Source organism: Pseudomonas sp. PDM28 (assembly GCF_019219115.1).
Lineage (GTDB): Bacteria > Pseudomonadota > Gammaproteobacteria > Pseudomonadales > Pseudomonadaceae > Aquipseudomonas > Aquipseudomonas laurylsulfatiphila.
Genome location: NZ_JAHUWG010000013.1, coordinates 56,895 through 161,967 on the forward strand (window position 1 = coordinate 56,895; position 105,073 = coordinate 161,967).

The 105,073-nt window shown below is 61.5% G+C and carries 97 protein-coding genes and 3 pseudogenes (1 of these 100 running past the window's edge); 52 read left to right on the forward strand and 48 right to left on the reverse strand.

All coding sequences use genetic code 11. The features are described from left to right. Positions 1-74, forward strand: partial view of a glutathione S-transferase gene (locus KW841_RS26890; RefSeq protein WP_218480377.1) — the end only. 532 nt of this gene lie to the left of the window's left edge; only the last 74 of its 606 coding nucleotides appear in the window; its start codon lies off the left edge, out of view; the stop codon is at positions 72-74. Between the two features lie 245 nt (positions 75-319). On the opposite strand, the gene KW841_RS26895 is transcribed toward KW841_RS26890, so the two are convergent. Continuing rightward, positions 320-1,249 carry a hypothetical protein gene (locus tag KW841_RS26895; RefSeq protein ID WP_218480378.1) on the reverse strand — a complete coding sequence of 310 codons (930 nt, stop codon included), beginning with the start codon at positions 1,247-1,249 and terminating at the stop codon, positions 320-322. Between the two features lie 601 nt (positions 1,250-1,850). Between KW841_RS26895 and KW841_RS26900 the strand changes: the two genes are divergently transcribed. After that, the gene (locus KW841_RS26900; protein ID WP_020796732.1) at positions 1,851-2,534 is read left to right on the forward strand and encodes a response regulator transcription factor; all 684 of its coding nucleotides are present in this window, start codon (positions 1,851-1,853) and stop codon (positions 2,532-2,534) included. Then, positions 2,512-3,915: a HAMP domain-containing sensor histidine kinase gene (locus KW841_RS26905; protein ID WP_218480379.1), complete on the forward strand. Its 1,404-nt coding sequence runs from the start codon at positions 2,512-2,514 to the stop codon at positions 3,913-3,915. Before KW841_RS26900 ends, KW841_RS26905 begins: the two co-directional genes overlap by 23 nt. A 161-nt stretch (positions 3,916-4,076) precedes the next feature. Here KW841_RS26905 and KW841_RS26910 read toward each other — a convergent pair whose 3' ends face one another. From KW841_RS26910 to KW841_RS26920, 3 genes are read right to left on the reverse strand one after another with little or no spacing between them, the layout of a single operon-like run. Continuing rightward, on the reverse strand, positions 4,077-4,487 hold the full coding sequence (locus KW841_RS26910; RefSeq protein ID WP_218480380.1) for an SRPBCC family protein: 411 nt from the start codon (positions 4,485-4,487) through the stop codon (positions 4,077-4,079). A 26-nt stretch (positions 4,488-4,513) separates the two neighbouring features. Next, the gene (locus KW841_RS26915; protein ID WP_218480381.1) at positions 4,514-5,311 is read right to left on the reverse strand and encodes an SDR family NAD(P)-dependent oxidoreductase; all 798 of its coding nucleotides are present in this window, start codon (positions 5,309-5,311) and stop codon (positions 4,514-4,516) included. Between the two features lie 2 nt (positions 5,312-5,313). Continuing rightward, positions 5,314-6,330, reverse strand: coding sequence for an aldo/keto reductase (locus tag KW841_RS26920; protein ID WP_218480382.1), 1,017 nt, complete (start codon positions 6,328-6,330; stop codon positions 5,314-5,316). Between the two features lie 223 nt (positions 6,331-6,553). Between KW841_RS26920 and KW841_RS26925 the strand changes: the two genes are divergently transcribed. The 3 genes from KW841_RS26925 to KW841_RS26935 all read left to right on the forward strand — a co-directional run bounded on the left by KW841_RS26925 (position 6,554) and on the right by KW841_RS26935 (position 9,397). Further along, positions 6,554-7,510, forward strand: a complete 957-nt coding sequence (locus KW841_RS26925; RefSeq protein ID WP_218480383.1) for a LysR substrate-binding domain-containing protein — start codon at positions 6,554-6,556, stop codon at positions 7,508-7,510. A gap of 429 nt (positions 7,511-7,939) precedes the next feature. After that, positions 7,940-8,302, forward strand: coding sequence for a DUF6124 family protein (locus KW841_RS26930; protein ID WP_218480384.1), 363 nt, complete (start codon positions 7,940-7,942; stop codon positions 8,300-8,302). A gap of 174 nt (positions 8,303-8,476) precedes the next feature. Beyond that, positions 8,477-9,397 (forward strand): LysR family transcriptional regulator, encoded by a 921-nt coding sequence (locus KW841_RS26935; protein ID WP_007973738.1) that lies wholly within the window; start codon positions 8,477-8,479, stop codon positions 9,395-9,397. Here the strand turns inward: KW841_RS26935 and KW841_RS26940 are convergent. Continuing rightward, on the reverse strand, positions 9,318-9,914 hold the full coding sequence (locus KW841_RS26940) for a DinB family protein (protein ID WP_218480385.1): 597 nt from the start codon (positions 9,912-9,914) through the stop codon (positions 9,318-9,320). The genes KW841_RS26935 and KW841_RS26940 overlap by 80 nt on opposite strands. Positions 9,915-9,986: 72 nt before the next feature. Next, positions 9,987-11,096, reverse strand: a complete 1,110-nt coding sequence (locus KW841_RS26945) for an NAD(P)/FAD-dependent oxidoreductase (protein ID WP_218480386.1) — start codon at positions 11,094-11,096, stop codon at positions 9,987-9,989. A gap of 155 nt (positions 11,097-11,251) precedes the next feature. Here KW841_RS26945 and KW841_RS26950 point away from each other — a divergent pair, with 155 nt between their 5' ends. Next, positions 11,252-11,572, forward strand: coding sequence for a DUF2388 domain-containing protein (locus KW841_RS26950; RefSeq protein ID WP_007973734.1), 321 nt, complete (start codon positions 11,252-11,254; stop codon positions 11,570-11,572). On the opposite strand, the gene KW841_RS26955 is transcribed toward KW841_RS26950, so the two are convergent. Together KW841_RS26955 and KW841_RS26960 are read right to left on the reverse strand one after the other, a co-directional pair. After that, positions 11,566-12,558 (reverse strand): pyridoxal-phosphate dependent enzyme, encoded by a 993-nt coding sequence (locus KW841_RS26955; protein ID WP_218480387.1) that lies wholly within the window; start codon positions 12,556-12,558, stop codon positions 11,566-11,568. The genes KW841_RS26950 and KW841_RS26955 overlap by 7 nt on opposite strands. 101 nt (positions 12,559-12,659) lie before the next feature. After that, positions 12,660-13,451: an SDR family oxidoreductase gene (locus tag KW841_RS26960; RefSeq protein ID WP_218480388.1), complete on the reverse strand. Its 792-nt coding sequence runs from the start codon at positions 13,449-13,451 to the stop codon at positions 12,660-12,662. A gap of 123 nt (positions 13,452-13,574) precedes the next feature. On the opposite strand from KW841_RS26960, the gene KW841_RS26965 reads away from it, so the two are divergent. Next, positions 13,575-14,519: a GlxA family transcriptional regulator gene (locus tag KW841_RS26965; RefSeq protein ID WP_218480389.1), complete on the forward strand. Its 945-nt coding sequence runs from the start codon at positions 13,575-13,577 to the stop codon at positions 14,517-14,519. Positions 14,520-14,591: 72 nt separating this feature from the next. Further along, complete coding sequence (locus KW841_RS26970) at positions 14,592-15,251, forward strand: isoprenylcysteine carboxylmethyltransferase family protein (RefSeq protein WP_218480390.1); 660 nt, start codon at positions 14,592-14,594, stop codon at positions 15,249-15,251. Between the two features lie 121 nt (positions 15,252-15,372). Here the strand turns inward: KW841_RS26970 and KW841_RS26975 are convergent, their stop codons facing one another. The 5 genes from KW841_RS26975 to KW841_RS26995 all read right to left on the reverse strand — a co-directional run bounded on the left by KW841_RS26975 (position 15,373) and on the right by KW841_RS26995 (position 18,546). Continuing rightward, positions 15,373-16,038 carry an HAD-IA family hydrolase gene (locus KW841_RS26975; protein ID WP_218480391.1) on the reverse strand — a complete coding sequence of 222 codons (666 nt, stop codon included), beginning with the start codon at positions 16,036-16,038 and terminating at the stop codon, positions 15,373-15,375. A gap of 59 nt (positions 16,039-16,097) precedes the next feature. Then, complete coding sequence (locus KW841_RS26980) at positions 16,098-16,505, reverse strand: response regulator (RefSeq protein WP_218480392.1); 408 nt, start codon at positions 16,503-16,505, stop codon at positions 16,098-16,100. A gap of 321 nt (positions 16,506-16,826) precedes the next feature. After that, a complete protein-coding gene (locus KW841_RS26985; RefSeq protein ID WP_218480393.1) occupies positions 16,827-17,096 on the reverse strand; it encodes a pentapeptide MXKDX repeat protein in 270 nt (89 codons plus the stop codon). Positions 17,097-17,146: 50 nt separating this feature from the next. Continuing rightward, on the reverse strand, positions 17,147-17,932 hold the full coding sequence (locus KW841_RS26990) for a molybdopterin-dependent oxidoreductase (RefSeq protein ID WP_218480394.1): 786 nt from the start codon (positions 17,930-17,932) through the stop codon (positions 17,147-17,149). Next, positions 17,929-18,546: a cytochrome b/b6 domain-containing protein gene (locus KW841_RS26995; RefSeq protein ID WP_218480395.1), complete on the reverse strand. Its 618-nt coding sequence runs from the start codon at positions 18,544-18,546 to the stop codon at positions 17,929-17,931. Before KW841_RS26995 ends, KW841_RS26990 begins: the two co-directional genes overlap by 4 nt. A gap of 297 nt (positions 18,547-18,843) precedes the next feature. On the opposite strand from KW841_RS26995, the gene KW841_RS27000 reads away from it, so the two are divergent. Further along, positions 18,844-19,785 (forward strand): class I SAM-dependent methyltransferase, encoded by a 942-nt coding sequence (locus KW841_RS27000; RefSeq protein ID WP_218480396.1) that lies wholly within the window; start codon positions 18,844-18,846, stop codon positions 19,783-19,785. A gap of 84 nt (positions 19,786-19,869) precedes the next feature. On the opposite strand, the gene KW841_RS27005 is transcribed toward KW841_RS27000, so the two are convergent. From KW841_RS27005 to KW841_RS27015, 3 genes are all read right to left on the reverse strand, one after another. Continuing rightward, the gene (locus tag KW841_RS27005) at positions 19,870-21,213 is read right to left on the reverse strand and encodes an MFS transporter (RefSeq protein ID WP_218480397.1); all 1,344 of its coding nucleotides are present in this window, start codon (positions 21,211-21,213) and stop codon (positions 19,870-19,872) included. Between the two features lie 37 nt (positions 21,214-21,250). Beyond that, positions 21,251-22,327 carry a C45 family peptidase gene (locus tag KW841_RS27010; RefSeq protein WP_218480398.1) on the reverse strand — a complete coding sequence of 359 codons (1,077 nt, stop codon included), beginning with the start codon at positions 22,325-22,327 and terminating at the stop codon, positions 21,251-21,253. 152 nt (positions 22,328-22,479) lie between these two features. Next, the gene (locus KW841_RS27015; protein WP_218480399.1) at positions 22,480-24,207 is read right to left on the reverse strand and encodes an amidohydrolase; all 1,728 of its coding nucleotides are present in this window, start codon (positions 24,205-24,207) and stop codon (positions 22,480-22,482) included. Between the two features lie 106 nt (positions 24,208-24,313). On the opposite strand from KW841_RS27015, the gene KW841_RS27020 reads away from it, so the two are divergent. Continuing rightward, entirely contained in the window at positions 24,314-25,225 is a 912-nt protein-coding gene (locus tag KW841_RS27020) for a LysR family transcriptional regulator (RefSeq protein WP_126046310.1), read from the forward strand. A gap of 112 nt (positions 25,226-25,337) precedes the next feature. Here KW841_RS27020 and KW841_RS27025 read toward each other — a convergent pair whose 3' ends face one another. Continuing rightward, positions 25,338-26,111: a helix-turn-helix transcriptional regulator gene (locus KW841_RS27025; protein ID WP_218480400.1), complete on the reverse strand. Its 774-nt coding sequence runs from the start codon at positions 26,109-26,111 to the stop codon at positions 25,338-25,340. Between the two features lie 110 nt (positions 26,112-26,221). On the opposite strand from KW841_RS27025, the gene KW841_RS27030 reads away from it, so the two are divergent. Next, positions 26,222-27,325, forward strand: coding sequence for an extracellular solute-binding protein (locus KW841_RS27030; protein WP_218480401.1), 1,104 nt, complete (start codon positions 26,222-26,224; stop codon positions 27,323-27,325). Between the two features lie 167 nt (positions 27,326-27,492). Beyond that, positions 27,493-28,623 carry a P1 family peptidase gene (locus KW841_RS27035; protein ID WP_218480402.1) on the forward strand — a complete coding sequence of 377 codons (1,131 nt, stop codon included), beginning with the start codon at positions 27,493-27,495 and terminating at the stop codon, positions 28,621-28,623. Positions 28,624-28,877: 254 nt separating this feature from the next. On the opposite strand, the gene KW841_RS27040 is transcribed toward KW841_RS27035, so the two are convergent. Next, positions 28,878-29,498 carry a TetR/AcrR family transcriptional regulator gene (locus KW841_RS27040; protein WP_218480403.1) on the reverse strand — a complete coding sequence of 207 codons (621 nt, stop codon included), beginning with the start codon at positions 29,496-29,498 and terminating at the stop codon, positions 28,878-28,880. A gap of 165 nt (positions 29,499-29,663) precedes the next feature. Here KW841_RS27040 and KW841_RS27045 point away from each other — a divergent pair, with 165 nt between their 5' ends. Further along, positions 29,664-30,104: a hotdog fold domain-containing protein gene (locus tag KW841_RS27045; protein WP_102702839.1), complete on the forward strand. Its 441-nt coding sequence runs from the start codon at positions 29,664-29,666 to the stop codon at positions 30,102-30,104. A 92-nt stretch (positions 30,105-30,196) separates the two neighbouring features. Here the strand turns inward: KW841_RS27045 and KW841_RS27050 are convergent, their stop codons facing one another. Beyond that, entirely contained in the window at positions 30,197-30,919 is a 723-nt protein-coding gene (locus KW841_RS27050) for a GNAT family N-acetyltransferase (RefSeq protein ID WP_218480404.1), read from the reverse strand. A gap of 280 nt (positions 30,920-31,199) precedes the next feature. Here KW841_RS27050 and KW841_RS27055 point away from each other — a divergent pair, with 280 nt between their 5' ends. Continuing rightward, complete coding sequence (locus tag KW841_RS27055) at positions 31,200-34,577, forward strand: Ig-like domain-containing protein (protein WP_218480405.1); 3,378 nt, start codon at positions 31,200-31,202, stop codon at positions 34,575-34,577. Between the two features lie 231 nt (positions 34,578-34,808). On the opposite strand, the gene KW841_RS27060 is transcribed toward KW841_RS27055, so the two are convergent. The 3 genes from KW841_RS27060 to KW841_RS27070 form a co-directional block, all read right to left on the reverse strand. Next, positions 34,809-35,378 (reverse strand): YceI family protein, encoded by a 570-nt coding sequence (locus KW841_RS27060; RefSeq protein ID WP_218480406.1) that lies wholly within the window; start codon positions 35,376-35,378, stop codon positions 34,809-34,811. Between the two features lie 137 nt (positions 35,379-35,515). After that, positions 35,516-36,187: a phosphoribosyltransferase gene (locus KW841_RS27065; protein WP_218480407.1), complete on the reverse strand. Its 672-nt coding sequence runs from the start codon at positions 36,185-36,187 to the stop codon at positions 35,516-35,518. Positions 36,188-36,340: 153 nt separating this feature from the next. Beyond that, positions 36,341-37,699 carry an MATE family efflux transporter gene (locus KW841_RS27070; protein WP_102699132.1) on the reverse strand — a complete coding sequence of 453 codons (1,359 nt, stop codon included), beginning with the start codon at positions 37,697-37,699 and terminating at the stop codon, positions 36,341-36,343. A 442-nt stretch (positions 37,700-38,141) separates the two neighbouring features. On the opposite strand from KW841_RS27070, the gene KW841_RS27075 reads away from it, so the two are divergent. Next, positions 38,142-38,414, forward strand: coding sequence for a hypothetical protein (locus KW841_RS27075; protein ID WP_007976567.1), 273 nt, complete (start codon positions 38,142-38,144; stop codon positions 38,412-38,414). A 254-nt stretch (positions 38,415-38,668) separates the two neighbouring features. Here the strand turns inward: KW841_RS27075 and KW841_RS27080 are convergent, their stop codons facing one another. Together KW841_RS27080 and KW841_RS27085 are read right to left on the reverse strand one after the other, a co-directional pair. Then, entirely contained in the window at positions 38,669-38,941 is a 273-nt protein-coding gene (locus tag KW841_RS27080) for a hypothetical protein (RefSeq protein WP_218480408.1), read from the reverse strand. Continuing rightward, positions 38,941-39,231, reverse strand: a complete 291-nt coding sequence (locus KW841_RS27085) for a hypothetical protein (RefSeq protein ID WP_218480458.1) — start codon at positions 39,229-39,231, stop codon at positions 38,941-38,943. The genes KW841_RS27080 and KW841_RS27085 overlap by 1 nt, the downstream gene beginning before the upstream one ends. A 234-nt stretch (positions 39,232-39,465) precedes the next feature. Here KW841_RS27085 and KW841_RS29840 point away from each other — a divergent pair. Then, positions 39,466-39,672: pseudogene (locus tag KW841_RS29840) on the forward strand (hypothetical protein); the annotation flags it as partial. On the opposite strand, the gene KW841_RS27090 reads toward KW841_RS29840, so the two are convergent. Next, a complete protein-coding gene (locus KW841_RS27090; RefSeq protein ID WP_218480409.1) occupies positions 39,669-42,575 on the reverse strand; it encodes a multicopper oxidase domain-containing protein in 2,907 nt (968 codons plus the stop codon). The pseudogene KW841_RS29840 and the gene KW841_RS27090 sit on opposite strands and share 4 nt — an antisense overlap. A 496-nt stretch (positions 42,576-43,071) precedes the next feature. Here KW841_RS27090 and KW841_RS27095 point away from each other — a divergent pair, with 496 nt between their 5' ends. From KW841_RS27095 to KW841_RS27120, 6 genes are all read left to right on the forward strand, one after another. Continuing rightward, complete coding sequence (locus KW841_RS27095; protein WP_218480410.1) at positions 43,072-44,568, forward strand: methyl-accepting chemotaxis protein; 1,497 nt, start codon at positions 43,072-43,074, stop codon at positions 44,566-44,568. Positions 44,569-44,774: 206 nt separating this feature from the next. Then, entirely contained in the window at positions 44,775-45,968 is a 1,194-nt protein-coding gene (locus tag KW841_RS27100) for a Fic family protein (RefSeq protein WP_218480411.1), read from the forward strand. A gap of 121 nt (positions 45,969-46,089) precedes the next feature. Continuing rightward, complete coding sequence (locus KW841_RS27105) at positions 46,090-46,494, forward strand: antitoxin Xre-like helix-turn-helix domain-containing protein (RefSeq protein ID WP_218480412.1); 405 nt, start codon at positions 46,090-46,092, stop codon at positions 46,492-46,494. Then, positions 46,488-47,180, forward strand: a complete 693-nt coding sequence (locus tag KW841_RS27110) for an RES family NAD+ phosphorylase (RefSeq protein WP_217835656.1) — start codon at positions 46,488-46,490, stop codon at positions 47,178-47,180. Before KW841_RS27105 ends, KW841_RS27110 begins: the two co-directional genes overlap by 7 nt. Positions 47,181-47,469: 289 nt before the next feature. Beyond that, complete coding sequence (locus KW841_RS27115; RefSeq protein ID WP_218480413.1) at positions 47,470-47,793, forward strand: hypothetical protein; 324 nt, start codon at positions 47,470-47,472, stop codon at positions 47,791-47,793. A gap of 312 nt (positions 47,794-48,105) precedes the next feature. After that, on the forward strand, positions 48,106-48,849 hold the full coding sequence (locus KW841_RS27120; RefSeq protein ID WP_218480414.1) for a hypothetical protein: 744 nt from the start codon (positions 48,106-48,108) through the stop codon (positions 48,847-48,849). A 403-nt stretch (positions 48,850-49,252) separates the two neighbouring features. On the opposite strand, the gene KW841_RS27125 is transcribed toward KW841_RS27120, so the two are convergent. Both KW841_RS27125 and KW841_RS27130 read right to left on the reverse strand, forming a co-directional pair. After that, on the reverse strand, positions 49,253-49,666 hold the full coding sequence (locus KW841_RS27125; protein WP_007979246.1) for a cupin domain-containing protein: 414 nt from the start codon (positions 49,664-49,666) through the stop codon (positions 49,253-49,255). A 44-nt stretch (positions 49,667-49,710) separates the two neighbouring features. Next, positions 49,711-50,463 carry an SDR family oxidoreductase gene (locus KW841_RS27130; RefSeq protein ID WP_218480415.1) on the reverse strand — a complete coding sequence of 251 codons (753 nt, stop codon included), beginning with the start codon at positions 50,461-50,463 and terminating at the stop codon, positions 49,711-49,713. Positions 50,464-50,679: 216 nt separating this feature from the next. On the opposite strand from KW841_RS27130, the gene KW841_RS27135 reads away from it, so the two are divergent. The 13 genes and pseudogenes from KW841_RS27135 to KW841_RS27195 all read left to right on the forward strand — a co-directional run bounded on the left by KW841_RS27135 (position 50,680) and on the right by KW841_RS27195 (position 68,193). Further along, entirely contained in the window at positions 50,680-52,269 is a 1,590-nt protein-coding gene (locus KW841_RS27135) for a winged helix-turn-helix domain-containing tetratricopeptide repeat protein (protein WP_218480416.1), read from the forward strand. 261 nt (positions 52,270-52,530) lie between these two features. Continuing rightward, on the forward strand, positions 52,531-53,904 hold the full coding sequence (locus tag KW841_RS27140; RefSeq protein ID WP_218480417.1) for a glutamine synthetase family protein: 1,374 nt from the start codon (positions 52,531-52,533) through the stop codon (positions 53,902-53,904). Positions 53,905-53,911: 7 nt separating this feature from the next. Further along, positions 53,912-55,303 (forward strand): aldehyde dehydrogenase family protein, encoded by a 1,392-nt coding sequence (locus tag KW841_RS27145; RefSeq protein ID WP_218480418.1) that lies wholly within the window; start codon positions 53,912-53,914, stop codon positions 55,301-55,303. Positions 55,304-55,306: 3 nt separating this feature from the next. Then, the gene (locus tag KW841_RS27150; protein ID WP_102673960.1) at positions 55,307-56,467 is read left to right on the forward strand and encodes an iron-containing alcohol dehydrogenase; all 1,161 of its coding nucleotides are present in this window, start codon (positions 55,307-55,309) and stop codon (positions 56,465-56,467) included. A 163-nt stretch (positions 56,468-56,630) separates the two neighbouring features. Then, positions 56,631-58,193, forward strand: a complete 1,563-nt coding sequence (locus KW841_RS27155) for an amino acid permease (RefSeq protein WP_218480419.1) — start codon at positions 56,631-56,633, stop codon at positions 58,191-58,193. A 242-nt stretch (positions 58,194-58,435) separates the two neighbouring features. After that, positions 58,436-60,785, forward strand: a pseudogene (locus KW841_RS27160) (type VI secretion system Vgr family protein); the annotation flags it as partial. A 334-nt stretch (positions 60,786-61,119) separates the two neighbouring features. After that, positions 61,120-63,150 (forward strand): DUF3274 domain-containing protein, encoded by a 2,031-nt coding sequence (locus tag KW841_RS27165; protein ID WP_218480420.1) that lies wholly within the window; start codon positions 61,120-61,122, stop codon positions 63,148-63,150. Beyond that, on the forward strand, positions 63,147-64,823 hold the full coding sequence (locus KW841_RS27170) for a DUF2875 family protein (protein ID WP_218480421.1): 1,677 nt from the start codon (positions 63,147-63,149) through the stop codon (positions 64,821-64,823). Before KW841_RS27165 ends, KW841_RS27170 begins: the two co-directional genes overlap by 4 nt. Then, the gene (locus tag KW841_RS27175; protein WP_102699148.1) at positions 64,820-65,089 is read left to right on the forward strand and encodes a PAAR domain-containing protein; all 270 of its coding nucleotides are present in this window, start codon (positions 64,820-64,822) and stop codon (positions 65,087-65,089) included. Before KW841_RS27170 ends, KW841_RS27175 begins: the two co-directional genes overlap by 4 nt. A 1-nt stretch (position 65,090) precedes the next feature. Next, positions 65,091-66,650, forward strand: a complete 1,560-nt coding sequence (locus KW841_RS27180; protein WP_218480422.1) for a DUF2875 family protein — start codon at positions 65,091-65,093, stop codon at positions 66,648-66,650. Then, positions 66,647-66,916, forward strand: coding sequence for a PAAR domain-containing protein (locus KW841_RS27185; RefSeq protein WP_218480423.1), 270 nt, complete (start codon positions 66,647-66,649; stop codon positions 66,914-66,916). Before KW841_RS27180 ends, KW841_RS27185 begins: the two co-directional genes overlap by 4 nt. Positions 66,917-67,248: 332 nt before the next feature. Then, positions 67,249-67,539 carry a hypothetical protein gene (locus KW841_RS27190; RefSeq protein WP_371319545.1) on the forward strand — a complete coding sequence of 97 codons (291 nt, stop codon included), beginning with the start codon at positions 67,249-67,251 and terminating at the stop codon, positions 67,537-67,539. An 81-nt stretch (positions 67,540-67,620) separates the two neighbouring features. After that, on the forward strand, positions 67,621-68,193 hold the full coding sequence (locus tag KW841_RS27195; protein WP_218480425.1) for a chorismate mutase: 573 nt from the start codon (positions 67,621-67,623) through the stop codon (positions 68,191-68,193). Between the two features lie 66 nt (positions 68,194-68,259). Here KW841_RS27195 and KW841_RS27200 read toward each other — a convergent pair whose 3' ends face one another. Next, positions 68,260-69,225 (reverse strand): GlxA family transcriptional regulator, encoded by a 966-nt coding sequence (locus KW841_RS27200; RefSeq protein WP_218480426.1) that lies wholly within the window; start codon positions 69,223-69,225, stop codon positions 68,260-68,262. Between the two features lie 104 nt (positions 69,226-69,329). Between KW841_RS27200 and KW841_RS27205 the strand changes: the two genes are divergently transcribed. The 6 genes and pseudogenes from KW841_RS27205 to KW841_RS29850 form a co-directional block, all read left to right on the forward strand. Then, the gene (locus KW841_RS27205) at positions 69,330-69,899 is read left to right on the forward strand and encodes an acyl-CoA thioesterase (RefSeq protein ID WP_218480427.1); all 570 of its coding nucleotides are present in this window, start codon (positions 69,330-69,332) and stop codon (positions 69,897-69,899) included. A gap of 77 nt (positions 69,900-69,976) precedes the next feature. Continuing rightward, the gene (locus KW841_RS27210) at positions 69,977-70,351 is read left to right on the forward strand and encodes a hypothetical protein (protein WP_218480428.1); all 375 of its coding nucleotides are present in this window, start codon (positions 69,977-69,979) and stop codon (positions 70,349-70,351) included. Then, complete coding sequence (locus KW841_RS27215; protein WP_218480429.1) at positions 70,348-70,548, forward strand: helix-turn-helix transcriptional regulator; 201 nt, start codon at positions 70,348-70,350, stop codon at positions 70,546-70,548. Before KW841_RS27210 ends, KW841_RS27215 begins: the two co-directional genes overlap by 4 nt. Before the next feature lie 27 nt (positions 70,549-70,575). Next, positions 70,576-71,319, forward strand: coding sequence for an SGNH/GDSL hydrolase family protein (locus tag KW841_RS27220; RefSeq protein ID WP_218480430.1), 744 nt, complete (start codon positions 70,576-70,578; stop codon positions 71,317-71,319). Further along, on the forward strand, positions 71,312-71,740 hold the full coding sequence (locus tag KW841_RS27225; RefSeq protein ID WP_102699154.1) for a nuclear transport factor 2 family protein: 429 nt from the start codon (positions 71,312-71,314) through the stop codon (positions 71,738-71,740). Before KW841_RS27220 ends, KW841_RS27225 begins: the two co-directional genes overlap by 8 nt. Positions 71,741-71,765: 25 nt before the next feature. Then, positions 71,766-71,858 (forward strand): annotated as a pseudogene (locus KW841_RS29850) (metal ABC transporter ATP-binding protein); the annotation flags it as partial. Positions 71,859-71,878: 20 nt separating this feature from the next. Here the strand turns inward: KW841_RS29850 and KW841_RS27230 are convergent. Genes KW841_RS27230 through KW841_RS27245 form a run of 4 tightly spaced genes read right to left on the reverse strand, consistent with a single transcriptional unit; the run spans position 71,879 to position 76,120 of the window. Further along, the gene (locus KW841_RS27230) at positions 71,879-73,003 is read right to left on the reverse strand and encodes an agmatine/peptidylarginine deiminase (protein WP_218480431.1); all 1,125 of its coding nucleotides are present in this window, start codon (positions 73,001-73,003) and stop codon (positions 71,879-71,881) included. 49 nt (positions 73,004-73,052) lie between these two features. After that, positions 73,053-74,153 (reverse strand): extracellular solute-binding protein, encoded by a 1,101-nt coding sequence (locus tag KW841_RS27235; RefSeq protein WP_218480432.1) that lies wholly within the window; start codon positions 74,151-74,153, stop codon positions 73,053-73,055. 1 nt (position 74,154) lies between these two features. Further along, positions 74,155-75,063, reverse strand: a complete 909-nt coding sequence (aguB, locus tag KW841_RS27240) for an N-carbamoylputrescine amidase (protein WP_007980688.1) — start codon at positions 75,061-75,063, stop codon at positions 74,155-74,157. Between the two features lie 4 nt (positions 75,064-75,067). Beyond that, entirely contained in the window at positions 75,068-76,120 is a 1,053-nt protein-coding gene (locus tag KW841_RS27245; RefSeq protein WP_218480433.1) for an agmatine/peptidylarginine deiminase, read from the reverse strand. A 134-nt stretch (positions 76,121-76,254) separates the two neighbouring features. Here KW841_RS27245 and KW841_RS27250 point away from each other — a divergent pair, with 134 nt between their 5' ends. Beyond that, positions 76,255-77,112: a LysR substrate-binding domain-containing protein gene (locus tag KW841_RS27250; RefSeq protein ID WP_218480434.1), complete on the forward strand. Its 858-nt coding sequence runs from the start codon at positions 76,255-76,257 to the stop codon at positions 77,110-77,112. On the opposite strand, the gene KW841_RS27255 is transcribed toward KW841_RS27250, so the two are convergent. The 4 genes from KW841_RS27255 to KW841_RS27270 form a co-directional block, all read right to left on the reverse strand. Next, the gene (locus KW841_RS27255) at positions 77,113-77,502 is read right to left on the reverse strand and encodes a cytochrome c family protein (RefSeq protein ID WP_218480435.1); all 390 of its coding nucleotides are present in this window, start codon (positions 77,500-77,502) and stop codon (positions 77,113-77,115) included. Between the two features lie 188 nt (positions 77,503-77,690). Then, entirely contained in the window at positions 77,691-78,071 is a 381-nt protein-coding gene (locus KW841_RS27260) for a DUF1801 domain-containing protein (RefSeq protein ID WP_218480436.1), read from the reverse strand. 261 nt (positions 78,072-78,332) lie between these two features. Next, positions 78,333-78,671 carry a hypothetical protein gene (locus tag KW841_RS27265; RefSeq protein WP_218480437.1) on the reverse strand — a complete coding sequence of 113 codons (339 nt, stop codon included), beginning with the start codon at positions 78,669-78,671 and terminating at the stop codon, positions 78,333-78,335. A gap of 67 nt (positions 78,672-78,738) precedes the next feature. Beyond that, on the reverse strand, positions 78,739-79,401 hold the full coding sequence (locus KW841_RS27270) for an ATPase (RefSeq protein WP_218480438.1): 663 nt from the start codon (positions 79,399-79,401) through the stop codon (positions 78,739-78,741). Positions 79,402-79,630: 229 nt separating this feature from the next. On the opposite strand from KW841_RS27270, the gene KW841_RS27275 reads away from it, so the two are divergent. Then, on the forward strand, positions 79,631-79,936 hold the full coding sequence (locus KW841_RS27275; RefSeq protein ID WP_218480439.1) for an NIPSNAP family protein: 306 nt from the start codon (positions 79,631-79,633) through the stop codon (positions 79,934-79,936). A 13-nt stretch (positions 79,937-79,949) separates the two neighbouring features. Here the strand turns inward: KW841_RS27275 and KW841_RS27280 are convergent, their stop codons facing one another. The 5 genes from KW841_RS27280 to speB all read right to left on the reverse strand — a co-directional run bounded on the left by KW841_RS27280 (position 79,950) and on the right by speB (position 86,658). Then, entirely contained in the window at positions 79,950-80,408 is a 459-nt protein-coding gene (locus tag KW841_RS27280) for a GNAT family N-acetyltransferase (protein ID WP_218480440.1), read from the reverse strand. Positions 80,409-80,556: 148 nt separating this feature from the next. Further along, the gene (gene betA, locus KW841_RS27285; protein ID WP_217835674.1) at positions 80,557-82,245 is read right to left on the reverse strand and encodes a choline dehydrogenase; all 1,689 of its coding nucleotides are present in this window, start codon (positions 82,243-82,245) and stop codon (positions 80,557-80,559) included. 2 nt (positions 82,246-82,247) lie between these two features. Continuing rightward, positions 82,248-83,822, reverse strand: coding sequence for a cytosine permease (locus tag KW841_RS27290; RefSeq protein WP_218480441.1), 1,575 nt, complete (start codon positions 83,820-83,822; stop codon positions 82,248-82,250). A gap of 254 nt (positions 83,823-84,076) precedes the next feature. Next, on the reverse strand, positions 84,077-85,588 hold the full coding sequence (locus KW841_RS27295) for an aldehyde dehydrogenase (RefSeq protein WP_218480442.1): 1,512 nt from the start codon (positions 85,586-85,588) through the stop codon (positions 84,077-84,079). Positions 85,589-85,656: 68 nt separating this feature from the next. Then, entirely contained in the window at positions 85,657-86,658 is a 1,002-nt protein-coding gene (gene speB, locus KW841_RS27300; protein WP_008049320.1) for an agmatinase, read from the reverse strand. A gap of 151 nt (positions 86,659-86,809) precedes the next feature. Here speB and KW841_RS27305 point away from each other — a divergent pair, with 151 nt between their 5' ends. From KW841_RS27305 to KW841_RS27335, 7 genes are all read left to right on the forward strand, one after another. Then, positions 86,810-87,724 (forward strand): LysR family transcriptional regulator, encoded by a 915-nt coding sequence (locus KW841_RS27305; RefSeq protein ID WP_102699166.1) that lies wholly within the window; start codon positions 86,810-86,812, stop codon positions 87,722-87,724. Positions 87,725-87,793: 69 nt separating this feature from the next. Beyond that, positions 87,794-89,302, forward strand: a complete 1,509-nt coding sequence (locus KW841_RS27310) for a sigma-54-dependent transcriptional regulator (protein ID WP_218480443.1) — start codon at positions 87,794-87,796, stop codon at positions 89,300-89,302. A gap of 402 nt (positions 89,303-89,704) precedes the next feature. After that, positions 89,705-90,088 carry a glycine cleavage system protein GcvH gene (gene gcvH, locus KW841_RS27315; protein WP_218480444.1) on the forward strand — a complete coding sequence of 128 codons (384 nt, stop codon included), beginning with the start codon at positions 89,705-89,707 and terminating at the stop codon, positions 90,086-90,088. 32 nt (positions 90,089-90,120) lie between these two features. After that, positions 90,121-91,377 carry a serine hydroxymethyltransferase gene (glyA, locus tag KW841_RS27320; RefSeq protein ID WP_218480445.1) on the forward strand — a complete coding sequence of 419 codons (1,257 nt, stop codon included), beginning with the start codon at positions 90,121-90,123 and terminating at the stop codon, positions 91,375-91,377. Between the two features lie 166 nt (positions 91,378-91,543). Next, the gene (gene lipA, locus KW841_RS27325) at positions 91,544-92,533 is read left to right on the forward strand and encodes a lipoyl synthase (RefSeq protein WP_218480446.1); all 990 of its coding nucleotides are present in this window, start codon (positions 91,544-91,546) and stop codon (positions 92,531-92,533) included. A 32-nt stretch (positions 92,534-92,565) separates the two neighbouring features. Next, on the forward strand, positions 92,566-93,324 hold the full coding sequence (locus KW841_RS27330) for a M15 family metallopeptidase (protein ID WP_218480447.1): 759 nt from the start codon (positions 92,566-92,568) through the stop codon (positions 93,322-93,324). After that, on the forward strand, positions 93,321-94,040 hold the full coding sequence (locus KW841_RS27335) for a L,D-transpeptidase (protein WP_218480448.1): 720 nt from the start codon (positions 93,321-93,323) through the stop codon (positions 94,038-94,040). The genes KW841_RS27330 and KW841_RS27335 overlap by 4 nt, the downstream gene beginning before the upstream one ends. Positions 94,041-94,201: 161 nt before the next feature. On the opposite strand, the gene KW841_RS27340 is transcribed toward KW841_RS27335, so the two are convergent. The 7 genes from KW841_RS27340 to KW841_RS27370 form a co-directional block, all read right to left on the reverse strand. Next, complete coding sequence (locus KW841_RS27340) at positions 94,202-95,590, reverse strand: cytosine permease (RefSeq protein ID WP_218480449.1); 1,389 nt, start codon at positions 95,588-95,590, stop codon at positions 94,202-94,204. A gap of 45 nt (positions 95,591-95,635) precedes the next feature. Beyond that, positions 95,636-96,376, reverse strand: a complete 741-nt coding sequence (locus KW841_RS27345) for a TorF family putative porin (protein WP_218480450.1) — start codon at positions 96,374-96,376, stop codon at positions 95,636-95,638. 107 nt (positions 96,377-96,483) lie between these two features. After that, positions 96,484-98,223, reverse strand: a complete 1,740-nt coding sequence (locus tag KW841_RS27350) for an amidohydrolase (protein WP_218480451.1) — start codon at positions 98,221-98,223, stop codon at positions 96,484-96,486. Between the two features lie 18 nt (positions 98,224-98,241). After that, positions 98,242-100,038, reverse strand: a complete 1,797-nt coding sequence (locus KW841_RS27355; RefSeq protein ID WP_218480456.1) for an amidohydrolase — start codon at positions 100,036-100,038, stop codon at positions 98,242-98,244. 201 nt (positions 100,039-100,239) lie between these two features. Beyond that, the gene (locus tag KW841_RS27360) at positions 100,240-101,262 is read right to left on the reverse strand and encodes a helix-turn-helix transcriptional regulator (protein ID WP_218480457.1); all 1,023 of its coding nucleotides are present in this window, start codon (positions 101,260-101,262) and stop codon (positions 100,240-100,242) included. An 87-nt stretch (positions 101,263-101,349) separates the two neighbouring features. Continuing rightward, entirely contained in the window at positions 101,350-102,192 is an 843-nt protein-coding gene (locus tag KW841_RS27365) for a nitrilase family protein (protein WP_218480452.1), read from the reverse strand. Continuing rightward, positions 102,189-103,688 carry a cytosine permease gene (locus KW841_RS27370; RefSeq protein WP_218480453.1) on the reverse strand — a complete coding sequence of 500 codons (1,500 nt, stop codon included), beginning with the start codon at positions 103,686-103,688 and terminating at the stop codon, positions 102,189-102,191. Before KW841_RS27370 ends, KW841_RS27365 begins: the two co-directional genes overlap by 4 nt. Positions 103,689-103,889: 201 nt before the next feature. Here KW841_RS27370 and KW841_RS27375 point away from each other — a divergent pair, with 201 nt between their 5' ends. Continuing rightward, complete coding sequence (locus KW841_RS27375; RefSeq protein ID WP_218480454.1) at positions 103,890-104,792, forward strand: LysR family transcriptional regulator; 903 nt, start codon at positions 103,890-103,892, stop codon at positions 104,790-104,792. Positions 104,793-105,073 lie beyond the last annotated feature (281 nt).

Consider the following 105,073-nt stretch of genomic DNA (forward strand, 5'->3'; position numbering starts at 1 on the left):
AGTTTCCGCGGATCGCCGCGTTCACGGCGTATGCCGAAGGGCTTGAGGTGTTTGTCAGTACGCCGATTGACTGACGGATTCGTTTCGCCTCATCGACCGCCATCGCGAGCAAGTCGGATCGCCGCACCGTCGCTCCCACAGGAAAGCGTGATTCCCTGTGGGAGCGAGCTTGCTCGCGATGGCTTAAGCAAAAGCGCCGCTTCACCCAAAGGCAGAAGCGGCAGTCGAATCAATGCACAAACAACGCAATCAAAATGATGATCGGGATCGGCACGCCGAGAAAGAACAGCAGTAATGAACGCATGGTAGTTCTCCTGGATTAACGAATCGATGCAGTGGTGACGTAGGTATCGGTTTCCAGATACACCACCGCATCCCGACGACGACCGCCGAAGGTTGCGGCAAGGCTGGCGAAAAACGCACCGGCCAGCAGCGCAACGAACATCCACAGCGTGGTCCACGCCGCCACTTTCGCAGCGGTGTCAGCGGCTTGTTGAGCGGCCAGCTTGGCATCAGCCACGGCTTTCTGGGTGCGGGCATAGACCTCATCGACACGACGTTCGGCGTCGGCCTGAGTGAGGTTGGTCCGTTGTGCGACCAGTTGCGCCAGGTAAGTCCGGTCTTCGGCGGCCAGCTCCCCCCTGTTCAGGGAACGCACAAAGATCCGGGTGACGGTACCCCGGGCCGCATCATCGCTGACGGCAACCGGGCGATCATCACGGAACAGGCTGTCGACGAAGTAACCGTACTCATCGCCTTGGGTATTGCCCGCCGCAGTGCCCACGGCTTGCGTCGCGGCACTGGCGGCACCGCCGACCATGTTCGCCCCGACTTGCACGCCACCGCCGACCAGGCTGCTGACCGACCCGGCGACCAGCGTGGCCGTCACCAGCGTCGCCACGCACCAGGCCAAAAAACCATGGGCCGTGTCGCGAAAGTAAACTTCATCGCCGTGCATGTACGCCCACTTCACCCGCAGTCGCCCGGCGATGTAACCGCCAAGCCCCGAAGCGACAATCTGGGTGAATGCCAGCCAGACAATGGTCGAGATCCCCAGGCTTTTGGCGCTCACGCCTTCATTGGCCCAAGGCGATACCGCCGAAAAACCCAGGCCAAAGCCGAGCAACACCAGGATCAGCGACAACGCCGCCGCGGCAGCGGCACCCGCGAAAATCGCCCCCCAGGACACGCCGGACAGCGTGGTGGACTCATCCATGGCGGGATAGAAACCGTCAGAGGATCTATTCATAGTTATATCGCTCCAGGCAGAAAGATGGTGTTACAACTCTTCGAGGAAGGAATTGCAGTCACCGTGCCAGTCACGCACTTTGAATAAATCGTTGCGCTTCAATCGTTTAGAAAGTTTGAACTTCCCGGCCCCATGCAAACTGCAAGGATCAGGTTGAGCCAACGGGTTTTATGCATGGGTTATTTGCGCTTATAGCTTTTATTGCCACAGGGGTCAGACAACCTTTTTTGAGGCTTTGCGGTCTTTTGTGGGAGCTGGCTTGTCGGGTCGCCGCATCGCAGCGATGGTCGTTAACGATTACGCGTGTGAGCTAGATAAACGCGGCGCATTCGAGTCCATCGCCAGCAGGCTGGCTCCTACAGTTTCAGCGTGGGCATGGCCCCTTGTGGGAGCTGGCTTGCCAGCGATGGTCGTTAACGATTACGCGTGTGAACTGGATAAACGTGGCGCACTTGAGTCCATCGCCAGCAGGCTGGCTCCTACAATTCCCCGGGAATGCGTGAAGCGACCCCGTCCAGATGAAAGTTAATTTATTAAGTCGAGGTTTTTTCTTGGCAAAATGCTCGCAACTTCGTATTGAACTGCAAATCAGGCCAGCCTTATGACCCGCATCTTGACCATCGAAGACGACGCCGTTACCGCCCGGGAAATTGTCGCCGAACTGAGTAGCCACGGCCTCGACGTCGATTGGGTCGACAATGGCCGTGAAGGGCTGGAGCGGGCAGTCAGCGGCAACTATGACCTGATCACCCTCGACCGCATGTTGCCCGAGCTCGATGGCCTGGCGATCGTCACCACGCTGCGGACCATGGGTGTGGCGACACCGATCCTGATGATCAGCGCACTGTCCGACGTCGATGAACGCGTGCGTGGCTTGCGCGCCGGCGGCGACGACTACCTGACCAAACCCTTCGCCACCGATGAAATGGCCGCCCGGGTCGAAGTCCTGCTGCGCCGGCAGAACACCGTGACCGCCCAGGCCACCACGTTGCGGGTGGCGGACCTGGAACTGAACCTGATCAGCCACGAAGCGAGCCGCGACGGTCAACTGCTGACGCTGTTGCCCACCGAGTACAAACTGCTGGAATTCCTGATGCGCAATACCGGGCAAATCCTCTCGCGGATGATGATTTTCGAAGAAGTCTGGGGTTACCACTTCGACCCCGGCACCAACCTGATCGACGTACACATCGGCCGTCTGCGCAAGAAAATCGACCCGCCTGGCAATGTTCCACTGATTCGGACCGTGCGAGGCTCCGGTTATGTCATTGCCGAACCCGTCTAAAGGCTGGCGCTCTTCCAGCAGCCGTTTGCTGGCGCTCTACAGTTCGCTGTTCGTGATCTGGAGCGGGATCCTCATGGGGGTCATGTACTACGAGGTTTCCGCTTACCTGGACAATCTGGCCAAGCACTCACTGATGCAGCGCCAGCACCTGTTTTCGCGGTTCTCGGGCGAGCAACTGGTGGACGCCCTCGCCGTCAGCATGACCTTCGACATCCGCGGCATCGACGCCTACGGCCTGTTCGATGCCCGGCACCGTTACCTCAGTGGCGCCCTGCGCTACATTCCGGACGGCTTGCCGCTCGATGGCAAGATCCACATGCTGCGCGACTGCGATGCCTCCGGCGACAATGATGACCTGACGCTGCCCGCCGACAGTTGCGACGCCGTGGCGACCCGCACCCTCGACGGCCGCTGGCTGGTGCTGGTGCGCGACAACGGTTCGCTGTTCGCCGTGACCCGCATCATTCTGCACGCGCTGTTCTGGGGGGTGACCCTGACCATCCTGCCGGGCATCGTCGGCTGGTATCTGCTGCGGCGCCGACCGTTGCGCCGCATCCGCGGGATCCAGGCCAGTGCCGAAGCCATAGTCGCGGGCGACCTGAGCCGGCGCCTGCCACTGTCCAATCGGCGTGACGAGCTGGACATGCTCGCCGCCATCGTCAACGCCATGCTCGAACGCATCGAGCGCCTGATGCATGAGGTCAAGGGCGTGTGCGACAACATCGCCCATGACCTGCGTACGCCCCTGACTCGTCTGCGCGCGCAGCTTTACCGCATGCAGCAGCAAGCCGGCGAGGGCTCGCCGCAGGCCATGCAACTGGACCTGGTGCTGGCCGAGGCCGACACGCTGATGGCGCGTTTCCGTGGCCTGCTGCGGATTTCCGAACTGGAAGATCGCCGGCGCCGCTCCGGTTTCGTGCAACTGGACCCCGTGGCGTTGCTGCAGGAACTGCATGAGTTCTACCTGCCCCTGGCGGAAGACGACGGCCTGGTTTTCCAACTGCACCTGCCCGCGTCATTGCCACCTCTCAATGGCGACCGGGCGCTGCTGTTCGAAGCCGTGGCGAACCTGCTCAGCAACTCGATCAAGTTCACCCCGCCCGGTGGTGCGGTGATCCTGCGCGGGGTCAATGCTGGCGGGCATACACGGATCGAAGTGCTCGACTCAGGCCCGGGCATTCCCGAGGCGGAGCGTGAAGCGGTATTCCAGCGTTTCTATCGCGCCGAGGTCGGCAATCAAAAGACCGGCTTCGGGCTGGGCCTGTCCATCGTCGCGGCGATTGTCAGCCTGCACGGATTTACGCTGGAGGTGGGCAGCAGCGAACTGGGCGGTGCGCGGCTGGTGCTTGATTGTCGGGAGAGTTTGATTCCACAGGCCTGACAAACGCTTACAAACAATGATCACCCCCTGTGGGAGCGAGCTTGCTCGCGATAGCGGAGTGTCAGGCGATATATTTTTACCTGATACACCGTCATCGTCGGAACGCCGCCCGGACCAAGCTCGCTCCCACAGGGGATTGGTGGTGTTTTCCGCGGGGTGAATCAGGCCGGGTAGTTGGCCCGCAATGCTTGCAGTCCGCCGGAATAAATCCCGGTAAACAACGCCTCCACTTCCTCATTGCTCACACCCACCGGTTCAAACCGCCCGGACCAGGTCACCCGCGCGCCCTCGCCTTGCGCCTCGACCTTGATCGTCGCCAGATAATCAGTCGCCGGAAAGGGTGCTTGCTCAATCGAGTAGCTGTAGGTTCGGCCTGCGTTGTCGAAGGTTTGCAGGCGTTCGACCACCACCGCGCCATCCGCCGTTTGCAGGCTGCGCACGCGCCCGCCGTCACTGAGCTCGCTCCTGGGAATGAACGGCAGCCAGTCCGGCAGCGAGTTGAACCCGCCAATCAATTGCCAGACCTGCTCGGCCGAAGCCGGGATGTCGATGAAGGCTGTTGCAGTTGCCATAAAATGCTTTCTCCAATCAATAAGGTTCAGATGGCCAGGCTGTCGACGACACCGCCGTCGACCCGCAAGGCAGCACCGGTGGTGGCCGAGGATAACGGCGAAGCGATGTAGGCCACCAGATTGGCAACCTCCTCGACGTCCGCCACGCGCTGGATGATCGACGTCGGCCGGGCCTTGCGCACGAACGCATCGGCTTCGTCCCGGGCGCTGCGTCCGGATTCGGCCGTAGCGTCCTTGAGCATGTCTTCCAGGCCATCGGTAAAGGTCGGGCCGGGCAGGATCGCGTTGACCGTCACCCCGGTGCCGGCCAGGCGTTTGGCCAGGCCATGGGACACGGCGAGGTTGGCGCTTTTGGTCACGCCATAGTTGATCATGTCCGCCGGGGTCGCCACGCCGGATTCCGAAGACAGGAAGATCACTCGCCCCCACCCCTGCTTGACCATGCCCGGTGTGTAGTGCCGGGACAGGCGCACACCGGAGATCACGTTGACCTCGTAGAAGCGCGTCCACTCACTGTCCGGGGCGTCGTAGAAATCCACCGTATTGAAGATCCCGAGGTTGTTCACCAGGATGTCTGCCCGAGGTTCGGCTGCGAACAGTTTTTCGGCGCCTTCGGCGGTGCCCAGGTCGGCGGTCACGCCACGCAATTGCGCAGCAGGAACACGCTGACGGATGCTCGCCAGTGCCTGCTCGACCTTGGCCGTATCGCGGCCGATCACCACCACCGTGGCGCCCGCCTCGGCCAGTGCCTGGCTGATGCCCAGGCCGATGCCGGCGGTGCTGCCACTGACGACTGCCAGTTTTCCACTCAAATCAATCTTCATGTTCAAGCTCCAATGAGGGGCAAGGGCGCGCGCTCGGAGACCAGCTTCGCCTCACGCAACGCCTGCCAGAAAGCAGCGGGAATCACCGCCGACAACGCGGCCACGTCTTCGGCAATCCGCTGCGGACGGCTGGAACCAGGAATCACCGCGGCGACTGCCGGGTTGGCCAGCGAAAACTGCAATGCGGCGGCCTTGACGTCGACGCCATGGGCCGCCGCGATGCGCTTGATCTGCTCGACCTTGTCGATGATCGCCGGGCTGGCCTTCTGGTATTCGAAGTGCGCGCCACCGGCCAGGATGCCCGAGCTGTAAGGACCGCCGACCACGATTTCGACCTGCTGCGCCAGGGCGGCGTCCATCAAACGCTGCAAGGCGCGATCATGGTCCAGAAGAGTGTAGCGACCCGCCAGCAGAAAACCGTCCGGCTGCGCTTCGCTCAGATCAAGGGTCAGCTCGCAGGGTTCGACCTTGTTCACCCCCAGGCCCCAGCCCTTGATCACACCTTCCTCGCGCAATCGTGTAAGCACTTTGAACGCGCCGGTGCGGGCCTGGTTGAAGTACTCCAGCCATTGATCGCCGTAGAAGTCCTGGGCGATATCGTGGACCCAGACGATGTCCAGGCGATCGGTTTGCAGGCGCTTGAGGCTGTCTTCGATGGAACGCAGGGTCGCGTCGGCGCTGTAGTCGTTGACGATTTTGTTCGGCAGGCCGTGCTCGAACACCCCGCTCTTCTCGCCCAGGTCACGGGCGGCGGTGTCTTCGACTTCATCGAGGATCACCCGGCCGACCTTGCTGCTCAGTACATAGTCGTCGCGGTTGTAGCGGGCCAATGCGGCGCCGAGGCGAATTTCCGACAGGCCGGAACCGTAGAACGGCGCGGTATCGAAGTAACGCACACCGGCGTCCCAGGCGGCATGGACGGTGGCCATCGCCTCGTCTTCGGGAATGGCGCGGAACATATTGCCCAGTGGTGCGGTACCGAAACCCAGCGCGCCGGGCAGTTTGTCTTTCAAGCTCATGAATGAGTCCTCTTGAGTATCAGGTCAACCTGTAGGAGCCGGCTTGCCGGCGATGGCGCCGGAACAGCCGAAGCAGGTGTCGCCTGACGAACCGCTATCGCCGGCAAGCCGGCTCCTACAGAGGGGTCACCTCGTTGCAGGTGACCGTTGAGCCGATCCTAGATTGCAAGCATCGGACCGTCCAAGACATAATGTGCAGCACTTGAGTCCCTGAAGGTCTGACATGATCGACATACGCCAATTGCGCTACTTCGTCGCCGTCGCCGAGGAAGAGCACGTCGGGCGCGCCGCCGAACGCCTGCATATTTCCCAATCGCCCCTGAGCCGGCAGATCGCCCAGCTCGAAGAACGCCTCGGCCTGACCCTGTTCGAGCGCAGCCAGCAACGCATTCGCCTGACCCGCGACGGCCAGACCTTCCTCGCCGAAACCCGCGCCCTGCTGACCCACGCCAATCGCCTGGAATCCCTCGGCAAACGCCTGGGGCGCGGCGAGGAAGGCGGCCTGTGCATCGGCTACATCGAAAATGCCATGCACGCCGGCGTGCTGCCCAATGCCTTGCGCGTGCTGCGGGTCAACCGGCCGAACGTACACGTGGCGCTGTACAACCTGCGCTCGGCCGAACAACTCGAAGGCTTGCGCCAGCGTAGCCTGGACATCGCCCTGGTCAGCGAACCACCGGCCGAAGACGACCCGGACCTGCTGGGTTTCCAGGTGCTGGACGACCCAATGCTGCTGGCCCTGCCCGCGCACCATCCGCTGGCACAGCAGGCCGTGCTGACCCCGGCAGACCTCGCTGGTCAGGAGTGGATTGGCGTGCAACACCAGAATGTCGCCAGCCGCGAAAACTTCGTCAGCGCCTGCATCCGCGCCGGCTTCACCCCGGATATCCGCATGGAAGCCACCGGCCCGTTCACCGCCATGGCACTGGTGGCCTCGGGACTGGGCATCGCCATGATCCAGAAAGGCTTGAGCCGCAACGCACCGCCGGGTGTGGTGCTGCGGGAAGTGCCGTGGATTTCCCTCACCCGACCGCTGTGGGCGGCGTGGCACCGGATCAATTTGCGGCCGTTGGTGGAGACTTTCAGGAAGGTGCTGACGGAGCCTGAATCCAACACACAACACTGTGGGAGCGGGCTTGCCCGCGATTGCGATCTACCTGCCAACAAAAGCGTCGGCTGACACTCCGCCATCGCGGGCAAGCCCGCTCCCACAGGTTTCGTGCTCAGCCCAAAGCCATGTTTTTGTCGTGACATCCGCACATTAAACATCGACTGACCGCCCTTGTTTAACAGCTGTCAGCGTAATTTGATGAAAGCTACAGCGCCTTGCGTCATTGCCTACGGTTACGCCAGAATCCGCCGGCTTACGCGCCTTGAGTCCGGGCTTTATCGTTAGCCGGTCGCTGAAAAACAGCGATCGGGTTTGGTAGCCCGGAGTACTGCGCGTAGCGCCACTTCAAGCAGTTGCTGCTTTTATGGTCGTCATGCGCAGGGCCTCTTCGGGGGCGCCGGTTCCAGTACTCCGGTCTACCAACCTGTGCATGGCCACCGCCCTTCGTTTGGTAGCGAAAGTGATGGCTCCAATTTTTACAGTACTGGAGTTCTATCGATGATCAAACCAACACCCAACCCGCCAGAAACCGATCCAGCCTCCCCCTACGCAAGCCCCGACTCCAAGCAATTCCAGGAAGCCGCCGAACGCGCCCTCAATCACTACCTCAACCCCGCCGCCAACATCATGGCCGTGCCTCACAAACCTTCCACGATGTTCATCATCAACCCCGACATCGACACCGAATCCCTGTTGGCCCACGCCTGCGAATCACTGGCTTCGGCCAATGTGATGACCAACGATCTGGCGGGTTTTCTGGAGGGCTCGCATCGCAACACGCTGCTGGGCATCGCTCAGGTCATCATGCTGGGTGAGTTGGCAGTGAACCGGGCGCTGGATCGACTCGATCCGCCTGAATAAAGCACCGAACGTGTGGGAGCGAGCTTGCTCGCGATGAGGGAGCATCAGTAAACGATGATGTGCCTGATGCTCCGCAATCGCGAGCAAGCTCGCTCCCACAGGTATTCAGCGAACGCTAGATTCCGCAGGGTTTGCTGCTTTACTGAAAAAAACCACCCCCACCGAGCCATCACCATGAACCGCAACGACCTGCGCCGCGTGGACATGAACCTGCTGGTGATTTTCGAAACCCTGATGTTCGAGAAGAACCTGACCCGGGCCGGGGAAAAACTGTTCCTCGGTCAACCTGCTGTCAGTGCGTCGCTGGCCAAGCTGCGCGATCTGTTCGACGACCCGCTGCTGGTGCGCAACGGTCGGAGCCTGGAGCCGACCCCGCGAGCGTTGCAGATTCTCAAGGAGTTGCAGCCGGCGATGGACACCATTTCCGGGGCAGTCAGCCGGGCCAAGGATTTCGAGCCCTCCACCAGTCGCGAGGTGTTTCGCATCGGCTTGTCCGACGACGCCGAATTCGGGCTCTTTCCGCCGCTGCTCAAGCAGATTCGCGAAGAAGCGCAGAACGTTGTGGTGGTGGTGCGCCGGGTGAATTTCCTGCTGATGTCGTCGATGCTGGCCAGCGGCGAGATTTCCGTCGGTATCAGCTACACCACGGAATTGCCGGCCAACGCCAAACGCAAGAAATTGCGCGACCTGAGTGTGAAGATCCTGCGCGGCGATGACCGGCCCGGCCCGTTGACCCTCGACGAGTTCTGCGAACGCCCTCACGCACTGGTGTCGTTTTCCGGGGATCTGAGCGGTGCCATCGACAATGACCTGGCCCGCATCGGCCGTTCACGTCGGGTGGTGCTGGCGGTGCCACAGTTCGCGGGTTTGCGGGCGTTGCTGGCGGGTACCGACATGCTCGCCACCGTACCGGATTATGCGGCCAGTGCGCTGATCGAAGGCAGCAGCCAGTTACGGGCGGACGATGCGCCCTTTGAGATCAACCTGTCCGAACTGTCGATGGTCTGGAACGGGGTCAGCGATAACGATCCGGCAGAACGCTGGTTGCGTTCGAAAATTGCACAGCACATGGCGGCGCCACCGTCGGGGCATTGATCGACTGCAGGACCACCGGCTCGGATTCGCGCAGGTACACCGGCATGTCGGTCACCGGTGGCATGGCCGGAATCTCGAAGTACATCTGCACCACCCAGCCACGGTGATAACTGGCGTGGTTGACCACATGCATCAGCATCGCACCGGCGCTCATGGTGCCGCTTTCGCCCGAGACAAAGGTGAACTCCACCGGTCTGTCCAGGGAGGCATCGGTTTGCCGGGCGCTCCAGTCGCAGTACCAGCGATCGATCTCTTTTTGCGCCTGGCGCAGTTCCGACAGGTCGGCATGCAGCAGATCGTGCGAGGTCTTGAAGCCATGTCCCCGGCCTTCAAGGTGCGCGCGCCAGATGCAATCCACCACGTAGACATGATTGAGGGTGCCGATCATGTTGTTGAACACCGACACCCGTTGTTTTTTGACTTCGCCCGGAGGAAGCGCCGCAAGGCTGTCAAACAGACGCTGATTGGCCCAGCGTTTGTAATCGGCCAGCAGGCAGGCAGTGCGTACAGTGATCATCAGAGGTCTCCGATGGCAGTAAGCGCACTCCCTAGCATAGACCCGATGCCCGCAAGGCAGGGTCAGCACCGATCATCGGTCGTCGAGGCGTTTTACCACGTACTCGGCAAGCGCCAGGCAACTGGTCAGCCCCGGCGATTCGATGCCGAACAGATTCACCAGCCCCGGCACACCATGTTCGGCGCATCCGCTGACGAGAAAATCGGCGGCCGGCTCGGTCGGTCCGCTGATTTTCGGGCGAATGCCGCTGTAGGCCGGCTGCAGGCTGTTGTCCGGCAACCCCGGCCAATAACGGCGGATCGCCTGATAAAAGCTCTCGGCCCGGCGGGGTTCGACGCGGTAATCAATGTGCTCGACCCATTCAACGTCCGGCCCGAAGCGCGCCTGCCCGCCCAGGTCCAGCGTCATGTGCACGCCCAGTCCCGCACTCTCCGGGGCCGGATACACCAGGTGCCGAAAGGGTGCCCGGCCGCTGAAACTGAAATAGCTGCCCTTGCACAGATGCGCCTGGGAAACACACTGTGCAGGCAGACCGACGATAGCGCGCGCCACCTCGGGAGCGGACAGCCCCGCGCAGTTGATCACTTCGCGGCAGCGCAGGGTCATGGGTTGGCTGCCGCCCATGTGCAGCTCGAAGCCCTGGTCGAGGCACAGGGCCGACAGCAACGGCGTGCGCAAGGCCAGCGTCGCACCGAACCGCTCGGCGTCGCCCTGAAGTGCCAGCATCAGCCCGTGGGAATCGACGATGCCGGTAGAGGGCGACCACAGTGCCGCGACACAGGACAACGCCGGTTCAAGTTCCCGAGCCTGTGCGCTGTCGAGCCATTGCAGGTCATCGACACCATTGAGCTGCCCCTGCTGCAACAGGCGCTGCAAAGCCGCACGCTGCTGCTCGTCGGTGGCTACGATCAGCTTGCCCACGCGCCGGTAATCGACACAGTGCTCATCGCAATAGGTGTAGAGACGCCGCTTGCCGTCCACGCACAGTTGCGCCTTGAGGCTGCCTTCCGGGTAATAGATACCGGCATGAATCACCTCCGAGTTGCGCGAGCTGATACCCGTGCCGATGCCAGTCCCTGCCTCGACCACCAGCACCTCCCTCCCGCTCATGGCCAGACACCTGGCCACCGCCAACCCGACGACGCCGGCCCCGATCACCACGCTTTGAATATCGACGTTCAACAACCCTGCCCTCCCTCACCGGTTCTCGTCGACGACGCCACAGAGTTTTCGTCGCAGAACTCTCGCCACAGACGTCACGGAACTCTCGTCGACTGCCACGTATCCTAAACTATGTGATACATCCCTTATGCTTCATGCAGTCGGAGGACACCGTCATGCGCCGCCTATTTATCATCTCTGCACTGGTACTTTGTTTGCCCGCAGGTTCGGCTCTGGCCAAAGTGGATGCCGGTGACGTCGCCACTTCCGCCGGGGTTTCCGCCTCGCTGTACTCAACGTTCAAAGACCACAAACTCATGATTCCCGCCCGCGATGACGCCTCCAGCTTCGTCGCCAGCGGCGGTGCGATTCGTGGTGCTTATCTGGAAGCGGTATTGAAAAAAATCCGTCAGGACAATCCCGCCCTCAACAACGCAAGCGACGAAGACCTGGCCCGCGCCATCCTCGTCCAGGAAGGCGTTGCCACCGATCACTGAAGACCGTCATCGCCAGCGGTGGGGCTTGTGACACCGGGATAGCGTTTCCAGCCCTGCCTTGCGTGCGTGCCAGTGGACATGCGTGCCCACCCGGCCACGAGCTGCGCGTTGATACTCACCCCGCCGCACACCACGATCACCACGTCATGGGCGTCGGCAATCGCCGGGTGATCCAGGTAGGCGATCGCCAATGAAACGCCGCACGCCGGCTCGACCAGCTGACGCAAATCATTGGCGTAACGCACCACGCCCATGATCGCCTCATCATCACTGAGCACCACGCACTCATAGGGGAAATCGCCGATGTGCCTGACCGGCCAGGCGGCCACTTGCGCGTCCCCCAGGGACGTAGCGACCGTGTCGATTTTCGGCAGTCTGACCGGATGCCCGGCCGCCACCGCCGCGGCGAATGACGCCGCGCCTTCGGTTTCGCAGGCGACGATGCGGCAATCGGTGTGCCGATGACGAATCAGGCCGGTGAGCAACCCGGCCAGCAAGCCCCCGCCGCCCACCGATGCCACCAGCACATCCACTGGCGGGCAGTCGGCAAGGATTTCATCGACCATCGTGCTGTGCCCTTCCCACAACACCGGGTGGTCGAAGGCCGGCACGAATTCACTGCGTGGGTCCTGGGCAAGTTCCCGGGCCCATTGATTGGCTTCGTCCCAGACCTTGCCGTGCTCGATCACCTCGGCGCCGGTCTTGCTGATCCGCGCCCGGGTGCTGTGCGGGGTCGTGTGCGGCACCACGATGCAGGCCTTGAGCCCCAGGCAGGCGGCGGCCATGGCCGTGGCCAGCCCCGCGTTACCGCCGGAGGGACAGACCACCTTGCGCTTGCCCTGCTGCGCCGCCCGGCTGCACAGCAAGCCGATGCCGCGTATTTTGAACGAGCCGCCAGGTTGCAGGTTTTCCAGTTTCAGCCAGATGCGGCGAGTCGGGGTCGACAGGCCAGGGTGCAGAATCAAAGGCGTGCGGATGTGAAGCATGTCGGTTCCTGTTACACGCCACCGGCTCGCCAGACAGGTCGACGAGCCAGCGGTGAACGGTCCTCTCATGCAAGTTTAGTTCACCCGGTCCGGGGACAGTCTCAGCGATAACGCGGCGCCGCCACGCTGTTGCCAAACAACCCGGACAGCGTCTTGCGCTGGGCTTCGTGACGATCCCACTGGCCGCCATCGTGCAGGCCCGGGATGGTCACCGTTTCACCGGCCGCCAGGCCAGCGAGCGCGGCATCGACCATGTCTTCGGCGGACATCACGATCTCCTGCGGCAGGTTTTCCACCGGGTTGCCGGCCTCGCTCCAGAAATCGGTGGCAGTCGCCCCCGGCAACACCGCCTGGACGCGTACACCTTTATCCGCCAGTTCATGCTGCATCGACTGGCTCAGGGCCAGGACGAACGCCTTGGTCCCGCCGTACACGCCGTTGAGGATTTCCGGGGCAATGGCGACGATGGAGGCGATATTGACCACGGTGCCGGCGCCCCGGGCAACGAAGCCGGGTACAGCGGCGTAGGCCAGGCGCATCAACGCCGTCACGTTGAGGCTGACCATCGCTGCCATGTCGTCCACGGGGCTGGCGAGCAGCGGCATGACGCCACCGACCCCGGCGTTGTTGACCAACAAGGTGATGCTGGCGTCGTTGCGCAGGATCTGTTCGACCCGCAGCGAATCCGCCTTGTTCATCAGGTCGGCGGCCACCACCTCCACGCTGCGCCCGGTCTGGTCGCTCAGATGGTTGGCCAAGGCATTGAGTCTGCCCCGGCTGCGGGCCACCAGGATCAGGTCGTAACCCTGGCGGGCCAGGCGGTCGGCATACACCGCGCCAATGCCCGAAGAAGCGCCGGTGATCAGTGCAGTGCCTTTGGATGAGAGAGCCATGGTGCAATTCCTCCAGGGTGAGGCGAGAGATTCGCCGGGTGCCGTCCGTTATAAAGGGACTTACGTCCGTCTCAAATGACGTTTAAAGTACGTTTTTAGGACATACCATTTGAGGACAGGTCGATGATCAGCGTGGCGTTCGTGGTTTTCGAGGGTTTCCAGTCCATGGCGCTGGCCGCCATGCCGGTGTTCGAGTACGCCAACTTCAGTGCCGCACAGACCCTGTATGACGTGCGCGTGCTGTCGGAAAACGGTCACACCCTGCGCGCCTCGGGTGGCTTGAGCGTTTGCACCGAGGCCTTCGACGGGCGCGTGTTCGACACCGTCATCGTGGTCGGCGGCGATTCGATCGTCGAACAGGCGCCCGAGGCCGTGCTGGAGTACCTGAAGGCCAGCATCCACAGCGCGCGCCGTACCGCGTCGATCTGCTCCGGGGCGTTCGTCATGGCCCAGGCCGGCTTGCTCGACGGACGGCGGGCCACCACCCATTGGGCCTACGCCCGGGAACTGCAGGCGCGGTTTCCGGCGATCAAGGTCGAGGCGGATCGCATCTACGTGATCGACGGTTCGATCTGGACGTCCGCTGGCATGACCGCGGGTATCGACCTCGCACTGGCGATGGTGGAAAAGGACCACGGCGCCGAGCTGGCCCGGGCCGTGGCGCAGAAACTGGTGATGTACCACCGCCGCGCCGGCGGCCAGTCGCAGCATTCGGCGCTGTTGGAACTGGAGCCAAAATCCGACCGCATCCAGACCGTGCTCGCCTACGCCCGGGAACACCTCGCCCAGCCCCTTTCGGTGGAGCAACTGGCACAAGTGGCCAACCTCAGCCCCCGGCAATTCAGCCGGGCGTTTCGCGCCGAAACCGGGCAATCGCCGGCCAAGGCCATCGAGAACCTGCGTCTGGAAGCGGCGCGACAGATGCTCGAGCGCGGACGCCTGACCCTCGACCAGATCGCCGTGGAAACCGGGTTCACCGACCGCCGCCGCATGCGCGAAACCTTCCTGCGGGTGTTCGGACAACCACCCCAGGTGATCCGGCGCAATGCGCGGGCGGAGGTGATTTGATCGCTCCCTCGCTCTGCGTGGGAACCCTCGGTATCTACACTGAACATACCGGAGGTCTTTTTTGGAGGCGCCATGAAAATCTCGGCCAAACTGGCGTTTTTTGCCATCGTCAGCACCCTCGCCTACCTCGCCCTGGCGATCTGGGGACTGGGCGGTTTCGCGGCTTACTTCAGCCACGGCTCACTGGTCGTCGTTGCCCTGGCCACCCTGGTCATGACCGTCGCATCGCTGTTCACCGAGGTCAACCTCAGTTCGGGAGAACGCGAAGACCGGGCCAATCGCTGGGTCCTCCCGGTCTTCGGTGTGATCGGCGTGCTCAGCGGCTTCCTGCCGGCCTATACCGACCGCATCGATTTCTGGACGTTTGGAGGTGAAGGCGTGCGCTGGCTCGGGGCACTGTTGTTCATCGCGGGCGGCGCGCTGCGGTTGTGGCCGGTGTTTGTGCTGGGCAAGCGCTTCAGCGGGCTGGTGGCGATCCAGCCGGGGCATCGACTGGTCACCGAGGGCATTTACCGGCGCCTGCGCAACCCCAGTTACCTGGGGATGATGGTCATCGCCGTGGGCTGGGCGCTGGCGTTTCGCTCAAGCGTCGGTCTGCTGCTGGCGGCGTTGACCCTGATCCCGCTGATCGCCCGGATTCACTCGGAAGAAGCCTTGCTCAGGGCGCAGTTCGGCAGCGAATACGAAGCCTATTGCGCCCGCACCTGGCGGCTGGTTCCCGGACTTTACTGACTGGAACACTGATCCCCTGTGGGAGCGGGCTTGCCCGCGAAAGCGATTCTTCAGTCACATCGATGCTGGATGTGCCGACGCCATCGCGGGCAAGCCCGCTCCCACAGGGGAAATGTGTCGTTCACAAAAGCTGCAAACGAATCAGACCGTCGGCATCCACGCTCGCGGCAACCCTGTCATACCCGACCAACGTCCCATGCAACGTCTCGATCGGCTGCTCATGGGTAGCCGTGACAATCATCAAATCCGCCCCCGCCGCTTCAGCCGCCAAAATCCCCACCGTGGCATCTTCAAAAACCAGGCACTGCCCAGGCTCCACGCCCAGACGTCGGGCCGCGAGTCGATAACCTGCGGGGTCAGGCTTGCCGACCGTGACGTCCTCAGCAGTCACCATAACCTCAGGTTCGGGAATCCCCGCCGCCGCCATCCGCCGCAGCGCCAGTTCCCGTGGGGCGGAGGTGACTATGGCCCACTGCCTGGCCGGCAAGGACCGGAGGAATTTCGCCGCGCCCGCCACTTCGAATACCCCGTCGACGTCGTCGATTTCCGCTTCGGTGATCCACGCGGCTTCGGCCTCGGCATCCACCCCGGGCAAGCCCAGGCGCCTGATGGTGTCGATGGCGCGGGCGCCGTGAATGGTCGGCAGGAAGGATTCGACATCGACCCCATGGCGCACGGCCCAGGTGGTCCAGACCCGCTCGGCAGCGGCAATGGACGTCAGGACGGTGCCGTCCATGTCGAACAGAAAGGCACGGTAAGTCGAGTTGAATACAGGGTGATCGGACAAGGAAAGGACCTCGCAGCTGCCGGACGGATTTGCCCGGCAATGTAGCATCTGCGAACGGCTCAGTTGAGTCGTTTGGACTTGAAGGTCTGGCTCACACAATCGAGCAGCCCACCGATCATCCAGGGCTTCTTGATGAACGAGACCGCGTGCCGCACGCCGGAGCTTTCAGGGGTTTCGAAACCGGACATGATCATGATCGGCTTGTCCGGCCAGCGATCACCGAACTGGTTGGCCAGGTCCGCGCCATTGAGCGTGCCGGGCATGGTGATGTCTGTCAGCAGCATGCCTACCTGCGGCGCATGCTGTTCCAGATAGATCGCTGCCGCGTCCGCACTGATTTGCGGCGCGACGACAAAACCTTCCTCCTGAAGAATTTCACAGAGAAACTCCAGGATCAGCGGGTCGTCCTCAACTACCAGGATCAACCCGTCAGGACGATGTCCGCCCGCCGTCGGTACTCGACTCATGACCGTGCCGCTCCCTGATTGCCTCAATGATTTCGCGGAATTGGATCCGCTGCCTAAAGGTATGAGCAGCGCAAACCGCGGAAATTCATTTTTGATACAGGCAGGTGACCGGCATCACGCGTCCGGATCAATCATCGATGTCCTTTTTCGGGGCTCAGGTCGTTCGGGGCGACAAAAAACCTGTGGGAGCGGCGGTGCGACGACTCGACTTGCTCGCGAAGGCGTAGTGTCAGTCGCTATCAATGTTGACCGATACGCCGCTTTCGCGAGCAAGTCGAGTCGTCGCACCGCCGCTCCCACAGGGGTTTCAGTAGTTTGGGATTACTGCGACATGGCGTCCTTCTTCATCGCATCCTTGGACATCGCATCTTTTTTCATCGTGTCCTTGGACATTGCATCCTTGGACATGCTGCCTTTGGACATGGCGTCCTTGGACATCGAATCGGTTTTCTTCATCGCATCTTTCTTCATCGCGTCCTTGGACATCGAGTCCTTGCTCATGCTGTCGTTGCTCATGGTGTCAGCTGCAAACACAGAGGCAGCGCCAACAGCCAGGCACATGGACAATATAACGGTGGTCAGTTTTTTCATGATGAAACTCCTTGGAGCGTGGGTTGTGGAGGTGTGAAAGCCAGGCATCCTCAGCTGCCACCGAACCAGTTGTAGCCCTGGTCTTCCCAGTAGCCGCCGCTGTAGGTGTTGCTGACGAAAATCGCCTGAATGTGTTTGGGGTTCTTGTAGCCAAGCTTGGTGGGCATGCGCAGCTTCATCGGGAAGCCGTATTCGCGTGGCAGCACCGCGCCGTCCAAGGTCAGCGCCAACAAGGTTTGCGCGTGCAGCGCAGTGGCCATGTCGATGCTGGTGTAATAGTCGTCGGCGCATTTGAAGCCGACGTATTTGGCGTCGGTGTCGGCGCCGATGCGCTTGAGGAAATCGCTGAAGCGCACGCCGCCCCACCGTCCGATCGCGCTCCAGCCTTCGACGCAAATGTGCCGGGTAATCTGTTCGGTCTGGGCCATGGCACGCAGCTCTTCGAGGCGCCAGCTGCGCTTGTCGGCGACCAGGCCGCTGACCTCCAGGCGATAGCTCTCCTCCTCCACTGTCGGTGCCTCGTCGATGCCGTAAAACGCATTGAACGGAAACGGCCGGGTGATCATCGATTCGGGGTAGGTCGGCGCCATCGCGTTGGGGTTGAACAGCCAGCCCTGCACCCGGTCGTTGAAGCGCGACATGGACGACAGCGCTGTGTCGACGCTTTGGTTGTCGGTGATATTGCAACCGGACAACATCGCCACGCCGCCGAGGGTCAGGCCACGCAGCAGGAACGAACGCCGCGAGCGGTCTTCGATTTGCGGGGCGAGGATCTTGCGGGCGTCGGTGAGAATCGAAGATTCGTCCAGCCCGGGGATCTGAATACGCTTTTTCATGCTTGCTCCTTGCGGCCGACGATCATGGCCAACAACGTTTTCGGCACCAGCGCGACCATCAGCAGATGGACCGCCACGAAGGCCACCAACAGCGCCATGGCGAAGAAATGCACACGGCGTGCGCCTTCGTAACCGAACATCAATTCACGTAGCAGCGGAAACTGCACCGACTTCCACAACACCAGTCCGGAGAGCACCAGCAGTGTGATGTCGACTATCACGAACAGGTAGGCGACGCGTTGCACCTGGTTGTAATGGCTGAGATCGGCGTGTCCGAGTTTTCCGCGCAAGGCGGCCCACAGGTCATGCAGCACGCCTTTGGGCGAAACCGGGAAGAAGCGCCGCTTCAGGCGCCCGCTGAACAGGTTGAAGGCCAGATAGATCAGGCCGTTGATCGCCAGCAACCACATCGCCGCGAAATGCCACTGCAGCGCGCCACCGAGCCAGCCGCCGAGGGTGATCGACGCGGGAAAGCTGAATTCGTAGATCGGCGAGGCGTTGTAGATGCGCCAGCCGCTGGTGACCATCACCAGCACCGCCAGGGCGTTGAGCCAGTGGGTCAGGCGTAGCCAGCGTGGATGACTGGCCTTGGGTGAAGCAGTTGACTGCGACATGTCCGGCTCCCGTGTGTTGTTGTTCGTTGGGGCCGAGTATGGGAGCCGGAAGATCGCCAAATCCTCACGTAAAGTTAAATTAAATGTGATAACTCATACTCGATAACCTGCCGCAGAACCTGTGGGAGCGGGCTTGCCCGCGAAGAGGCCGTCAGCTTCAACATCTACATTGACTGACACACCGCTTTCGCGGGCAAGTCGGATCGCCGCACCGCCGCTCCCACAGGGTTCTATGGTGGTCCGTCGGTTGTGCAATTATGGTTAAATGCCGCCCCCGCAAATTGCCGACCCAGACCAATGAACGCAGACGCCCTCTCCACCCTTCACGACCAGTTGCTGACCGCCCTCGCAGCCGCCCCTGCCGAAACCCGCCGCCTGTTCCACGGCCGTGGCCGCTGCTGGCCGGGGCTGGAGCAAGTGACCGTGGACTGGTTGCAGGGCGTGGTATTGGTGGCGTTGTTCAAGGAGCCTGAAGCCGGGCAACTGGAAGACCTCAAGCAGCGGCTGATGGCGATCACCCAGTCTGAACAGTGGGCACAATCCGGCGCCCATACGCTGTTGCTGCAACATCGCTACCTGCTGCAAAGCACCACCGAATGGCTGCTGGGCGAAGTCATCGAAGAAATGACCATCACCGAGGGTGGCCTGAAATACCGGGTCGACCTGGGCCGCAAGCAGAACACCGGGCTGTTCCTCGACATGCGCTACGGCCGCGACTGGGTCCGCGCCCATGCACAGGGCAAGCGGGTGCTGAACCTGTTCGCCTACACCTGCGGCTTCTCGGTGGCGGCCATCGAAGGCGGCGCGAGCCACGTGGTCAACCTCGACATGTCGAGCCCGGCCCTGAGCCGTGGCCGCGACAACCACCGGCTCAACGGCCACGACCTGGGCAAGGTCACGTTTCTCGGCCACGACCTGTTCAAGTCCTGGGGCAAGGTGATCGGCAAAGGCCCGTACGACCTGGTGATCATCGACCCGCCGTCGTTCCAGAAAGGCAGCTTTTTGCTGACCAAGGATTACCAGCGGGTACTGCGTCGCCTGCCGGAATTGCTCAGCCCTGAAGGCACGGTGTTGGCCTGCATGAACGACCCGGCGTTTGGGGCGGACTTCCTGATCGATGGCGTGACCCGTGAGGCACCGGGGCTGCGGTTCGAACAGCGGCTGGAGAATCCGCCGGAGTTTCCGGATGCGGATGTCGAGTGTGGGTTGAAGGCGTTGGTGTTCAGGCTCGGCAATTGAAACGCAAAAGATCGCAGCCTGCGGCAGCTCCTACAGGAAATACAAAACCCTGTAGGAGCTGCCGCAGGCTGCGATCTTTTGATTCTAAGGGCGTGTAGCTAAACCAACTACCGAGGGATGCCTTCCCTCTCCCGCCACCTCATCAATCTGCGCCATGCTCAAGTGCGCGGTTTCCCTCAAGAAGAACGAGCACACCGCGACAATCGCCAGCGCCACCGAGCCGTACACGGCTACACCCACCGCATTGTGATGGGTGGCAATCAGGATCGCCGTGGCCACGCTCGACGCCGTACCGCCGCCAAGTGCAGCGCCGATCTGGTAGGCGGCGGACATCCCCGAATAGCGCATCTCCCGGGGGAACTGCTCCGCGAGAAAGGCCGGAATCGGCCCCTGTGTCGCGCCCATGAACGCGCCAACCGCGATGTACGCCAAGGTCGATACCAGCAGGCTTTTCATGCCGACCAACGGGAAGAAAGCAAAGAACCCGACGGCCATGATGACCGCGCCGAGGATCATGACCTTGCGGCGGCCGATCCGGTCGGAGAGCAAGGCAAACAGCGGCGCAGTCACCACGATGGCCACCGACAACGAAAAATCGAAGATCAGTGCATCGGTGCTGCCGTAACCGATCTGCGTGGCGTACGACAAAAAGAACGTGCTGCCGATGTAGGCAATGGTCACGTAGCCAAACGCGATACCCGTGCACAGCAACATTTCTTTCGGCCGCGCCCGCAGTGCGGCGATCAGTGGCATACGCACCGGCGTCTTGTGTTCGACGCGCTGTTCAACGGGTTTTTGCAGGCGCGCATAGAGCCCGATCAACACCAGCACACCGCCCAGCCAGAAGGGAATGCGCCAGGCGAAATCGGCGAGATTGTCGTTGGAGGCGACACTGACAATGCCGAACACTGCCGCGCCGAGGATGCCGCCGATGCCGATCCCCATGCTGGTGAAACTGCCCCACAACCCTCGTCGACCGGGCGGCGCCGACTCGATGCCGAACAGCGCCGCCCCGCCCCACTCACCACCGGCGGCGAAGCCTTGTATCAAGCGCAACAACACCAGCAGTGCCGGTGCGGCCAGGCCGATTGACGAATAGCCCGGCAGGCAGCCGATCAGCAAGGTACTCAAGCCCATCAGCAACAGGGTGATCACCAGCATTTTCTGGCGGCCGATCCTGTCGCCGTAGTGCCCGAACACCATGCCACCCAACGGCCGGGCAAAAAAGCCCGCACCAAAGGCGCCGAAGGCAAACAGCGTGGCGGTCAACGGGTCCATCTGCGGGAAGAACACCTTGGGAAACACCAGCGCCGCCGCCGTGCCGTAGATGACAAAGTCATAGAACTCCAGCGCGGTGCCCATGCCAGAGACGAAGAAGGTTCTGAGGGCGGACTGCGAACCCGCCGGGGAATGACCGTAACTAGCCATATCGAGTGCTCTTTTTGTTGTTATGGAGGACGTCGTTTCAGAAGCGCTGGAAGCCGTCGCGGGCCAGCAGCATCGGGTTGCCGGCGGCGTATTCGAGGACCGCGTTTTCGCTGTCGATACCGATGGTCAGCAGGGTTTCCCAGCGCTCGGTAGCCGGCATGCCCAGGTCCGGATGGAAACAGATCGGCGCCTCGTCCCCGGCGTCACCGCACATGGCCGCAGCCCGGCGATTCAAGTCGCCATGGATCATCTCGACCCGGGCCGCGTTGACATGGGCCAGGCGTGCGTAGGTGGTCGATGCATCCGGCGTTCGCTCGCCAAGGCTCAGCACCGGGTCAAGGAAGTGATTGGTGTGGGTGATCCAGCCGTCTTCGCCGGGCAGGACCACGGCGGTGCCGGCGGCGGACATTTCAATGCTCGCCGCCCGTGGCGCCGTATCATGGTTCGAGAACACGGTCAGGACGGTCGACGCACTGACCCGTGCCGACCGCGCCAGGGCAATGGCCTCTTCAACGCTGGTCGCCTCCTCCAGGATCCGTCGGGCAATGGCGTGCACCGGCACGCCGGCTACCGCGTTGTCGCTGGCGTGGTGGAGGATGTTGAAATGCAGCCCGAGACCGGCGCTGTTCACACCGATCTTGCCCAGCATGCCGAACTCGGTGAACAGCTTCACGGTCATGCCGGAAGGGTTTGTCAGTTGCAGCAGCATGCCGTGGGGCACCAGCGAGTCGTGCCAGTCCCAGGTCTGGAGGGTCCTGGGCGCATCGGCCCCCGCCGGCGCGAAGACTGCCGTCGAGCATTCGCCCTCGAGAGAGGCAGGCATCACCGCGAGGATTTCCGTGCGGGCGTTCAGGCTCGCCAGTTGCCACAGGGGAATCCCGGCGCCTTCGGCCGTGGCTTGCAGTTCCTGGGCCAGGCTCGGGCTCCAGTCGGTGAGTGCTTGCAGGCTGGCTTCGCCCAGGGCGCGCACCTGCTCGGGCGCCACGCCCACCTGATTGAAAAAGTCGAGATAGAGCGCCACCGTCTTGCCGATTTGCGCCGCCCAGGTTTCGCCGATTTGCTGGCCTCGGATCTGTGGGTTGTGGGTGTCGGTGACGAAGCAATGCAGTTTCACGAGCGGTGTTCCTTTTTTGACATGGGTATTCAACCTGTGGGAGCGGGCTTGCTCGCGAAGGCGGTGTGTCAGTCGACATCTGTATTGCCTGATACACCGCTTTCGCGAGCAAGCTCGCTCCCACAGGGTTTGTGTGTTCTGCTGGATCGGGTTCAGGGATTGCGGGCAAAAATCTCGCGGCCGGCGAAGAAGGTCTGCAGTACTTGGGTATCGCGCAGGGCCTCGGGCTTGACGGTGAAGACATCCCGGTCGAGGACGATCATGTCGGCCTGTTTGCCCGGCTTGAGCGAACCGATCTGTTCTTCAAGGCGCAGGGTGCGGGCGGCGTTGAGGGTGTAGGCCTGGAACATGGTCTGGCGGTCGATCTCTTCGGCGGCGTTGAGCACGCCTTTGGGGCCGGTGCGGCTGACCGCCTGGTAGATCGCCTTCCACGGATCCGGCGTGGTGATCGGCCAGTCGCTGGCGCCGGCAATGGTCGCGCCGTGCTTGAGCAGCGAACGGGCCGGGTACGAATACATGAAGGCCATGGCACTGACATAGGGCTTGACCAGGTCCATGCTCGACTCATCGGCCATGGCCCAATACAGCTGCATCGAGGCAATCACGTTGAGGGTTTTGAAGCGGGCGAATTCCTTCGGGTTGACCATTTGCAGGTGCGTGATGGAGTGGGGAATCCCGCTTTGCCGATCCTTGCGCGCCTGTTCGATGCCGTTGAGCGATTCACGCACCGCGCGATCGCCAATCGCGTGGATGTGCACCAGCCAGCCACGGGCGTCGGCAGCGCTGACCAGCTCGCCGAAGTGCGCCGGGTCGATCAGCAATTCGCCGGATTTTTTCGAGTCCTTGTAGGGCTCCAGCATGGCGGCGCTTTGCGCCGGAACTTCCGCCACGCCGTCGGCAAAAATCTTGATGCCCGGCAGGGTCAGGTTGGGCACGCCGATAAACTGCTGGCGAACCTTGTCCAGCTCATCCAGATCGGTCGGTGTGGCTTTCGAATCGGCCATCAGCAATGCGGCCACATGCGCGGTCAGCTCGCCGCGTTCGGCCAGCGCCTTGTAGATCGGCAACACCCCCAGCGATCGATTGTTCACATCACCGCCTGGAATTTCATTGGCGATGGGGTCCATCCAACCGGTGATGCCCAGGCTTTTGTAATAGTCGAGCGCTGCACGCGCGCCCGCCATCAATTCCTCGGTGGTCGGCGGTGGCAGCAGGGCCTGCACCGGATACAGTCCGGCGTCGACCAGGAAGCCATTGGGCCGTCCATCGTCGTGATGCCCGATCGTGGCCTGCTCTTCGTCCTTCAATGCCTTGACCCGCGCGGCATCCACTCCGGCACGCTGGAGCATGGCCCGGTTGGCCCATCCCGTGTGCAGGTCCCAGCCGAGAAAGAGAATCGGCGTGTCTGCCCATTCGCCCTGATTGAAGCGCTGCTCAAGCGCCTCGATCTGGCTCCAGTAGGTCGATGGCAAACCGCCGACGCTGAGGATGTCACCGCGTTTGGCCTTGCCGTCTTCGCGCCACTGACGCAGGCGTTTTTCCAGCTCGTCCAGCGCCAGCAACTCACCGTCCAGATTGGCCTGACGCAATTGCAGGCCGCCCTTCACCGTGTGTGAGTGCGAGTCGATAAACCCTGGCATCAGCACCTTGCCGCCCAGGTCGACGATGCGCGTGCCCGGCTGTTTGAGCCGCAACACCTGGGCATCGGAACCCACCGCCGAAACCTTGCCGTTCTCCACCGCGATGGCCTGCTGCAAGGGCTGGCCGGGTTCAGCGGTGTACACCCTGGCGTTGTGCAGGATGAGATCGACAGCGGCCATACTTTCCATCGAGGAACAGGCCAGAGCAAGTGACGCGGCCAGGGTCAGAATCTGTTTCATGGATCAGCTCTTTATTTTTGTCGGGCTGTAGCCAAGACTATCCAAGCCGAATCGAGAACTGAATGCCTGCTCCCGCACAACTTCTGTGCCTATCAGGAATAGATAAATGGATAAAATGAGTGCCCTGACCATGTTCGTCGCCACCGCCGAACAGGGTAATTTCAGCCGAGCCGCCGACCTGCTGGGCAAGACCCCATCGGCTTTGACCAAGGCCGTGGCTCAACTGGAGGAAGAACTCGGCACGCGCCTGTTCGACCGCACCACCCGGCGCATGGCGCTGACCGAAGCCGGTCGCATCTACCTGGAAGGCGCACGCCAGGCGCTGATGCAACTGCAACTGGCCACCGAGGATGTGGAACAGTTGCAGCATGAGCTGCGCGGCGACCTGCGGATCACCGCCCCGCCCTCGTTCGCGCCGGCTTTTCTGAACCAGGTGTGCTGTCGCTTTTTGACCGCGTACCCGCAGGTCAAACTGGAAGTGGACCTGAGCGATAACTTCGAAGACCCGGTGGACGGCGGCTACGACCTGGCCCTGCGCGACGGCCCCATCGACCTGCCTGGCGTGATCGCGCAGCCGCTGGTGGAAAACCAGGTGTTGCTCTGCGCCAGCCCGGCTTACCTGGCGCGCAAGGGCGAGGATGTTTCACTGGAGAACTATCAGCAGCACGACTGGCTGATCTTCCGCCACCCGCTGCTCAACCGGCATTTCTGGTGGGTCAAGCAAGGCGAGCAACGAATTCGGCTGACACAACCGACGCCACGGGTGGCCAGCGACAACTTTGATTTTCTGCTGGCCTGCCTGCTCGATGGGCAAGGTTTGCAGTTCATCCCGCAATGGAGTGCCGCGCCCTATCTGGCGCGTGGCGAACTGGTCGAGTTGATGCCGCAGTACTGGCGCGAACCCAGCGCGTTCGGGCCGTGGATCTACGTGCTGTACCTGGCCCACCGGCGCAACACGCGCAAGGTGAAAGTGTTCATCGAATACCTCAAGGCGCATTGGCAGCAACAGCAGGCCTGAAGACCGCATAGCGTCCTTCGCGAGCAGGCTCGCTCCCACAATGAAATGCAGTTCAACTGTGGGAGCGAGCCTGCTCGCGAAGGCGATGGCTTGGGCAACCAGACAATCCGGATTAACGCGGCTGCAACACCAGCGCAAACAACTCGCCATGCCCGTTCACGTTGAGCTTGTGATAGAGATTGCGCCGGTGCACTTTCACCGTCTCGGGGGAGATGCCCATTTGCTGGGCGATGGCCTTGCTGGAGAAGCCCTGGAGAATCAGGCGCGCGGTTTCGATTTCCCGCATGGTCAGGCGGGCATCGAAGCGATCGAGCAAGGTCGCCAGATCGCCGGCCGGCGGTTCGGCGACCGACCCTTCCGGAGGCAGCAACTCCAGGTGTCGGCGCATCGCGGACAGCACCCAGTCACGCACGCATAGCAGGCGCCCCTGATCCTCAAGGCCAAAGCGCGTCGAACGCCCGAGGGACAGGCCGAGTACGGCGCCGTCGAGGTTGACCATGAACTGCAACTCGTCGCCACCGACCACGGTGCTGAAGTAACTCAGGTAGTACTCGCTGTGCTGGAACTGGTCGGGGGCCACTGATTCGAGGCTGTGCAAGCCGTCGGCGATGCCGGCGCAAACGGCTTGATAGAACGGATCGAGCAAGTACATGCCGGCGCGGTAATCCGCCATCTCTTCCTGCTCGGCGCTGTTGCCCTTGGCATCGAAATCAATCAGCAGGCGCGGCACGTGGCCCGGGCGCATCAGCGCCACCAGGGCGTTGTCCAGCGGTACCAGCAGCCGCAGGGTATCGACCAGCGCCCGCCAGAAACCGTCCCGCCCCACCGTCGCGAAGACCCGCGCCAGCCCCTGGTGCACCGGCAACTCTTTCAACAACGCGTCCACGCACTACCCCTTTTGAGTAACCCATGATGGGAATGGGTGAAGGCCACCCCGGTCGATACGCTGCAAACTCCTGATTACCACCGGCCGCAACAGGCCAGGAGTGCCGCATCATGAGTCGTCACCGCTTGTATTTCAATCTGGGGTTTGGCGTCTGTCTGGCGGTGTCGCTGTCGGCGCAAGCCGTCGAAGCCCCGACCGTGCACGTGTACAACTGGTACGACTACATCGGCCCCACGACCCTGCACGACTTCAAGCGAGACACCGGGATCGCGCCGGTCTACGACACCTTCGACAGCGCCGAAGTACTCGAAGGCAAATTGCTCACCAGCCGCAGCGGCTACGACGTGGTGGTGGCCAGCAACTTCAGCCTGCCGACCCTGATCAAGGCCGGTGCCCTCGCCCCACTGCCCCGGGCGCAGATGCCGGACTTCAAGAACATGGACACCGATCTGCTGGCGAAACTGGCCAACAACGATCCGGGCAACCAGTACGCCGTGCCGTACCTGTGGGGCACCAACGGCATCGGCTACAACGTCGACAAAGTGCGCGCGGTACTGGGCGACAAGGCGCCGGTGGATTCCTGGGACCTGGTGTTCAAGGAGGAGAACCTGGCCAAGCTCGGCGAGTGCGGCGTGGCCATGCTCGACTCGCCGTCGGAGATGCTGCCGGTCGCCCTGCACTACCTCGGCCTGCCGCCCAACAGCACCAACCCCGAAGACTACAAAAAGGCCGAAGCGCTGCTGCTCAAGCTGCGTCCGCACATTGCCTACTTCAACTCGTCGAAGTTCATCAGCGACCTGTCCAACGGCAACATCTGCGTGGCGGTCGGCTGGTCCGGCGCGATGCTCGAAGCCAAGACCACCGCCGAGCAGGCCGGCAACGGCGTGAAGATCGCCTACAGCCTGCCCAAGGAAGGCGCGCCGGTGTGGTTCGACACCCTGGTGCTGCTCAAGGACGCCCCGCACCCGGAACAAGGGATGGCCTTCATCGACTACCTGATGCGCCCTGAAGTCATCGCCCCGGTCAGCGATCACCTCAACTACCCCAACGGCAACCGCAGCGCGACCACGCTGGTGGCCGAAGCGACCCGCAATAACCCGGCCGTCTACCCGTCAGCCGAAGCCATGGCCACCCTGTTCACCCTCCAGCCCCTGCCGCCAGCGACCGAACGCGTGCGCACGCGAATCTGGAGCAAGGTCAAGAACGGTCAATAGCAAGGACACCGCATACCCCTGTGGGAGCGAGCTTGCTCGCGATAGCGGTGGATCAGTTGCCATAGATGTTGAATGTAACGACCCCATCGCGAGCAAGCTCGCTCCCACAGTGTCCGTGGTGCCCAACAAATATTTTTTTCTGCCACGAATCGAAGATGAGAAAAACCATGAAACCACGCGCCCGCGACTTGAACATCCAATTCGGCCAACTGCAACCCGGCCCGCTCAATGCCATCACCGACGTCCCCGGCGTGCGGGTCGGCCACTGTGATGTACGAGGACGCACGGCCAACGGCCGCGACATCCTTACCGGCGTCACCGTCATCGAACCGCGTGCCGGTTCCACCAGCCAGCAACCGTGCTTTGCCGGCGTGCATGTACTCAACGGCAATGGCGATGCCACGGGCCTGGAATGGATTCGCGAAGCGGGCTTGCTGACCAGCCCCATCGCCTTCACCAACACCCACAGCCTGGGCGTGGTGCGCGATGCGCTGATCGTGGTCGACCGCGAGCAGCAAGCCGATGACGGGCGCCTCTACTGGAACATGCCGGTGGTGCTGGAAACCTTCGATGGCTTGCTCAACGACATCAACGGTTTTCACGTGAAGCCGGAACACGTAGCCCAAGCCGTGCGCTCGGCGGCGGGTGGCCCGGTGGCCGAAGGCAATGTCGGCGGCGGCAGCGGCATGATCTGCCACGAATTCAAGGGCGGCATCGGCACCGCGTCGCGACGCTTGAACAGCGCCCAGGGTGGCTGGACGGTGGGGGCGATTGTCCAGGCCAACCATGGCATCCGCAACGAACTGCGCGTCGACGGCTACCCGGTCGGGCGCTACATGGAACAGGTCGATTCGCCGTTCCTCAAGGCCTCGCTGCCCCATCCGGGCATGGGTTCGATCGTGGTCTGCCTGGCCACCGATGCGCCGCTGCTGCCACACCAGTGCACGCGCCTGGCCCAACGCGCCAGCCTCGGCCTGGCCCGCACCGGCGGCGGCAATGAAGACCACAGCGGCGACATCTTCATCGCTTTCGCCACCGGTAACGATCACGTGCCACCGGCGGCCTACGAGAGCAAGAAAGCGCAGACCACAAACAACCTGAGCATGGTCAACAACGACCATATCAGCGAGCTGTTCCTGGCCGCCACCGAAGCCGTGGAAGAAGCCATCATCAATGCCCTGCTCGCGGCCGACACCGCCGAAGGCAACGGGCATGGGGTGCCGGGGCTGGATGCCGAAACCCTGCTCAAGGCGTTGCGCCGCGCCGGCTGGCCGGGAGATGCGACTAGCGGTACTTGAGTGAAACACTCGGTCTTTTTAGGATGAACTTACGCAGTCGCTTGCTTGTGCAAGCCGCTGCGTAGGTGGTGAGTGATCTGAACCCCTACCAAGCTCACCGCCTGCTTCATGCGCATCTTGAGCCTCGAGGGCTCTACTTCCTCCCCATCAAAGAGCTTTGAGGCTCTTTTTTTGCCCCTGAAAAACCATCTCCCCATCAACACATTACATTCCCCCCTGTGGGAGCGGGCTTGCTCGCTCCCACAGGGGGATTTTCATTGAGGCTCGGGGGCGCACAACGACCGCCACGCCGCCTGCGCCAGCATGTCCCGGTACGCCCTCGGGCTGCCCTTGACCCGGCCCGACAGCCACGCGCGGCAATAACTGTCTGCCTGGCCGATGATCAGCGACAGTATCAGCTCCGCCGGAAAACTCCCCAGCTCATTGCCCTGTGCCCCCAGCCACTCCAGCAACTGCTTGTTGCGCGCCTTGTTGCGGGTGGCGAGTTCGTCCTTGAACGGCCCCTTGGTGACGGCAAATCGCGCGTGGTACTGGAACCGCGCCCACTCCGGCTGGCTATCGACCCAATCCACATAGCTGTGCACCAGCGCGTGCACCCCCGCCTGCGTGGTGTGTGCATCCGCCAGGTAGCTGTCGCGCAAACGCGCCTGATCATCCAGGGCGGTAAAAAACAGCGCCGCCACCAGGCCTTCCTTGTTGCCGAAGTGGTGATAGATGGCGCCGACACTGGTATCGCATTCGACGCGGATCATTTCGATGGTGGTGGCCTCGATCCCCTGTTCGTTGAACAGGCACAGGGCCTTCCTGAAGATGTCGCGCTTGAGTTCGGCGCGTCGTCCGGGGTAGCAGCGTTCGAGCAGATCGGCGGTATCCATGCTGAAAAACAGTCCGGAAAAGTCATGGGTGGAGGCTGGCGGTTGCCAGCGAACAAGTGGTGTCAGGTTGACAGATTTCCTTTCACCAGAATACTGTTCCGTCACAGAACATTATTCTGTTACGGAAGATTGTTCTGCAAACCGTCATCCTCAAGAGGCAAAAAAATGAGTCAGTTCCTCAGCATGTTCAACAGCGCAGGGCCGGAAGCGTTCAGCAAATTGGCCTGCCAGGTGGCGCCCTACTTCTCCACCATCAACCCGCTGGTCCAGGATTTGCGCAAAGGCTCGGCCACCGTGCAGGTGCCGTTTGCCCGGGAAATCACCAATCATTTGGGGACGGTGCATGCGATAGCGATGTGCAACGCCGCCGAGCTGGCCGCCGGGATGATGACCGACGTGTCCATTCCCGCCGGCGCGCGCTGGATTCCCAAGGGCATGACCGTGGAATACCTGGCCAAGGCCAAGAGCGATGTGACGGCGGTGGCCGAAGGGGATGCAGTGGACTGGACCACCGAAGGCGACAAGATCGTGCCGGTGGACATTCACGATGCCGAGGGCAAGAAGGTGTTCACGGCGCGGATTACCATGAATGTGAAGCTGGCTTAAGCGCTGACGGGTACTCTCGCGGACAACTCAATCCCTGTGGGAGCGGGCTTGCTCGCTCCCACAGGGAAATTGTGGTGTTTGGGAGCGTGCGCTCAGACCAGGCGCAACCGGGGGCCGGTCGCCGGCACTGCCTCATCACCCAAGCGCTCGCGCACACATTCATTGGCCTTGCGCGTCAACTGGTCCAGATGCCGGTCGCGTTGTTTTTCCGCGTCGGTCATGGCCCGCTTGCCGTGCTTTTGCAGCAGGTAGGTATGAATCTGCCGCACTTCCAGCGAGCTGTAGATCGACGCCACGTCCAGCAACGCCATCAAGCCATCGGTGCTGTGGTCGCGGGTGTTCATCAACACCTGGGTCGCACGCACGCCCACCACCTGAAAACCCATCGCCTCGAAATACGGCACCTTGGCCACCGCGCAGGTCAGCTCGGCATGGGGATAGCGGCCGACCATTTCCCGCAGCATCCGCCGGGCCACACCCTGGCGCCGATACTCGGCCTGTACCGCCATGTACGCCACGCCACACGCCTCGGGGTCGTCCTGCACCGGCAGGTACAGCACAAAGCCGAGCACCTTTTCCGGATCGTCTTCGTCAGTGGCAACGATCAACTCCACGGCAATGCCTTTTTCACCGTTGAGCGCTTCCAGATACAGGTGCACCTCATAGCCGATCGCGTATTGATAAAGGTTGTACAGCAGGTTGCTGGGCGGGATCGCGACCATGCTGATGTCGGTCAGGTTGTCGACCACCATCTGCAGGATCTGGCTATTGATGTGCTCGGGGCACGGGGTCTTGAAGTGGCTGATCAGGGGCATTGCGGTGACAGGCTCCGGGAGGCAAGGGCCGCCTATCATAACGCGCCTGACACCTGCGGTCCGAAGGGTGATTGAGGTGTGGCAGGTGATTGGGGAAATGGGTGGGTCAAGGCCCCCGAACCTGAGGATTGCCACCCACTTCGGCGCTCCAGAAAAGCCTTCAATGTTTTGATACAAATCAGCCTTCAACACCCTCCGAGACTCCCTCGTGATTGGCGTAGCTCTTGCATCAGCCGCATTGCGTACGTCAGCCACATCGGCGCGCCCCGAGGGAAACACTATGAAAAACCTGCCTGACCTCAAACCGCTCGGTTTCAGCAAACCGGGCATCGCCGCTGTGATGCTGATCAACATCTGCCTCGGTACCGTGAACGCTGCACCGCTTGACGATGTCAGCTATCCGCCTCCAACGGATCCTTCGGCTTATACCAACCCGCCTGCCGACCCTCAGGCCGCGCTGGATGCCATTCTGACCATGCCACCCGCTGACCAAGGCGCCATCGCCCTGCCCAATGGTATGTACGGCACCCGCACCACGCCAACGACCGACAACGTGCTGCAACCAGCCCAGCAAACATCATTCAAGATCCCCACGAATGGCAAGCCCAGCCCATTGTTCGGGGCCCAGCCGTACACTCAGCAACTGCTGCTGTTCGAAGAGTTCGGCACGGAAAAACTCGACCCCACACTGCCCGCGCCGCCCCTGACGTTTCCGCCTCCGACCGTCGGCCCGGCGCCCGTGCAGGACCCGAACAGCATCGCCCGCAGTGGTCCTTCGGCCACGACGCTGGAAGCTTTCATGCGCCAGCCGGGGCTGTACCCGTTTCCGTCACAGTATTCCAACGTGCTGGACCGCAACCCGTGGCAAGCGCAGATCGAAGCCTTCCTCAACCGCCATCCGGTCGGCTCGCCGGCTGAAGGTCGTCCGCCTGGAAAAGGCTGGTCCCATCAGCGCTGGAACGAGTTCTACCCGCAGGTCGCCTTCAAGACCGTGCAAGCGGGCGCCAAGCTCAACGGCGGCATGCGCGACCGCCGGCAATTGCACAACTACGCGGTCGGTGAGTTCGGGCCGGGCGGTCTCTACTACCAGACCTCGGACATCCCGACCACCACGGGCACCACCAAAGGCATCGACACGCGTTTTCACCCCAACATGCCGATTCAGAACCACAAGGCGCTCTGGACCTTCGACGGCACCTTTCCGGTCAAACTGCTGATGGTGCGCTACGGCCAACCGGTGCTGATGCGGCACTACAACGCCCTGCCGATCGATCCATCGGCCAACATGGGCTTTGGCCTGCACACTCTCAGCACCCACGAACACAACGGCCACTCCCCGGCCGAAAGCGACGGCTATGCCAATGCGTTTTTCTTTCCCGGCCAGTACTACGACTATCGCTGGCCGATGCAACTGGCCGGTTACGACACCATCAACACCAAGGCTGAAGATCCACGCGCGGCGTTCCCCTGCGCTCCGGGTGAAACCTTGTATGTCAACGACGCCACTCCGGGCCTGAAGACGTGCAACAACGGCAGCATCAAGATCCGTGGCGACTGGCGTGAAACCATGAGCACCCACTGGTTCCACGACCACATGCTCGATTTCACCGCGCAGAACGTCTACAAGGGCAACGCGGTGATGATGAACTACTACAGCGCCCTGGACCGCGGTAACGAAGCCTTCGAAGACGGCGTGAACCTGCGCCTGCCCAGCGGTTCGGCCTTGCCCTGGGGCAACCGCGACTATGACGTCAATCTGATGGTGGCCGACAAGGCCTGGGACGCCAATGGCCAGCTGTGGTTCAACCCGTTCAACACCGATGGCTTCCTCGGCGACCAGATCCTGGTCAACTGGCAATACCAGCCACGCCTGAAAGTGCGCGCGCGAAGCTATCGCTTCCGCATTCTCAACGGCTCGGTGTCGCGCTACTTCAGGATCGCGCTGGTGCGTGAAGTCGTCGGCACCGGCGGCGAGTTCCCCGGCCCGGCCGGTTCGGGCCTGTCCTATACCCGCGTGCCGTTCCACATGATCGCCAACGACGGCAACCTCATGGAACACGCCGTGCCGTTCGACGGCAGCATGGACCTGGACGGTGACGGTGATGTGCAGGACCACAACGCGATACTGCCCACCCAGGGCATTGCCGAGCGTTTCGACATCATCGTCAACTTCGCGAAAAACGGAATCTCTGTCGGTGACAAGCTGTACTTCGTCAACTTGATGGAGCACCAGACCGGCAAGGGTCCGGAGAGTGTACCGCTGAGTCTGGCCGATGTGCTGTCCGGCAGGTACAAGGCCGTGCTCAAGTCGGGCAGCAAAGGGCTGGAATGGGACGCCGGCGACCCGGTGGTGGGCAAGTTCATGCAAATGGTGGTGCAGCCTTATGCCGGCCAGGACGTGAGCATGAACCCTGCCGACTACGAACCCGCCAAACCGGGTAAAGCGGCTGGCAAGGTCATGATCCCGCTGACGATCAACCGCGACGATCCAACGATGCAGGCCAAGCTCAAGGTCGCACGGCATCGCGAGTTCATCTTCGGCCGCTCCGACGGCACCGACGAAGCCCCCTGGACCATCAAGACCGACGGCGGTTTCGGCTACCACATGGACCCACGGCGGATCAGCGCTGCGCCGCAACTGGCCAACGGCCCGACCGATGCCGGGTTCTCCGGCGACGGCACCCTGGAAGTGTGGAAAATCAAGAACGGCGGCAACGGCTGGAGCCACCCGGTACACGTGCATTTCGAAGAAGGCGTCGTCCTCAGCCGCGATGGCAAGGCGCCGCCGGAATGGGAAAAATGGGCACGCAAGGACGTCTATCGCATCGGCGAAGGCATCGACAGCTCGCAGGAAGTGGAAATGGCGATCCGCTTCCGTGAATTCGCCGGGACCTACATGGAGCACTGCCACAACACCCAGCACGAGGACAACGCCATGTTGCTGCGCTGGGATATCGAGCACCCCGGCCAGTTCCAGTTGATGCCAACGCCCCTGCCCGGCTGGGACGGCGTGAGCTACGTGAACTCCGCCGCGCTGCCAACCTTCCGCGCGGGCGATACTCGCAACACTGATGGCGATAACAAACTGCCGATCGCCAACCCCGACAGCGCCATCAGCAACAGCGGCCCGGTGACCATCAACGTGCTGGCCAACGACAGCGACCCTGACGGCAACGTGCCGCTCAAAGTGGTGGGCCTGGAGCAACCGGACTCCGGCAAGGGCACGGTCAGCACCGATGGTCTGCGCGTGATCTACACGCCACCGGCCACGGTCCCCGCGCCGTTCACCGCGACCTTTACCTATAAGGCCGCCGATGCCAAGGGTACGGAATCGGCACCGGCAACGGTGTCCGTGGCGGTCTCGGCAGCGGTCGTCGAGAACCTGATCGTCACCAGCGCTACCGTCACCGCCCGCAGCAACAACCGCTGGTATTGGGTGCTGTCCGGCACCACCTCGCGTGGCACGGGCAATACCATCACCGCGACGGTCACGACTACAACCGGTACGGCGAACCTTGGCGCCGCCACCCTGACGCCTACGGCTACAGGCGCGCGCTGGAATATAGCCGTGACGACCGTCGGCAGTGCCCCCTCGCCGAGCCCGACAGCGACCATCAAGTCGGCCTTCGGCAAAACCGTGACAGTGCCAGTGCACTAGAGCGGATTGATCGGCGCCCGGTTCATGCAATGTGAGCCGGGCGCTTTTTTTTGCCGATCGTACGGTGGGCCGAGTGAGGTTCTATTCGCAAAGTGCCTCGCATTTGCGCTGACTGTCAGGCCGCCTTCGCGAGCAGGCTCGCTCCCACCATTGGATCGGCTTCGTACACAGAGATTGTGTTCACCAAAGATCACATGTGGGAGCGAGCCTGCTCGCGAAGGCCGCCTCCAGTCACCGCTGCGGCGCCACCATCCGAAAGCGGATATTGATCTCGTTGGACACCATACTGTCCGCCCACTCGCCCTCGCCTATCTTGAAGTCGTTACGCTTGAGCACCAGTTGGCCATCGAAGATGCCGATGGAACTCTCCGACCTCAGCTGCACCGGCACACTCACTTCCCGAGTGAGCCCGCGCAGGGACAGTTTGCCGGTGATGGTGTATCGGTTATTGCCGAGGGCCTTGATGGACGTCGATTCGAACGTCGCCACCGGATAAGTCGCGGTGTCGAACCACGCCGGTTTTTGCAGCTCGGTGTTGGCGTCGTCGCTGCCGGCATCGATGCTGCTCAGGTCGATGGTCAGTGCGGCATGGGCGGCGCCCGGGTTATCGGTGTCGAAGTCGAGATTGGCCTTGAACTTGCCGAAGGTGCCGTAGGTTCTCGACCCCATCTGCTGATAGGTGAAACTCAAGGTGCTGGCCTTGGCGTTGACCTCCTTGTATTCCACGGCTTCAGCGAACAGCACCGGGCCGAACACCAACGTGCCGGCCAGAGCGATGCAACGCGCGGATCGAAGGTTCATGGCACTCTCCGGGAGGACTCCCGTCTTGAGTTGACATGCCGCACACAAAGGCCGGCACCAGATGGACTAAAGCAAACAACCGGCGTTTATTCCACCTCACCCGTTGATTTGCGACCACCTGCCGATGGCCGCCAGCGCTACCCGCACGCCTCGCGTTGCCACGCCCGCCGCAACAGCTCGATCACCTCGGCATCGGATGTCTGGGAAAAGTCCATGTACCAATGGCCAATCGAAGTGAACCACTCGGGCATCAGCGGGCAGACCAGTTCATCCACCTCGCGGCGCAGCGCCTCCACCGTCTCGATCGGTGCCACGGGCACCGCCACCACGATGCGCGCAGGTTCCTGCACCCGCAGCGCCTGGATCGCCGCCCGCATCGAAGCGCCGGTGGCCAGGCCGTCGTCGATCAGGATCGCCACCTGATCCTTGAGCTGTACCGCGTGCCGCGTGCCGCGGTAGACCTGCTCGCGGCGCAGCAACTCGCGGCTTTCCCGTTCGACCACGGCGTCGAATGCAGCCTTGGCAATCGGATGCACCCGCAGCGCCTCTTCATTACGAATCTGGATGCCACCGCTGGCAATCGCCCCCATGGCGTACTCCTGATGGGACGGCACGCCGAGCTTGCGCACCAGCATCAGGTCCAGGCGAACCTTCAGCGCCGTGGCCACCTCATAAGCCACCGGCACGCCGCCACGGGGCAAGGCCAGGACGATGACATCGGGGCGATTGGCGTAAGGCAACAGCGGCTCGATCAAACGCCGCCCGGCTGCCGGCCGGTCTTGCAGGATGGAATGGGACAAGGGGCTCATGTGAAAACCTCCCCAGGCAGGCATGCCTGCCGTGCACAAGTACTACGAACACCGCTACCCCTGTGGGAGCGGGCTTGCCCGCGAAAGCGTCAGCACAGTCAACATCTACACCACTGAACCACCACAACCGCGAACAGGCAATCAAAAAACCAACTAAACCAACCGCTCAATCTTCTGATGCTGCCACACCAGTTTGTAATACAGCGTCTGCAACACCAGCATCCCCAGATACGCCACCGGAAACGCCATCCACACCCCTTGCAGCCCGAACTTCGCATCCAGCAGATAGGCCGCCGGCAATTGAATCCCCACCACGCAGACAATGGAAATCGCCACCGGCACCATCACCGTGCCGCTGGCGCGCATGATGCCGCCGATGATCGCCTGGAAGCCGAACACCAACAGGCTCCAGAGCATGATGTGCAGCAGGTGCTGGGCCATGGTCCGCGTCGCTTCTTCCGTGAGGAACGAGGCCAGCAGCCAATGCGACAGCAGATAACCGAGCACCACCAGACCACCGGTCAGGCACAGATTGATCATCAACCCCGTGCGCAGGATCGGCCCCATGCGTTCGATGCGCCCGGCGCCAATCGCCTGCGCGCCAAGAATCGACGCGGTAATCGCAATCGACAACGCCGGGAACTGCACGTAATTGACGATCTGCGTCACCGCGCCATAGGCCGCCGTCGCCTGGGAACCGTGCTGGTTCACCAGCGCCAGAATCACCAGCTCCGACAGCGACAAGACCACCATCTGCAACCCGGTGGGCAAACCGATGCGCAGCACCTTGCCGAGAATCGCCGTGTCCAGTTTCATCGCCGCAAAGAACTCGCGGTCCGGCGCCAACGGATGGCCCTTGCCAATCAGCCGCCACGCCAGCAATCCCATCGCCACCAGGTTACCCACCAACCCGGCAAACGCCGCACTCTGAATCCCCATCGGAGCAAAACCCAACCACCCGCGAATCAACGCCGGCGTCAGCGCCAACCCGACCATGGTCGACACCACCAACGCCAACAACGGCGACAAGGTATCGCTCACCCCGCGCAGCAGTTGCGTGAACAGCACAAACACCAACAGCGACGGCATGATCCACAACATCACATGGGCATACGCCACCGCATCGTCCAGCACATCCGCCGGCGTCCCCAACCCCACCAACGCCGACCGCGCAAACACACTGCCCACCACCGCCGCCGTCAACCCGATCAACACCCCCAGCAACAAGGTTGCCCCGGCAATCGCCTTCACCAGATGCGTCTCCCGCGCCCCCCACGCCTGCCCGATCAACACTCCCGCGCCGGCACCAAGGCCAATCACCAGGGCGATGAAGAAAAACACGATGGGGAACATCCCCGACACCGCCGCCAACGCCTGGGTACCGAGCATCTGGCCGATGTAGATGCTGTTGACCGTGCCGGACATGGATTGCAGGAAGTTCGACAGCACCATCGGGGCGAGGAAAAACAGGTAGGTTTTCCAGAGGGGGCGTTGGGGGTTGGGGGTTTGCATGGGCGAAGATCCATCTCGACGGCAGGAGCGATGATTAAGGATAGCGTGGGTGGCTGAAACCAAGGGGCGATGACCTTCTCAGGTCTGTGTCGGGATTTCCAGCGACCTGAGGTGAAAGGTCTGAAGTTTCATCATCAAAGGTCCTACACAAAGCTCGGAATGCCTCACCTTCCCGCGCTGATCTCGTGCGGCTTATAGTCGGCGCCGTCGCCCTAATGGCGATACGGGTTTGGCGACCCGACCTCAGAGAATGCGAAGGCTATCCGCTTTATTGCAGGTATCATCGCACCCGCAAAGCCGCTGTTATGGCGGCTGTGCGCGGGAGACCTTCGGGTCTGCCGGTTTTCTCTGTGCCGGTTCGCCAACCTGCGCACAGCTGCCACCCAATCGTTTGGCGACGACTGAGTGACGGCCTTGAGCCAATCAAACAGAGATCTTCACAATGAATCGATACATGCCCCTCACCGGAATCGATCTGGTTCCGGCCTCCCTGCTCATCGACACCCAAGCCCCACTCGACGTCCTGCAAGCCATGGCCGATTACCGTATTCGGACAGTCACGCAGGTGCTGGAAAACATCGCCTACCGTTCCGAGCTCGGTTGCGACACGGTGGTGCTGGAAGACTTTTCCAAGCTGCTGGTCATTCCATTGCGCGATGGTTGTGACTTGATGGATGTGATTGGTCGGCGGTTGCGGGCGCAGGTGGCGGAGTAAAAAAAACGGGTGCTCTCGCGCCCGTTTTATTGCTACTCCAGAAAGGGGTTACCCGTCAGCTTGATTCGAGGCCGCGAAAAACCAATCAGGCGAAGATACTCAATATGCCCATAACAAAGAGAAGAGCCGCCGGGTAGCGGCTCAACCTGGGAAACCTTCGATGATTTAAACGACTGGACAAGGGAACCGGACGGCCACGAAATGATGGCTACGGTCACCGCTTTCTGGCACCTGCGTTCAGGCACTTGGTGCTGTCAATCAAAGGTATATTTGCCTTCGAGCATGAATGCCGGCTCTCTCCAGTTGGGCCCCCTCACAATTCCGCCCCCACTATATTTGATAAACCCGGCATCACACATTTTATGGACAAGGTTCAATAGCCCTATGTTGTTCTCCACATGCGCCCAGTTAGCCCGATTATAAAGACCATCAAGCTGAGGAAAGGAAATACCTAATTGATTTTTGGTTACAAACAGAATTACTTCTTCAGGTTTTTCGTTAAGCACGATGGTTGCAATGACGCTCATTATTTTACCCCTCCAAGTTCCTTGTACTCTCGCTCCCTTTGCTTTTCATCCGCGTCTATAGCATCAGGTGTATAGAGCAGCTCAAAAGCATCCTTGACTTTGTAGTCCTCCAACGTCGTGGCGTGAGTGTTGCTCCAAATAACACCGTCGTCATTCGGGCACGTTGGGACAAACCCATCCCAAAACAAAATACTATCGAAGCCTGAAGGAAAAATTGGGGCTTCCGTAGCTTGAACCTGCCGAGATTCAGACGTTATTAAAGGTGAAAAATGAGTAAGTGATTCTTGCATATAGCGCTCCATGCAGCATTATGAATTCCATATAACGGACAGCGCAAAAGCCATACAAAAACAACTTATAAATTTCAACACTTAAATATTAACCACATACGTCATGCGCGAAAAATCATATTAACCCAAACAATCTCCGCAGCTTCCGACAAAATCCTCCATATATATGCAAGCTACCAAAATAAAGAAACCGATTTATTTTTACGATGTTTTTCAAACAATGGCGAATGTTGTGTTCGGACGGTTACACAGGTGTTGGAGAGCATCGCCTACCGATCCGAGATCGGTTTCGACACGATGCGTTGTAGGTTTTTTTTCAAACTACTGGTCATTCCATTGCGCGATGGTTGTGACTTGATGGATGTGATTGGTCGGCGGTTGCGGGCGCAGAAGGCGCCCGTTTTTGTCCGACGAGAAAAGTGGCTTGATAGACGACGCTAACCTTTGCCTCCGCTAACACTGCCACTTCCACTGCTACTCCCACTGCCACTGCCACTGCCACTGCCACTGCTAGTTCCCTGGTCATTGTTGACCTTGACCTGTGGCCCGACGCCATCTCCCGTACGGAAGGTCGGTAACGCCACCGAGTCCACGAATTTCACGCCGTCCCAGCTGGGCAATGGCGTGGGCATCAACTGGATCTGGCCCGGGTGCTCAGAGTCCCAGCGCAGCAGCATCGAGGTGTCCTCATGCTGTGTGTTGTGGCAGTGCTCCATGTAGGTACCGGCAAACTCACGGATGCGTATGGCCATTTCGACATTGTCGCCGCTGTCCGGATCGGGGCCTATCCGATAGATATCCTTGCGCGCCCCTTTTTCCCATTCCGGTGGAGTCTTGCCACCTCGAGTGAGAATGACCGCTTCCTCGAAGTGCACATGCACCGGGTGATCCCAGCCATTGCCGCCGTTCTGGACCTTCCAGACTTCCAGCGTGCCTTCCCCCTTGAACCCTGCCGGTGTCGGCCCGGTAGCCAGTTGTGGCGCGGCCGAGATCCGCCGCGGGTCCATGTTGAAGCCTGGGCCGCCATCGGTCTTGATCGTCCAGGGCGCAAAGTCGGTGCCGTCGGAGCGGCCGAAGATAAAGGTGCGGTGCCGCGCCTGGGCGAGCCGGGCGATATCGGCAGGGTCGTCGCGGTGCAAGGGCAAAGGGATCATGAACCTGCCCTCGGGCTTGCCAGGCTTGGCGGGCTCGAAGTCGACCGGATTCATGCTGACATCCTGGCCGGTGTAGGGCTTGACGTTCACTTGCATGAACACGCCCACGCCCGGGTCACCGTTGATCCACTGTGGCCCGTGGCTGGTTTGCCTGACGACGGGCAGGTACCTCTCGGAGAGTACATCCGCCAATGGAATGTCACGATTGGGACGCTTGCCGTTTTCATGCTCCTCGATGTTGACGAAGAAAATCCTGTCGCCCGGCTTGATGCCGTTTTTCGCGAAGTCGACGACGAGGTCATAGCGTTCGGCAACGCCCAGCATCGGCAAAATGGCATTGTTGTCCTGCCTGTCGCCGTCACCATCGAGGTCCAGGCTGCCATCGAACGGCACCGCGTGTTCCATGATATTGCCGTCGTTGGCAATCATGTGGAACGGCACCCGGTTATAGGAAACCCCGGAGTTTTTCGGGCCGGGAAACTCGCCACCATTACCATTGACCTGACGCACCAGCGCCAGCTTGAAGTAGCGGGAAACCGAGCCATTGAGAATGCGCAGACGGTAGCGCCGGGCACGCACGTCCAGGAAGGGCTTGTACTCCCAGTTGGTCAGCACCTGGTCACCGAGAAAACCGTCGGTGTTGAAGGGGTTGAACCACAACTGGCCGGCCTGGTCCCAGGCCTTGTCGGCGATCGTCAGGTTGATGTCATAGTCGCGGTTACCCCAGCCCAGCGCCGAACCGCTGGGCAAGCGCAGGTTGACCCCGTCGTCGACCGTCTCGTTGCCACGGTCCACGGCGCTGTAGTAGTTCATCATCGTCGCGTTGCCCTTGTAGACATTCTGCGCGGTGAAATCGAGCATGTGGTCGTGGAACCAGTGGGTGCTCATGGTTTCGCGCCAGTCGCCACGGATCTTGATGGTGCCGTGGTCGCAGGTCTTGAAGCCGGGGGTGGCGTCGTTGACGAAAAGCTTTTCACCGGGATCGCACGGGAAGGCCGCACGCGGATCCTGAGCGCTGGTGTTGATGCTGTCGTAACCGGCCAACTGGATCGGCCAGCGATAGTCGTAGTACTGCCCCGGGAAGAAGAACGCGTTGGTAAAACCGTCGCTTTCCGCAGGTGAGTGGCCGTTATGTTCATGGGTGGTGATGGTGTGCAAGCCAAAGCCCCGGTTGGCCGACGGGTCAATGGGCAAGGCATCGTAATGACGCATCAGCATCGCCTGGCCATAGCGCACTAGAAGCAGTTTGGGCGGGAAGGTGCCGTCGAACGTCCACAACGCATTGTGGTCCTGCACAGGCATGTTGGGGTGAAACTGCACTTGAATGCCCTTGGTCGTGCCCTCGTTGGCCGGGTTGCCGTTGGTGTTGTGATAGAGCCCGCCCGGTGCGAATTCCCCCACGGCGTAGTTATGCCGTTGCATACGGTCACGCAAGCCGCTGTTGACGTGCGCACCGGCTTGCACCGTCTTGAAGGCGTCGCGCGGGAAAAACTCATTGAAACACTGGTGCGACCAGCCTTTTCCCGGCGGCCGGCCTTCTGCGGGCGAATCGACCCGGCGATTGAGGAAATCCTCGATCTGCGCCTTCCAGGGGTTGCGGTCCAGCACATTGGAGAACTCTGTCGGGAAAGGCGTCAATGCCGGCTGCCGGAGAAAGACATCCAGCGCAGCCGGCGACGGGCCGCTACGCGCCACCTTCAAGGGATCTTGCGCCGGTGCGGGGCCCACCGTCGGGACCGGAAACGGAACGGGTGACGGTGGGTCGGCCGCGTTCAGTTTGTTCGAGCCGAACTCCTCGAAAAGCTCGAGCTTCTGCGTGAACGGCTGAGCCCCGAACACAGGGCTGGCATTTCCGTTGGTGGGGATGTTGAAGCTGGTTTGCAGATTGGGTGGCAGCACATTGTCGGCCAAGGGGGTCGTGCGGTTACCGACCACGCCATTGGGCAGGTCGAAGGCGCCTACGTTTGCGCGAGGCAGCTTGAGCAAGTCCCTCAAGGCAGCATTGGGGTCGGCGGGCTGATTGGTGAACGCCGACGGGTCAGTGGGAGGCGGTGCATCGGTGTTGTCGAGGGGGGCTGCCTGGGTCTGGGAAAAGCCCAGCCCCAGCATGATCGCGGCAGCAGAGATACTCAGCGCCAGTCTGGTTTTGGACAATGCACCAGGATTCAACCTTGCGGTATCCAGTTTCATCGCAAACACCTCTGACGGGTTCTACGGAGCGCGTGGCAAGACAGGAGCAACGAGCCAATGCGCCTGGCCCGGCTGGCGAAACGCTTGATTCCGAGCCGGGATGGTAACGACGCAACTTCCCTGCCAAAAATGACAGGTGGTGACCAATGGCTCTAGGCCATACCCCCGTTGTCTTCTGGCGTGTGGCAGGCGTATGAGAAGCCAGGATGAAAGCCCCGATGACGGGGAATTTCCCCCGATACAGGGTGTGATGGTGTGGTGGCCCCTACCCCGCCAATTCAGCATTCCTTGCCTCTGAATCTGACATTGTTCGCCCCTGCCCCGCCAACCCATCCAGGAATGATGGCAAACAGCTACACTCGTCAGGATTTCTCACCTACACCTCGACCATGACGGCAACCGATTTGCCTCAATGGTTAAAGCGATAAAAGGCTTGTCTTCCGGTATCAGTCCAACCCCAGCTTCTTCCCGGTTCGATTACATGGAGTCAGCGCACATGCCCTTCCCCCCTCGCTTCCTCGACCACTACCGCAAAGCCGACCGCATCATGCTGGGCCTGATCTGGCTGATGTTCGCTTTCGCGGTGGGCCTGGCGTTCTGGCACGACACCTTCAAGCAGGCGCTGCTGGTGGGTGGCGGTACCAGCCTGTTGTTGACGCTGTTGTATCGCGCCATCGGCGGCTCGCGGTTGATGCGCTGTTTGCTCGGTGTTGGCTTGATGGTGATGGCGGCGTTGCACATCAATCAGGCCGAGGGGGTCATTGAGTCGCACTTCGGGATCTTTGCGTTGTTGGCGGTGCTCACGTTTTATCGGGACTGGCTGCCGATTCTGGTGGCGGCGGTGACGATTGCGCTGCATCACGTGGTGTTCCATGTGCTGCAGCACCAGGGTTTTCCGGTGTTTGTGATGGCGCATCACGGTGGCTGGACGATGGTGTTCGTTCACGCCTTTTATGTGGTGATGGAGACGGTCGCGCTGCTCTATCTGGCGGTGCACAGCCAGGCGGACGCGGTAGAGAGCCAGGACATGCTGGACAAGATGCTCGCCGCGACTTCGCAGTTCACCGTGGGTGCCGGTCAGGGTGACCACGCGCGGGTGCATGTGTCGCTGGCGCAGCGTTTCGATCAGTTCCTGATGCAGATCACCGCGTTGGTGGACGGGGTGGTGCGTGATTCCAACGGTTTGGGTCAGTTGGGCCAGGAGTTGGCCAAGGCCAGCAACACGCTGGAGAAAGGCGCCAGGCATCAGCTGACGGAAATCGCGCAGATGACCGGGTCGATGCAGCGCATGGGTGATGCGATGGAGCACATCGTGGTGCATGTCGAGCATGCCGTTGCCCATGCCGGCCAGGCCAGTGTGCAGATCACCCGCGGGCAGGAAAGCGTGAACCGCGCGCGGCAGGAAATCACCCATCTGGCCTCGCGCCTGGAAGGCACCAACCAGACCGTGCAGGTGCTGGCCGGGCAGGCGCAGCAGATCGGTACGGTGCTGGAGGTGATCAGCAGCATTGCCGAGCAGACCAATTTGCTGGCCCTCAACGCGGCGATTGAAGCGGCGCGTGCCGGCGAGCAAGGCCGCGGCTTTGCGGTGGTGGCCGATGAAGTGCGCAGCCTGGCGCAGCGCACGGCGGTGTCAACCAAGGAAATCCGGACCATCATCGAGGCCTTACAGCAAGGCAGCCGCAAAGCCGTGGAGGCCATGCAGGACAGCCGCGAAGGTGTGGAGCGCTGTGTCGAGGACAGTCAATTAGCGGCGGCGATGCTGCAGGCGGTTGGCAGCGACATCTCGCAGATCGATGAACTCAACGGGCGAATTTTCACGACGACCCGCGAACAATCCACGGCGAGTGTCGAGATTGTCGGGCGCTTGCAGTCGGTGCAGGGCATCGCGCAGAACACGGCGGATGATGTGCAGACGCTGGCGTCGAGCAGTCGGCGCTTGCCGCCTATTGCGACTCGGCTGGATGCGTTGGGGCGCACGTTTCATCAGTGATGGAGCCGTGGGTGCCCAATTTGTACTCGATAGCGATCGGCACTTCCGAATTCTGGAGTTTTTCAAATAAATTTGTGAAATAAAATGTGAAGACAGATCAATTAATAACCCTCACATTTCCACAAAAAACCCAACAAAATAAGGCTTGTTAAACGATTACCTATGTGAAATAAAATGTGAAGATAACTCTGACGAAACGAACTGCCATGTCCTTAATCACATCAAAATCCTGGCTGGACCCGGTTCTTCCAGAATTACTGCCTCCATCGATCATTGATCTTGCCGATGCATTGCCCAGAAAGACCCAGTTTCTAGCCGGGCGACTACCGCCTGAAACCGCCGCACGACTCGGCCGTCTCCTGCAAATCACCAATACGTACTACTCGAACCTGATCGAGGGGCAATACACCGAGCCTGCGGATATGCAGATAGCACAAACGGCGCCGGTCAAAGATCGCAAGCGGCTCAAAAGCCTGGCGGTTGAACAAATGGCGGTGCAAGCCTTGTTTGAGCGGACGTTGCGCCAGCGAGGCCCCTTTACCTGGGGCGACATGTTCGCACCCGAGTTCGTGAGCGCTGCGCATAACCGGCTTTTTCGCGGCGCCAGTGACGCAGAACGTACATTGTCAGATGGCTCAATCATGCAGCCCGGCATACTTCGGTCGGTCACGGGTCAAAACGTGATCGTCGGCAATCATGATGCGCCGGACGCTACAGTTGTCGAGGCGATGCTGCGACACCTTCAGTCAGGGTTTGGCCGGCAGATGGACCCTCGCCGCCAGCTGATTTCTTCGCTTGCCTACCACCATCGGCTCGCCTGGGTTCACCCCTTTACCGACGGGAATGGTCGGGTTGCGCGCCTGATCACTCATTTGCAGTTGGTACATCTGGGGCTGGAGCCAACCCTCTGGTCACTGTCACGCGGCCTTGCTCGACGGCATCAGGATTACTACAGCGCCCTGACCATGGCCGACCGCGCACGAGAAGGTGATTTGGACGGACGGGGTCAATTGTCCCAGCGACGTTATTTCGAATTCATTGAGTTCATGCTGCAGGTTTGTCACGACCAGGTCGACTACATGATTGCCGCAGTGGACCCAGCCCGACTGCGTGAGCGTGTCATACGCGCGTTTCGCTACAACGAGAGACTTCTACAGCAAGGTATCCGTCCGGAAAGTGCACCCGCGATCATCGCGCTAATCACTCAGGGCAGCTTGCCGCGCAATGAAATCAAGACGTTCACCGGCCTGACGCCGCGCCCGGCGATTGACGAGTTATCCAGGCTTGTAAAAGTCGGCCTGGTGGAAAGCCGAACGCCAAAATCCAGAATCGTGACCCCCGGCCTGCCCGCCTGGTTTGCCCAGGATGTCTTTCCAGACTTGCATCGACGTTTTCAGTAGCGCCTCAGCAAGATAGCGGCCCTGATGCAGAGGCACGCCAAGGCCACCTGTCGCACGAAATTGCTCTACAGACTCATTAAGTCTAAATTTGAATCTATAGATGCATCATAAGGACAAAAACATGGCCGTCCCCGCCCAAGCCCAATCCTTCAGCAAGAACCAATGCGTCACCGGCCTGCGCGCTGCGGTGAGCATTCTGGAAAAGTGGCAGGCCACCAGTGACCAGGCCTGTCGCATCCTGCGCATTTCCCGCAGCACCTACACCCGCGCCCGTCAGCGTGACCCGGACTGGGCGGTGGCACTGGATGCGGACCAGATGCAGCGCATCAGCTTTGTGCTGAACATTCACGCCACCCTGCGCCTGGTGTTCGACAACCCGGACAACGTGTACGGCTTTGCCTCGATGGCCAACGACAACGAATTTTTCAATGGCCGCAGCCCGCTGGAGATCATGGCCCAGGGCGACATGATTGCGCTGTATGAAACCTTCCGCCGCATCGACATGTTGCGGGGTGCGCAATGGTGATGGCGAGTGAGCTGGCGGTGTTTGCCGGTCAGTCGTTGCAGGCCTATCGCCTGGTCAATTCGAAGTTTCCGCCGATTGCGTTGTTTGATGACGTGGCGGACGCGGATGAGTTTGAGGTGCTGTTCGAGATTCAGGCGCTGACCAATCCGCGGTTGAAGAATGAAGTGGGTCAGTTGGAGTTGATCGCACGCAGCGAGATCCCGTTCGGGATTGCCGGCTGCTCTTACGCCATCGCGCCGTTTACCCATGTCAATCCGGCGGGGTCGCGCTTCAGTGACGGCAGTTTCGGGGTGTTGTACCTGGCGGATTCGATGGAAGCGGCGTTGGCCGAAGTGCGGCATCACCAGGCTCTGTATTGGTCGAAGGTGCCGAGCCTGAACTATGAGCGGTTTGTGTTTCGCGGGCTGGCCTGTGCCTTTGGCGATGGCGGGATGAAGGACGCCACCGCCCTGCCGCTGACCGATCCGGTGTATGCGTCGGACGATTACAGCCATTCCCGCGTGCTGGGGCGGGCGGTGCGGGACGCCGGTTGTCCCGGTTTGCGTTATCACTCGGTGCGCATGCCGGGCAGTCATTGCTGGGCGTTGATGACGCCGAGGCCGGTCTCGTCGATTGTGCAGACGGCGCATTACGAGATGGTGTGGAATGGGCAGATCACCAGCGTGAGCCAGATCAGCGAAGCCTGATTGCCTTGCGATGACCCTGTGGCGAGGGGGCTTGCCCCCGTTGGACCGCGCAGCGGGCCTGAGATCAACGACGGTGTTTTTCCTGACAGAACGCATTTTCCTCTCTTGCGACCGCTTCGCGGCCGAACGGGGGCAAGCCCCCTCGCCACAAAAAGCGGTACCTGCATGTGCGGTGCTCGATCCATTGACTGCATCGATAGTCACCATCAGTTCAATGAAGTTCTCTTAAAAAATCCCCGGCGTAACATCTGCTCCATACCCACCCATAAGCACCCCGGAGCACACCATCATGAAACGCCAGACCCTCCTCAGCATCGCTTTCTCGGTTTTCGCAGTTAACGCTTTTGCCGCAACTTATGCTCAACCTGTGGTCGCTGAAGGCGGCTCGGATCGTCTGATTGAAAGCCGTGTGGCCGAGGGTGGTTCCGATCGCCTGATCGAGAATCGTGTGGCCGAAGGCGGTTCGGATCGCCTGCTGGAAAAACGTGTTGCCGAAGGCGGCTCCGACAAGCTGCTGCAAAACCGCGTCGCCGAAGGCGGCTCGGATCGTCTGATCGAAAACCGCGTCGCCGAAGGTGGCTCCGACCGCCTGATCGAAAACCGCGCTGTCTGAATGCAGGGCTATACCGCAGGACTCAACGAAAAGCCCGGCCTCAAGCGCCGGGCTTTTTCGTGTACATAAAATAAATCAGTCCCAACTATTTCAGCGCCCCCCCGTGTAGCGCCTGCTCTTCTTTCATTCAGGATTGAAGGGTGTATCCCCGCGACAAACGGCCCCCTTTTCAAGAATAACCTGTCATTTATTACAGTTGTTACGCCACCACTTCTGCCCCTTAATGAACCTGTCGACTACAGGGGGGGTTGGATTTGCTCCACTCCTTGCGATGAATTGAACCAATCGAATCTTCTCTTTGGAGTTTCCACCGTGAACGAATTTCAAAACAATGCGATTCGCAAGACCAAACTCGAAAACGACAGGTCCCGCACGGGCAGCGTCGAACTCCTGCCTGCGCCCATGGTGATGGAGCGGGATGAACGTACCACCATTCTTTATGAAGGCGAGATCGAAGAGTCGGGGGCGATTACTCGACTGGCGGTCTATCCGGGCATGGCGCGCGGCGATCGCATAAAGCTGACTTGGGAGAACACTTCAACCGAAATAGTGAAAAAATACTCAACCGAGGTGAAAGTCAGCGATCCTGAATCCTTTATCGACATCAGAGTGCCGAAGAGCTTTGTGTGCTACTTCATCGAAAATATTGGAACGTTTCAGGTCACGTACAAGGTCTTCCCTGCCGCTGGTGGCCCCTCGCAGCCTTCCGAATCAACCACCGTCACTTCCGTCAAGTTAGCGGGCTCCGTGATCCCTGCCCCAAAGGCCCCCGAAGCCAAAGATGGAAATCTGAACTCGCAGCATGATTACCCTGATGGATTGACCATTCGACTCAGTCCCAATTGGACAATTAACTGCACCTGGACGAGCTACGGTCGGGATGGCCGAATCCTTTATATTGAGAGATGGAAGCCGGAAAGTGACGAGAAAACGGTCGTAGTACCTGAGGTACTAAAATTCAAAGAGGCAGGCGGAGAAGTTCGTTTCAGCTCTTTTAGTGACAACCCGGAAGACTATATTTTCGACTCCTTGCCTCTGGTTCTGAAGGTGTTGTAACGCTCGACTGCAACTTCTGCTCAACCTGTATTCGCCGAAGGTGGCTCCGACCGTCTGATCGAAAGCCGCGCTGTCTGAATGCAGTGCTTTACCGCAGGACTCAACGAAAAGCCCGGCCTCAACCGCCGGGCTTTTTCGTGTGGGTGATCAATTCGTCCGTTGTTCATGCACTTTCGCATAGCGCGCCAGGTCAATCTTGATGCCGACCAGGATGGGCGCGGCCGGCGGTCACCGGGTCCATGCCCTTCCCCGCCAGCATCGCGGTTGTAGTCGTCAGCCGCTCGATGAGCGCGTGGCCACCCGGAATGACGTAGTTGCCCAGGACCACGCCGTTGGTGACGGCGTGATGCTCGATCTGGGTCTGCCGCCCGGCTGTCGAGCCTTCATGAGGGGGGTGATCGGCTCACTGCTTGATCGGGGTGACGAGCACCTTTTCCTCGGTGTCGAGGACGAACACCGCCAACAGGCGTGCCGGTTGGGTGTCACTGGCGTTGGCGCTGACCAGGTGCACGGAGCCCGGCTCCTCTACGAAGTTTTCGCCGACCTTGTAGATCTTTTCCGGCTGGCCTTTGACCTGGATGCGAAACGAGCCTTCCAGCACCGTTGCATAGATGAAGGCCGTTTTTGGATGGGTGTGGGCCGGTGACGCGGCACCCGGCCCATACTCGACGACCACGCCTCTCATACTCTTGCCGGGGATGTTGGGAATGGGACGGTCGAACACCACCGTCACCTTGCCGGGGGGCGGCTCGGCGGCCGAGGCGGCGCTGATCGAGAGCGCGGCGAAGACAGCGGCCATTAGCAATCGGGTAACCATGGGATTTCTCCTGGATGGGTAGGTATATGTGAGGGTGCGATGCGTTACTGCGCTGTCGACCGGGCCAGCCAGTCGTCGAAGCGGATCGCCCCCAGGCGTGCGTTCTTGCCGGTGACCAGCGATTGATCGTTGAGCACGGCGCCGAAGTAACGGGCATGTACGTCCGGCACGACCTTGCGGTTGTCCTGGGTGGCTCGCAGATAGCGCCTGGCCAGTTCGTCGATCGGCATGGTTTCCGGACCGCCGACTTCAACGGTGCCATTGAGTGGTGCTGCCAGCACGACATCGGCCAGCGCCGCTACCACGTCGTCGGACGCTATCGGCTGGATCAGCGCCGGGGACGCATGAATCTCATCGCCAACGGCGAACGACTGGACAATGCCGCCGGCAAATTCGGAGAACTGCGTGGCACGCACAATGGTGTAGGGAATGCTGGACGCCTTGATAAGGGCCTCCTGCGCGACCTTGGCCCGGAAATAACCGGTATCGGGAAGCCGTTCGCTGCCGACAATCGACAGGGCCACGTGATGACGAACCCCGGCAGCCGCTTCGGCGGCCAGCAGGTTACGGCTGGAGGTCTGGAAGAAATCGAGAACGGCCTGGTCTTCCCACGACGGCGCGTTCGCCACGTCGACCACCACATCAGCACCATCCATCGCTTCGGCCAGGCCTTCGCGGGTGATGCTGTTCACGCCCGTGCTGGGGCTGGCGGCGAGCGCATCATGGCCGCGCTCGCGAAGGGTGTTCACAAGTTTCGATCCGATGAGGCCGGAGCCTCCGATGACGACGATCTTCATGACTGTTCTCCACTTGTCGACGGCAACCATTGCGTCGGTATGGAGAGATTGCCTTCACGGATCAGGCAAGTCCTTGCGTTTGCCTTGGAGAGCGCTTGGATTTTTGTCCAAGGCAACTGACGGTCGTACAGCCTCCCTTGCCGCTGACGGTGCAGCGGCTGACGAGCTGCCGTATCATCCTTTGCAGTCACAACCAGCCGCCCGGGGATGCCCGTCTTGCCATTCAGCTTTGAAGATTACGTACTCGATCAGGAACGCCGGGAGCTGACCCTGCGCGGGCAAGTCGTGGCCGTCGGACCGCAGGTCTTCGACCTGTTGCTGCTGTTCGTCAACAATCCCGACCGCGTCGTCAGCAAGGACGAACTGCTCAAGACTGTGTGGGGCGACCGGATCGTTTCGGAATCGACGATCACCAGCCACATCAATGCCGTGCGCAAGGCCATCGGCGATACCGGTGAGGAGCAGCGACTGGTACGCACCGTCGCCCGCAAAGGCTACCGCTTCGTTGGCCGGATCAACGGCGACTCGACCGGGCAAGCGCGACAGCCCGAAGACGATGAACGCCCGAGCGCCGCCCCCAAGCCAAACCCCTCCCCTGCGCTGGTCCTGCCGGAAAAACCCTCGATCACCGTCCTGCCCTTCCAGAACCTGAGCGGCGACCCGGAACAGGAATACTTCGCCGACGGCGTCGTGGAGGACATCATCGCCGCCCTTTCGCGCCTTCGCTGGCTGTTCGTCATCGCGCGCAATTCGAGCTTCACCTACAAGGGCCAGACGGTGGACGCCCAAGGCGTTGGCCAGGCGCTGGGCGTGCGCTACGTGCTCGAAGGCAGCGTGCGCAAGAGCGGCAACAAGCTGCGCATTACCGGGCAACTGATCGACGCGACAAGCGGTACGCACCTCTGGGCCGAGCGCTTCGAAGGCCTGCTGGACGATATCTTCGAGCTGCAGGACCAAATCACCGAAAGCGTCGTCGGCGCGATCGCGCCGCAACTGGAGCGGGCAGAAATCGAACGCGCCAAGCGCAAGCCGACGGATAGCCTGGACGCCTACGACTACTACCTGCGGGCCATGGCAAAACTGCACAGCGGCGGCCGGGAAGCCATCGAGCAGGCGCTGCCGATGTTCTACCAGGCCATCGAGCTCGATGGGGAATTTGCCTCGGCCTATGGCATGGCCGCCTGGTGCCACTTCTGGCGCAAGCTCAATGGCTGGATGGTCGATCGGCCTGCGGAAATCGCCGAGGGCATACGGTTGGCGCGGCTGGCGGTGGCCCTGGGCCGCGATGATGCCGTCGCATTGACCCGGGGCGGACATGCGCTGGCCCATCTCGCCGGCGAAGTCGACGGCGGCATTGCACTGCTCGACCGGGCACGCCTGCTCAATCCCAACCTCGCCCCCGCCTGGTTTCTGGGCGGTATCCTGCGGGCGCTGCGCGGCGAAACGGACGCAGCCATCGAGCATCTGAACCATGCGGTTCGCTTGAGCCCGCTGGACCCGGAAATGTTCAGGATGCAGGTCGGCATGGCGCTCGCGCATTTCTTCGCCGGGCACTTCGATGCCGCTGCGGCCTGGGCGGACAAGGCACTGGGCAACCTGCCCAGTCTGCTGGTCGCCGCGGCACTGGTGGCGGCCAGTCATGCGCTCGACGGTCGAATGGACAAAGCGAATCTGGCGATGCAACGCCTGCAAGCGCTGGATCCCTCTTTGCGCCTGTGCGCCCTCAAGGACTGGCTGCCCATTCAACGGCCTGAGGATTTCGCCCGTTTCGTCGATGGACTACGACTGGCGGGATTGCCGGAGTAAACGCGCCCACCCCTGACCTGTAGGAGCGAGCCTGCTCGCGATGGACGTCAACGATGACGCGGGTTACCTGATTAAACGCTGTGTCCTCAAGTCCATCGCGAGCAAGCTCGCTCCTACAATAGTTGCACATTGCTACGGTAGTCTAAGCTTTGAGCAACTCGTTGCTCATGATGCTCGGTTCTGCAGGTTTTGGGTGTTTCTGGAGAGCGTCTGCAACAGCGATCTCAGACTGGCCAAAACCTTTCACGCAGGATTGCCGTGATGACCGAGCCCCTCCTCAGCTTTGATGCACTCAAACGCGCCGCTGCCGCCGGCGAAATCGACACCGTATTGGTCTGCATGGTCGACATGCAGGGACGCCTGGTCGGCAAGCGCTTCCAGGTCGAGTTTTTCATCGACAGCGGCCACGAAGAAACCCATTGCTGCAACTACCTGTTGGCCGACGACATCGACATGGAGCCGGTGCCGGGTTACGCCGCGGCCAGTTGGAGCAAGGGCTACGGCGATTTCGTGCTCAAGCCCGACATGTCCACCCTGCGCCGCGTGCCCTGGCTTGAATGCACGGCGCTGGTGCTGTGCGACGTGCTCGATCATCACCATCGCCAGGACCTGCCCCACAGCCCGCGGGCGATTCTGAAAAAGCAGGTCGAGCGCCTGCGCGAGCGTGGCTATACCGGCATGTTTGCCTCGGAACTCGAGTTCTATCTGTTCGATGAGAGCTACGAGGCAATCCACAAGCGCAACTATCACAAACCGAAAACCGCCGGCCATTACATCGAGGACTACAACATCCTCCAGACCACCCGCGAGGAGCCGGTGCTGCGGGCGATTCGCAAGCATTTGCAGGCCTCGGGCATTCCCGTGGAAAACTCCAAGGGCGAATGGGGTCCGGGCCAGGAAGAAATCAACATCCGCTACGCCGATGCGATGACCATGGCCGACCACCACGTCATCATCAAGCACGCCTGCAAAGAGATCGCGCAGTTGCAGGGCAAGGCGATCACCTTCATGGCCAAGTGGCGTTACGACGCCGCCGGTTCCAGCAGTCACATCCATAATTCGCTGTGGGACAAGAACGCGAAGAAGCCGCTGTTCTTCGACGCGAAAGCCGAGTTCGGCATGTCGAAACTGATGCGTGCCTGGGTCGCCGGGCAGCTCAAGTACGCCAACGACATCACCTGTTTTCTCGCGCCCTACATCAACTCCTACAAGCGCTTCCAGGCCGGCACCTTTGCGCCGACGCGGGCGGTGTGGAGCCGCGACAATCGCACCGCCGGCTTTCGCTTGTGTGCCGAAGGCAGCAAGTCCATCCGCATCGAATGCCGCATCGGCGGCGCCGACCTCAACCCCTATCTGGCCTTCGCCGCGTTGATCGCGGCGGGCCTGGCCGGTATCGACGAAAAGCTCGATCTCGTGCCGCCATTCGAAGGGGATGCCTACCAGGACGAGCAGTTGCCGGAAGTGTCCAAGACCCTGCGCGAGGCGAGCGCCGCCCTCAAGGCCTCCGCCATGTTGCGCGAGGCGTTCGGCGATGAGGTGGTCGACCATTACGTGCACACCGCCGAGTGGGAGCAGAAAGAGTACGACCGGCGAATCACCGACTGGGAACTGCAGCGCGGCTTCGAGCGCTATTGAGAACATCATGACTGCGAAGGTGCAATTGATCTCCCCGGTCGATGGCCGGGTGTACGTCGAACGAGAGATGGCCGATGCGGCGCAGGTCGAGCAGGCGCTGACCGCCGCTGCCAGCGCACAGGCGGCATGGCAACGCCGCTCACTGAGCGAACGCGCCGCATTGTGCAGCGCCGCAGTGGACGCGATGTTGTCGATGCAGGCAGACATCGTGCCGGAACTGGCCTGGCAGATGGGGCGCCCGGTGCGCTATGGCGCCGGCGAACTGCGCGGCTTCGCCGAACGCGCCAGGTACATGATCGCCATCGCGCCGCAAGCGCTGGCCGCTGTAGAGCCGGCGCCTGTGGCGGGTTTTCGACGCTACATCAAACGCGAGCCGCTGGGCACGGTGCTGGTGGTCGCGCCTTGGAACTACCCCTATTTGACGGCGGTGAACACGATCATCCCGGCGTTGATGGCCGGCAACAGCGTGATCCTCAAGCATGCCTCGCAAACCCTGCTGGTGGGCGAGCGTTTCGCCGAGGCCATGCGCCGCGCCCATCTGCCGGATGGCCTGTTCCACAACCTGCTGCTCGATCATCGGCAGACCGCCGCGATCATTGATTCGGGCCGGGTACAGCAGGTCAATTTCACCGGTTCAGTCGATGCCGGCAAGGCCATGGAAAGCGCCGCCACGGGACGCTTCATCGGCGTGGGCCTGGAGCTCGGCGGCAAGGATCCGGCCTACGTGCGGGCTGACGCCAACCTCGAGCATGCGGTGGAAAACCTGGTGGACGGCAGTTTCTTCAATTCCGGGCAGAGTTGCTGCGCGGTGGAACGCATCTATGTCGACCAGAAAATCTTCCCGGTGTTTGTCGAGCGCTTCGCCGAACTGACCCGCCAGTACGTGCTGGGCAACCCGCTGGACGAAGCCACCACCCTCGGTCCGATGGTGACGCCGGGCGCCGCGTTTTTCGTTCGTGGCCAGATCGCCGAAGCGTTGGCCCAGGGCGCGACGGCGCTGATCGATCCACAGGCCTTTCCCGCCGACGTGGCGGGCAGTGCCTACCTCGCGCCGCAGGTCCTGGTCGATGTCAGCCATCAAATGTCGGTCATGCGCGATGAAAGCTTTGGCCCGGTGGTCGGCATCATGCCGGTGGCCAGCGATGACGAGGCCATTGCCTTGATGAACGACAGTGAGTTCGGGCTCAGCGCGTCCATCTGGACCCGGGACCTCGCAGCGGCCGAACGCCTGGGCAACCAGATCGCCACCGGCACGCTGTTCATGAACCGCTGCGATTACCTCGACCCGGCGCTGGCCTGGACCGGCGTGAAGAACAGCGGGCGCGGCGTCACCCTGTCGCCACTGGGCTACGAGCACCTGACCCGGGCCAAATCCTTTCATCTGCGTCACGAGGTGTAGACCATGAACCTGACTGGAAACTGGAACTACCCCACGAGCGTTCGTTTCGGTGTCGGGCGCATTGCCGAGCTGGCCGATGTCTGTCGCAGCCAGGGTATCGAGCGCCCCTTGCTGGTCACTGACAGCGGCCTGGCGCGCGCGCCGATCACCACGGCGGCACTGGACGCACTGCGCGCCGCCGGCTTGGGTGTGGCGCTGTTCTGTGACCTCAAGCCCAACCCGGTGGAAGCCAACCTGGCCGGCGGGCTCGACGCCTGGCGCGCCGGCAAACACGACGGTGTGATCGCCTTCGGCGGCGGCAGTGGCCTGGACATGGGCAAGCTGATTGCCTTTATGAGCGGCCAGACCCGCCCGGTCTGGGACTTCGAAGACATCGGCGACTACTGGACCCGCGCCGACGACAGCCGCATCGCCCCGGTCATTGCCGTGCCGACCACGGCGGGGACCGGCTCGGAAGTCGGGCGTGCGGCGGTGATCATCGACGAGCGCACCCACACCAAACGCATCATCTTCCACCCGAAAATGATGCCGCGCGTGGTCATCAGTGACCCGGCCCTCACCGTCGGCATGCCCGCCAAGGTCACCGCCGGCACGGGCATGGATGCGTTATCCCATTGCCTGGAAGCGTACTGCGCCCCCGGTTTTCATCCCCTGGCCGATGGCATTGCGGTGGAAGGCATGCGCCTGGTGGCCAACGCCCTGGTGAAAGCGGTACACACGCCGTCGGACCTCGAGGCGCGCGCGCAAATGCTCGCGGCGGCGGCCATGGGTGCCACGGCATTCCAGAAAGGCCTGGGCGGGATGCATGCGCTCTCCCATCCGGTGGGCGCGCTGTACGACACCCATCACGGCATGACCAACGCCACCTTCATGCCCTATGTCCTGCAATTCAATCGCACGGCCATCGAAGAGCGCATCACCCGCCTGGCGGCGTACCTGCGCCTGCCCTCCCCGGGGTTCGACAGTTTCCTGGCCTTCGTCCTCAAGCTGCGCAAGGACATCGGCGTGCCCCATACCCTGGTTGAACTGGGCGTGGATGACCGGCAGGCCGACCTGATCGCGGACATGGCGATTGTCGACCCCTCGGCCGGCGGCAACCCGCTGCCTTTGACCCGGGACGGTGTGGCAAAGATTTTCGACGCGGCACTTCACGGCCGTCTGTAGGAGCGAGCCTGCTCGCGATGGACGTCAACGATGACGCGGGGAGCCTGACACCCCGCGTCGTCCTCAAGTCCATCGCGAGCAGGCTCGCTCCTACAGAAAACCAAGGTCGAGCCTACGGCGGCTCAGTTCGGCCTGTCCAAAACCTGAAAAGGGGCACACAACAATGAACCCAACAAGCCAGCCGGGCACCGAGGCGCATGACGAGGACGTCAAGGTGCTGCACAGCATGGGCTACGCCCAGCAACTCTCACGACGAATGGGTGTTTTCTCCAACTTCGCCATTTCCTTTTCGATCATCTGCATCCTCTCCGGTGGCATCAACTCACTGGCCCAGGGCACCTCGGGCGCCGGTGGCATATCCATCGGGATCGGCTGGCCGATCGGTTGCCTGATCTCCGGGGTATTCGCCATGGCCATGGCGCAGATTTCCTCGGCCTACCCCACCGCCGGCGGCCTGTATCACTGGGGCTCGATCCTCGGTAACCGCTTCACTGGCTGGCTGACCGCGTGGTTCAACCTGCTGGGGCTGGTCACGGTGCTGGGGGCGATCAACGTCGGTACCTATTACTTCTTTTTCGGTGCCTTCGGACCGGCACTGGGCATGGAGGACACGACCACGGTCAGGGTGATTTTCCTGGCAATCCTCACGGGCCTGCAGGCCTTGTGCAACCACTTGGGTATCGGCCTGACGGCCAAGCTCACCGACTTCTCCGGCTACCTGATCTTCGCCACGGCGCTGGCGCTGACCATCGTCTGCCTGATCTCGGCACCCAGCTATGAATTCGCGCGGCTGTGGACCTTCGGCAACTATTCCGGCGAAGCGGGCGGCAACGTCTGGCCGCAGGTCTCCAACGGCTGGGTTTTCATGCTCGGCCTGCTGTTGCCGATCTACACCATCACCGGCTATGACGCCTCGGCGCATACCTCCGAGGAAACCCGCAACGCGGCCATGTCGGTGCCCCGCGGCATGGTCATGTCGGTGGTCTGGTCGTTGCTGTTCGGCTGGCTGATGCTCAGCGCGTTCGTGCTGATGCTGCCGAACATGGACGAGGCGGCCAAGCAAGGCTGGAACGTGTTTTTCTGGGCCATGAACACCCAGGTCAACCCGATCTTGAAACTGGTGCTTTTCGTGGCGATATTCATCTCGCAGGTACTCTGCGGACTGGCCACCGTCACCTCGGTTTCACGCATGATCTTCGCCTTCTCCCGGGACGGTGGCCTGCCCTGCTCCAAAGCCCTGGCCTCGGTCTCGCCGACCTTTCGCAGCCCGGTGGCGGCGATCTGGACCGGTGCCACCCTTGCCGTATTGTTCGACTGGGGTTCGTCGGTGATCTCGGTCGGGGCAACGCCGGTCTACACGATCGTGGTGTCCTGCACGGTGATCTTCCTGTTCTTCTCCTTCGCCATCCCCATCGTGCTCGGCCTGTTTACCTACGGGACGTCGAAGTGGCCGACCATGGGGCCATGGAACATGGGGCGATTCTGGTACTCGGTGTTCGCCATCCTCTCGATCCTGTCGATGATCATCATATTCGTCATCGGCATCCAGCCACCGAACGATTGGGCGCTGTACATCACCATCGGTTTCCTGGTGCTGACCGCCATCGTCTGGTTCGGTTTTGAAGCCCGGCGCTTCCAGGGGCCACCGGTGGGCGACATGATCGTCAAGCGCCAGGCTGAAATTGCCGCGGCGGAAGCGGCGTTGAACAAACAAGCCGGGGCTTGATGGCCGCTGCGTGCATTTAGTCCAGTCCTGAAACAGGTTCACGCCTGCTTCAGGACCAAAAAACGTACAGCGCCACTGTGTCGATCGCGATTGCGCCGACAAATCCACATCTAAAAAAGGAAGCGTCCTACATACAAGCTATTTCACAAGCGACTTAATTGCCGCCTTTGGGTTTCCCCAGGAGCATGGATGCGCAGGTCCTGGGGTGACCACGGGTTGCTTATGCCGCAGGAAGCTTGTTAATGGAACTGACAAAAATATCCTCGCCACAGAACCGGCGTCTGATCAGGTTCACCTCCCCGATTGCGAACCAGCAGGAGCTGTTGCTCGAGCACTTTTCCGGCGCCGAGGGCTTGTCGACACTATTCAGTTTCGAGCTGTCGCTGATCAGTCAGGATGCGCGACTGGAACTCAAGTCGTTAATGGGACAACCGGCGTCACTCGAGATTGAATTGGCGAGCGGCGAGGCGCGTTACATTCAGGGCTACATCAGTCGATTCAGCCTGCAGAACAGTGACGGCGGCCTGGCTTACTATTCGGCCACCTTGAGCCCCTGGCTGTGGATGCTGTCGCGACGCGTCGACTCGCGGATCTTTCAAGAGCAGAGCATCGAAGACATCCTGCGCACGGTGTTCGCCCACTATGGCGTGCTGCCCAGGTTCGAGTTCCGCCTGGAGCAGCCGCTCAAGTCCCACAGCTACATCACGCAATACCGCGAGAGCGATCTGGATTTCGTCCTGCGCCTGCTGGAGCGTGAGGGCTTGTTGTTCTACTTCGAGCATACGAAGGAAGAACACCGCCTGATCATCACCGACCATTCGCGCAACCTTGAGCCGCTGGCCCGGCAACCGCGAATCCGCTACCACAGCGCGGCGGTCACCGAGACCGCCGACTCGATCACCCGATGGAGCAGCCAACGGATTTTGCAGTCCGGCAAGATGGCCATCCGGACCTTCGACTACCGGCAGCCACGCAATCCGCTGCCGGTCAGCATGCCCAGCCTCAACGTCCAGGGTGATGTGCCAGCCTACGAGATCTACGACTTTCCCGGTCATTACAGCCACGGTATGCCCGCAGAGGGCGAAGCGCTGGTGCGGCATCGACTCGAAGCCCTGGAGGCACAGGGCAAGACGTTTGAGGGCGCCAGCAACTGTCGCGCCATGCTGCCGGGCTACACCTTCGAACTGACCCAGCACTTCGATCACGATGCTGATCCCGTGGATGATCGCCAGTTCCTCCTGCTCAAGGTGGAGCACCAAGGCCGCAACAACTACCTGACGGATCAACCGGCGAGCTACGACAACAGTTTCGTCTGCATCCGCCACAAGATTGCCTTTCGCCCACCGATCATTACGCCGCGACCGACGATTTCCGGGCCGCTCACCGCCATTGTGGTGGGCCCGGAAGGTGAGGAGGTGTTCACCGACGAACTGGCGCGCGTGCAGGTGCGCTTTCATTGGCAGCGGGCGCAGGATCCGGCCCAGGGCACGACCTGGCTAAGGGTCGCCATGCCCAGTGGTGGCGCCGGCTTCGGCCACCAGTTCTTGCCGCGCATCGGTCAGGAAGTGCTGGTGACCTTCCTCGGCGGCGACATCGACCGCCCCCTGGTGACGTCGGTGCTCTACAACGCCGACCATTTTCCCCCGCACTTCAGTAACGCCACGGGGTTGCCGGGCAATCGAACCTTATCCGGGATCCAGACCCGGGAACATCAGGGCCAGGGCTTCAACGAACTGCTCTTCGACGATACACCCGGCGCGTTGCGCACCCGACTGGGCACGACCCATCAGGCCACCGCGCTGAACCTGGGCAAGCTCGTCACGCCGCGAACCGACGGGCAGGCCCAGGCACGCGGCCAGGGCGCCGAACTGCGCAGCGACGCCGCGATTGCCCTGCGGGCGGCCCAAGGGCTGTTGTTGACCACCTACGCTCGCCACGATGCCCAGGGCTCACAGCTGGACCGCGAAGAACTGCTCAAGCTGTTGGCCGAGTGCGGCGAACTGTTTCAGGCCCTCGGCCAGACCGCCGCTGCCCGTGGCAGCCCGAAGATCGACACCCAGGGCATCGAGGCGTTGCGACAGTCGTTGAGTCAATGGCCTGAACCGACCAGCAACAGTCCGGGCGATCCAGTGGTCGCGGTAGCGGCTGAAGCCGGCATTGCCAGCGCCACACCGCGCTCGCAGGTGCATTACGCCGGAGAAAACCATGACACCACCGCCCAGGATCATTTGCAGCTGAGCAGCGGCGCGGCCATGCGCCTGCAAGCCGGCAAAGGCATCAGCGCATTCGCCCAGGACGACGGCATCAGCGCCATCGCCAATCGCGGCAAGGTGCTGGTGCAGGCCCAGGACGACGACATGGTGCTCAATGCGCAAAAGAACCTGCACCTGTCGGCAGCCGAAGGCGAGGTGCTCATCACCGCCCCCACCATCCGCCTGGTGGCCGATGACGGCAGCTACATCAGGATCGGTGGCGGGGTCGAGATCGGTACGCAAGGCAAAGCGATTGTGCATGCCAGCGAGCATGACTGGGTGGGGCCCAAGACCGACAGTGCTGCCGTTCCTGTTTTCGGTCGGGACGGCGCGGACCAACGGCATCGACTGCACTACGAAGGTGATCCAGCCGCAATTGTTCAAGGTCAACCCTACAAAATCGCCCTGGAAGACGGCAGCCTCGTGCAAGGCATCACGGGTACTGATGGACTAACCGAGTTGCTCCAGAGAACAGAGATGCAGCTCGCCAATCTCGAGGTTTTTCGCAACTCATCCCACCAGGTAGCGAACCCGGGCTCGAACAGTACCGGGGCGGACGCATCAGGCCCTTTTGACCCCAGCATCGGACCAGACACCCGTACCGACGGCAGCTAAGGAAAGTGTCGACCCAGTGATCGACGACAGGAACATGATTTCAAAAGGATATGGAAAGCATGAGCTATACGGACAACACAGTGATCGCCACCGGCACGAGTCGTTTGCTGCCCAATAGATCCACGGATCGCAATACTGCTGTGCCGCGAGACCTGCCAGGCGTGGTGATTTTCCTGCACGGCGTGAATGACCCCGGGGCATCCTATGAGTCGGTGGAAATCGGGTTGTGCCAGGGGGTTAACGAGCGGCTGGATCGGCCGGATTTGAAGGCGGGGCGGTATGGGGCCAAGTACAACCAGGCTAACAGTACGCCCAGGAAGGCGTGGAAGGACAACGAAGGGCAAATACTCGACGATCCGGATACTTACCTCTACCAGCGCGACACCGAGGCCCCCAAGACCCGCAGCCTGTTGATTCCGTTTTATTGGGGCTACCGGGCCGAACCCGGCGAAATCAAACGCGATAAAAATGGCGATCCGGCCCGGTTGCGCGATCAATTCCTGGACAGGTTCGACAATCGTCTGGACCGCCATTTTGCCAAAGGCGGCGGATTTTTCGCTAACGCCACCAACAATTTGCTGGGGATGTACGAAGAAGGGTTCGGCAAATGGCTGCGCCATTGGGTTCAACCCACCATGCCTAACTCCCTGTACATGGGCAAGGCGCCGCATCGGCGGTATTTCGTGCTGGCCGCGACCCGGCTGGCGATGCTGGTCAGCGAGATCCGCCGCGTCTCACCCGACGAGACCATCACCATCATGGGGCACAGCCAGGGCACGCTGATCACCTTGCTCGCCCAGGCCATGCTGGTGGATCGCGGTGAACGCTGTGCCGACTGCGCAATCATGGTGGCCTCGCCCTATTCGGTACTGCCGGACGCGACGCCGAAAAATATGCGAACCCTGCAGACCCTGATCGACATCGTGCAACACACCACTCAATCCCCCCATACGCAACCACCCCTCAGTGCCGTGCGCTGTGGCGTACCGGGTTATGGCGGTCGCACGGGGCCGCGCTGGTCACCCGAACAAGGCCAGCGCCTGGGCGCTGACGGGAACACCCTGGTGTTTCCCGAGCGCGACAACCGCGGCAAGGTTTACCTGTATTTCTGCCCGGACGACACCACCGTAGCGCTGGATGATGTGCAAGGCATCGGCACTTACGGCGTGCCGGACGAACTGCCCGATGGCCAGCCGGCCATGACCGCGCTGCAGTCCATGCGCTTCTACCAGCGCCTGTGGACCAAGCGCCTGCGTGACGGCGAGCCGGTACTGGTTGGCAAACCGCCGCAAGCGGACCTCACCCGTGCAGAAGGCGAGCCGCGCTATCCCGGTGGCGGCTCGGTCGCAGCGATAGCCTCGCAAACAGGGATCCGTGAAGGCCAGGAACGCACCATCAATGCCGAACAACTGCACCCACCCCATGCACCGCAGATGTTTGGCGGCGAAGCCGTGACGGGGTCTACCCATCAGGCCGGAAAGGATCGACCGGATGCGGTGTCGCAAAACGCTGCATTGGGCAACCCCGGTGCCACTTTCAAATGGATTTACGTGACCAAGAGTGACAAGCGACTCGACCTGGACGATGGACTTGTTCGCTGGAATCACGGCAAAGAGCCCGACGACCAGACCCGGGCCCTGCGCCAGACGCCAGTGTCCGGCAACCCGATGCTCAATCGTAAGGACCACTACCGCATCTACCGTGAGGAAACCCCTAACGAAATCCGTGCACGCATGCAGGTTGACCAGAAGGAATGGACTGACAACAGCTATCACTCGGCTGTATTGCGCAGCCCGGAGAACCATCGCTGGGTGACGGCGATGGACATTGCGATTGGGCAGGCCAGGTGTCTGGATGATCCGGTGATGCGGGAGGTGTTGGTGGCGATTGCGGATTGGAAGATGGACAAAAAGCGGTTCGATAAAGTCATGAACATGGAAGGCTGGGCACAACTGAGTGAAAAGGCTCAAACATTAGTGGAGGCCAGTTATTTGTATTACGACGAGGGTGAGTTCCCCTCGATAGACTTGGTGTCGTTGACGCCGCCAAGTTTGGTTTTGCCTGTTCCGAGAAAAGGAATGTCTCAATGAGAGATCGCCGGCAGGACAAATCACAGCGGCCGAAGCTGAAAGGCTATCTCTGGACTACGGGGATACTGACAGCTATTTGGCTTGGTTTTTTACTTGTCATCATCTACACAGCACAGGCTGAAAACGGGGAGTTGGGGGATATGAGCACCGTGATGCTTAAGGGAATAGCAAGTATTTTCGGTGCGTTAGTGTTGACCTACAGCGGGCACTGGTTTGGTAAGGCGGTAACTTACGAAGAAGCAGAACTCAAGGCCTACAAATCAAAAATTATGGCCGAGAGAGCCGAGCACAATGCGACCCAGAAGCGCACTTATGCATTGGAAATACGGGGAGTTGGACTCGCAGTCGACAATTGGCATCAATCTTCAATTTGGCGAGAAATCAAAAAGACCAACAACAATTTCACTTCGATCTATTCACGAGACCCCAAGGATTACGACACTTCCGTGAACTCTCGAGAGATCACAGCGAGAATCAACACCCGTGTCGCGTTCAAGCATTCAGCTAGTGACTCGGTGGCCTATTGGCCGATCCCGGTGTTTGCGATAGCGCCACCCAAACAACCTGAAGACACGGGCGCCGCCGCAAATATTCTGGGTGGACGCAATGCCGCTACCTTGGGTGTCACGCTGTTCCTCTGGCAGGACGCGGACAACACCACCCATGCCCAAAGCATAATCGAGCGGCTGTACAAGTTCTTTGATGACAATCCACAGGTACCGCAAGCATTGATTGTGAGCGAGGATGGTGATGTGACCCGAAGTGGTCTTCGCGTGGCCGGCACACCAGGTCTACAAGATGTCCATGCCGTGCCAACGGTGTACGAAAGTATGACTGGTCTACTGCTCACCCGGTCAGATCGGGTAGACCGCTACATCCGCCCCTTTGCCACCCACGATTCCGAGGACAACCAGAACACAAACACCGACATGGGCAAGTTGTGGGCGTTTTACTGGAAACATTCGCCGCTATTTAGAAATGTATATAAAGAAGCCAAACGTGCCGAGGGGATCAAGAATCCCTACGGCCCCGGCACCATGTCCTCCACCTACTGGCAATCCCAACTCCCCAGCCTCTGGCAAACCCTGAGCAACCGAGGGCCCGGTTATTTCGAACCCTCCGCATGGCTGCCGGTGCGCTGGGCCGAGCATCAAGTCAAGGAGTTCGATAAAGCCCCGGTGTTGGGCTACCTGCACCGCCCGATCAAAGTCCTGATGCACGACGACAACGGCAAACCGCTCAAACCCGCGCTACAGGCCAAGGCCCTGCAAGCAGGCTGGCTGCAGGCACTGGAAACCCTGCCCAACGGTGAAAAACCGGCGCGGGTGTTTTACGACAGCACCGACAACACCCCTGGCGAGATCGCCCTGACCATCGCACTGCACAGCCTGAACAGCGATGGAACCGGCCTCGAGCTGGGCAATGTCGACGAGGGCTACGACATCGGCCGACGCCTGGGCAACACCGGCGTCAGTAGCGCCCTGGTCGAAATCAACCTGGCCACGATTGCCAGCTATCAGGAGGGTGGTGTCAGCGCGGTGGTGTACACCGGCGAAGACGGCAGTGTCACCGTGCAAATGGTCCGCCCGCCAGACGAGGCCCGCAAAGCGAAGAACCAGCAAACCCACGGCGCCGATCCGTTCAGATTTCGTATGCCGGGAAACAAACCATGAGCCCTCCCATTTGCCTGGGTGACGCCACCAGCAGCGGTGGCACCGTGGTTTCCTGCCAGCTCGAAGGCACGCATACCCTCAATGGAAAAACCCCGGCGGTGTTGGGCGACAAGGCTTCCTGTCCGCTGCATCTGGGCGAGTTTGCCTTCGTCGAAGGGCATTCGCGCCGGCGTATGAACGGCATTCCGGTGGTATTGCAAGGCCATCTCCTGGCCTGCGGTTGTCATGGCGTGGCGAGCCATGCTTTGAACGTACGGGTTATCTGACGTGGAACTTCGTGTCATCAACCCGGTACTGCGCTGGGGTATCGCCGCTATTCTGGGGCCCTTGCTGCTGATTTTCAGCGCTCACTGGTGGGGCAAAGCCGTGGCCAGTGAAAAGGCGGGGCTTGCCGCCTATAAAGCCAACGTCATCGCGCAAATCAACGAGCAGCAAGCCACGCAAGTACGGACTTATGCATTGGAAATCCGCGGGGTAGGACTTGGGATCTACCAGGATCACCAATCGGAAATCTGGCAGTTCATCAAGAAGAAAAATAACAACTTTGCGTCGATTTACTCACGAGACCCCAAGGATTATACGGACTCACTGGACTCCCGAAGGATCAGCAGAGATATCAAGATCCGTGTCGCCTTTAAGCATTCAGCAGGCGAGTCAGTCGCGTATTGGCCAATCCCGGTGTTTGCGCTAGGTCCCCCAGACCCTTATGAGAAAGGCTACCGGGCCGCCGGCTTGATCAATTCAGGCCGTAATGCGGCGACATTGGGGGTTACCCAGTTTCTCTGGCAGGACGATGAAAGCACCACCCATGCACAAGGCATGATCGAGCGGCTGTTTCAGTTTTTTGACGATAACCCCCAAGTTCCACAGGCGCTGATCGCGAGTCGGGACGGTGACGTGACGCGGGATGTCTATCGCAAGCCTGGTACCCCGGGGTTGCAGAACGGCCACGTCGTCCCCACGGTGTACGAAAGCATGGCCGGGCTGCTGGTCACCCGCTCGGATCGGGTGGATCGGTACATTCGCCGTTATGCCACTCACGAGCGTGAGGACAACCAAAACAAAAATACTGATCTGGGCAAACTTTGGGCATTTTACTGGAAGCATTCCCGAGAATTTCGAGATGTGTACGAAGAGGCGGAGCGTGCCAAGGGTTTTGCAAACCCCGATGCCCCCGGCACCATGTCCACCGCCTACTGGCAATCCCAACTCCCCACCCTCTGGCAAACCATCAGCAACCGCGGGCCAGGAGAGTTCGAACCCTCCCCATGGCTACCCATCCGCTGGGCCCAACACCAGGTCAAAGAGTTCGACGCCGCGCCAGTGCTGGGTTACTTGCACCGACCAATCAAGGTCTCGATGCAGGATGAACACGGCCAACGGCTAAAACCGGCCTTGCAGGCCAAGGCCCTGCAAGCCGGCTGGCTACAGGCGGTGGAGACATTACCCAAAGGGCAGAAGCCGGTCCGCGTGTTCTATGACACCACCGACAACCGGGACGCTGAGATCGCCCTGACCATGGCCTTGCACGGCCTGAATACGGACGGCCATGGCATTGAGCTGGGCAATGTCGATGAGGGTTACGACATCGGTCGGCGTCTGGGCAATACCGGGGTCAGTGGAGCATTGGTGGAAATCAACCTGGCGACCATCGCCAGCTACCTGGACGGCGGAGCCAGCGCGGTGGTCTACGCCGGTAAGGACGGCAGCCTGACGGTACAGATGATCCGCCCGCCGGACGAAGCGCGCAAAGCCAGGAACCGTGAGAACCGAGGTGCCGACCCGTTCAAGTTCGGCGCCCCTAACGGCGGCGTACCCAGAACATGAGCCATCCCATTTGCCTGGGTGACGCCACCAGCAGCGGCGGCACCGTGGTTTCCTGCCAGCTCGAAGGCACGCATACCCTCAATGGAAAAACCCCGGCGGTGTTGGGCGACAAGGCTTCCTGCCCGCTGCATCTGGGCGAGTTTGCCTTCGTCGAAGGGCATCCGCGCCGGCGTATGAACGGCATTCCGGTGGTATTGCAAGGCCATCTCCTGGCCTGCGGTTGTCATGGCGTGGCGAGTACTGCTCAGAATGTGCAGGTGGTTTAGACCGAAACTCCGGGCTGTTTCATTGTTGCAGGGCCGCTGGTGGCTCGCAGCGTGAAGCCCGGTCTCATGAGCCTAATGCTGCTCACTTAAGGACAAACACCGTATCTGTGGCGAGGGAGCTTGTCGGATCGCCGCACCGTCCCGCTGGGGCGCGAAGCGGCCCCTTCTTTTCCCTAAAGAGCAGGGGACTGCTGCGCAGTCCAGCGGGAGCAAGCTCCCTCGCCACAGGTTATTTATTGCTCGCTCTATCTCTTAAGTGAACAGCATTAGGCCTCATGAGCAGGCTGATGATCTATCCTGTGCCTCCCCCCGATTTCACCCCGGAGACACCTGTGCCCGCCCTCACCGCCCGCGAGGTTTACCAGCCGTTGCGCGATGCCGCCCAGGGTATTCGCACCTTCAAGCGTATCGATGAATACTGCACATCGAACCTTGTACGGGTCGACATCGACGGCTGGCGCCTGTTGCTCGATGTCGACGCCGGTCACTTGCGCCACTGCCTGCACGGCCAATGCCCTGATGGCCGCGAGTATGCGTTCGACAGCGGGCAGCGCTTCGGCACCGACCCGGTGAGTTTGCTCAGCACCTGGGAACTGGCGCAGATTGAGCGGTTGCTGGCCTGAATCATTCGCAACCTGTCGTTCCCTGGCCGCACTTGTGATACACAAGCGGGAGTGATTTCTGCGTCCAAGGAGATTCCGTCCATGCCCCGTTCCCCACGCCTTTCGCACTGGCTGGCCTGCGCCCTGCTCGGTTTGTTCGCCGGCGGTGCCCAGGCCGGCACGACGCCCCCGGCACCCGATGCCCTGCAACCCTTGCTGGCGACGATGAACGAGCGCTTGAACATCAGCGAGCTGGTGGCGCTGACCAAGTGGGACAGCGGCAAACCTGTCCAGGACAATGCCCGGGAAGCGCAAGTCATCGCCAACGCGCGCCAGCAGGCGGACCAGCGCAAGCTCGACCCCGACGATGTCGCCGACCTGATTGCGGCCCAGATCGAAGCCAGCAAACTGCTGCAATACGGCCGACTCGCACAATGGCAAGCGGCGCACAAGGCACCGGACACGCCACGACCGGACCTCAACAACGACATCCGGCCCAACCTCGACAAACTGCAGAACCTGCTACTCACGCAGTACGCCGCGTTCCTGCCCTACCGCAAAGACCCGAACTGCCCGCAATGGCTGGCCACCGAACGCTCCGCGCTGATCAAGGATTACCTGCATGGGCAGGCGATGATTCGTGCGACGGGCGAGTTGTGTGTTGTGGGTCGATGACAGCGAAGCGATCCAGACGAAGAGCCCGGCCCAATCAGTCGGGCTTTCATGGACGCGCTTTGCTCTTCAGCTCGCCGCCACTTGAAACCGCTTGCGGTAAGCCGCCGGCAGTAGCCCGACGCGCTGTTGAAACAGCCGGCGAAACGAATTGCCGTCCTCGTAGCCCACGGCATAGGTGATGCTGTCCAGCGTCATGCGTGTGGATTCAAGCAACTTCTTGGCCTTTTCCAGACGCAAGGTCTGCAGGTAGGCGATCGGCGTGTAGCCGGTGGCGTCCTTGAAACGTCGCTTGAAGTTGCGCACGCCGAAGCCGAATTGTCGGGCCACATCATCGATCAACAACGGCTGATCAAAGCGTTCTTCCAGCCAGTTTTGCACCCGCAGGATGTCGCCATCACCATGGCTCTTGGGCATTGACCACATCACATACACCGACTGCTCGCTGCGCACCGAATCGACCAACAGGTACTTGCCACACTTTTGCGCCAGTTCCAGAGACGCAAAACGACGCACCAGGTGCAGCAACAGGTCCATGGCCGCACTCGCGCCGCCGCTGGTGACCACGCGATTGTCCTCGCAAATGATTTGCCCTTCGTCGAGCAACGCTTCGGTATAGCGACGACGGAAAAGCTCGGCGAAAGCCCAGTGCGTGGTCGCACGGGTGCCGTTCAATAGCCCGGCCTCCCCCAGCATGAACGCCGCCGTGCACATGGAAGCCACCACCGCACCTTGGGCGTGCTGCTCACGCAGCCACGGCCCATAGGCGTAAAAGGCCGGCAAGGCGTCCTTGAGGGTGAAGAGGAATCCCGGGATCAGGACCAGATCGGTTCGCGGGATCTCGCGAGTGGAATGGTTGACCTGCAAGCGCTGCCCGCCCCAGGCGGCGACATCGGCGCCATCAAGCGAAGCGCTGACCACCTTGAACGGTGGTGGGTCGCTATCGGCGAACAGGTTGGCGGCACTGAGCACTTCCAGGGCCATGGTTGCGCTGGCGGCGGAGCATTGATCCGCCAGTAACAAGGTGATGTGCATAGCGACCCCATTGCGCTTTTCGCATGAAAAATGTCATTTGCGCACCTACCTTAGCCGATTTACAAGGCCTAAAGTGCAGCCATCAACCCAACGGTGGCGCACTTATGAATCTCTGGTTTCGACTTTTCCTCATGCTGTTGCGTCGCCCGTGGCGCAAACCCGTGGACGCCTCGGCGACCACCGTTGTGCGCATGCGCGTGTGGCCGCTGGATCTGGACCTCAACCGGCACGTTACCAACGGTCGCTATTTCACGCTGGCAGACATCGGGCGAATGGATTACGTACTGCGCAGCGGCGCCTTTCGCGTGGCGCTTCGTCATAAGGCCGTGCCGATTGTCGGCGATACCTGGGGCAAGTTCCGCCGAGAGTTGCGCCTGTTCGAAGCCTTTGAAATACATACCCGCATGCTTGGCTGGGACAACAAGTGGACCTTTATGGAGCACCGTTTCGTGAGCAAGGGCCGGGTGGTCGGCGTGGTGGTGATGCGCGGTCTGTTCCGCGCGGGCAGAGCCACGGTGGCACCCGGTGAATTCGCGCTGGAGCTGGGTTTGCCAGAGCAATCGCCGTCGATGCCGTCATGGCTGACGGACTGGTCGCGTAACTGCAACGACATGAGCCATCAGTTGCGTACACAAGAGGCTCCGCCTGCGCGGCAACCGGAGACAGTCGGCTGACCGCGATGTAAAACACCCTTTACATACGTGAAATCCCCGGCGAATATGTAAAGGGTCTTTTACATCAGGAAAAAGCAATGAAACGCTATTACATGGAAATGGGCGCCGCAGCAGCGCTGTACTCGGTATTGCTGATCCTGTCGGTCATCCTGCTCAAGAATCAGCAGGAAATGGCAATGGCGCTGAAGATCGTCATCACGCTGTTGCCGGTGATTCCTGCGGGGCTGATGTGTTGGGCGGTGGTGCGCAACATGCGCACGCTGGACGAAATGCACTTGCGTATCCAGTACGAAGCGCTCGGTTTTGCCTTTGCCGCTTCGGCATTGCTGACCTTCACTTACGGCTTTCTGGAAAATGTCGGCTTTCCACACGTGTCCTGGGTCTGCGTGTGGCCCGTGATGGGCCTGATGTGGATGATCGGGCTCAGGCTGGCCAAGCGGCGCTACCAATGAAAAACCGTCTCAAGGAACTGCGTGCCGAACGCAAGTGGTCGCAGGTCGATCTGGCGGCGTTGTTGAATGTTTCGCGGCAGACCATCAATGCCATCGAAAATGGCCGCTATGATCCCAGCCTGCCCTTGGCATTCCAGATTGCCCGGGCATTTGCGCTGCCTATCGAGCAAATTTTCGATGACGAGTTCGCCGGCTAATCTCACTCTTCAATCAGGCAACTGCCCATGAGCCATAAGGAAACCCTCGCCAAAGTCCTGCTCGGCCCGGTGTTGCTTGCGCAAGGTATTTACACCAGGCGAATGACGCCGCGGCTGCCGGAAGCCGAAGGCGAACGCCAGGGCGAGGCCGGCAGCGGCGACGTTCTGCGCTTGCTGATTGTCGGCGACAGCGCCGCGGCGGGGGTGGGTGCGGCGACTCAAGGTGAAGCGCTCAGCGGTCGGCTGGTCGAGCGCCTGGCCGAGGATTATCAGGTGTCGTGGAAACTCTGGGCGCGCACCGGTCTGGATTCGCAAGGGTTGCTGGAGCTGCTCGAACAGCACGCCCCCGAGCCGTTCGATGTGGCGATGTTGTCGATTGGCGTCAACGATGTCACCAGTTCGCTCACCCTGGATCAGTGGCTCGCTCGGCAACAGCGCTTGATGACGCTGTTGTGCGACAGGTTCGCGGTGAGGCAGATTGTGGTGTCGCCGCTTCCACCGATGCACCTGTTCCCCGCCCTGCCGCAGCCACTGCGCTGGTTTCTGGGGTTCAGGGCGCGTCGCTTCAACGCACATCTTGCGGATCTGGCCGCCGGCGTGGATCAATGCACGATACTGACCACCCCGCTGGCGCCCGAACCGGGCTTGATGGCCAGCGATGGTTTTCATCCGGGACCGATGCTTTATCGTCAATGGGCCGACGATGCCGCCAGGGTTATCGATCAACGCTTTCGCACCACAACAATAAAAACAGGAGTTGAAGATGTCTGAGCTGAACCTGAACCCCAATGTCGCAGCGTCCCTGAAGCAGTGGCACGCAATGCTCGGCAACCGCGACTTGAGCGCGTTGCCCGAACTGCTCGATCCGCAGGCGGTGTTCCGCTCGCCGATGGCGCACACGCCGTATCCGGGGGCGCCGGTGGTGTCGATGATCCTCAACACAGTCATGAACGTGTTCGAGGATTTTGCCTATCACCGCGAGCTGGCGACGGCGGATGGCTTGAACGTGATTCTCGAATTCAGCGCCCGGGTCGGCGAGAAAGAGCTCAAGGGCATCGACATGATCCGCTTCAACGAACAGGGCAGGATTGTCGAGTTTGAAGTGATGGTGCGGCCGCTGAGTGGCTTGCAGGCGTTGGGTGAGGAAATGGGGCGGCGGTTGGGGGCTTATCTGAAGGCAAGCAAGGCCTGATTTATCTGATTCAACAAATACCCCTGTGGGAGCGGGCTTGCTCGCGAAGGCGGTGAACCAGTCGATAGAGATGTTGACTGACACTCCGCTTTCGCGAGCAAGCCCGCTCCCACAGGTGTTGTGTACAGCCTGGAGGCTTTACACCATCGGCTGATGACTGGTCACGCAGTGAATGCCGCCACCGCCCGCGGAGATCGCGTCGATGTCGAGCTGCACCACCTTGCGGTCCGGGTAGAGTTCGGACAGCAGGTCGAAAGCCTTGGCATCCGCTTGCTTGTCGCCGAATTGCGGCGCAATGATCGCGCCGTTGATCACGAAGTAGTTGATGTAGCCGGCGGCGAAGTCCTGGTTGTCCTTGCTGAACTGGCTGTTGCGCGGGTTGAGCGGTGGCGAAACGGTATGCACCTGCAATTTGCGGCCATCGGCATCCGTGGCGTTTTCCAGGATCTGCAGATGGGCGCGAGTGACCTTGTAGTCGTAGGACTCGGGGTCGTTGTCGAGGTTGGCGATCACCACCCCGGGCTTGACGAAGCGCGCATAGAAGTCGACGTGGGCGTCGGTGATGTCCTTGCCCTTGATGCCCGGCAGCCAGATGATTTTGCGCAGGCCCAGGCGTTCCTTCAGTTCCGCTTCGACCTCGGCCTTGCTCCAGTCGGGGTTGCGATTGCGGTTGATCCAGCTGCTTTCGGTCATGATCCCGGTGCCGTGGCCGTCCACTTCGATGCCACCGCCCTCGCCCACCAGTTCGCTGCGCTGGTACTCGGCCTTGGCGTTTTGTGCGACCTGGGCGGCCAATTGCGCATCGTCCTCATGCTGCTGTTTGTTGCCCCAGCCGTTGAAGTTGAAGTCCACGGCGTCGAGGTTGCCGTTGTCATCGACGACAAAATTGGCGCCAATGTCGCGCATCCAGATGTCGTCCAGTTCGGTGATCACGAAGGTGGTGTTGCGGCTGCCGCATTTGGCTTCGGCCAGGCGCCGTTCGCTCTGGCGACAGAACACCGTGACCGGCTCGTACTCGGCGATGCTGCGGGCGATCCGGCCAAGGGCGTCTTGCACGTGGGGCGTGAAGTCCTCCCAGATCGCGGCCTGAGCCCCGAAGGCGATGAAGGCCCGCTGGTGTTTTTCACCTTCATCGGGCATGTACCCCTTGCCTTTGCCGGCCGCGCGCACCGGCAGAGCGGAAAAGCCCAATCCCATGGAGACTACTGCGCCCAGCCCGGCGATGACCGATACCTGCTTGATGAATGTTCGACGTGTCGGCATGTGTTTTCCTGAAATCCGGGGTTTGGCCGGCCCGCGGGCCGACCGGTGATCAATTGACGGTAGCGGTCTTGAACTTGGTCCAGGTGCGCATGCGTGCCCGCATGTCGGCCTGGGGAATGTCCTTGCCGGGAATCAACCGCGCGTAGGTGGCTTCATCGAGGTAGATGTCCGGGTTGTTGCGCATCGCGGCATCGACGTCCGGCCTTGCCTTGGCGTTGGAGGTCGGGTAGCCGGTGAAGTTGCTGATGGCCGCCATGTTTTGCGGGCGCATCACGAAGTTGATGAACGCGTAGGCATATTCCGGGTGCCGGGCGTCGACGGGAATGGCCATGGTGTCCATCCACACCGTGGTGCCTTCGCGGGGAACGCGGTAGTGGAAGGTGGTTTTCTTGCCGGCGCTGTCGGCCGTGCGCTGCGCCTGGGTCATGTCGCCGCTGTAGCCGAGGGACATGCACAGGTTGCCGTTGACCAGATCGGTCACCGGTTGCGACTGGAATTTGCGCACGTACGGCCGCATCTTCATCAACAACTCACTGGCCGCCGCCAGGTCCGCCGGTTTGCCGCTGCGCGGGTCGCGGCCGAGGTAGTTGAGCACCACCGCCAGCACTTCGTCCGGCGAGTCGATCATCGAGATGCCGCAATCGGCAAACTTCGCCGCCAGCTCCGGCTTGAACAGCATGTCCAGGCTGTTGACCGGTGCGTCCGGCGCACGCTGGGCGATCTGTTCGGCGTTGTAGGTCAGGCCGATGGTGCCCCAGGTGTAGGGGACTGTGGCTTTGCTCGAATGCTCATAGTGCGAGCGCAGTTTCTGCAACCCGGGCTCGACGTCGTTCAAGGCGCTGATTCTGGACTGATCCAGCGGTTGCAGGCTGCCTGCGCGCACCAGGCGTTCGGCCACGGTGTCGCCGGGGAAAATCAGGTCGTAACCGCTGCCGCCGGCGAGCATCTTGGCTTCCAGGGTTTCGCTGCCGTCCATGACGTCGTAGATCACCTTGATCCCGGTTTCGGCGGTGAACTTGCTCAGGGTGTCCTCGGCAAAATAGTCGGCCCAGTTGTACAGCCGCAGGGTTTTCTCCTCGGCGTGCAACGCAGGCATCGCACAGGTCAGCGCCAGCCCCATGGCCAGGCAGAGCTTGTTGATCGTGTTCATGTCACACCCCTTGGGTTGCCCAGCGTGAGTGGATCTGACGACCGTCCTGGGTCAGCAAGGCGCCGTACATGTCCGGACGGCGGTCGCGATAGATGCCCCAGGTCAGGCGGTCTTCGCGCATGGCCGCCAGGTCCAGGGTGTGGACCAGCACGCCGGTGCTGTCGCGGTCGGCTTCGGCGAGCAACTTGCCCTTGTGATTGCAGATGAACGACGAGCCGTAGAAGCTCATTTGCAGGGTCGGGTCGGTGGTCGCCGCTTCCCGGCCGACACGGTTGGCCGCCACCACCGGCAGCAGGTTGGCGGCGGCGTGGCCGCGCATGGTCATCTGCCAGTGATCGCGGGAATCGAGCGTGGCGCAGCCAGGCTCGGAGCCGATGGCGGTCGGGAACAACAACACTTCGGCGCCCATCAAGGCCAGGCAGCGGGCGGTTTCCGGGAACCACTGGTCCCAGCAGATACCCAGGCCGATGCGCCCGAACGCGGTGTCCCAGACCCGGAACCCGCTGTCGCCGGGGCTGAAGTATTCCTTCTCCTGATAGCCGATGGCGTTGGGGATGTGGGTCTTTCGATACACGCCCAACAGGCGTCCGTCGGCGTCGGCCACGCTCAACGAATTGAAGTAGGCATTGCCGGCCTTCTCGTACCAGCTCAGCGGCAGCACCACGCCCAACTCTTTGGCCAATGCGGCAAAGCGCTTGAGCACGTGGCTGTCGCGATACTCCTCGGCCAGGGCCAGGTGCTTGTGGTGTTGCTCGATGCAGAAGTACGGCGTGGCGAACAGCTCCTGCAACAGGATGACCTGCGCGCCCTTGGCCGCGGCCTCGCGGACCAGTTGCTCGGCCTGGTCGAGGTTGTGTTTCAGGTCCCAGGTGCAGGGCATTTGCGTGGTGGCGATGGTCAACAGTGTCATGGCATCAACCCCGCACCGGCCAGGCCGGCTGTTGCTGGGTGATGCAATGCACACCGCCGCCGCCATGGGCCAGATGGTTGATCCGCACCGGCACCACTTCACGACCGGGGAACGCCTGCGCCAGCACTTGGGCAGCGACCTTGTCGGCATCGATGCCGTAGGCCGGCATGATGATCGCGCCGTTGGCGATGTAGAAATTGGTGTAGGAGGCGCAGAACACTTCGGCCTCGGTGTCCACCGCATCGGTGGCTTCATAGAGTTCGATCAGCTCGAATTTGCGTCCTTGAGCGTCGATGGCCAGTTCAAGGGCGCGACGGTTCTCCCGGGCGACTTCGGCGTACACCGATTGTTGGTCGTGGGTGGCGTCCACCAGCAACACGCCAGGGCGGGCGAAGGCGCACACGCCATCGACGTGGCCGTCGGTCATGTCACCGGTCACGTAGTCCGGATCTCCCGGCAGCCAGATGGTTTTCTTCACGCCCAGCAGGCGGGTGAAAATCTCTTCGATCTCGGCCTTGGTCACACCCGGGTTGCGGTTGGGGTTGAGCAGCACCGACTCGGTGGTGATCAGTGTGCCCTCGCCGTCCACATGAATGGCGCCACCCTCGTTGCTCAGCGCCGTGCCGAAACACTCCAGGCCCAGATGGTTGAGCGCGCGGCGGGCCAGGCTTTCGTCCAGTTCGTGGGCCGACTTGCCGCCCCACGCATTGAAGCGCCAGCTCACACCGGCCAGGCCTTGCTGCGGGTGGCAGACAAAGCTCGGGCCGGAGTCGCGGCACCAACTGTCGTTGACCGCCAGTTCGATCAACTCGATGTTCGGCCCGCACAAGGCTTTGGCGCTGGCGACCGCTGATGGATCGACCACCAACTTCACCGGCTCGAAACGGGCGATGGCGTTGGCCACGCGGGCGAAGTCCTCTTGAACCTGGGGCAGCGTCACCCGCCAGCCCGACTCCCACAGGGCCTTGTTGTGCGGCCAGACCATCCAGGTGGCGGCGTGGGTGACCCATTCGGCCGGCATCGTCCAACCGCTGTTTTGAATACCGTTCTGCTGCATGACAAGTACCTCTGAGTTAAGTCATTGTGTTCAATGAAAACGCCCTTGGCGGTCTTGGCATGCATGCTACGGCTGGTAAAACGGGCAAACAAACGATGGATTTTGCAGGCAACTGATTAGAGGAACTTATCGATATGCTCAAACACTGGCCGCCCCTGAGCACCCTGCGCGGCTTCGAAGCCGCCGCCCGGCTGGGCAGTTTTCACAAGGCCGCCGAAGAGTTGCACCTCACCCAGTCGGCGATCAGCCAGCAGATCCGCAGCCTTGAGGCGTACCTGGAGCAACCGCTGTTCTATCGCAGTGGGCGCAGCGTCAGCCTGACCGATGCCGGTCACGATCTGCTGAGCACCACCCAGGCGTTGTTGCAGCAACTGGCCGTGGGCATTCGCCGGCTGGGGCAATACCAGAAACCCAATCAACTGGTGCTCAACACCACCCCGGCGTTTGCCCGGCACTGGTTGTTGCCACGCCTGGGGGATTTCCGTCGCCAGCATCCGCAGGTCGATCTGTGGATCTTCAGCACCGATGAGGTGCCGGACATGGCCAGCCAGACCATCGACCTGGCGGTGCGCGACGACATCAGTTCCCAGGCCGAGTGCAGTTTCAAGGTGCTGCACGCCGACCGCCTCTATCCGGCGTGTCACCCGAGCCTGTTGGCGCTGCCAACAGAACGGCGCACCACCCTGCATGGCGAGCGGGAAATGGACTGGAGCCACTGGGCGGTGGAATCGGGCATCGATGTGGGGCAGATGGATCAGGGGCTGAACTTTTCCGATCCGGGGCTGCTGCTGGACGCCGCCTGCACCGGGCTCGGCATTGCGCTGGTGAGCCAGTTGCTGAGTCGGCAGGCGCGGGCCACCGGGCTGTTGCAGCCGATGGTGGAACAAACCATCCGCGGCCCGAACTGGGCGCTGCTGACCCACCGTGACAGCGAGAACACGGCGATGGCGCGCAGCTTCACTCAATGGTTGGTGGAGAACCTGGGGGAGTGATTACTGCGCCGGAAATGTTTGCAGATAGGCCAACAGGTCTTCAATTTTTTCCGGATCGCTCAGGCCCCAGAAAATCATGCGCGTGCCGGGGACGACTTTCTTCGGCGCTTCGAGGTAGGCGATCAGGGTTTCGCGATCCCAGACCAGGTTGGCGGATTTCATCGCGTCGGAATACACGTAGTCCGTGGTGACGGCCGAGTGGCGACCGATCACGCCATTGAGCTGCGGGCCGAAGAAGGCACGAGCCGATTCGCCGATCTGATGGCAGCCGCTGCAGAGACGCTTGAACACTTTCTCCCCGGCCTGGACATCGCCTGCAGCCAGGGTGGGAGTGCTGAACAGGCCGACGCTGAGCGCCAGGGCGAGAGTCAGGGCGGCGATTTTCTTCATGTTGCGGTTCCAGTCTGCGAATGCTCGCTATTGGAACATGCAGGCCGGGGATACCCCAAGTGGTCAAATGGACGCAATCCCCTGTGGGAGCGGGCTTGCTCGCGAAGGCGATAGTCCAGTCACCTACGATGTTGAATGTGAAGGCCTCTTCGCGAGCAAGCCCGCTCCCACAGGGACTTGTGCATGGCTTACTTTTTGTTGAGCTCAACAGCCGCCTGAATCAACGCCGTCAGCGCCTTTTCATCGATCTGCTCGCCCTCGCGAACATCGATGGCTCGTCGGGTATTGCCTTCAAGGCTTGCATTGAACAGCTTCGACGGGTCGTCCAGCGATGCGCCCTTGGCGAAGGTCAGCTTGACCACTTGCTTGTAGGTCTCGCCGGTACAGAGGATGCCGGCACGGGACCACACCGGCACGCGCCACTTCCACTCTTCGATCACTTCGGGGTCGGCCTGCCGGATGATCTTGCGCAGGCGGGCCAGGGTTTCGCCGCGCCAGTCGGCCAGTTCGCGGATTCGCTCGTCGATCAGTGCCGAGGCTTCGCTTGATTCAACCTTGTCCGTTTTCATCACCGTCTGCACCCTCATCATGATGGTTGTGACCGATGAGGGTAGACGCTGTTGGCGGGTTTTCACGGTGACGAACCTCAAGCCCGGCGCTGAAGGCCAGGAAGACGGCAGGGACAGGACGCCGATCCGACAAGCGCCCTTGCCACAATTGTTCATTTGTCATCGAATTGTCATGCACCGACAGCCATACTCAGCTCATCCAATGCGTGCTTTAACTTTCTGCTGCCTCTCCCGGCGGCTTTTTTTTGCCTGAAATGGCGCTTACAGGCATTCCTGCGCCGCACGCTCGAAACTGGACGGCACGAAGGTCGACGCCAGCAGCTTGCGCTCGTACAGGAACACCTTGCCGCCGTTCGGGGCCTTGTAGGTTTCAAGCACGTTGTCCGCCGCCACTTTGCTCGATACGACGATCCGGTAGCTGCGCTGGGTCTGCGACACCGTGGGCGCCAGTGCATCGTGCTGCAACTTCGGCACCACGCAATGGGTGTACGCCTCGGGCGACTTGCTGGTCTGCAAGGTCAGCGTCGGATTGTTCGGCGTGGCACAACCGGCCAGCAACAGCGAGGCGAAGGCCAGGGTCGGGGCAAAAAAAGTGCGCATGAATCAGGTCCTGAAAAGCAATCTACGGTGAATGGGCTTGCCCGCCGTTCAACGGACGTCGGGATGGTTAATTTGTTGCTGCGGTCAATCCGGCGGAGACCAGCGCGCTCAACGACGCATCGAACTGTTTCAACGCGGTCAGTTGCAGCTCGCGTTGCTGTTCGATTTGCGCGGCAATCTCGGGCGCGGTCTTGTCATGCACCCACACCGACGGCAGCTGTTTTTCCACCGTGCCTTCGGCCTTACCGATGTATTGCAGGCTGGCGTCGTAGAACCGCGCGGCGAAACGCGCCTCGACCCGATCGTTACGCTGGGTCAGCAACTGGTTGTGGGTATCGAGCATCACCACCACATCGGGATGAGCCTGCACCAGGGCATCGAGGTTGTCGTAGACCGTCACCGACAGAAAGGTCTTGTGCAACGAACTCAGCAGCCAGTCGATGGCCAGCTGCGGATCGGAGCTGTCGACGAAGGCCTGGCGAATTCGCGCATCCAGTGCGTTCTTCGCGCCGTTCAAGGCCACCGAGTGGTATTGCTCAAGGTATTGCAGGTTTTCCACGGTGTTTTCGCTGTAGAGCACCCCGACCGTCTGACCGTATTGCAAGCCGCCCTGGCTACCGGTGATGGGTGGCAGGTGGCAGGTTCGTGCGTCCTCGGCAAAGGCCGATGCGGTAGACGCAACGCTGCCCAGCAACAGGGCAATCACAGCCAGTCGGGTCAAGATTTTCATCGCGCAGGTTCCTTGAGCAGCGTGTTCAATGCCGGCAATTTTCCGCCTTTGCGCAAAAAACAGAACTTGCGATGCTTGATGGTGACTATTGACTGAACCAATAGTGCGGCGGCGCCAGCACAGGCCTCTGGCGCAAACTTACCGGTCAATGTCGAACAAGCGGCTGTGCCGGGCGCCCACTGTTGATTACAGTGGCGACGCCCTCAAAACCTGATCAAGGAGCGAAACAATGGTGACCTGCTACCTGAAATACGTGCTCGACCCCTACCAGCTCGACGCCTTCGAGCACTACGGCAAGTTGTGGATCCCCCTGGTGGAGAAGTTCGGCGGCCAGCACCACGGCTACTTTTTGCCTTCGGAGGGCGCCAACAACATCGCCCTGGCGCTGTTCACCTTTCCCAGCCTGGCGGCGTACGAACATTACCGGCAGCAATCGATGAACGATCCTGAGTGCATCGCGGCGTTCAAATACGCCGAAGACCGGAAATTCATCCTCAGCTACGAGCGTTCGTTCATGCGGCCGGTGTTTGCCTGAAAGGCTTGCTGACTCAGTCTTTTTTCAGATCCAGGCAGTAGGTGTAGTAACCGGGGTCGCGCACCCAGCCCAGGGACTCATACAGGTGCTGGGCGGTGAAATTGTCGGTGGCGGTTTCCAGGGTCATGCCTTTGCCACCGGCCAGCCTTGCAAAATCCCTGGCGGTGTTCATCAGCAAGGTGCCGACGCCTTTGCCCCGGGCCGCGGGCGTGGTGAACAGGTCACCTAGCAGCCAGGTGCGATGGGCATCGATCGAGGAAAAGGTCGGGAACAGCTGGACGAAGCCGAGGTTTTCTCCGTCGGCGTCCCGGGCAAGAAAAATCACCGATTCATCCCGGGCGATGCGCTCGGCGATGAAGGCGCGCGACTGCGAAAGGTTCGACGGCTGCTTGTAGAACATCCGGTAAGCGTCAAACAAAGGGGCGATCTGGTCGATGTGCGATGCGTCGGCGCGCAGGGCTTCAATAGCCATGAGGGTGCTCCATTGCGGTCTCAAGGATTTACAGACTAGCAATGGAGATGCACAAGGCAAGATCAAAAGATCGCAGCCTGCGGCAGCTCCTACATTGGAATGTGTTTCCCTGTAGGAGCTGCCGCAGGCTGCGATCTTTGCTTGTGGATCAGACCCGCACGTTACGCCCTGGCAACGATGTACGCTGGCTGCTTTCCCAACCTTCCACCAACCCCACCGGCACATCCGCTGACGGCAGCATCTGCACGCCACGCACCAGGTCGGACGCCCGCTCAGCCAGCATGATGGTCGGCGCATTGAGGTTGCCGTTCGGCTCGGTCGGGAACACCGACGAATCGATCACCCGCAGACCGGCGATGCCGCGCACGCGCAATTCGGAATCAACCACCGCCATGTCGTCCTCGCCCATGCGGCATGAACCGCAGGGATGGTAGGTGCTTTCCAGGTTGTCGCGCACGAAGGCATCGAGGTCTTCATCGCTGGTCACCTGCGCGCCGGGGGCGATTTCGCCGTCGCGGAAGCGGTCCATGGCTTTCTGGCCGATGATCTCGCGGGTCAGGCGAATGCAGCGGCGGAAGCCTTCGCGGTCCTCTTCCCGCTCCAGATAGTTGAAGCGAATCTCCGGATGCTCGTACGGGTCGGCCGAGCGAACCCGCACGTAACCACGGCTTTTCGGTTTGTTGGGACCGGTGAGCACCATGAAGCCATGGCCCTTGATCGGTTTGTTGCCGTCGTAGCGCATCGCTGCCGGCAGAAAGTGGAACTGGATGTCCGGCCAGCGCAGGCCTTTTTCGGAGCGAATGAAGCCACCGGCCTCGAAGTGGTTGGTGGCGCCCAGGCCGTCCTTGAACAGCAGCCAGCGCAGACCGATCATCAGCTTGCTCAGCGGGTCCATCTTGCTGTTGAGGGTCACCGGTTCCTTACAGCCGAACTGGATGTACACCTCGGCGTGATCCTGCAGGTTCTCCCCTACCCCCGGCAGGTCATGGCGCACGCCGATCCCGGCCTTGCGCAGGACGTCCGCCGGGCCGATGCCGGAGCGTTGCAGCAGGTGCGGCGAGCCAATGGGCCCGGACGAGATCAGCACTTCGCGGTTGCAAAGCACCTGGTGGGTCTGGCCGCCGTGGTCATACATGACCCCCACCGCACGTTTGCCTTCGAGGATGACCTGGCGGGTCATCGCGTGAGTGATCACCGTCAGGTTCGGACGGCCCATGGCCGGACGCAGGTAGGCATTGGCCGTGGAGCAGCGCACGCCGTTTTTCACGGTCATGTGCATGGCACCGAAACCCTCCTGCATGTAGCCGTTGCAGTCTTCGGTCTTGATGTAGCCCGCCTCCGCGCCGGCTTCGACCCAGGCCCCGTACAGCGGGTTTTTCATGTGGTTGCCGTTGGTGGTGTGCAAGGGGCCGGTCTGCCCGCGATAGCTGTCGCCGCCCGACTCATAGCTCTCGGCACGCTTGAAGTACGGCAGGCAGTTGCGATAGCCCCAGCCTTCGGCGCCCAGGGATTCCCACTCGTCGAAATCCAGCGCATGGCCCCGGATGTACACCAGGCCGTTGATCGAAGACGAACCGCCCAGCACCTTGCCCCGTGGGCAGTGAATGCGCCGGCCGTTGAGGAAAGTCTCCGGCTCGGTCTCGTAGCGCCAGTTGTACTTCTTGGTGTTCATCGGGATCGAGAAGGCACTGGGCATCTGGATCACTACGCTCTTGTCGCTGCCGCCGAATTCCAGGACCAGCACCGAGGTGGCCGGGTCTTCGCTCAGGCGGTTGGCCAACACACAACCTGCCGAGCCTGCGCCAATGATGATGTAGTCGTATTTTTGCGTGGTCATGCTTATCTCCCGACCGTCGATTCAGTGAATACCGGCAGTGGCTGCTGTTTGTGGGTCAGCGTGTCGCCGGTGGTGTATTGCGGGGAAGTTTTTTCGATCTGCTGGATCACCGCTTCTTCGCGCTTGAGGTCGATCGAGCGGCTCAGCCAGTAGTACGCCAGGCCCGAGACGATCAGCCCGACCAGCCAGGCGATGTCGATGCTGCCCAGTGCCTTGGCGAGCGGGCCGACATACACCTCACGCTGCTCAACGCCGTCGAAGATGTAGAAGAACGGAATCATCGAGATAAAACCGATGGCATAGGCGGCGATGCCGCGCAGCCCCCAGCTGCCATAGATGTTGCCGTGGGGCATGAAGAAGTGCGGGATGGCGTAGCGGCCTTTGCGCACGAAGAAGTAATCGGTGAGGTTGACCGAGGTCCAGGGCACCAGGAAGTACAGCATCACCACCAGGTAGATCCCCAGCACCGACAGGCCTTTGCCCGAACTCTGGATGCTCAGGGCCACGCCCAGTTGCAGCAGGATCACGAAGCCGATGGCCAGGATGCGTGCCTTGCGGGTGGGTTCGATGTGCTTGATCGAGTCGACGCAGGTCAGCGTGGTCAGCTTGGCGCTGTAGATGTTCATCGCGATCACCGGCAGGAACGCCAGGATGGTGACCACCACCACCGCCGTGCCCATCAGTGGCGACACGGTGTTGCCGACTTGCCCCAGGGCCACCAGCACGTCAGTGGTATGCAGGTGATCGGCCAGCCAGCCACCCACGGAAATCATCCATGCACCGGACAGCGAAGCCCCGAGAAACACCACGGCGATCAGCTTGCCGCTGGAAGTGTTTTTCGGCAGGTAGCGCGAGTAGTCCGACACATATGGCGCATAGGCGATGTTGTAGCTGGCGGCCGCCGCAAACTGCGCAATGAAACCGGTCCAGTTGAAGCCCAACGGCTCACGGGCCACTTCGCCTTGCGCGAGTGCCGGCAGCACCGCATCCGGCACCCAGCCCATCAGCACCGCCATGGTCACCAGGCCATACAGCGGCAACGACAGGAACAGCGCCCATTTGAAGCTGCGGTGCATCCAGTCATGACCGAGGATCGCCAGCACCGCCGCCGGGATGGTCACCGCCACCGCGATCACCGCGGGGCTGAAACCGAACAGCGTGTGCAACCCCTGCATCATCAACACCAGGTTGACGATGTTGAAGCCGGCGAACACGAACAGCGTCGCCAGCAGCACCAGGATCACCCCGCGATAACCGAACTGCGCGCGGGACTGGATCATCTGCGGCAGGCCCAGGTGTGGGCCTTGCGAACCGTGAAACGCCATGAACAGCGTGCCGAACATGATGCCCAGCGTGCCGGCGAGCGTGGTCCAGAGCGCGGTCAGGCCGACGCTCGGGCCGACGAAGCCGATGGTCATGGTGAAGAAGGTGAAGTTGCCGAGGAACCAGAACGGGCCCTGGCTCGACAGTTTGTCGGTGCGCTCGTTCTCGGGGATGAAATCGATCGAATGGCTTTCGACGACGGGTTTGTCATCGAGGCCGGACACGCTCGGGGCTGACTTGGCGTTAGTGTTCATGATGGTCTCTTATTGTTGGAAGATCATGACGAGATAACCGCGTTCTTTCGGGGGGAACGACTCCCGGGGCGCGTCCTTGCCGTTCCCGAATTTCAAAGGTGCAATTGCTTTCAACTTTGGCGCAAAACCTGTGGGAGCGAGCTTGCTCGCGATGGGGGCGTGACATGCAACATTGATGTTGGCTGACAGTCCGCTATCGCGAGCAAGCTCGCTCCCACAGGGATTGCATTGTTCCTTGTCTTAACTGATCAGCATCAGCCTGGCAGCGTGATCCAGACTGCCTTGGTTTCGAGCAGGTAATCGAGCTGCTCGGCGCCCAGGTCCTTGCCGAACCCGGACTGCTTGTAGCCACCGAACGGCATCGACGGATCGAGGGTGCCGTGGGCATTGACGTAGACCGAACCGGCCTTGAGGCGCGGGATCAGGCTGTGCACTTTGCCCAGGTCGTTGGAATACAGTGCGGCAGCCAGGCCGTAAGGCGAGTCGTTGGCCAGGGCCAGGGCCTCTTCTTCATCGTCGAAGGGTGCGGTGACCAGCACCGGGCCGAAGATCTCTTCCTGGACAATGCGCATGTCGTTGCGGCAATGGGCGAAGATGGTCGGCTCGACGAAGAAGCCAGGGCCATCGACCGCTTGTCCGCCGTAGACCAGTTCGGCGCCTTCGGCCTTGCCGGTCTCGATGTACTCGGTCACGCGCTGCTTTTGCAGGGCCGAAACCAGGGGGCCGATGAAGCAGTCCGGGTCCAGGCCCGGGGCCATTTTCAGGGTGCGCGTGTAGGCAATCAGCTCGCGCAGGAATTGGTCGTAGACACTGCTATGAATATAGGCCCGTGTACCGGCGTCGCATACCTGCCCGGAGTTGAAAAACACGCCGTTGGCAACCGCTTGGGCGGCGGCCGGGATGTCGGCGTCGGCGCAGACGATGACCGGTGATTTGCCACCGAGTTCGAGGGTCAGGCGCTTCATGTCATCCAGCGCTGCGCGGCCGACAGTCTGGCCGACCGGGGTCGAGCCGGTGAAGGTCAATTTATCGATGCCGGGGTGGGTGGCCATGGCCGCACCGACCACACTGCCGCGCCCGGTGACGATGTTGATCACGCCGTCGGGGATGCCCGCTTCCTGCACCAGTTCAGCGAAACGCAGGGCCGACAACGAGGTCAGTTCGGCGGGTTTGACTACCACTGTGCAACCGGTCGCCAGGGCCGCACCCAGCTTCCAGGCCATGGTCTGCAGCGGGAAGTTCCACGGCACGATGGCGCCGACCACGCCGACCGCTTCCTTGCGGGTGTAAGCCAGGTAATTGCCCGGCAACGAAGGTTCGACGGTACGGCCGTGCAGCTTGGTGGCCCAGCCGGCGAAGTAACGCAGGGTATCGACGGTGCCCTGGATGTCCACTTCCTTGGCGAAGGCCACGGATTTGCCCATGTCGATGGATTCGATTTCCGCCAGTTCGGCAGCGTTCTGTTCGATCAGGTCGGCCAGGCGTTGCATCATGCGCTCGCGCTCGGCCGGTTTGGCCTGGCGCCAGGCGCCGCCGTCGAACTGCGCGCGGGCGGCTTGCACGGCGCGGTCCAGGTCATCGGTGGTGCCCATGGGAATGCGGGTGATCAGGCCTTCGGTCGAGGGTTCGATCACATCGGAAGTCTGGCCGTCGCTGGCTTCGACCCAGGCGCCGCCGATGAACATTTTCTGGACCTTGCTGAGGAAGGTCTGGGTGGCTTCGCTGACGCCGAATTTCTGCAGGTAACTCTTGACGATCGTGTCCATTTTTATTCTCTCTGCCCGGCAGTCAGGTCCTGCCGGGGCTCTGGTTTCTGAGCTTTTTGGTTTCGATATCAGGCTGGAGTGGTTTCGCTCTCGGCGGCCGCACGCACCTTGCCGCGCTCGTGGAAGATGAAACCGATGCTGTTGAGCAGCAGTTGCGCGGCGAGGATCGAGGTCATGCCGGTCGGGTCGTACACCGGCGCCACTTCCACCAGGTCCATGCCGACGATGTTGCCCTTGCTGCGCTTGGCCAGGGCCTGGATGATTTCCAGCACTTCGTAGTAGAGGAAGCCGCCGTGGCTCGGGGTGCCGGTGCCGGGGGCGATGGACGGGTCGAAACCGTCGATGTCGATGGTGATGTAGTAGTTGATATTCTGCGGGATCAGCGCCAGCACACCCTCGACGCCGAGGCGGCGCACGTCGCGCACCGAGAGGATTTTCGAGCCGGCTTCATGGGCCGCTTCGTAGTCGTCACGGTTGGACGAGGACACGTTGCGGATGCCCATCTGGGTCATGCCGACGATGTGGTTCATTTCGGATGCACGGCGCAGCGGGTTGCCGTGGCCGTAGCGCACACCGTGGCGCTCGTCGACGAAATCCAGGTGCGCATCGAAGTGGATGATGTGGATCGGGCCGCGGCCTTCGAAGGCCTTGATCACCGGCGCGTGCACCGAGTGGTCGCCGCCGAGCACCACCGGCATCACGCCGGCATCGAGGATCTTGCGCACGGCGTATTCGGTGTTCTTGTTGCTGGTAGCCATGTCGGTGTGGACGATGTCGGCATCACCGACGTCGACCATGCGCACATCCGATGCGGTGAGGTACATCACGTCATCTTCGTGATCGTAGGCGCCGGCGTGGCCGAAGGAAAACAGCGTCGATGCTTCACGAATCCCGCGGGGTCCGAAGCGTGCGCCGGAACGCCACTGGGTGCCCATGTCGTTGGGCACGCCCAGCACCGCGACGTCGGCATCCAGTGCATCCCAATCGGTGCACACCGGGGATTTGCCAAAGGTGCAATGACCCACGAATGGCAGGTTCAGGCGACCGGATTCATAACCGTTGTTCGACATTTCTAGCCTCTCCACTTCTTGTTATCGGCCTGGCGGACTGCAAGGCGACCGCCGTTGGAAAGACTATGGGCGCAGGTTTTCGTGGAAAAAATGCTAAACATCAGATACTCATATCGGCATTCCCGATGCGTCCACAGGCCGGAGGTCCAAGATGATCCAGCTGCACGATGTCGACCTGAAACTGCTCAGGGTGTTTGCCACGATTGTCCGCTGCGGCGGCTTCTCGGCCGCGCAGGCGGCGCTGAATGCCGGGCAGTCGACCATCAGCGAGCAGATGACCCACCTGGAAACCCGCCTGGGGGTCAAACTCTGCCAGCGCGGGCGCAGCGGCTTTCGCCTGACCGAACAGGGCGTGGCCATTCATGAAGCCACCCAGCGCCTGCTGTCGGCGGTAGAAAACTTCTGCATGGACGCCGACGTGCTCAAGCAGCACATCAGCGGCAAGCTCAACCTGGGGATCATCGACACCACGATCACCGACCCCGACTCGCCGATCCCGCGCACAACCCAGCGCTTCGTCTCACGGGGCCACGACGTTCACCTGAACGTGTACGTCGGTACCCCGGCGGAACTCGAGGAACGGGTGCTCGACGGTCGACTCCATCTCGCCATCGGGCACTTCCCGATCCATGTGCCGGGGCTCCTGCAATCGCCGCTGTACCAGGAAGCCCTGGGCTTGTATTGCGGGCGGCGCCATCCGCTGTTTGGCAGCCAGGCTGAAGGTGAGGAACTGCTCGAAGAAGTCGCTGCCGGGCGCATCGTCGTGCGTGGCTACATGCAGCAATACGACCTCGAACACCTGGGCGTGAGCAAGGCGGCCGCCACCGTCGATAACATCGAGGCTTCGGCCATCCTGATCATCTCCGGCGCCTATGTCGGATTCCTGCCCGAGCACTTCGCCAGCCAGTGGGTCAAGAGCGGCGAGATGCATCAACTGGCAGCCGCGAGCCTGCGCCTGAAGTCACCCTTCGACGTGATCACCCGGCGCGGTACGGCACCGCCACCCATCCTCCAGGCGTTCCTTGAGGACCTGGCCGCCAGCGCCCGTAAAACCGCCAAGCCGTGATATGGCACTCGCCAAATTGAAATTTTGCCGGGCATACTGATTTTAGTTCGCCAACCTTGCAGGCCCGTCATGCGCATCCACGTCACCTTCATCGACCGCGTCGGCATCACCCAGGAAGTGCTGGCCCTGCTCGGTGGACGCAGTTTCAACCTGGACGCCGTGGAGATGGTCCCGCCGAACGTCTACATCGATGCGCCGACGCTCGGCGCCGAGGTGCTCGAAGAGTTGCGCGAAGCCCTTTTCGATGTGCGCGGCGTGCAGGCCGTGACCCTGGTCGACATCCTTCCGGGGCAACGCCGGCGCCTGCAACTGGACGCCTTGCTGGCCGCCAGTTCCGACCCGGTGCTGGCAGTGGATGACCGTGGTCATGTGCTGCTGGCCAACCCGGCGCTGATCGCCCTGTGCGGCCGCGAACCGGCCGGTGAGTCGCTGACCGCCCTGTTCGACGATGCCGACTTGCAGCGCACCCTGATCGCCCATCATTTCCGCCTGCCGATGCACGAGGTCAGTCTCGGCGGCCAGACCTTGCTCCTCGACGCCATGCCAATCACCGACGCCGGCGCCCTGCTCACCCTGTATCAACCCAATCGCATCGGCGAACGCCTGTCGGCGCTGCACCACGACCATGCCGAAGGCTTCGATGCGCTGCTCGGCGAATCGCCGCCGATCCGCGCGCTCAAGGCCCGTGCGCAACGGGTCGCAGCATTGGATGCGCCACTGTTGATCCAGGGTGAAACCGGTACCGGCAAGGAGCTGGTGGCCCGTGCCTGCCATGCCATCAGCCCACGGCACGACGCGCCATTCCTGGCCCTGAACTGCGCGGCACTGCCGGAGAGCCTCGCTGAAAGCGAGCTGTTCGGCTACGCCCCCGGCGCCTTCACGGGTGCGCAACGGGGCGGCAAGCTCGGCCTGCTGGAACTGGCCGACCAGGGCACGGTATTCCTCGATGAAGTGGGAGAAATGTCGCCCTATCTGCAAGCCAAGTTGCTGCGTTTCTTGAGCGATGGCTGCTTCCGTCGGGTCGGTGGCGACAAGGAAGTACGGGTCAACGTGCGGGTGCTCAGCGCCACCCACCGCGACCTGGAAAAAATGGTCGCCGAAGGACGTTTCCGCGAAGACCTGTTCTACCGCCTCAACGTGCTCAACCTGCAAGTGCCGCCGCTGCGCGAGCGCGGTCACGACATCCTGCTGATGGCCAATCACTTCATGCAACAGGCCTGCGCGCAGATCCAGCGGCCGGCCTGTCGTTTGGCACCGAGCACTTTCGACGCCCTGCTCGGCAACCGCTGGCCGGGCAACGTGCGGCAACTGCAAAACGCGATCTTTCGCGCGGCGGCGATTTGCGAAAATCCGCTGGTGGACATCGACGACCTCGACATCGCCCGCACCGCCGTCGAGCGGCAAAACGACGGTGAAGTGGGCAGCCTGGAAGAGGCCGTTGGCGACTTTGAAAAGAACCTGCTGGAACAGCTTTATCGCAGCTACCCGTCCAGTCGGTTGCTCGCTGCACGGCTGCAGACGTCCCATAGCGCCATCGCGATTCGCCTGCGCAAGTACGGCATTCCCGGCAAGCCCTGAGTTATCTGTCAGAACACATTGTCACCGACAACACATTCCCCTGTGGGAGCGAGCTTGCTCGCGATGAGGGAGTGTCAGTCAATATCAATGTGACTGTCATGCCGCTATCGCGAGCAAGCTCGCTCCCACAGGGGACTAAGTCGTGCGCAAGATCGTCGTTCGCAAATCGATACAGCGTAGCGAAATCAAGACAAAACCTTTCCCACCCGCAATTACGGCGTCTGCGCCCACTGCCCTGTTTGCCTGTATTGATTTCAATACGGACGAAATCTCTCACGCTTAATAAAATCACATCAAGCCATTGATTTAAAACAACTAATAAACCTTGGCACCGCCCTTGCTATCACTCCTCCAACCCCGCTCGTCGCCCCGCCACGAGCCTTAAAACAATAAGGAGTTGATATGAGCCAATTGCGTTTTACCGTCGATCACGAATGGTTGCGCCTTGAGAGCAATGGCCTGGTCACCGTCGGCATCACGGCATTTGCCCAGCAGGCGCTGGGGGATGTGGTGTTCGTTCAGGTGCCTGAATTGGGCACCTTTGGTGCCGGCGCTGAAGTGTCGGTGCTGGAGTCGGTGAAAGCGGCCAGCAGCATCGGCATGCCGCTGGACGGTGAGGTTGTCGAGGTCAACGACACGCTGGAGAGCAGCCCGGAACGGGTCAACGAAGACCCGTTGGGCGAAGGCTGGTTCTTTCGCTTCAAACCGGTCGATGTCGAGGCGTTGAGCGACTTGCTGGATCAAGACGCCTATGCACGCCTGACCGCCGAACACGCCGACGCTTGAAGCCCCCACGAATCCGCAAAAAGGACCACACCATGTTCAGCAAACACGACCAGATCAAAGGCTACGACGACGAACTGCTGGCGGCGATGAATGCCGAGGATGCCCGGCAGGAACACCATATCGAACTGATCGCCTCGGAGAACTACACCAGCCAGCGGGTCATGCAGGCCCAGGGCAGCGGCCTGACCAACAAGTACGCCGAAGGGTATCCGGGCAAGCGTTACTACGGCGGCTGCGAGCACGTCGATGTGGTCGAGCAACTGGCCATCGATCGCGCCAGACAACTGTTCGGCGCCGACTATGCCAACGTCCAGCCGCACTCCGGCAGCCAGGCCAACGCCGCGGTTTATCTGGCGTTACTGCAAGCGGGCGACACCGTGCTTGGCATGAGCCTGGCCGACGGCGGCCACTTGACCCACGGCGCCAAGGTGAGCTTTTCCGGCAAGCTGTACAACGCGGTGCAGTATGGCATCGACACCGCCACCGGCCTGATCGATTACGACGAAGTCGAGCGTCTGGCGATCGAGCACCAGCCGAAGATGATCATCGCCGGCTTCTCGGCCTATTCGAAGACCCTGGATTTCCCGCGCTTTCGTCAGATTGCGGACAAGGTCGGCGCCTACTTCTTCGTCGACATGGCCCACGTCGCCGGGCTGGTGGCGACCGGTCTGTACCCGAACCCGCTGCCCTACGCCGACGTGGTCACCACCACCACGCACAAGACCCTGCGCGGCCCCCGTGGCGGTCTGATTCTGGCCAAGGCCAACCCGGAACTGGAGAAGAAGCTCAACGCCGCGGTGTTCCCCGGTGGCCAGGGTGGCCCGCTGATGCACGTGATCGCCGCCAAGGCCGTGTGCTTCAAGGAAGCGCTGGAGCCGGCATTCAAGACTTATCAGGCGCAGGTGATCCGCAACGCCCAGGCCATGGCGCAGGTGTTTATCGAGCGCGGTTATGACGTGGTGTCCGGTGGTACCGACAACCACCTGTTCCTGGTCAGCCTGATCCGCCAGGGCCTGACCGGCAAGGACGCCGACGCCGCCCTCGGGCGTGCCGGCATCACCGTGAACAAGAACGCCGTGCCCAACGATCCGCAATCGCCGTTCGTGACCTCCGGCCTGCGCATCGGTACGCCGGCGATCACCAGCCGTGGCTTCAAGGAAGCGCAAAGCATCGCCCTGGCCGGGTGGATCTGCGACATCCTCGATCACCTCGGTGATGCCGACATCGAAGCCAATGTCGCCCGCCAGGCGGCCGCCCTGTGCGCGGACTTCCCGGTTTACCGCGACTGATCACACACAACAAAACCCTGTGGGAAAAAACCTGTGGGAGCGAGCTTGCTCGCGATGGCGGAATTTCATTCAACATCAATGCTGAATGTAATGGCCTCATCGCGAGCAAGCTCGCTCCCACAGGGTCTCCCACAGGTTCTGTACCCTGTTGCACAAGGAAAGAACCATGAACGCCATTGTCGAATCGACCGGCAACCACCCGGCCAAAGTGGAAGTCGGCACCAAACTGCGCGGCGCGGACAAGGTCGCGCGGATTCCGGTGAAGATCATTCCCACGGATGAATTCCCGCGCAAGCCCGACTGGATCCGCGTGCGCATGCCGATCTCTCCCGAGGTCGAGCGGATCAAGCAACTGCTGCGCAAGCACAAGCTGCACAGTGTCTGCGAAGAAGCCTCGTGCCCGAACCTCGGCGAGTGTTTTTCCGGTGGCACCGCGACCTTCATGATCATGGGCGACATCTGCACCCGGCGCTGTCCGTTCTGCGATGTCGGCCATGGCCGGCCCAAGCCGCTGGACACCAACGAGCCGATGAACCTGGCCGTGGCCATCGCCGAGCTGCGCCTGAAGTACGTGGTGATCACCTCGGTGGATCGCGACGATTTGCGCGACGGCGGCGCCCAACACTTCGTCGATTGCCTGCGCGAGATCCGCAAGCTGTCCCCCGGCGTGCAACTGGAAACCCTGGTGCCGGATTATCGCGGACGCATGGACGTGGCCCTGGCGATCACCGCCACTGAGCCGCCGGATGTGTTCAACCACAACCTGGAAACCGTACCGCGCCTGTACAAGGCCGCGCGACCGGGTTCGGACATCGAGTGGTCGCTGGACCTGCTGCAGAAATTCAAGCTCGCCGTGCCCCACGTACCGACCAAATCCGGCCTGATGCTGGGCCTGGGCGAAACCGACGAGGAAGTCATCGAAGTCATGCAGCGCATGCGCGAGCACGACATCGACATGCTGACCCTCGGTCAGTACTTGCAGCCCTCGCGCAGTCACCTGCCGGTGCAGCGCTTCGTGCACCCGGACACCTTTGCCTGGTTCGCCGAGGAAGGCACGCGCATGGGCTTCAAGAACGTGGCGTCCGGGCCGCTGGTGCGTTCGTCCTATCACGCCGATCAACAACTTCATGGAGGTGCCGGCGGTTTCCAGCCATGATGGAGTGCCTGGTCATGCATGGAGCCGTCCCGATGTCGCGTTCACCCTGTCTGTTGTTGCTGTGCCTGAGCCTTGCCCTGCCGTGCATGGCCGACGAGCCGAAACCCGGGCACATGCTGTATGTGCGCAGTGTCGACCCGGGCATCGAGCAGGACATCCGCTACGCCAGCGCGCACAATTTCACCGGACACCCGCTCGACGGCTACCAGGCGGCGGAGTGCCTGCTGTCGCAGGACGCAGCGAAGGCATTGGCCCGTGTGCAAAGCGCACTGAAAGCCGAAGGCTACGGCTTGAAGGTATTCGACTGCTATCGCCCGACCCGCGCGGTGGCGGACATGGGCCGTTTCGCCAGCGAACCCGGCGACCCGCTCAAGACCGAGTTCTATCCACGGGTCGACAAGCAGGACTTCTGGCGCCTGGGGTATGTCGCCCGGGTGTCCAATCACTCCCGGGGCAACACTGTCGACCTGACGATGACCGGCCCCGACGCCCTGCCCGCCGACACCTGGACGCCTTCGGTGAAACCGGTGGATTGCACCGCCCCTTACGGCGAGCGCTGGCACGACGGCGCGCTCGACATGGGCACCGGTTTCGACTGCTTCGATGAGCGCGCGCACACCGACTCGGCGCTGATCAACGCCACGGCCAGGGCCAATCGCCAGCGACTGACCGATGCCATGGCCAAGGAAGGCTTTGTGGGTTATTCGGCCGAATGGTGGCACTTCACGTACAGCGGCAATCCGCCGAAGCCGGACGTCATGGACTTCCCCATCACGCCGTTGACGCCATGAACCCTCTGCTCAAGGCCCTGTTGATGGCGTTTTTTCCGCTGGCCGCCATGGCCCAGGGACTCGACGGCAGCGACCAACTGATCGTGGTCACCAGTAAAGGCTGGAATGACATCCAGGGTACTGCCCAGCGCTATGAACGGCACGGGCAGACCTTGCGCAAATTCGAAGCACCCTTTGCCGTCGTTCTCGGCAAGAACGGCATGGGCTGGGGCAAGGGGCTGCTCGACAGCGGGCAACCTGGAGGACCGGTCAAACAGGAAGGCGACGGTAAGGCGCCAGCTGGCATGTTCAAGCTGGGCACGGCGTTTGGCTACGCGCTTTCGGCCGATACCCGCCTGCCCTATCTGTCGCTGACACCGAGCATCGAATGCGTGGATGACAGCCAATCGACTCGCTACAACGAGTTGGTCGACGGCGCGGTCGTCGAAAAAGACTGGAGCAGCTCCGAACGGATGCGCCGCCCGGATGAGTTGTACCGCCAGGGCATTTTCATCCAGCACAACACCCCGGCCTCTCCCGCTGCCGGCTCGTGCATTTTCTTCCACATCTGGCGCGGCCCCACGGCGCCGACCCGTGGTTGTACGGCCATGGACCCGACGAATATTGCGCGGCTGCTGGATTGGCTGGACCCGGGCAAATCCCCGGTGCTGGTGCAACTGCCGCAAGCGCAGTACGAGCAGTTGCGTGAGCGCTGGAAACTCCCCGAACGCCAGTAAACACTGAACCCTGTGGCGAGGGGGCTTGCCCCCGTTGGGCTGCGAAGCGGCCCCAAAAGATGGGACTGCTGCGCAGTCCAACGGGGCGGTGCGGCGATCCGACAAGCCCCCTCGCCACAAAAGCCCCTTCACCACAAAAGCCCCCTCGCCACAAATGCGTGTTAACCCCGCTCAACCACCACGCCACCCATCGACGGCTTGGCCAGCGCGTAATAGATCACCCCAGGCACCAACAACCCGACGATCCAGGAAATGTCCACGCCGCCCAGTTGCGCAACCATCGGCCCGGAGTAGAAATGGGTGTCGACAAAGGGCAACTGGATCAACACGCCGATCACGTACACGCTGATCCCCAGCACGTTCCAGCGACCGTAACGGCCTGACGGGTCGGACAGTGCCGGGATGTCGTAGCGTTCCTTGTTGATGAAGTAGTAGTCCACCAGGTTGATCGCGCTCCACGGGGTGAAGAACGTCAGCAAGAACAGGATGAAGTACTTGAACGAATTGAGGAACGAGTACTGCCCCAGCAACGCCAGCGCGGTGGACGCCGCGACGATCAGCAGCACAAACACCATGCGCTGGCGGGCGCTGATTTCCAGGCGGCGGCGAAAGCCACTGATGATGGTGGCGATGCACATGAAGCTGCCGTAGGCGTTGAGGGTGGACACCGTGACCTTGCCGAAGACAATGCTCAGGTACAGCAAGGAGGCGATCACCCCGGTGCTGCCCAGGCCGACAATGGTCGCCACTTCGTGCCCACGAAAATTCGCCCCGGCCAGTGCGGCGGCGAACACCCCGAGCACCATCGAAGCCTGGGCCCCCAGCACCGTGCCGAGACCGACAGCGGCGAAGGTTTTCCACGACGACGTCTTGCTCGGCAGGTAGCGCGAATAGTCCGCCACATAAGGGCCGAAAGCGATCTGCCAGGACGCCGAGAGCGACACCGCCAGCAAGAACGTGCTCCAGCTGAAATGACGGTTGTCGAGCAGCAGGCCGATGTCGTTGAGGGTCATCAACCGGGTGAACAGGTAGGCGAAGGCGATGATGCCCAGCACGCTGGTCACCCGACCGACCAGGTGAATCACCCGATAGCCGAAGATCGTCAGGAACGCGATGCACGCCGCGAAAATCAGGATGCCGGCGCTGTCGCTGACACTGATCAACTGCGCAATCGCCTGCCCCGACAGCACCGCGCCGGTGGCGCTGAAACCGAGGTACATCAGGCACACCAGGACAATCGGGATCGCCGCGCCATACACCCCGAACTGCACGCGGCTGGAGATCATCTGCGGCAGCCCGAGCTTCGGCCCTTGCGCCGCGTGCAGCGCCACCACGGCGCCGCCAAGCACTTGCCCGATCAGCAAGCCGATCAGCGACCAGAACACATCGCCGCCCAGTACCACGGCGAGGGCACCGGTGACGATGGCGGTGATTTGCAGGTTGGCGCCAAGCCACAGGGTGAACTGGCTGTAGAGGCTGCCGTGACGCTCGGCCTCGGGAATGAAATCGATCGAGCGGGTCTCGATCAGGGGACTGCGTTGCGCACTCATGACGGTGTTTCCTTTGAGGAACTGTTTTTGTTGTCGGGGGTGTACTTAAAAGGTCTTGGTGGCACTGGCAACGACCGTGGCCGAACACAGGTCGTCATAGCCATACCAACTGCTGCACTCGCTTTTCGACAAGTCCGTGTCGACGTAGCTCAGGCCCCAGGTCACGCCGACGAAGTCGCGTGTCAACTTGGCCTCCCACTCGTAGTAAGACTCGCGGTTATCACCACTGGCGGACCAGAACGCGGGGTCTTTCACATCGTTGCGTCCAAAGCGCAGGTCCAGGCCGACTTCAGCCGGCAGATCGATTTTGTAGCCCAGGTAGGTGTAAAGGGTGTCCTGGTCCTCGCCGAAGAAGTTCGGTGTGTCCTTTGAGTAATAGGCACCGAGCTTGACGCCATACACATCGACAATGGCGTACACCTCGCTGAGGTTGAATTCGGAGTTTTTCGGGTAGTCGTACTTGATGTAGCCTAGGTCCAGGCTGATGGCCTCGGTCGCCTGCCAGAAGTAACCTGCGTAGTACTCAAGCTCCTGCCGGGTATCGAAGCCGCCACCGAAATCCACGTTGGAGGTCCAGGCGCCGATGTACAGGCCACTGCTGTGCAGCAGCGTTGCCCCGCCCTGCACGGCCGGATCCCCCAGGGTTTGCGAGATGCCACGGGTACGGTAGTCGCTGACCACGCCCAGGGTCATGTCAAGGCTGAAGTCATCGTTGAGGGCCAGGGCGTGGCTGCTCAGGGGGGCCAATGCCAGTGCGGCGAGGGTCAATGCTGAAAGTGCGTTCATACAGTTCTCTTGTTGTTATGGCGTACGGGGAATTTCAGGCATGGCGATGCCAGGCCCCTCGCGCTGCGAGGGGCTGGCGGTGTTTGCTTATGTCGAGTGTTCGCAGGTCAGGACGCGGGGGCGTAGACCTGCTTGCCGGCGAAGAAGGTGTTCAGGACTTTGGTGTCGAACAGGTCGTCATCGCTGACCTTGAACACGTCGCGGTCGAGGATGATCAAGTCAGCCTGCTTGCCCGGCGCCAGCGAACCGATCTGCTTGTCCAGGCCCAGGGTTTTCGCGGCATTGAGGGTGTAGGCATAGAACATGGTCTGGCGGTCGATGCTTTCCTTGGCATTGAGTACGCCCAACGGACCTTTGCGGGTGCTGGCCTGGGCAATGGCGTTGAACGGATTGGCGCTCGACACCGGCCAGTCGCTGCCACCGGCAATCGTTGCGCCAGCGTCATGCAGGGACCGCGCGGGATACTGGTAACCGTAGGCAAAGGCGCTGATGTAGGGTTTGACCAGTTCGACGGTGTAGGACTCGCCGGTGGCCCACAGCAGTTGCATCGAGGCGATCACACCGAGCTGCTTGAAGCGTGGAAACTCCTTGGGATTGACCAGTTGCAGGTGCGCGACGCTGTGCGGCACTGGCTTCGGGCTGAGCTTGCGCGCATAGGCCACGCCATTGAGCGCTTCACGCACCGCGCGGTCGCCGACGGCGTGCATGTGCACGATCCAGCCGCGTTTTTCCGCCGCCACCACCAGTTCACCGAAGTGCGCCGGGTCGGTCAGCAGTTGTCCGTCCTTGTGGCTGTTCTTGTACGGCACGATGACCGCAGCGGTTTGCCCCGGGAACTCGAGGATGCCGTCGACAAAGACCTTGATGCCGGGGAACGTCAGGTTGGGCACACCCTCGAACTGCTTCATCACCGTGGCGATCACTTCCAGGTCGGCCGGTTTGCTCTTCGGGTTGGTGACCATCAACGCGGCGACATGGGCGCTGAGTTCGCCGTTCTGCGCCAGTTCCTTGTACAGCGGCAGCACGCCGACGCTTTCGGCGGTGGCATGGAAATCGAACATCGAATCTTCGCTACCACCGTTCGCCGCCGCGTCCATCCAGGCGGTGACGCCGAATTGATTGTTGATCTTCACCGCCTCGCGTGCGGCCTTGAGCATGGCCTCCGGGGTGGGCGCCGGAATACCGTTGCGCACCACGTCCCAGCGGGATTCGGCAAAGTAGCCGTTCGGCGTGAAGTCCGCTTCATGGCCGACGTAACTGCGCTCTTTCTCCGGCAGGCTCTTGACCAGTGCCTCGTCGATGTTCAGACGCTTGAGCATCGCGTTGTTGGCCCAACCGGTGTGACCATCGATGCCGCTGAAGACGATCGGCTGATCGGCCCAGCGCCCCTGATTGAACACCTTGCCCAGTTCACGGCTTTTTTCCCAATAGGCCGAACTGACCCCGGCGACGCTGATCACATCGCCAGCCCGGGCACGCCCGGCCTTGTCCTCTTCAATCAACCACTGCTCAAGTTCGGGCAGCGGTTTGACTTCGTCCAGCAGGTTGGCCTTCATGCTGTCGAACGCCCCCACCACCGGGTGGCTGTGGGTGTCGATCATGCCTGGCATCAACACCTTGCCCGCCAGGTCGATGCGCTGGGTCCCGGCATCGGCCAGGGCATTGATTTCGGCATCGCTGCCGACTTTCAGAATCTTGCCGTCTTGCACCGCAACAGCCTGCACCAGCGCCTGGCCGGGTTCGGCGGTAAAGACCTTGCCGTTGAACAACACCAGGTCAGCGGCGGCCATCGCCTGCACCGACGACAAGGCCAGTGCGGCGGCCAACAGGTTTGGAATCAATCGCATCGGAACGCTCTCTAGTTTTTATTGGGCGGATCGGGAAGTAACGGCCTGGGAAACCACGTTTGGCGCAAGCCCCAGGAACGGCGCCTTGGCCCACACGACCTTGCCGCCGACCAGCGTCAACAGCACGTCATTGCGGCCCAGCGCCTCTTCGGGTACCTGCATGAAGTTCTTGTCGAGCACGATCAGGTCAGCGAACTTGCCGACTTCGACCGAGCCCAGCACCGCATCCAGCTTCAGCTGTTGCGCGGCATTGAGGGTGATGCTGCGCAGCACTTCGGCTCGCGACATGGCCGGATCGCTGTTGAGTCGCCCGGCATATTTGGGTCCATAGCTGTGCGGATTGGTGGGGTCGCCGGAGCGGGTGACACCGACTTTCAGCGCCAGGAACTCATCGAGGGGATCGACCGGCCAGTCGCTGCCAAACGCCACACGGCCGCCGGCATTGGCGATGCTGCCCGAGGGTTCCATGCGCTCGAATCGCTCGGCGCCGAGGTGATCGCTGGTGCCGTCGACCGTGGACGGTGCCTGCTGCGCCCACTGGAACGACATGGTGGCCGTGACATCCAGTGCCTTGAAACGTGGGTAGTCGGCAGGATCGACCGACTCGGCGTGCGCGATGGCCGGGCGGAAGTCCTGACCGGGCAGTTCCTTGCGCACATAGGCGACGCTGTCCAGTGCATCGCGCACCGCGCGCTCGCCGGTGGCGTGCAGGTGCGGATCGAGACCGGCCTTGACCGCTTGCAGCACCAGCGGATTGAGCACCTGCGGCGGGAAGTACAGCTCGCCCAGGTTCTTGCCCGGCGTCCACTGCGGTGCCTTGTCGGTGCCGCTGTTGTGCAGGTACGGGGTCAACATGGCGCCGGTGTCCGCCGGGGCATTGATGATGCCGTCCATGAACAGTTTGACGTGACGCATGCTCACGCCCGGCGCGACATTCACGTCGCCCTGGTCGTAGGTGCTGGCCAGGGCCTTGGCCTCGGCGATGGTTTTCACCGGGTCGGCGGCCGCGGCGGCCGGGTCCAGCTTGATCGCCAGCAGGGCCCGGGCGGTCAGTTCGCCGGACTTTTGCAGAGTGTTGAAGGCCTTGCCGTTTTCCGGCCCCGCCAGCGCATCGAAGAAGCTGGTGATGCCCTGCTGGCGCATGGCGTCGAGGGCCGCTCGCATCTGGTTGAGTTTTTCTGCGTCGGTCGCCGGCGGCACCACGGCGGCCAGAGACTCGGCGGCGCCGTCCTCGCAGATGCCGTTCGGGTTGCCGGCGCTGTCACGTCGGTACTTGCCGTCTTCGGGGTCGGCGGTGTTCTTGTTGATCCCGGCCAGCTCCAGGCCGCGAGAGTTGGTCAGCACAGTGTGGAAGTCGGTGGAGCGCACCTGGATCGGACGCTGGGTCTTGAGCGCGTCCAAGGTCGATTTGTCGGCGTCGCCGTCAAGCCCGGTCATGCCCATGCGATCCCAGCTGCCGACTTCCAGCCAGACATCCGGGCCCTTGTCCTTCTCGGCATCGAGGCAGGCCTGGATGCTCGCCTGAAACTGCGCGCGGGTCATGGTCTGGTATTTCAGGTCGCACAGCGTCATGGCGCGACCGCCATCCCCCGGGTGCATGTGCGCATCGACGAAGCCCGGCATCAGCATGCGCCCGGCCAGGTCGATCAGTTGTGTCTGCTTGCCGATGTAGCCGTCGACCCCGGCATCGCTGCCGACGTAGACGATCTTGCCGCCCGAAATGGCGATGGCCTGCTGCACGGAATTCTGGCCATCGACCGTGTAGACGTAACCATTGCGCATGACCGTGTCGGCGGGTGTCGCCGCCAACGCCATGCCGGAAAATGTCGTGGTCGCCGCAATGGCGACAAAAAGCCTGGAAAGTCTCAAATGCCTCACCCCTGTTCTTATTGTTTTGAAGCGGCCCGAACGGCTGCACAAGCCCTTGAATAGACAGGGCCTACCCTATAGGGCGCAGCGTTCGAATGGACCTCTGCAAATGAGGAGGGGTCAGGCAAATAATTGAAACGGCAGGGATTAATCCCGGCGCACGGACTCCGTCAGCGCACCCGGCGAACGCAGGACAGAGCCCAGCTCCACCTTGCTTTTCACACCGAGCTGCAAGTAGCAGTTACGCAAATAGGTGCGCACGGTCGCGGGGCTCAGGGCGAGGAGTTTGGCGATCTCTTTGTAGGAATGGCCGGCGGCGAACAGCATCGCTGCCGTGCGCTCCCGAGGTGCCAGGCCGTCCCCGCCCGAGGGCGCATCGAGGGACAGGATGACGTGTTCGGCGTTGGGGCTCAGGGTCAGGGCGCAACGGCCCAGACGGATCACACAGGGGGCCTTGGACAATTGCGCGATCACCTCGGGTGGCAGCGTGGAACCGCTCCAGCCGGGCAGTTCGCGCTGGATGGCAACGCACAACCTGGCCCCCACATAGAGCAGACTGCCGTCCATACGCGCGATGCCAAAATCACTCGCGCCGTTTTCACTGTCGAAGCGAATCATGTCCTGCACCTGAAACCGCCACAGCTGGAACAGGTGATCGCAGAACGCCAAAAACAGCTCGGCTTCGTTCTCCTCGAACGCCTGTTCATCCTCACCCCGGTAGAGGCAGACGAAAAACATCAGGCCGCTTTCGGGCAATTCGTAGGTGATGCTCATCAAGTGATAGAGATCGAAGCGCCGGGCGAAATCATTGACTGCCTCGCAAGGGTCGGTGAAACCCTTGTCGCGCACCACTTCACCGGGACGATTGAGCGTGGCGTAGGAGAACTGATCGTTGGCCGCCACCGGATGCCATTCGGCGGCAAAGGATTCAGGGAGATTGATGCTGCCATGCATCCAGCTTTGCATGGGCACCTCAGGGCCTGGTGCAGACATTTCACCCCACCAGGCAGAGGCGAAGGGCACCAGTTGACCGAAGGCCTGCAGGCCATCGGCGATGAATCGCGACGCCCCGCTCTCCCGCGCCAGCCGGCCAAGGTGCAGTACGCAATGATTGAACGCCTTGAGCGTGACCATCGTTGCGTCACCGTCGACTTTATTTCCCGCCCCCATCATTGCGATCCCGTTCACTGCATGGCCTTTCGTTTCGACGATGCCATAGGCCCCTGACGGGCGTCCAGCACGCAATGACATCATCGGTTACAAAGTGCTGTGCAGCCCGTACAGCTGTGGCCGGCGGTCCTGATGCAGGTCATTGCGGGCGCTGATGCGCTTGTTGCGCGCTTCGGCGAGGTTCAGCGTCGCCAGCAGGATTTGCTCGCCGCCCTGCTCCGCCGGCCCGGCCAAGGGGTAACCGTCGGCATCGACGATGACCGACCCTTGCACCCAGCCGACCCCGCGCTCATGGCCATAGCGATCGCATGCGGCAATGAACAGGCGGTTCACCGAGGCATTGGCCTGCACCCGCAAGACTTCCGCCGGGCGCTCGGTCAGCGGCCGCGGACCGTCGGGCCAGTTGACCGGCGCGCACAACAGATCGGCGCCGGCCAGCGCCGGCAGTCGCACCCACTCGGGGAATTCCAGGTCGTAGCAGATCAGCATGCCGAGCCGTCCATGCACGGTTTCGATCACCGGCGGCGGCGCATCGCCGGCGGTGAAGATGTCCTTTTCGGCATCCCACAGATGCGCCTTGCGGTACACCGCGCGCAGGCCATTGGCGTCGATCATCGCCGCGCTGTTGGCCAGCTCATCGCCGGGCAGGCGTTCGCAGAAGCCGCCGACGATCACCAGGTTCAGCTCACGGGCCAGGGCTTGCCACAACTGCAAGGTCGGACCGTCCACGGTTTCCGCCAGGCTCAGCGCTTCGTCGCGGTCGGCAAACACATAGCCGCTCTGCACCAGTTCGGGCAACACCACGACCTGCGCGCCCTGGTGCGCCGCCTGGCGAAGCGCGCGCTCGGTGAGCGTGCGGTTGTAGCCCAGGTCACCTATTTTCGGTGCCAGTTGGCAGCAGGCGACCACGGTATTTTTTACGCTGTTCAACGCCCTGCCTCCGCAGATGAATGGGTCATGGCGACGATGTCGCTCTCGCTCAGCGCGTCGATCACCCGGCGTTCAGCGGCCAGATCAATCGAGCGGCTGAGCAGGTAATAAGTCAGCCCCGAGACCACCAGGCCCACCAGCCAGGCGATGTCCACGCCTTCCAGCACCCGCGCCAGCGGGCCGACAAACACCTCTTTGCCAGCGGCGGCATCGAAGATGTAGAAGAACGGCACCATCGCGGCGAAGCCGATCAGGTACGAAACGATGCCGCGAAATTGCCAGGCGCCGTAGATGCCCTTCGGCGTGAAGAAATGCGGGATCGCATAGCGGCCCTTGCGCACGAAGAAGTAGTCCACCAGGTTGACGGCGGTCCACGGCACGAGGAAGTACAGCAACAGCACCAGGAAGGTGTTCAACAGCGCGATGCCGTCCCCTTTGATCGACAGCACGCAGGTCAACAGAATCACGCTGATCACACTGATCGACAGCACGCGGGCGCGGGGTGTCGGGGTGATTTTCCTGATCGAGTCGACACCGGTCAGCAGCGTCAGCATGGCGCTGTAGGTGTTGAGCGCAATGATCGGCAGGAAGCCCGCCACCGAGACGATCACCAGCAGATTGCCCAACCCCGGCACCATGGAAGAACCGACCTGATTCAACGCCACCAGTGCATCCGCTGCTTTCAACTGCTGCGCCAGCCAGGCGCCGAGGCCGATCATCCAGCTGCCGGACAACGAGGCACCGATGAACACCGCCGCGATCAATTTCACCCGGCTGGTGTTTTTCGGCAGGTAACGGGAATAGTCGGACACGTAGGGCGCATAGGAAATGTTGTAGCTGGCACCGATGGCGAACAGCGTGGCGAAGGCCACCCAGTTGAAGCCCAGGTCGGTCGCCGGCGTGACACCTTCCTGACCCGCACCGAACATCAGGGCGATGGTCACCAGGGCGTACAGCGGCAAGGTCGCCAGCAAGGCCCACTTGAACGCCTTGTGCATCAGGTCGTGGCCGTAGATCGACAACAGCGCACCGATCAGCACCACGGTGACGGCGACGATGGTCGGGTCGATGCCGAACACATGTTCCAGGCCGTTCATGATCAGCGAGATGTTCACCACGTTGAATCCGACGAACACGAACATGGTCGCCATCAACGCCAGGATCACCCCGCGATAACCGAACTGGGCCCGGGACTGGATCATTTGAGGCAGGCCCATTTCCGGGCCCTGGGAGCCGTGGAACGCCATGAAAATGGTGCCGAACATGATGCCCAGGGCACCGGCGAGCATGGTCCACAGTGCGGACAAGCCGAGGCTCGGGCCGACAAAACCGATGGAGATGGTGAAGAAGTGGAAGTTGCCCAGGAACCAGAACGGCCCCTGGCTGCTGAGTTTGGCGTGACGTTCGTTTTCCGGAATGTAATCGATGGAGTGGCCTTCGATGGCCAATCCGCCACTCGCCTCGGCGGCGCGCGCAGACACTGGGGAACCTGACATACGATTGTTCCTATGCGGGTGTTTGTTGTTTTTGTGGTTACAGCGCTCGCTACGACGTCCAGATCGGGTGAAACTCCAGAAAAAGCTGACGATGACGCTGGTTTCACGGCAATGTAGGGTGTGAGTCCGGGCAATAAAATATCGCAGGCACACTGTTCACATAGATCAGCACCTATGTAATCGAGAATCGGGAGCCCCCCCATGCTGGGAACTGTTACGGAGCTGGATCTGCGTCTGATCCGGGTATTTCTGACCGTCGTCGAGGCCGGCGGCATCTCGGCGGCGCAAACCGCCCTCAACACCACGCAACCGACAATCAGTGCGCAATTGGCGACGCTGGAAGCGCGGGTCGGTTTTCGTCTGTGCGAACGCGGGCGTGGCGGGTTTTCCGTCACGCCCAAAGGCACGCAGTTCATCGAGGCGGCCCGACGCTTGCTGGCGGCGGCCGAAGGATTCCGGGTCGAGGTGCAGCACATCAACCGCAAAGTCTCGGGCAGCATCAACATCGGCCTGCTGGGGCAGATCGATCCGGTGGCGAACAAGAAAATAGGCCTGGCCATTGCCCGTTTGCGGGCTCGGCACGAGGGGCTGTACTTCCATTTCACCGAGCTGTCGTCGTCCCTGCTGGAAGAGAAAATCATCAACGGCCATATCGACCTGGCCATTGGTTACTTCTGGCACCGCTTGCCCAGCATCGATTATTTCCCGCTGTTCCCGGAAACCCAGATTGCCTACTGCGCGCCCTCGCATCCGCTGTTCGGCCAGGTCGGCGCCCTGACCCGCGAAGATGTCAGCGGCTTTGACTGGGTCTGGCCGAGCCATCCACTGCCGGAGATGCCGGCCCCCACCTCCATCGAACGCCTGACCGTGCTCACCGACAGCATGGACGGCGCCGCCCTGCTGATCCTGTCCGGCCAGCACCTGGGGTTTCTGCCACAGCACTACGCGACCCGGCATGAACAGCTGGGGCAATTGCACCCGCTGAACCCGGATCTGCTGCGTTATGAGGTGAGCTTTCATGCGGCGGTGCGGCATTCATCTCGTCAGAAGGCTCTGGTGAGTGCGTTCCTCAACGAGCTGATCGAGATTTTCGGAGCGGTGTAGGGCCCTGTGGGAGCTGTGGGTCAGCTGACATCAATGCTGGCTGTGATGACGCCTTCGCGAGCAGGCTCGCTCCCACAGGGGGTGGTGGGTGTACGCAACATCTGCGAGCAACCGGGATTACTGTGGGAGCGAGCTTGCTCGCGATAGCGGTGGATCAGCCAACACCGATGCTGGCTGTAATGACGCCATCGCGAGCAAGCTCGCTCCCACAGGGGGTGGTGGGTGTACGCAACATCTGCGAGCAACCGGGATTACTGTGGGAGCGAGCTTGCTCGCGATAG

Coding starts and splice junctions, on each gene's coding strand:
- KW841_RS26895 (WP_218480378.1), bottom strand. CDS start 1,249: ATGAATAGATCCTCTGACGGTTTCTATCCCGCCATGGATGAGTCCACC.
- KW841_RS26900 (WP_020796732.1), top strand. CDS start 1,851: ATGACCCGCATCTTGACCATCGAAGACGACGCCGTTACCGCCCGGGAA.
- KW841_RS26905 (WP_218480379.1), top strand. CDS start 2,512: ATGTCATTGCCGAACCCGTCTAAAGGCTGGCGCTCTTCCAGCAGCCGT.
- KW841_RS26910 (WP_218480380.1), bottom strand. CDS start 4,487: ATGGCAACTGCAACAGCCTTCATCGACATCCCGGCTTCGGCCGAGCAG.
- KW841_RS26915 (WP_218480381.1), bottom strand. CDS start 5,311: ATGAAGATTGATTTGAGTGGAAAACTGGCAGTCGTCAGTGGCAGCACC.
- KW841_RS26920 (WP_218480382.1), bottom strand. CDS start 6,330: ATGAGCTTGAAAGACAAACTGCCCGGCGCGCTGGGTTTCGGTACCGCA.
- KW841_RS26925 (WP_218480383.1), top strand. CDS start 6,554: ATGATCGACATACGCCAATTGCGCTACTTCGTCGCCGTCGCCGAGGAA.
- KW841_RS26930 (WP_218480384.1), top strand. CDS start 7,940: ATGATCAAACCAACACCCAACCCGCCAGAAACCGATCCAGCCTCCCCC.
- KW841_RS26935 (WP_007973738.1), top strand. CDS start 8,477: ATGAACCGCAACGACCTGCGCCGCGTGGACATGAACCTGCTGGTGATT.
- KW841_RS26940 (WP_218480385.1), bottom strand. CDS start 9,914: ATGATCACTGTACGCACTGCCTGCCTGCTGGCCGATTACAAACGCTGG.
- KW841_RS26950 (WP_007973734.1), top strand. CDS start 11,252: ATGCGCCGCCTATTTATCATCTCTGCACTGGTACTTTGTTTGCCCGCA.
- KW841_RS26955 (WP_218480387.1), bottom strand. CDS start 12,558: ATGCTTCACATCCGCACGCCTTTGATTCTGCACCCTGGCCTGTCGACC.
- KW841_RS26960 (WP_218480388.1), bottom strand. CDS start 13,451: ATGGCTCTCTCATCCAAAGGCACTGCACTGATCACCGGCGCTTCTTCG.
- KW841_RS26965 (WP_218480389.1), top strand. CDS start 13,575: ATGATCAGCGTGGCGTTCGTGGTTTTCGAGGGTTTCCAGTCCATGGCG.
- KW841_RS26970 (WP_218480390.1), top strand. CDS start 14,592: ATGAAAATCTCGGCCAAACTGGCGTTTTTTGCCATCGTCAGCACCCTC.
- KW841_RS26980 (WP_218480392.1), bottom strand. CDS start 16,505: ATGAGTCGAGTACCGACGGCGGGCGGACATCGTCCTGACGGGTTGATC.
- KW841_RS26985 (WP_218480393.1), bottom strand. CDS start 17,096: ATGAAAAAACTGACCACCGTTATATTGTCCATGTGCCTGGCTGTTGGC.
- KW841_RS26990 (WP_218480394.1), bottom strand. CDS start 17,932: ATGAAAAAGCGTATTCAGATCCCCGGGCTGGACGAATCTTCGATTCTC.
- KW841_RS26995 (WP_218480395.1), bottom strand. CDS start 18,546: ATGTCGCAGTCAACTGCTTCACCCAAGGCCAGTCATCCACGCTGGCTA.
- KW841_RS27000 (WP_218480396.1), top strand. CDS start 18,844: ATGAACGCAGACGCCCTCTCCACCCTTCACGACCAGTTGCTGACCGCC.
- KW841_RS27005 (WP_218480397.1), bottom strand. CDS start 21,213: ATGGCTAGTTACGGTCATTCCCCGGCGGGTTCGCAGTCCGCCCTCAGA.
- KW841_RS27015 (WP_218480399.1), bottom strand. CDS start 24,207: ATGAAACAGATTCTGACCCTGGCCGCGTCACTTGCTCTGGCCTGTTCC.
- KW841_RS27020 (WP_126046310.1), top strand. CDS start 24,314: ATGGATAAAATGAGTGCCCTGACCATGTTCGTCGCCACCGCCGAACAG.
- KW841_RS27030 (WP_218480401.1), top strand. CDS start 26,222: ATGAGTCGTCACCGCTTGTATTTCAATCTGGGGTTTGGCGTCTGTCTG.
- KW841_RS27035 (WP_218480402.1), top strand. CDS start 27,493: ATGAAACCACGCGCCCGCGACTTGAACATCCAATTCGGCCAACTGCAA.
- KW841_RS27040 (WP_218480403.1), bottom strand. CDS start 29,498: ATGGATACCGCCGATCTGCTCGAACGCTGCTACCCCGGACGACGCGCC.
- KW841_RS27045 (WP_102702839.1), top strand. CDS start 29,664: ATGAGTCAGTTCCTCAGCATGTTCAACAGCGCAGGGCCGGAAGCGTTC.
- KW841_RS27050 (WP_218480404.1), bottom strand. CDS start 30,919: ATGCCCCTGATCAGCCACTTCAAGACCCCGTGCCCCGAGCACATCAAT.
- KW841_RS27055 (WP_218480405.1), top strand. CDS start 31,200: ATGAAAAACCTGCCTGACCTCAAACCGCTCGGTTTCAGCAAACCGGGC.
- KW841_RS27060 (WP_218480406.1), bottom strand. CDS start 35,378: ATGAACCTTCGATCCGCGCGTTGCATCGCTCTGGCCGGCACGTTGGTG.
- KW841_RS27065 (WP_218480407.1), bottom strand. CDS start 36,187: ATGAGCCCCTTGTCCCATTCCATCCTGCAAGACCGGCCGGCAGCCGGG.
- KW841_RS27070 (WP_102699132.1), bottom strand. CDS start 37,699: ATGCAAACCCCCAACCCCCAACGCCCCCTCTGGAAAACCTACCTGTTT.
- KW841_RS27075 (WP_007976567.1), top strand. CDS start 38,142: ATGAATCGATACATGCCCCTCACCGGAATCGATCTGGTTCCGGCCTCC.
- KW841_RS27080 (WP_218480408.1), bottom strand. CDS start 38,941: ATGAGCGTCATTGCAACCATCGTGCTTAACGAAAAACCTGAAGAAGTA.
- KW841_RS27085 (WP_218480458.1), bottom strand. CDS start 39,231: ATGCAAGAATCACTTACTCATTTTTCACCTTTAATAACGTCTGAATCT.
- KW841_RS27090 (WP_218480409.1), bottom strand. CDS start 42,575: ATGAAACTGGATACCGCAAGGTTGAATCCTGGTGCATTGTCCAAAACC.
- KW841_RS27095 (WP_218480410.1), top strand. CDS start 43,072: ATGCCCTTCCCCCCTCGCTTCCTCGACCACTACCGCAAAGCCGACCGC.
- KW841_RS27100 (WP_218480411.1), top strand. CDS start 44,775: ATGTCCTTAATCACATCAAAATCCTGGCTGGACCCGGTTCTTCCAGAA.
- KW841_RS27105 (WP_218480412.1), top strand. CDS start 46,090: ATGGCCGTCCCCGCCCAAGCCCAATCCTTCAGCAAGAACCAATGCGTC.
- KW841_RS27110 (WP_217835656.1), top strand. CDS start 46,488: ATGGTGATGGCGAGTGAGCTGGCGGTGTTTGCCGGTCAGTCGTTGCAG.
- KW841_RS27115 (WP_218480413.1), top strand. CDS start 47,470: ATGAAACGCCAGACCCTCCTCAGCATCGCTTTCTCGGTTTTCGCAGTT.
- KW841_RS27125 (WP_007979246.1), bottom strand. CDS start 49,666: ATGGTTACCCGATTGCTAATGGCCGCTGTCTTCGCCGCGCTCTCGATC.
- KW841_RS27130 (WP_218480415.1), bottom strand. CDS start 50,463: ATGAAGATCGTCGTCATCGGAGGCTCCGGCCTCATCGGATCGAAACTT.
- KW841_RS27140 (WP_218480417.1), top strand. CDS start 52,531: ATGACCGAGCCCCTCCTCAGCTTTGATGCACTCAAACGCGCCGCTGCC.
- KW841_RS27145 (WP_218480418.1), top strand. CDS start 53,912: ATGACTGCGAAGGTGCAATTGATCTCCCCGGTCGATGGCCGGGTGTAC.
- KW841_RS27150 (WP_102673960.1), top strand. CDS start 55,307: ATGAACCTGACTGGAAACTGGAACTACCCCACGAGCGTTCGTTTCGGT.
- KW841_RS27155 (WP_218480419.1), top strand. CDS start 56,631: ATGAACCCAACAAGCCAGCCGGGCACCGAGGCGCATGACGAGGACGTC.
- KW841_RS27165 (WP_218480420.1), top strand. CDS start 61,120: ATGAGCTATACGGACAACACAGTGATCGCCACCGGCACGAGTCGTTTG.
- KW841_RS27170 (WP_218480421.1), top strand. CDS start 63,147: ATGAGAGATCGCCGGCAGGACAAATCACAGCGGCCGAAGCTGAAAGGC.
- KW841_RS27175 (WP_102699148.1), top strand. CDS start 64,820: ATGAGCCCTCCCATTTGCCTGGGTGACGCCACCAGCAGCGGTGGCACC.
- KW841_RS27185 (WP_218480423.1), top strand. CDS start 66,647: ATGAGCCATCCCATTTGCCTGGGTGACGCCACCAGCAGCGGCGGCACC.
- KW841_RS27195 (WP_218480425.1), top strand. CDS start 67,621: ATGCCCCGTTCCCCACGCCTTTCGCACTGGCTGGCCTGCGCCCTGCTC.
- KW841_RS27200 (WP_218480426.1), bottom strand. CDS start 69,225: ATGCACATCACCTTGTTACTGGCGGATCAATGCTCCGCCGCCAGCGCA.
- KW841_RS27205 (WP_218480427.1), top strand. CDS start 69,330: ATGAATCTCTGGTTTCGACTTTTCCTCATGCTGTTGCGTCGCCCGTGG.
- KW841_RS27210 (WP_218480428.1), top strand. CDS start 69,977: ATGAAACGCTATTACATGGAAATGGGCGCCGCAGCAGCGCTGTACTCG.
- KW841_RS27215 (WP_218480429.1), top strand. CDS start 70,348: ATGAAAAACCGTCTCAAGGAACTGCGTGCCGAACGCAAGTGGTCGCAG.
- KW841_RS27220 (WP_218480430.1), top strand. CDS start 70,576: ATGAGCCATAAGGAAACCCTCGCCAAAGTCCTGCTCGGCCCGGTGTTG.
- KW841_RS27225 (WP_102699154.1), top strand. CDS start 71,312: ATGTCTGAGCTGAACCTGAACCCCAATGTCGCAGCGTCCCTGAAGCAG.
- KW841_RS27230 (WP_218480431.1), bottom strand. CDS start 73,003: ATGCCGACACGTCGAACATTCATCAAGCAGGTATCGGTCATCGCCGGG.
- KW841_RS27235 (WP_218480432.1), bottom strand. CDS start 74,153: ATGAACACGATCAACAAGCTCTGCCTGGCCATGGGGCTGGCGCTGACC.
- aguB (WP_007980688.1), bottom strand. CDS start 75,063: ATGACACTGTTGACCATCGCCACCACGCAAATGCCCTGCACCTGGGAC.
- KW841_RS27245 (WP_218480433.1), bottom strand. CDS start 76,120: ATGCAGCAGAACGGTATTCAAAACAGCGGTTGGACGATGCCGGCCGAA.
- KW841_RS27250 (WP_218480434.1), top strand. CDS start 76,255: ATGCTCAAACACTGGCCGCCCCTGAGCACCCTGCGCGGCTTCGAAGCC.
- KW841_RS27255 (WP_218480435.1), bottom strand. CDS start 77,502: ATGAAGAAAATCGCCGCCCTGACTCTCGCCCTGGCGCTCAGCGTCGGC.
- KW841_RS27260 (WP_218480436.1), bottom strand. CDS start 78,071: ATGAAAACGGACAAGGTTGAATCAAGCGAAGCCTCGGCACTGATCGAC.
- KW841_RS27265 (WP_218480437.1), bottom strand. CDS start 78,671: ATGCGCACTTTTTTTGCCCCGACCCTGGCCTTCGCCTCGCTGTTGCTG.
- KW841_RS27270 (WP_218480438.1), bottom strand. CDS start 79,401: ATGAAAATCTTGACCCGACTGGCTGTGATTGCCCTGTTGCTGGGCAGC.
- KW841_RS27275 (WP_218480439.1), top strand. CDS start 79,631: ATGGTGACCTGCTACCTGAAATACGTGCTCGACCCCTACCAGCTCGAC.
- KW841_RS27280 (WP_218480440.1), bottom strand. CDS start 80,408: ATGGCTATTGAAGCCCTGCGCGCCGACGCATCGCACATCGACCAGATC.
- betA (WP_217835674.1), bottom strand. CDS start 82,245: ATGACCACGCAAAAATACGACTACATCATCATTGGCGCAGGCTCGGCA.
- KW841_RS27290 (WP_218480441.1), bottom strand. CDS start 83,822: ATGAACACTAACGCCAAGTCAGCCCCGAGCGTGTCCGGCCTCGATGAC.
- KW841_RS27295 (WP_218480442.1), bottom strand. CDS start 85,588: ATGGACACGATCGTCAAGAGTTACCTGCAGAAATTCGGCGTCAGCGAA.
- speB (WP_008049320.1), bottom strand. CDS start 86,658: ATGTCGAACAACGGTTATGAATCCGGTCGCCTGAACCTGCCATTCGTG.
- KW841_RS27305 (WP_102699166.1), top strand. CDS start 86,810: ATGATCCAGCTGCACGATGTCGACCTGAAACTGCTCAGGGTGTTTGCC.
- KW841_RS27310 (WP_218480443.1), top strand. CDS start 87,794: ATGCGCATCCACGTCACCTTCATCGACCGCGTCGGCATCACCCAGGAA.
- gcvH (WP_218480444.1), top strand. CDS start 89,705: ATGAGCCAATTGCGTTTTACCGTCGATCACGAATGGTTGCGCCTTGAG.
- glyA (WP_218480445.1), top strand. CDS start 90,121: ATGTTCAGCAAACACGACCAGATCAAAGGCTACGACGACGAACTGCTG.
- lipA (WP_218480446.1), top strand. CDS start 91,544: ATGAACGCCATTGTCGAATCGACCGGCAACCACCCGGCCAAAGTGGAA.
- KW841_RS27330 (WP_218480447.1), top strand. CDS start 92,566: ATGTCGCGTTCACCCTGTCTGTTGTTGCTGTGCCTGAGCCTTGCCCTG.
- KW841_RS27335 (WP_218480448.1), top strand. CDS start 93,321: ATGAACCCTCTGCTCAAGGCCCTGTTGATGGCGTTTTTTCCGCTGGCC.
- KW841_RS27340 (WP_218480449.1), bottom strand. CDS start 95,590: ATGAGTGCGCAACGCAGTCCCCTGATCGAGACCCGCTCGATCGATTTC.
- KW841_RS27345 (WP_218480450.1), bottom strand. CDS start 96,376: ATGAACGCACTTTCAGCATTGACCCTCGCCGCACTGGCATTGGCCCCC.
- KW841_RS27350 (WP_218480451.1), bottom strand. CDS start 98,223: ATGCGATTGATTCCAAACCTGTTGGCCGCCGCACTGGCCTTGTCGTCG.
- KW841_RS27355 (WP_218480456.1), bottom strand. CDS start 100,038: ATGGCGTTGGCGGCGACACCCGCCGACACGGTCATGCGCAATGGTTAC.
- KW841_RS27360 (WP_218480457.1), bottom strand. CDS start 101,262: ATGGGGGCGGGAAATAAAGTCGACGGTGACGCAACGATGGTCACGCTC.
- KW841_RS27370 (WP_218480453.1), bottom strand. CDS start 103,688: ATGTCAGGTTCCCCAGTGTCTGCGCGCGCCGCCGAGGCGAGTGGCGGA.
- KW841_RS27375 (WP_218480454.1), top strand. CDS start 103,890: ATGCTGGGAACTGTTACGGAGCTGGATCTGCGTCTGATCCGGGTATTT.